This window comes from Candidatus Limimorpha avicola (genome assembly GCF_056978975.1).
This window is the reverse complement of record NZ_DBMCYK010000001.1, coordinates 173014-274244: the sequence shown is the minus strand read 5'-3', so window position 1 is coordinate 274244 and position 101231 is coordinate 173014. Positions and strand designations below refer to the sequence as shown.

Annotated in this window: 95 protein-coding genes (1 of these 95 running past the window's edge); 34 read left to right on the top strand and 61 right to left on the bottom strand. The window is 39.1% G+C overall.

Going from position 1 to position 101231, the window contains the following annotated elements; genetic code table 11:
* Nucleotides 1-156 precede the first annotated feature (156 nt).
* From ACZOVS_RS01170 to dprA, 10 genes are all read right to left on the bottom strand, one after another.
* Entirely contained in the window at nucleotides 157-669 is a 513-nt protein-coding gene (locus ACZOVS_RS01170; protein WP_483995403.1) for an OmpH/Skp family outer membrane protein, read from the bottom strand.
* Between the two features lie 82 nt (nucleotides 670-751).
* Nucleotides 752-1357, bottom strand: a complete 606-nt coding sequence (locus ACZOVS_RS01165; protein WP_483995402.1) for an OmpH/Skp family outer membrane protein — start codon at nucleotides 1355-1357, stop codon at nucleotides 752-754.
* Between the two features lie 20 nt (nucleotides 1358-1377).
* Entirely contained in the window at nucleotides 1378-4062 is a 2685-nt protein-coding gene (locus tag ACZOVS_RS01160; protein ID WP_483995401.1) for a BamA/OMP85 family outer membrane protein, read from the bottom strand.
* The gene (locus ACZOVS_RS01155; RefSeq protein ID WP_483995400.1) at nucleotides 4043-4789 is read right to left on the bottom strand and encodes an isoprenyl transferase; all 747 of its coding nucleotides are present in this window, start codon (nucleotides 4787-4789) and stop codon (nucleotides 4043-4045) included. The genes ACZOVS_RS01160 and ACZOVS_RS01155 overlap by 20 nt, the downstream gene beginning before the upstream one ends.
* A 3-nt stretch (nucleotides 4790-4792) precedes the next feature.
* The gene (porG, locus tag ACZOVS_RS01150) at nucleotides 4793-5605 is read right to left on the bottom strand and encodes a type IX secretion system protein PorG (protein ID WP_483995399.1); all 813 of its coding nucleotides are present in this window, start codon (nucleotides 5603-5605) and stop codon (nucleotides 4793-4795) included.
* Between the two features lie 98 nt (nucleotides 5606-5703).
* Nucleotides 5704-6576, bottom strand: coding sequence for an NAD kinase (locus tag ACZOVS_RS01145; protein WP_483995398.1), 873 nt, complete (start codon nucleotides 6574-6576; stop codon nucleotides 5704-5706).
* 27 nt (nucleotides 6577-6603) lie between these two features.
* Nucleotides 6604-7992, bottom strand: a complete 1389-nt coding sequence (locus ACZOVS_RS01140) for a POTRA domain-containing protein (protein WP_483995397.1) — start codon at nucleotides 7990-7992, stop codon at nucleotides 6604-6606.
* The gene (locus ACZOVS_RS01135; protein ID WP_483995396.1) at nucleotides 7989-8645 is read right to left on the bottom strand and encodes a CBS domain-containing protein; all 657 of its coding nucleotides are present in this window, start codon (nucleotides 8643-8645) and stop codon (nucleotides 7989-7991) included. The genes ACZOVS_RS01140 and ACZOVS_RS01135 overlap by 4 nt, the downstream gene beginning before the upstream one ends.
* Nucleotides 8646-8647: 2 nt before the next feature.
* A complete protein-coding gene (gene rsgA, locus ACZOVS_RS01130; protein WP_483995395.1) occupies nucleotides 8648-9556 on the bottom strand; it encodes a ribosome small subunit-dependent GTPase A in 909 nt (302 codons plus the stop codon).
* A 108-nt stretch (nucleotides 9557-9664) separates the two neighbouring features.
* Nucleotides 9665-10762: a DNA-processing protein DprA gene (gene dprA / locus ACZOVS_RS01125; protein WP_483995394.1), complete on the bottom strand. Its 1098-nt coding sequence runs from the start codon at nucleotides 10760-10762 to the stop codon at nucleotides 9665-9667.
* Between the two features lie 274 nt (nucleotides 10763-11036).
* Between dprA and ACZOVS_RS01120 the strand changes: the two genes are divergently transcribed.
* Nucleotides 11037-12116, top strand: coding sequence for a glycosyltransferase (locus ACZOVS_RS01120; RefSeq protein ID WP_483995393.1), 1080 nt, complete (start codon nucleotides 11037-11039; stop codon nucleotides 12114-12116).
* Between the two features lie 214 nt (nucleotides 12117-12330).
* Nucleotides 12331-13176 carry a prolipoprotein diacylglyceryl transferase gene (lgt, locus tag ACZOVS_RS01115; protein WP_483995392.1) on the top strand — a complete coding sequence of 282 codons (846 nt, stop codon included), beginning with the start codon at nucleotides 12331-12333 and terminating at the stop codon, nucleotides 13174-13176.
* A gap of 104 nt (nucleotides 13177-13280) precedes the next feature.
* On the opposite strand, the gene ACZOVS_RS01110 is transcribed toward lgt, so the two are convergent.
* The 3 genes from ACZOVS_RS01110 to alaS form a co-directional block, all read right to left on the bottom strand.
* Entirely contained in the window at nucleotides 13281-14132 is an 852-nt protein-coding gene (locus ACZOVS_RS01110) for a porin family protein (protein WP_483995391.1), read from the bottom strand.
* A 25-nt stretch (nucleotides 14133-14157) separates the two neighbouring features.
* Nucleotides 14158-14904 carry a hypothetical protein gene (locus ACZOVS_RS01105; protein ID WP_483995390.1) on the bottom strand — a complete coding sequence of 249 codons (747 nt, stop codon included), beginning with the start codon at nucleotides 14902-14904 and terminating at the stop codon, nucleotides 14158-14160.
* 667 nt (nucleotides 14905-15571) lie between these two features.
* Complete coding sequence (gene alaS, locus ACZOVS_RS01100; protein ID WP_483995408.1) at nucleotides 15572-18184, bottom strand: alanine--tRNA ligase; 2613 nt, start codon at nucleotides 18182-18184, stop codon at nucleotides 15572-15574.
* A 108-nt stretch (nucleotides 18185-18292) separates the two neighbouring features.
* Here alaS and ACZOVS_RS01095 point away from each other — a divergent pair, with 108 nt between their 5' ends.
* Nucleotides 18293-19261 carry a M23 family metallopeptidase gene (locus ACZOVS_RS01095; RefSeq protein WP_483995389.1) on the top strand — a complete coding sequence of 323 codons (969 nt, stop codon included), beginning with the start codon at nucleotides 18293-18295 and terminating at the stop codon, nucleotides 19259-19261.
* A gap of 1 nt (nucleotide 19262) precedes the next feature.
* The gene (locus ACZOVS_RS01090; RefSeq protein ID WP_483995388.1) at nucleotides 19263-19616 is read left to right on the top strand and encodes a MerR family transcriptional regulator; all 354 of its coding nucleotides are present in this window, start codon (nucleotides 19263-19265) and stop codon (nucleotides 19614-19616) included.
* A 23-nt stretch (nucleotides 19617-19639) separates the two neighbouring features.
* Here the strand turns inward: ACZOVS_RS01090 and rfaD are convergent, their stop codons facing one another.
* From rfaD to ACZOVS_RS01070, 4 genes are read right to left on the bottom strand one after another with little or no spacing between them, the layout of a single operon-like run.
* The gene (gene rfaD / locus ACZOVS_RS01085; protein WP_483995387.1) at nucleotides 19640-20605 is read right to left on the bottom strand and encodes an ADP-glyceromanno-heptose 6-epimerase; all 966 of its coding nucleotides are present in this window, start codon (nucleotides 20603-20605) and stop codon (nucleotides 19640-19642) included.
* 6 nt (nucleotides 20606-20611) lie between these two features.
* Nucleotides 20612-21667, bottom strand: coding sequence for an RluA family pseudouridine synthase (locus tag ACZOVS_RS01080; RefSeq protein WP_483995386.1), 1056 nt, complete (start codon nucleotides 21665-21667; stop codon nucleotides 20612-20614).
* A 7-nt stretch (nucleotides 21668-21674) separates the two neighbouring features.
* The gene (locus ACZOVS_RS01075) at nucleotides 21675-23810 is read right to left on the bottom strand and encodes a T9SS type A sorting domain-containing protein (RefSeq protein WP_483995385.1); all 2136 of its coding nucleotides are present in this window, start codon (nucleotides 23808-23810) and stop codon (nucleotides 21675-21677) included.
* Nucleotides 23761-24777, bottom strand: a complete 1017-nt coding sequence (locus ACZOVS_RS01070; protein WP_483995384.1) for a PASTA domain-containing protein — start codon at nucleotides 24775-24777, stop codon at nucleotides 23761-23763. The genes ACZOVS_RS01075 and ACZOVS_RS01070 overlap by 50 nt, the downstream gene beginning before the upstream one ends.
* 93 nt (nucleotides 24778-24870) lie before the next feature.
* Here ACZOVS_RS01070 and ACZOVS_RS01065 point away from each other — a divergent pair, with 93 nt between their 5' ends.
* The 4 genes from ACZOVS_RS01065 (at nucleotide 24871) to ACZOVS_RS01050 (ending at nucleotide 27999) form a co-directional block, all read left to right on the top strand.
* On the top strand, nucleotides 24871-25842 hold the full coding sequence (locus ACZOVS_RS01065) for a D-alanine--D-alanine ligase (RefSeq protein ID WP_483995383.1): 972 nt from the start codon (nucleotides 24871-24873) through the stop codon (nucleotides 25840-25842).
* 12 nt (nucleotides 25843-25854) lie between these two features.
* Complete coding sequence (locus tag ACZOVS_RS01060) at nucleotides 25855-27009, top strand: AI-2E family transporter (RefSeq protein ID WP_483995382.1); 1155 nt, start codon at nucleotides 25855-25857, stop codon at nucleotides 27007-27009.
* Nucleotides 27010-27085: 76 nt separating this feature from the next.
* Nucleotides 27086-27325, top strand: a complete 240-nt coding sequence (locus ACZOVS_RS01055) for a YtxH domain-containing protein (RefSeq protein ID WP_483995381.1) — start codon at nucleotides 27086-27088, stop codon at nucleotides 27323-27325.
* 11 nt (nucleotides 27326-27336) lie between these two features.
* Nucleotides 27337-27999, top strand: coding sequence for a hypothetical protein (locus ACZOVS_RS01050; protein WP_483995380.1), 663 nt, complete (start codon nucleotides 27337-27339; stop codon nucleotides 27997-27999).
* Nucleotides 28000-28630: 631 nt separating this feature from the next.
* On the opposite strand, the gene ACZOVS_RS01045 is transcribed toward ACZOVS_RS01050, so the two are convergent.
* Nucleotides 28631-29266 (bottom strand): Lcl C-terminal domain-containing protein, encoded by a 636-nt coding sequence (locus tag ACZOVS_RS01045; protein WP_483995379.1) that lies wholly within the window; start codon nucleotides 29264-29266, stop codon nucleotides 28631-28633.
* 757 nt (nucleotides 29267-30023) lie between these two features.
* On the opposite strand from ACZOVS_RS01045, the gene tamL reads away from it, so the two are divergent.
* Nucleotides 30024-32324, top strand: coding sequence for a translocation and assembly module lipoprotein TamL (tamL, locus tag ACZOVS_RS01040; RefSeq protein ID WP_483995378.1), 2301 nt, complete (start codon nucleotides 30024-30026; stop codon nucleotides 32322-32324).
* Between the two features lie 12 nt (nucleotides 32325-32336).
* Nucleotides 32337-33770, top strand: coding sequence for an ATP-dependent DNA helicase (locus ACZOVS_RS01035; protein ID WP_483995377.1), 1434 nt, complete (start codon nucleotides 32337-32339; stop codon nucleotides 33768-33770).
* 162 nt (nucleotides 33771-33932) lie between these two features.
* Here ACZOVS_RS01035 and eno read toward each other — a convergent pair whose 3' ends face one another.
* The 34 genes from eno to rpsL form a co-directional block, all read right to left on the bottom strand.
* On the bottom strand, nucleotides 33933-35222 hold the full coding sequence (gene eno, locus ACZOVS_RS01030; protein ID WP_483995376.1) for a phosphopyruvate hydratase: 1290 nt from the start codon (nucleotides 35220-35222) through the stop codon (nucleotides 33933-33935).
* A gap of 108 nt (nucleotides 35223-35330) precedes the next feature.
* Nucleotides 35331-35798: a 50S ribosomal protein L17 gene (gene rplQ / locus ACZOVS_RS01025; protein ID WP_483995375.1), complete on the bottom strand. Its 468-nt coding sequence runs from the start codon at nucleotides 35796-35798 to the stop codon at nucleotides 35331-35333.
* Nucleotides 35799-35802: 4 nt separating this feature from the next.
* A complete protein-coding gene (locus ACZOVS_RS01020) occupies nucleotides 35803-36795 on the bottom strand; it encodes a DNA-directed RNA polymerase subunit alpha (RefSeq protein ID WP_483995374.1) in 993 nt (330 codons plus the stop codon).
* Between the two features lie 18 nt (nucleotides 36796-36813).
* The gene (gene rpsD, locus ACZOVS_RS01015; protein ID WP_483995373.1) at nucleotides 36814-37419 is read right to left on the bottom strand and encodes a 30S ribosomal protein S4; all 606 of its coding nucleotides are present in this window, start codon (nucleotides 37417-37419) and stop codon (nucleotides 36814-36816) included.
* Nucleotides 37420-37450: 31 nt separating this feature from the next.
* Nucleotides 37451-37840 (bottom strand): 30S ribosomal protein S11, encoded by a 390-nt coding sequence (gene rpsK, locus ACZOVS_RS01010; RefSeq protein ID WP_483995372.1) that lies wholly within the window; start codon nucleotides 37838-37840, stop codon nucleotides 37451-37453.
* 45 nt (nucleotides 37841-37885) lie between these two features.
* The gene (gene rpsM, locus ACZOVS_RS01005; RefSeq protein ID WP_483995407.1) at nucleotides 37886-38266 is read right to left on the bottom strand and encodes a 30S ribosomal protein S13; all 381 of its coding nucleotides are present in this window, start codon (nucleotides 38264-38266) and stop codon (nucleotides 37886-37888) included.
* Nucleotides 38267-38286: 20 nt separating this feature from the next.
* A complete protein-coding gene (gene rpmJ, locus ACZOVS_RS01000) occupies nucleotides 38287-38403 on the bottom strand; it encodes a 50S ribosomal protein L36 (protein ID WP_178462370.1) in 117 nt (38 codons plus the stop codon).
* 70 nt (nucleotides 38404-38473) lie between these two features.
* Nucleotides 38474-38692, bottom strand: a complete 219-nt coding sequence (gene infA, locus ACZOVS_RS00995) for a translation initiation factor IF-1 (RefSeq protein ID WP_483995371.1) — start codon at nucleotides 38690-38692, stop codon at nucleotides 38474-38476.
* Nucleotides 38693-38705: 13 nt separating this feature from the next.
* Entirely contained in the window at nucleotides 38706-39482 is a 777-nt protein-coding gene (gene map, locus ACZOVS_RS00990) for a type I methionyl aminopeptidase (RefSeq protein WP_483995370.1), read from the bottom strand.
* A gap of 16 nt (nucleotides 39483-39498) precedes the next feature.
* Nucleotides 39499-40851, bottom strand: a complete 1353-nt coding sequence (gene secY / locus ACZOVS_RS00985; protein ID WP_483995406.1) for a preprotein translocase subunit SecY — start codon at nucleotides 40849-40851, stop codon at nucleotides 39499-39501.
* Between the two features lie 78 nt (nucleotides 40852-40929).
* Nucleotides 40930-41373: a 50S ribosomal protein L15 gene (gene rplO / locus ACZOVS_RS00980; protein ID WP_483995369.1), complete on the bottom strand. Its 444-nt coding sequence runs from the start codon at nucleotides 41371-41373 to the stop codon at nucleotides 40930-40932.
* 27 nt (nucleotides 41374-41400) lie between these two features.
* Nucleotides 41401-41583, bottom strand: a complete 183-nt coding sequence (gene rpmD / locus ACZOVS_RS00975) for a 50S ribosomal protein L30 (protein WP_483995368.1) — start codon at nucleotides 41581-41583, stop codon at nucleotides 41401-41403.
* Between the two features lie 12 nt (nucleotides 41584-41595).
* A complete protein-coding gene (rpsE, locus tag ACZOVS_RS00970; protein ID WP_483995367.1) occupies nucleotides 41596-42114 on the bottom strand; it encodes a 30S ribosomal protein S5 in 519 nt (172 codons plus the stop codon).
* Between the two features lie 6 nt (nucleotides 42115-42120).
* Nucleotides 42121-42480 carry a 50S ribosomal protein L18 gene (gene rplR / locus ACZOVS_RS00965; protein ID WP_483995366.1) on the bottom strand — a complete coding sequence of 120 codons (360 nt, stop codon included), beginning with the start codon at nucleotides 42478-42480 and terminating at the stop codon, nucleotides 42121-42123.
* A 33-nt stretch (nucleotides 42481-42513) separates the two neighbouring features.
* Nucleotides 42514-43068: a 50S ribosomal protein L6 gene (gene rplF, locus ACZOVS_RS00960; RefSeq protein ID WP_483995365.1), complete on the bottom strand. Its 555-nt coding sequence runs from the start codon at nucleotides 43066-43068 to the stop codon at nucleotides 42514-42516.
* 18 nt (nucleotides 43069-43086) lie between these two features.
* Nucleotides 43087-43482, bottom strand: a complete 396-nt coding sequence (gene rpsH, locus ACZOVS_RS00955) for a 30S ribosomal protein S8 (RefSeq protein ID WP_483995405.1) — start codon at nucleotides 43480-43482, stop codon at nucleotides 43087-43089.
* Between the two features lie 22 nt (nucleotides 43483-43504).
* Entirely contained in the window at nucleotides 43505-43774 is a 270-nt protein-coding gene (rpsN, locus tag ACZOVS_RS00950; RefSeq protein ID WP_483995364.1) for a 30S ribosomal protein S14, read from the bottom strand.
* A gap of 3 nt (nucleotides 43775-43777) precedes the next feature.
* Nucleotides 43778-44338 carry a 50S ribosomal protein L5 gene (rplE, locus tag ACZOVS_RS00945; protein ID WP_483995363.1) on the bottom strand — a complete coding sequence of 187 codons (561 nt, stop codon included), beginning with the start codon at nucleotides 44336-44338 and terminating at the stop codon, nucleotides 43778-43780.
* Nucleotides 44338-44655 carry a 50S ribosomal protein L24 gene (rplX, locus tag ACZOVS_RS00940; RefSeq protein ID WP_483995362.1) on the bottom strand — a complete coding sequence of 106 codons (318 nt, stop codon included), beginning with the start codon at nucleotides 44653-44655 and terminating at the stop codon, nucleotides 44338-44340. The genes rplE and rplX overlap by 1 nt, the downstream gene beginning before the upstream one ends.
* 17 nt (nucleotides 44656-44672) lie before the next feature.
* The gene (rplN, locus tag ACZOVS_RS00935; protein WP_483995361.1) at nucleotides 44673-45041 is read right to left on the bottom strand and encodes a 50S ribosomal protein L14; all 369 of its coding nucleotides are present in this window, start codon (nucleotides 45039-45041) and stop codon (nucleotides 44673-44675) included.
* Nucleotides 45041-45295 carry a 30S ribosomal protein S17 gene (gene rpsQ / locus ACZOVS_RS00930; RefSeq protein ID WP_483995360.1) on the bottom strand — a complete coding sequence of 85 codons (255 nt, stop codon included), beginning with the start codon at nucleotides 45293-45295 and terminating at the stop codon, nucleotides 45041-45043. Before rpsQ ends, rplN begins: the two co-directional genes overlap by 1 nt.
* A 22-nt stretch (nucleotides 45296-45317) precedes the next feature.
* Complete coding sequence (rpmC, locus tag ACZOVS_RS00925) at nucleotides 45318-45521, bottom strand: 50S ribosomal protein L29 (protein ID WP_483995359.1); 204 nt, start codon at nucleotides 45519-45521, stop codon at nucleotides 45318-45320.
* 14 nt (nucleotides 45522-45535) lie between these two features.
* Nucleotides 45536-45955, bottom strand: coding sequence for a 50S ribosomal protein L16 (gene rplP / locus ACZOVS_RS00920; RefSeq protein WP_483995358.1), 420 nt, complete (start codon nucleotides 45953-45955; stop codon nucleotides 45536-45538).
* 22 nt (nucleotides 45956-45977) lie between these two features.
* Entirely contained in the window at nucleotides 45978-46700 is a 723-nt protein-coding gene (gene rpsC / locus ACZOVS_RS00915) for a 30S ribosomal protein S3 (protein ID WP_483995357.1), read from the bottom strand.
* A gap of 12 nt (nucleotides 46701-46712) precedes the next feature.
* Complete coding sequence (gene rplV, locus ACZOVS_RS00910; RefSeq protein WP_483995356.1) at nucleotides 46713-47150, bottom strand: 50S ribosomal protein L22; 438 nt, start codon at nucleotides 47148-47150, stop codon at nucleotides 46713-46715.
* 8 nt (nucleotides 47151-47158) lie between these two features.
* Complete coding sequence (gene rpsS, locus ACZOVS_RS00905; RefSeq protein ID WP_483995355.1) at nucleotides 47159-47431, bottom strand: 30S ribosomal protein S19; 273 nt, start codon at nucleotides 47429-47431, stop codon at nucleotides 47159-47161.
* A gap of 24 nt (nucleotides 47432-47455) precedes the next feature.
* Nucleotides 47456-48280, bottom strand: a complete 825-nt coding sequence (gene rplB, locus ACZOVS_RS00900; protein WP_483995354.1) for a 50S ribosomal protein L2 — start codon at nucleotides 48278-48280, stop codon at nucleotides 47456-47458.
* Between the two features lie 3 nt (nucleotides 48281-48283).
* A complete protein-coding gene (gene rplW, locus ACZOVS_RS00895; protein ID WP_483995353.1) occupies nucleotides 48284-48574 on the bottom strand; it encodes a 50S ribosomal protein L23 in 291 nt (96 codons plus the stop codon).
* A 19-nt stretch (nucleotides 48575-48593) separates the two neighbouring features.
* On the bottom strand, nucleotides 48594-49220 hold the full coding sequence (gene rplD / locus ACZOVS_RS00890) for a 50S ribosomal protein L4 (RefSeq protein WP_483995352.1): 627 nt from the start codon (nucleotides 49218-49220) through the stop codon (nucleotides 48594-48596).
* Nucleotides 49211-49840: a 50S ribosomal protein L3 gene (gene rplC, locus ACZOVS_RS00885; protein WP_483995351.1), complete on the bottom strand. Its 630-nt coding sequence runs from the start codon at nucleotides 49838-49840 to the stop codon at nucleotides 49211-49213. Before rplC ends, rplD begins: the two co-directional genes overlap by 10 nt.
* A gap of 35 nt (nucleotides 49841-49875) precedes the next feature.
* A complete protein-coding gene (gene rpsJ / locus ACZOVS_RS00880) occupies nucleotides 49876-50181 on the bottom strand; it encodes a 30S ribosomal protein S10 (protein ID WP_483995350.1) in 306 nt (101 codons plus the stop codon).
* Nucleotides 50182-50232: 51 nt separating this feature from the next.
* Complete coding sequence (fusA, locus tag ACZOVS_RS00875; RefSeq protein WP_483995349.1) at nucleotides 50233-52365, bottom strand: elongation factor G; 2133 nt, start codon at nucleotides 52363-52365, stop codon at nucleotides 50233-50235.
* Between the two features lie 25 nt (nucleotides 52366-52390).
* Nucleotides 52391-52858 carry a 30S ribosomal protein S7 gene (gene rpsG / locus ACZOVS_RS00870; protein WP_483995348.1) on the bottom strand — a complete coding sequence of 156 codons (468 nt, stop codon included), beginning with the start codon at nucleotides 52856-52858 and terminating at the stop codon, nucleotides 52391-52393.
* A 24-nt stretch (nucleotides 52859-52882) separates the two neighbouring features.
* On the bottom strand, nucleotides 52883-53269 hold the full coding sequence (rpsL, locus tag ACZOVS_RS00865) for a 30S ribosomal protein S12 (RefSeq protein ID WP_483995347.1): 387 nt from the start codon (nucleotides 53267-53269) through the stop codon (nucleotides 52883-52885).
* A gap of 513 nt (nucleotides 53270-53782) precedes the next feature.
* On the opposite strand from rpsL, the gene ACZOVS_RS00860 reads away from it, so the two are divergent.
* The 12 genes from ACZOVS_RS00860 to pyrF all read left to right on the top strand — a co-directional run bounded on the left by ACZOVS_RS00860 (nucleotide 53783) and on the right by pyrF (nucleotide 71306).
* Nucleotides 53783-56074, top strand: a complete 2292-nt coding sequence (locus ACZOVS_RS00860; protein WP_483995346.1) for an ATP-dependent helicase — start codon at nucleotides 53783-53785, stop codon at nucleotides 56072-56074.
* Nucleotides 56075-56131: 57 nt separating this feature from the next.
* A complete protein-coding gene (locus ACZOVS_RS00855) occupies nucleotides 56132-56800 on the top strand; it encodes a DUF4290 domain-containing protein (protein WP_483995345.1) in 669 nt (222 codons plus the stop codon).
* 2 nt (nucleotides 56801-56802) lie between these two features.
* Complete coding sequence (gene murA / locus ACZOVS_RS00850; RefSeq protein ID WP_483995344.1) at nucleotides 56803-58107, top strand: UDP-N-acetylglucosamine 1-carboxyvinyltransferase; 1305 nt, start codon at nucleotides 56803-56805, stop codon at nucleotides 58105-58107.
* 119 nt (nucleotides 58108-58226) lie between these two features.
* Nucleotides 58227-58838 carry a nucleotide exchange factor GrpE gene (locus ACZOVS_RS00845; protein WP_483995343.1) on the top strand — a complete coding sequence of 204 codons (612 nt, stop codon included), beginning with the start codon at nucleotides 58227-58229 and terminating at the stop codon, nucleotides 58836-58838.
* A 21-nt stretch (nucleotides 58839-58859) separates the two neighbouring features.
* Nucleotides 58860-59987 (top strand): molecular chaperone DnaJ, encoded by a 1128-nt coding sequence (gene dnaJ, locus ACZOVS_RS00840; RefSeq protein ID WP_483995342.1) that lies wholly within the window; start codon nucleotides 58860-58862, stop codon nucleotides 59985-59987.
* A 141-nt stretch (nucleotides 59988-60128) separates the two neighbouring features.
* Complete coding sequence (locus ACZOVS_RS00835) at nucleotides 60129-61058, top strand: ABC transporter ATP-binding protein (protein WP_483995341.1); 930 nt, start codon at nucleotides 60129-60131, stop codon at nucleotides 61056-61058.
* Nucleotides 61055-62350, top strand: a complete 1296-nt coding sequence (locus ACZOVS_RS00830) for an ABC transporter permease (protein WP_483995340.1) — start codon at nucleotides 61055-61057, stop codon at nucleotides 62348-62350. The genes ACZOVS_RS00835 and ACZOVS_RS00830 overlap by 4 nt, the downstream gene beginning before the upstream one ends.
* A gap of 115 nt (nucleotides 62351-62465) precedes the next feature.
* Nucleotides 62466-65573 (top strand): protein translocase subunit SecDF, encoded by a 3108-nt coding sequence (gene secDF / locus ACZOVS_RS00825; protein ID WP_483995339.1) that lies wholly within the window; start codon nucleotides 62466-62468, stop codon nucleotides 65571-65573.
* 180 nt (nucleotides 65574-65753) lie between these two features.
* The gene (locus tag ACZOVS_RS00820; protein WP_483995338.1) at nucleotides 65754-68222 is read left to right on the top strand and encodes an OmpA family protein; all 2469 of its coding nucleotides are present in this window, start codon (nucleotides 65754-65756) and stop codon (nucleotides 68220-68222) included.
* 17 nt (nucleotides 68223-68239) lie between these two features.
* Nucleotides 68240-69406, top strand: a complete 1167-nt coding sequence (locus ACZOVS_RS00815; protein WP_483995337.1) for an AIR synthase related protein — start codon at nucleotides 68240-68242, stop codon at nucleotides 69404-69406.
* A gap of 14 nt (nucleotides 69407-69420) precedes the next feature.
* A complete protein-coding gene (gene prfA / locus ACZOVS_RS00810) occupies nucleotides 69421-70497 on the top strand; it encodes a peptide chain release factor 1 (protein ID WP_483995336.1) in 1077 nt (358 codons plus the stop codon).
* Nucleotides 70497-71306, top strand: coding sequence for an orotidine-5'-phosphate decarboxylase (gene pyrF, locus ACZOVS_RS00805; RefSeq protein WP_483995335.1), 810 nt, complete (start codon nucleotides 70497-70499; stop codon nucleotides 71304-71306). Before prfA ends, pyrF begins: the two co-directional genes overlap by 1 nt.
* 224 nt (nucleotides 71307-71530) lie before the next feature.
* On the opposite strand, the gene ACZOVS_RS00800 is transcribed toward pyrF, so the two are convergent.
* The 3 genes from ACZOVS_RS00800 to ACZOVS_RS00790 all read right to left on the bottom strand — a co-directional run bounded on the left by ACZOVS_RS00800 (nucleotide 71531) and on the right by ACZOVS_RS00790 (nucleotide 75905).
* Complete coding sequence (locus ACZOVS_RS00800) at nucleotides 71531-73561, bottom strand: T9SS type A sorting domain-containing protein (RefSeq protein WP_483995334.1); 2031 nt, start codon at nucleotides 73559-73561, stop codon at nucleotides 71531-71533.
* 26 nt (nucleotides 73562-73587) lie between these two features.
* Nucleotides 73588-74616: a branched-chain amino acid aminotransferase gene (locus tag ACZOVS_RS00795; protein ID WP_483995333.1), complete on the bottom strand. Its 1029-nt coding sequence runs from the start codon at nucleotides 74614-74616 to the stop codon at nucleotides 73588-73590.
* 122 nt (nucleotides 74617-74738) lie between these two features.
* Nucleotides 74739-75905, bottom strand: a complete 1167-nt coding sequence (locus ACZOVS_RS00790) for a class I SAM-dependent methyltransferase (RefSeq protein ID WP_483995332.1) — start codon at nucleotides 75903-75905, stop codon at nucleotides 74739-74741.
* Nucleotides 75906-76022: 117 nt separating this feature from the next.
* Here ACZOVS_RS00790 and htpG point away from each other — a divergent pair, with 117 nt between their 5' ends.
* The 4 genes from htpG to ACZOVS_RS00770 are packed head-to-tail and all read left to right on the top strand — an operon-like array spanning nucleotide 76023 to nucleotide 79804.
* Nucleotides 76023-77924 (top strand): molecular chaperone HtpG, encoded by a 1902-nt coding sequence (gene htpG / locus ACZOVS_RS00785; RefSeq protein ID WP_483995331.1) that lies wholly within the window; start codon nucleotides 76023-76025, stop codon nucleotides 77922-77924.
* Nucleotides 77925-77936: 12 nt separating this feature from the next.
* Nucleotides 77937-78530 (top strand): LemA family protein, encoded by a 594-nt coding sequence (locus ACZOVS_RS00780; protein ID WP_483995330.1) that lies wholly within the window; start codon nucleotides 77937-77939, stop codon nucleotides 78528-78530.
* 47 nt (nucleotides 78531-78577) lie between these two features.
* On the top strand, nucleotides 78578-79012 hold the full coding sequence (locus ACZOVS_RS00775; protein WP_483995329.1) for a TPM domain-containing protein: 435 nt from the start codon (nucleotides 78578-78580) through the stop codon (nucleotides 79010-79012).
* A gap of 6 nt (nucleotides 79013-79018) precedes the next feature.
* On the top strand, nucleotides 79019-79804 hold the full coding sequence (locus ACZOVS_RS00770; RefSeq protein WP_483995328.1) for a TPM domain-containing protein: 786 nt from the start codon (nucleotides 79019-79021) through the stop codon (nucleotides 79802-79804).
* A 382-nt stretch (nucleotides 79805-80186) separates the two neighbouring features.
* Here the strand turns inward: ACZOVS_RS00770 and gap are convergent, their stop codons facing one another.
* On the bottom strand, nucleotides 80187-81203 hold the full coding sequence (gene gap / locus ACZOVS_RS00765) for a type I glyceraldehyde-3-phosphate dehydrogenase (RefSeq protein WP_483995327.1): 1017 nt from the start codon (nucleotides 81201-81203) through the stop codon (nucleotides 80187-80189).
* 290 nt (nucleotides 81204-81493) lie between these two features.
* Here gap and lepA point away from each other — a divergent pair, with 290 nt between their 5' ends.
* Complete coding sequence (gene lepA / locus ACZOVS_RS00760; protein ID WP_483995326.1) at nucleotides 81494-83281, top strand: translation elongation factor 4; 1788 nt, start codon at nucleotides 81494-81496, stop codon at nucleotides 83279-83281.
* Between the two features lie 181 nt (nucleotides 83282-83462).
* Here lepA and ACZOVS_RS00755 read toward each other — a convergent pair whose 3' ends face one another.
* On the bottom strand, nucleotides 83463-85982 hold the full coding sequence (locus ACZOVS_RS00755; RefSeq protein ID WP_483995325.1) for a beta-mannosidase: 2520 nt from the start codon (nucleotides 85980-85982) through the stop codon (nucleotides 83463-83465).
* Nucleotides 85983-85986: 4 nt separating this feature from the next.
* A complete protein-coding gene (locus ACZOVS_RS00750) occupies nucleotides 85987-86721 on the bottom strand; it encodes a copper homeostasis protein CutC (RefSeq protein ID WP_483995324.1) in 735 nt (244 codons plus the stop codon).
* Nucleotides 86722-86956: 235 nt separating this feature from the next.
* On the opposite strand from ACZOVS_RS00750, the gene ACZOVS_RS00745 reads away from it, so the two are divergent.
* Entirely contained in the window at nucleotides 86957-89368 is a 2412-nt protein-coding gene (locus ACZOVS_RS00745; RefSeq protein WP_483995323.1) for an endonuclease MutS2, read from the top strand.
* Between the two features lie 70 nt (nucleotides 89369-89438).
* On the top strand, nucleotides 89439-90467 hold the full coding sequence (corA, locus tag ACZOVS_RS00740; RefSeq protein ID WP_483995322.1) for a magnesium/cobalt transporter CorA: 1029 nt from the start codon (nucleotides 89439-89441) through the stop codon (nucleotides 90465-90467).
* Between the two features lie 204 nt (nucleotides 90468-90671).
* On the opposite strand, the gene metK is transcribed toward corA, so the two are convergent.
* Both metK and gldA read right to left on the bottom strand, forming a co-directional pair.
* A complete protein-coding gene (gene metK / locus ACZOVS_RS00735) occupies nucleotides 90672-91958 on the bottom strand; it encodes a methionine adenosyltransferase (RefSeq protein WP_483995321.1) in 1287 nt (428 codons plus the stop codon).
* A 353-nt stretch (nucleotides 91959-92311) separates the two neighbouring features.
* The gene (gene gldA, locus ACZOVS_RS00730; protein WP_483995320.1) at nucleotides 92312-93223 is read right to left on the bottom strand and encodes a gliding motility-associated ABC transporter ATP-binding subunit GldA; all 912 of its coding nucleotides are present in this window, start codon (nucleotides 93221-93223) and stop codon (nucleotides 92312-92314) included.
* Nucleotides 93224-94110: 887 nt separating this feature from the next.
* Between gldA and ACZOVS_RS00725 the strand changes: the two genes are divergently transcribed.
* The 5 genes from ACZOVS_RS00725 (at nucleotide 94111) to tsf (ending at nucleotide 98374) form a co-directional block, all read left to right on the top strand.
* Nucleotides 94111-94494 (top strand): hypothetical protein, encoded by a 384-nt coding sequence (locus ACZOVS_RS00725; RefSeq protein ID WP_483995319.1) that lies wholly within the window; start codon nucleotides 94111-94113, stop codon nucleotides 94492-94494.
* Between the two features lie 1250 nt (nucleotides 94495-95744).
* Nucleotides 95745-96197 carry a 50S ribosomal protein L13 gene (gene rplM / locus ACZOVS_RS00720; protein WP_483995318.1) on the top strand — a complete coding sequence of 151 codons (453 nt, stop codon included), beginning with the start codon at nucleotides 95745-95747 and terminating at the stop codon, nucleotides 96195-96197.
* 5 nt (nucleotides 96198-96202) lie between these two features.
* Nucleotides 96203-96589 (top strand): 30S ribosomal protein S9, encoded by a 387-nt coding sequence (gene rpsI / locus ACZOVS_RS00715; protein WP_483995317.1) that lies wholly within the window; start codon nucleotides 96203-96205, stop codon nucleotides 96587-96589.
* 105 nt (nucleotides 96590-96694) lie between these two features.
* The gene (rpsB, locus tag ACZOVS_RS00710) at nucleotides 96695-97522 is read left to right on the top strand and encodes a 30S ribosomal protein S2 (RefSeq protein WP_483995316.1); all 828 of its coding nucleotides are present in this window, start codon (nucleotides 96695-96697) and stop codon (nucleotides 97520-97522) included.
* A 24-nt stretch (nucleotides 97523-97546) separates the two neighbouring features.
* Nucleotides 97547-98374, top strand: coding sequence for a translation elongation factor Ts (gene tsf / locus ACZOVS_RS00705; RefSeq protein WP_483995315.1), 828 nt, complete (start codon nucleotides 97547-97549; stop codon nucleotides 98372-98374).
* Between the two features lie 161 nt (nucleotides 98375-98535).
* Here tsf and infB read toward each other — a convergent pair whose 3' ends face one another.
* On the bottom strand, nucleotides 98536-101231 hold the 3' portion of the coding sequence (gene infB / locus ACZOVS_RS00700) for a translation initiation factor IF-2 (RefSeq protein WP_483995314.1). The gene runs 517 nt beyond the window's last position; only the last 2696 of its 3213 coding nucleotides appear in the window; its start codon lies beyond the right edge, outside the window — the gene reads right to left on this strand; it ends in the stop codon at nucleotides 98536-98538.

Genomic DNA, 101231 nt, shown 5'->3' with positions numbered 1-101231 from the left:
ACTCGCGATGGACACCCTTGCTATTGGCTGTATGATTCCCGCTATTAGGGCTCATTGGGGACTTGCACCCGTTAGCTAATACTCATGCCGAGCATACAAAACAAAAAACGCCGGAAATAAATTCCGACGTTTTTTATTATCACCATATAAGGTTAATCAGAGTCCTAATTTACTTTTCACATCCGGTGTAATATCGATAGCATCGTCACCTATGTAAACCACCGCGCCCACTGATTTGTCAAGAACGTAAGTAAAACCTTTCTCCTTACCAACAGCATTGACGGCATTTTGAATTTTCTCGATAACAGGAGTCAGAAGTTCAATTCTTTTTTCTTCAAAAGACACCTCGGCATTATTTTGGAACTCTTGGATTCTGCCTTGAAGGTCCAATATTTCTTTTTCTTTTGATTGACGAACAAGATTGGACATTGTGTTAACATTAGCCTCATAATCTTTCATCTTATTTTGATATTCAGTTGCCATAGCCTGCAACTCCGTCTGTAATTCACCATAATAAATCTGTAAATCTTGTTCAACTTTTGTTCTTTCAGGCATAACAGACATAACATCAGCTGAATCCACATAACCAATTTTCATATTCTGAGCACTAAGGCAAAGATTAAAACCCAATGCTAAAACAAAGAAGAATAATACTTTAATTTTTTTCATTTTTAATTATTTTACAATTGTTACTAACAACTAATACAGTGCAAAGGTACATAAATTTCGTTAACGACGAAACTTTTATCAATTATTTTTTATCGCCTGTATTATTGCCAGCACCAAAACCGGAAGATTTCTTACGATCTTCTCGACGTACGGTCTGCATCACATTACCTATTTCATCGAGTACATCATCGCTAATATCGTTTTTCTCATTACAATACAACATTGTCGTACCGGATGCCTTATCAAACACAAAGGCATAATTTTTAACTAATGCTATCTGATTTATAGCATTATACACTTTTTCCTGAATAGGTTGAATAAGTTCCATTCGTTTAGTAAACAGCATACCGTCAGGACCAAAATACTGCATTTGCAAAGCCTTTGCCTCTTGTTCCTTAGCCACTATAGCCTCTTCTTTTCTTCTTTTCTGGTCTTCAGAAAGCAGCACCGATTCAGTCTGATATTCCTTATACATTTCTTCCACTTCGGCGCGTATAGCCTGAATTTCGCGTTCCCATTCAAGCGACATATTATTAATTTCCTCCTGAGCATCGGAATATTCAGGAATATTCTGAAGTATGTAATCAGAATCCACATACGCCAATCTCTGATTTTGCTGAGCATTCAGAGAAAAAGTGCCGGCCATTACAACGAAAGCCAACATCAATAATAATTTTCTTGTTTTCATATTTTTTATTTATATTTGTTTTAATCCAACGAACCTCCAATAGAGAAGTGGAACTGACTGCCGGCGGCATCTTTAATACCATAAACATCGTCGAAGCCGTAACCCCAGTCAAGACCGAGCATGCCAAACATAGGCAAATATATTCTGATACCAAGACCTGCTGAACGATAAACATCAAAAGGATTAAAATTCTCGAAGCCCAGCCAACAATTGCCTGCTTCCACGAAGCCAAGTGCATAAATCGTAGCTGTCGGGTTAAGTGACAACGGATAACGTAACTCCAACGTATATTTGGTAAATATATTGCCACCAATATTCTCGTTAGAATAGTAATACGGGGTAAGAGTCTCATTACCATATCCACGCATACCGATAATCTCCCGACCGTCGAGGTTTGAATAACTTGTAAGACCGTCACCGCCAAGGTAGAAACGCTGGAATGGTGTCACACCTATTTTAGGATTATAGTATCCCAAATATCCGAAACGCAGACGAGTCATCAACACAAGTTTATCATACAACTCAGTATAAACAGCGGCTTTGAATTTCCATTTATGGAACTCAACCCAGCGGTACATGTGGTCTTCTCTCTCGCTTTTGTCCGGAAACTCCTTCTCATAATCTCTGCCGCTTATCAGAGAATAAGGAGGTGTCAATTCAAGAGACAACACGAACTCTGATCCATAACGAGGATATATGGGTTGACTCACAGAATTACGTCCAATAGTGATGTTATATCCTATGACATTAAAATGACCGGACCCTGTACCGAAGTCGAATATTGTGGTATAATTATTCAAATCATAGCGCATTAAATTGATACCATTATACATTGTAAAATAGTCGTCCGGCCACTCCAACCTTTTGCCAAGACCGAAAGAAACGCCTGTCGTTTTGAAGCTTGCAAAATACTCATTAGATTTCGAATAGCCATTAGTATATGTAGAATGATAAACTGAAGCAGTAAATGAGTTTGGTTTCTTACCGCCGAGCCACGGTTCAGTAAAAGAAGCACCATAATAGATATATGAAGTACCATAAGTCTGGATACGGAAAGACAATTTTTGGCCGTCTCCGCTCGGGAGAGGAGTCCACGCATCTTTATTAAACATCTTTTTCAATGAAAAATTATTGAGTGTCAATCCTAAGGACAAAATAAGTCTGCTATATCCCCAACCGGCAGACAATTCTATTTGGTCGGTAGATGCCTCCTCAACTATATATTCTATATCCACTGTACCGTCAGAAGGGTCCGGTTGAATGTCAGGATTCAATGTCTCAGCATTAAAATACTGCAAAGTAGCAAGCTCACGTGTTGTTCTTATTACATCGCTTCTACTGAACAATTGACCTGGTTTTGTATATAATTCACGTATCACCACATGGTCGTTGGTTTTTGTATTACCTTTCACCGATACTCTTTTTATACGAGCCTGATCTCCTTCATGAACTCTTATCTCCAAGTCAATGGAATCATTCTCTGCTCCCACCTCTACAGCTTCAACCTGGAAAAACAAATAACCGTCATCCATGTACAATGAAGTAATATCATAACCGCCTTCATTATAATTAAGATTGGTCTCGAGTAATTCCCTGTTATATATGTCACCTTTACGTATTCCAAGCACTCTGTTCAAGGTAGTAGTATCATATTTAGTATTGCCGACCCATGTAACATCGCCGAAATAATAAACATCACCTTCTTCAATATTCAAAGCTATACCTATATTCTTATCATCGATAACATAAACCGAGTCGGAAACTATTTTTGCATCTCTATAGCCCTTATAATTATATTTATCAATAATTTTTTGTTTATCAGCCTCATAATTAGATTCATTAAACTTAGAAGATTTAAAGATACGAGGACGATAATTATCTGCGAAATAGTCTGTTATCTCAGCCATTGCAGCTTTAGGTCTGAATGTAATGAAATACCACGCAGAGTTGACCACGGCAGGACCGAGAGGTCTAAGCGGGTCGAATTTACCCTTCAGTTTGGTATCTTTCATAGCGGAACGAATTTGTGAATCTGTCATAAACTCATTGCCATCAATAACTATTTCCCCAATACGGACTTTAGATTTCTTATCCACATCAATGACAAGATTCACATAATTATCACGTGTAGTATCCGGTTCAGCCAAAATATTGACCTCAGCATTAAAATAACCTTTCTCATAAAAATAGTCTTCTATTATTCTGCGTGTTTTGACATAAGTATGTTCTGTCGCCACATCGCCGCGAGTGAGGTTGATTTTATTTCTAAGTTCTTCAGCTTCAGACCTTTTAACGCCATCGAAAGAAAATTTGGATATACGTGGACGTTCTTTAAGGTCAATATTAATAAATATTTTGTTACCAATTATATCAGTGCAAGTTATAACCACATCCTCGAACAGACCTTGTTCCCAAAGTTTACGTATAGCACTCGAGATATCATCGCCTGGGGCCGTAATAGTAGAACCAATTTGCAGGCCGGATATCATGATCAAGACGTTAGGGTCGATATATTTGACACCGGAAACGGTAACACCCGCCAATTCGTAATCACGCGGCACACTAAAATCCATATCAGACAAACCGCCACCGACAGATATCTGAGCATTAGAAATATATGCCGAAGTCAGCAAAGACAAAGAAAATAAAAGCGATATCAGCAGTTTTTTATAAAGAGTCATTGTCTCACTTATTAATTTGTTCACTTGTTTTCCCAAAACGGCGTTCGCGACTTTGATAATTCACTATTGCTTCGTAAAGATCCTCTTTACCAAAGTCAGGCCAATATTTATTTGTAAAATACAACTCCGAATATGCGAGTTCCCACAGCAGAAAGTTACTGATGCGCAATTCACCGCTTGTACGAATCAAAAGTTCAGGGTCAGGCATATCTGCTGTTGACAAAGTCTTAGCAATACGAGACTCATCGATTTGTTCCGGTGCAACAATACCTGAGCGAACATCAGCGGCTATTTTTCTCATGGCATTCAATATATCCCAACGTCCTGAATAGCTGAGGCACAAGGTTAAAGTCATTCTGTCATTACCGGAGGTAGAATGCATCACATCCATCAACGCATCATAATTATATTTTGGCAAACGATGGAGGTCTCCTATGGCATTAAGTCTTATATTATTATCAGTCAATGTTTTAAGTTCAGATCTTATTGTAGATGACAATAGTTGCATCAAAGCATCGACTTCCCAAGAAGAGCGGTTCCAATTCTCAGTAGAGAAAGTATAGAGTGTAAGATATTCAATGCCTATTTCGGCAGCAGCCTCAGTCACTTTTCTAACTGCATCTACACCTTTTTGATGACCGAAAACACGCATTTTACCCTGTTCCTTAGCCCATCGTCCATTACCATCCATAATAATAGCGATATGCTTCGGCAAACGGGCAAAATCCATCTTATCTTTTTGACTTGTCATTTATCAATAATATCTAAAATACTTACTATCGACACCTACGTTACAATTTCTGTTTTTAGGAAGATTGAATTTATAAACCACCGAAGCATTCAGATAGGAAAACCAATCATTATCAAAAGAGTTTCCTCTCTGCATACCTGACAAATAATTATCTGTAGGGTCGGAATAATTATAACCATCAACCACAACATCCGCTTCGGGATACAACCCGTGGACATCATCAATATAATCAGTAAATGTCTTATTTATTCTCCATTCCAATGCCAGACCTATTCTTTTGCCTATGCTGTATTTTACGCCTATTCCGAAAGGAATGGCAAAACTCACGTTCGAATATTCCACTCCTTCAGTCCACAGTCCCATTGAATGCAAGTCTGTACCATTGGCAGGAGTATTATTGAAGAAAAATGTCGAGAACCCGCCAAATATATAAGGAGAGACATAACTGCGACGGCTTCCTGTCCAATAATCGAAGAAATTGAACTCAGCCACTAAAGAAATATCATGAATTTTAGCTTTAAAATCAAGACCTCTTTCAGGACGATATTGAATCACGGCATCAGAAGAGGCAAGACTTATATTGGAATACGACAAGCGAAAAGCCCAGCGTAAACTGCTGTAATAACGAGTCAAAACACCCCATGCAAACTGACTATCGGAAAAATGTTTGTTAGGATTTATATCTCCGATATAATAGGACAAACCGCCAGAGACGCCAACTTCTATTATCTGACCTTTTGCTTCAAAAGGATTTAACGACAGTCCCATTATCATGAGAAACACCATCAAAACACCAAACTTTCTCATTCTCTTCATAACGAATAATTTAATTCCTTTTGATAGACAATAATTTACAAAATTCATTCATTAACCGACAAATTTACATATTTTTTTGATAATCTTGAAAAAAAAGTCTAATTTCTCACATCATTTCCCCAAAGCAACTTGTTTCGCATAGCGGTAAAAAAGTCTTTTCCCTGCATTTTCACCATATTGAAACAAAAATCCGTTTTTCTGACTTCAAGTTCCAATGATTTATCAACCAATATCTTACGTGAGTCAAGTCCTAAAGAGAAGGCATTACAACGACCGTCAACTTTAATTCTTATAACACTTTTATCGGGTATAACGACAGGACGTACACTTAAATTGTGTGGTGAGACCGGAGTTATAACAAAACTTTTTGTGTCAGGTGCCATGATAGGACCTCCAGCACTCATTGAGTAAGCAGTAGATCCGGTAGGTGTAGCCAGAATCAGGCCGTCTGCCCAATAAGTATTCACGAGAAGGTCATCGACATAAACTGTAACAACGATAAGACCTCCTATCTCACTACGCAAGACACTTATCTCATTAAGAGCATAATTGACATCGCTGGAAGGGAAAGAATCTCCAACCACCTGCAGCATAAAACGGCTGTCTATCATATAATTCCCTTTAAGTATATTTCTCACCGCCTCTTCTGCCTCATTGGCAGAAACACTCGACAAGAAACCAAGACGTCCCATATTGATACCGAAAACAGGTATTTCCGAATCACGTACCAAAGGCAAAGAATCGAGTACAGTGCCATCACCACCGAAAGAAAACAACATATCAGCCTTGCCAACAAGTTGAGAATATGAGTCAAACATCTCATAATCGACATCGGATACTGATGCAACCAATGATGAAAAATGTTCATAAACCAATAATTTCACATTTGATTCTTTCAACACCTCAAGCAAGCGAGACATTAAACAGTCATATTCACTGTCAAATGATTTTCCGTATAATGCTATTCTCATAATCAAATTTTAATGGTTATTCAATTATTATATAGGTGCAACAAGATGCAAAAACAAGCCTGATTCGCCAAGTCCATTGATGCCATATTCCACACGCAAGACCTTGTCGTAATATGTAACAAAATCTATGCCAACGCCGGTACCGAACAACAAACTGTTCTGCAATACCGATGTAGGGTCATTCTGCATATTCCATGTATAAGCCATATCAAAGAAAACATTAAAATACAATGCAAAATGTATCTTTCCAAATTTCTCATTTTTTATCAGTGGAAGATAAGCGACAGTAGGATTGAGTATTGCTATCTTCAAATTATTTTTCATCAGTGCGAAGTTCATCGCATTAACAACATAACGTTCATAAGAACGGACAAAATCATTTTTATAACCCAGACCATCGGTAAGAAAGTAAGGAACATCATTAGTATTTCCAATTCTTGTCGTGACATTGGATGCCCAATAAAGTCTGCCATAAATTTTTGTATAAAAGTCAAAAGTGACTTTCCCGTAAAATATATTGAGTTCTTCATTATCGAAAGAAGGTCCGAATTTGGTAAAATCCAGTTCCAAATAATGCCCGTCAAGAGGGTAATTGTTATCGTCTCTATAATCATGTTTCATGACGAGCGACATTGACAGATATTGAATATCAGACACTTCAAATGAATAATCCGGATTCAGCGACATGATACTGTCACTAAACCTATCACTATTGTATTGCAATTTCAGGAACAATCTGTCACGGTAGCCGAAACGATAATAAGGTTGCAAATAAGCATAATACGATTGACGTGTAAATCCATTCTCTTCTTTAAAATAGACCACTTTATCGTATTCAGTTTTCAAAGCCACCTCTTTATCTCTTTTGAAACCGCCGCTCATCATCAAGCCGAAGCATTGTCTTTCAGTAATATATGGGATATCATAAGTAATGCTGAACTGTTGGTTGTAACCGCCGATAAGAGTAAAATCGAGTTCGTGCATAAGTCCCCACATATTATAATAAACAAGGTCGAAACCATAACTCAGACGTGCGAAATTCTTAGTTTCATACCATGAATTAAGATTACGGTCGGCGTATGCAATATAAGGAATAGGCCAAAAATACCAACGTTCCACAACATTTATAATCAATATCTTACAATTATTACAATTTGTATCATCTTCCAATTTAAAATCAACGAAGTTAAACAAGTCGGTATTAAGAATATTTTCACGGCAATAGCGCAATGTTTCATTTAATGTTGCAATGCTTACAGTATCGCCCGGAGAAAAAGTAAGTTCTCTGAAAACAATGGAAGGCTTTGTAACCTTATTGCCTATTATGTCGATATCAGAGATGATGACATAATCATCCTCTTGAGCGTATGAAAACAAAGACAAAGACAAACCCAATATCAACAACAATTTTTTCATATATCGAGGAACTTCATAAAAGACTCAAAACGTTCTCTTAAATCATCATTACCCACATTATCAAAAGAGCCTGATACGTTATAATCAAATCTTCTGAGTGTCTGAATGACAGCAGAAGCATCTATAAGATTTATCTTTATGCAAATAGTTATTCGAGAAGATTCTGTTTTATTGCAAAGCATGAGACTCAATATTTTGGCATTATTTTCTTCCATAAGTCGGGCTATCTCTCCAAGAGAATAGTCATTGACTCCCATTTCAATCATTATCAAAGCGCCTGGCTCTGAAACAGAAAGCACATCCGCCATATAATCTATCAGACCACTAAATGTAATGACACCCAAATAATTATCGAAGCGGTCGATGACAGGCAACAATGGCAAATGATACATCTTAAACATTTTAAGTACGTCAAAGACATGTTGATTATCATAAACAAAAGGAGCAACATTAAGTTTCATATCTCCTATTTTGCCATCTAAATCATCATAACGATAAATATCATTGTCCGACAAGAGAGTTATCAGTTTACGGTCATCAACGACAGGTATGCAGGATATGCGCAAATCATTCATACTGTCGAGAGCATTGCGGCATGAATCATTTACTGAAAGAGGCATTATATCATTCGACAACAGGTCAGCAGCAGTCATAATCAATCATCCATCATATTACAATAGTCATTATAACGCCATTTTGCTATAACATGTTGTTCGACGGCATCTTTTATAGCACAATGAGGCTCATGCAGGTGGGTACAATTACTGAATCTACAGTTATGCATCAAGGCACGCATTTCGGGAAAACGCTGGGCGAGAGTATTTTTCTCCAAATCGAACAAACCGAATTCTTTAATACCGGGAGTATCAATGATAAAGCCACCGAAACACAGAGGAAACATTTGTGCGTATGTAGTAGTATGTTTTCCTTTCTCATGCACATCGGATATCTCTCCAACTTTAAGATTCAATGCAGGATCGAGTCTGTTCGACAATGCCGACTTGCCCACCCCGGAATGTCCTGAAAAAAGACTTACTTTATCTTTCATAACATCCTTTAATCTATCGCATTGAAAACCGGTGAGGGCAGACACCATAAACGACTCATAACCAATAGATTTATATACACTTATCAACTCTTCCGCCATCGCTGTCTGTTCTTCATCATACAAGTCGCATTTGTTAAACACTATGACAGAAGGTATATGATAAGCCTCTGCTGTAACAAGGAAACGGTCGATAAAACCTGTAGAAGTCTTTGGCTGAGCCACAGTAGCTATTAAGACAGCCTGGTCTATATTGGCAGCTATTATATGTGATTCTTTTGACAGATTCACCGACTTGCGTACAATGACATTGTTACGTTTCAGCACTTTGTCGATAACACAAGTATCTTTATCACGTTCTTTTTCAAAATTGACCTTATCACCCACTGCAACAGGATTAGTAGTACGCAGTCCGTCGAGACGCATCTTGCCTCTCAGACGACAGCTCCACACAGTGCCATTGTCATCCTGTACCTCATACCAACTGCCTGTTGATTTAATAACTCTTCCTATGGGCATAATTATTTTTGTGCAAAGGTAATATTTTTTATCAAATATGACATAAAACACAGAAAAACAAATAATCTCATGAAAGATATCGTTAAAAACCAATATGACAACATACAATCAATTTTTACGATAACGTTTTCCAGGCAAGGCGGACAGGACGCCGTCGAACTCGAGTGACAGCAGCACCGACGCCAATTTCGGCAAAGACATATTTGTCTCAGTAATTATTTTATCGATATGTACCACCTCATCCGGACCAAAGGCATTCAACACAAGTTGTTCATCAGAATTAAACTCTCGAAACAAGCGCATTTGTTTGTTGGGCATCTCAACATCTGTATCCCATCGCATCACATAACGTATATCTGCCACATCAAGTATAAGGTTAGCTTTATTATTCTTTATCAAATGGTTACACCCCTCGCTAAATAAGTCGTCGGCTCTGCCGGGAAAGGCGAATACATCTCTATCATAAGAATCAGCTATGTCTGCAGTTATCAAGGCGCCGCCTTTAAGGGCACTTTCCACGACAACAAGGCAATCTATCATGCCGGCTACTATCCTATTTCTCTGAGGGAAATTCTCTTTCTCAGGAAGTGTTCCATACAGATATTCTGTCAAAAGACCGCCATTCTGCAACATGGATTGCGCAAGTTTACGGTTTCCATTAGGATAAATCATTTGCAAGCCATGGCCGAGGACACCTACCGTAGGAATATTAAATTTAATTGCCGAACGATGAGCAATAGCATCAATACCATAGGCAAGCCCACTGACAATCAAAACATTATCAGAAGTCAGTTGTTCCACAATCTTTTCCGTCATAGCTCTGCCATAGTCCGAGGCATTTCTCGTCCCCACTATACCTACCACACGACATGCATTAAGATTTGTCGCACCTTTATAATAAAGCATCACGGGACTGTCATTGCAATGTTGTAATCTTTTTGGGTAATCAGTGTCGAGATAAAACAGAGGTTTTATATTCATTTTATCCAAATATTTAATCTCTTTCTCTGCACGAGACAACACCTTTTGTGATATAATGGCAGCAATACTTTTGGCATTGAGCCCGGCTACAGCTTCAAGATTGCGTTTTTTCTCCTTAAAGACAGCTTCAGCTCCACCACAATACGCTATCAGCTTTTTCCCACCTATATTGCCTATTCCTGGTACAAGAGTAATGCCTATCTCATATAACAATTCGTTCGTCATGAAGCAAAAATACACATAATATCACATTATATATCAATTATTTATGTTAATTTTTATTTACATTTAAAGATAAAATTTCGTAATTAAAATGTTAAAATGACATAAAAAATGATATTTTTTTCTTTAAAAATCAAAATGTAAAAAGATATTAAGGAAGCACGCAAAATTGCAAACATAAAAAGCCATTAAAAAACATGTTGAAAAGATTTTTCAACAACAGGAGCATAAACATGAACATCACAAAAAATATATATATATTTGCAAAAACAAAATTTTGGGAAAGAGAATATTAGTCAGTCCGTTAAACTGGGGATTAGGACATGCGACACGATGTCTTCCTATCATAAGATCCCTTGTAAATCAGGGCAACAAAGTAATTATTGCTGCTGACGGAGGAGCATTGTCATTTTTACAGAAGGCAATGCCGGAACTGGAGTTCATCAAACTTCCGGGATTCAATGCCACATACAGCAAAAGGAACTCACAGGCATTAAAGATAGCGATTTCAACACCAAGAGCATTAAGGGATTTCAGCAACGAGCATCAACAACTCGACACCATAGTAAAAGATTACAACATAGAAGCCATAATATCGGACAACAGATTCGGCTGTTGGAACAAAAATGTAAAATCTGTTTTTATAACGCACCAGTTGCACATCAGCATACCAAAATTATGGAGATGGACTGCTCCTATTGTAAACAGCATCAATTACAGTTACATAAAACATTATGATGAGTTATGGATTCCTGATGCCGAGGGAAACATCAACCTTGCAGGGGCATTGTCGCATCCTGCCAATCTGCCGATAAAAACATCATACATAGGATACCTAAGCAGATTTTATGCCGACAGCTTGCCAAACAACGAAAAAGACATAGACTATCTCGTGATACTATCAGGACCTGAGCCGCAACGCACCATACTCGAAAAGATTATCATAAAACACGCTTACACAATAAAAGAAAAAATAGTAATCCTCCGTGCCATGCCCGACTGTCTCAACATGATAAAGGATTTGCCGGACAATGTAACCACATTCAATCATGTCGATGACGAAATGTTCGTCAATCTTGTCAGTTCAGCACGCAACATCATCTGCCGTGGAGGTTATTCTTCGCTCATGGATCTCATACGTCTAAACCGAAGTGCATTTCTAATTCCTACGCCGGGACAAACCGAACAGGAATATCTGTCACAATACCTGTTCAAAAAAGGATTGTTCGGTTATTGCAGACAAAAAGACTTCAATTTCAAAAATGTTGCAATTCCTCAAATAAACTTGCGCAGCATTTACAATGACGAAAGCGACAACATAAACACATTTTTAGAGCGATGGTGCAAGACGATATAACTGTGTATGTCTATTACCGTCATGATATTTTGAAATATTGATTATTTCCTGTTTCTGTCATTATATTTTAATCTGTCCCATTGTTTATCATGGCATTTCAAAACAAACTTTAAAAATCACATCCGCATGATTTACGACAAAACGCAAGTATCATTTATAAGTATGAAATAATAATATCACAATATTTTATATATTTGCAAAAAAATACAACGATATGACGACTAATTTTATCATCTGGAATGTTGACCCGATAAGTTTTGTTATTCCTGAATGGTTTCCTTTGATTGGCGGAAGACCTATTGCCTGGTACGGCATTATATGGGCAGCGGTATTTGTCATAGGTTTTTTCATAATGAAGATAATTTACCGCAAGGAAAAAATACAAGCCGATTATTTGGACAAGTTATTTGTATATATGATCATTTCATCTATCATAGGAGCACGTTTAGGACATTGTTTATTTTATGACCCTGCATATTATTTTTCCAATCCAATAAAGTTTTTGGCTGTATGGGAAGGAGGATTAGCAAGTCATGGAGGAGCCATAGGCATTCTCATCGGATTATATTTATACTCCAAGAAAACGAAATTGCCATATATATGGATTTTAGACCGTATAGTCATACCTGTAGCATTAGCAGGAGCCTTGATACGTTTTGGAAATCTGTTAAATTCCGAAATTTACGGCACACCTACCGATATGCCATGGGGCTTTAAATTCGTAAGAGACTATCCTATCGGAACGCCCATAGAAAACATTCCTGCATGTCATCCCACACAAATATATGAGTCTTTATTCTGCATCTTCACCTTTGCATATCTTTTGTTCGCCTATTTCAAACAAGACATGGGCAAAAGGTATCCGGGACTGATGTTCAGCATTTTCCTCATCGTTATTTTCGGTTCCCGCATCATCATAGAGTTCATCAAAAATCCTCAGGTAGAGGCAGAATTACAGATGACATTCGACATTGGACAATGGTTGAGTTTTCCTTTTATATTAATAGGTGTAATAATGATGGTGATGAGTTTAAAAGGAAAATTCAGGCCCAAATCATAAAATTTATTTACAAAACGAACAAGAGAACACATGAGTGCCGTCATACAATGACAGCGACCCAAAAATCTATTTCTGACGAGATGAGTCGCTATCATTATGCATTATCAATATCTTCTGTCAAACTTATTACCGAAGTCCGAACATCCGTTATTTTTAGAGAATTTAAGAGGCAGACCTATACTTATCAAGGCTTCAATGCCTCTATTATATCTATGACCCGTGACATTATAAGCATTTACATTACCTGAGATTGCGCTATCATCTTTTTCCATTGATGAGTAAGTATCGATAAAACCACAGTTATATGCGGCTTCAATTTTCCACACCAAGGAAAATCTTTGGAAATCCATATTAAACCGTAATCCTACACCTGCGACTACCCCCATGGTAAAAGTTTTCATATTAGCTTTACCAATCTCGACAGACATAGACTCCTCCTCAAGTACAGTTCCATTTTGCATTTTATTCAACGAGATATTGCCTCCGAGCAGGAAACCGGCATCAGGAGCAGCGAAGATATATGGATTGAACCAATCTGATATAACAAAACGATATATAACAGGTATTCTAAAATCTATATAGAAAGACTCTATGGAATAGTTGGTTATCACATCAGTAATATTCTGTTCCTGTTCTTCTCTTGCCACATAAGATTTATCAGTACCTCTACCAACAATCATTAATTCCGGAGCTAAAGAAAGTCCTCCCATGACAGGTATTTCGACAAAAACACCTCCAATAGGTCGAAAAACAATATTTTCATCAAGATCACTAAGAGCCTTATCAGTAAAAACCATATTTGCCATATTCAACCCTCCTTTTAGACCTATCATGACAGCTTTCGACCTATCCTTGTCACCTTTTTTTTGGAATTTGTTAAACACCAAACCATCTTGAGCCACAAGATTACCCACAAGACAAACAAAACAAACAGCAAGTAAAAATATCTTTTTCATTTTCTAATCAATTTAGTGTAAAACATTATTCTCCATTGACATTAATCTTCAGTGCGATGCCATCGCCACTGGATTTAAAAACTTTCATGCTATTTCTATAGTTGTCAAAATAAGCTTGATACGCATCCGGAGAGTAGCTGATAATATCATCCACATATTCAAAAACATGAATATTTTCTATTCCAATCTCAGTAATCCTGCCAACAATCACAATCAATGATGAAAACCGGGCTGTCAAAGATTGTACATATTCTCCGAAATACATGGTATTACTGAAATAGACATCACAAAGTCCATACATAGTAATATTCTCACCATCACCTCTTATATAAACTGTATCGGAAGAATATGAACTTATCACATGACGGTCAAACTCCTGCCCCCATTCATCTACAATATGGAACAAACTGTCGAATTCCATTTCGAACGACACAACTCCATTATGTTGGTCTTTCAAATTTATATTGTAAAATGCACTTGAAACACCAGCCAAATCAATTGTAGAATAGACATACTCACACGGATCAATTCTAAAGTCACCTTCAACCTTGGCAGGATACCAACCTCCCATTGTTATCACCTGTGCATTGTTAACATAACCTCTGAGGTCATTATTTATAAAAGAAATTACATTTGGAGGAGCGATTTCTTCAATATCCCTGAAATAGGACTCATCTCCCATCGGAATCAATGTTGTACTATCATTCTTGGTACAACTCGACAAACCGATAAAAAACAAAACTGCATAGAGCAAATAAAATCTGAAATTCATAAAAACACGATTTTTGATCCAAATTTCAATTATCTATGAATCAATAATTTAACAAAACAAACATCACCCTTTTCATTAAAACACGGCTTGGTTATAATCAAAAGTCGTAAGATAAAATAAAGGACTTGCTAAAATAAGACTTTTTTAGATATATACAACATTTTCTTATTATTTTTTAACATTTGCATTTTTTGTAAAAAGTGCAAATATTAGTTATCCACAAAAAACATATCACATCATACCATTAAAAAAGTAAATTATAGGAAACAATAAACTGAAGCAAAACAAAAAAGCCCGCAACTGTTATAGATGCGGGCGAAGTACTAAAAACAATCCTCTACAACCAAATAGATAGAAAGGATATATATGATTAGCAAATGATTATGTACGAATATAAAAATATGTATATAATTGATTATCAATTATATCACTAACGGGGGGGGTAATATTTACTACCCTAAAATTAAAAATATCAAGAATAACTATATTCCCTGCACTTTTTAATATCATATTCAGTAACTTGGCAGTGCAAAGATACAAAAATAATATAACAACAATCATTTTTTTAAAAAAATTTTAAAAAAATGTTAGAATATAAAAAAGCATCGGGAAAAGAAGAAAAAATCCTTTACCGATGCTTGATATTTTCAAGAATAAAAGGCTACGATCAGACAAAATGCCGTTTCAACATTTCCATGGCTTTATCGAGACCAGAAACATTTTTACCGCCAGCAGTAGCAAGATTTTTCTGACCTCCACCACCGCCCTGTATCTCTTTTGCCACCTCGCGTATCATTGCGGTAGCATCGAAAGAAGCATCCACAAGACTTTGAGGCAACAGCAGACAAATAGCAGGTTTATTATCAGTCACGCCACCGAGTATTGCGACAGCATCATTATCGATATCTTTCAAAGCAGCTGCCATATTTTTCAACTGGTTCACATCAGCGTCCACTTTTGTTACAACAATCTTACGCCCATTACACAACTCTGCATTGCGATAAGCTGTTTTCATCTCGGAAACAGCCATATTCATCATCAAAGCGTCAACACGTTTTTGAAGCATCTGATTATTTGACGACAATGTTTCGACAGCCTTGACGACATCACCTGAAGACTTAACCACTGCCTTTATCTTGTCAACAGTATCAATACATTTATCCAAATAATTCATCACCTCTTCACCGGTAACAGCTTCTATACGCCTCACACCAGCAGCTATTGCGCTCTCTGTCAGTATCTTAAAAGCACCTATACAACCTGTTGCAGGCACATGGGTACCGCCGCACAACTCACAAGAATAAGAAGGGTCGAATGACACCACGCGAACCTTGTCGCCATATTTTTCACCGAACAATGCCATAGCACCCATATTTTTAGCTTCTTCCAATGGCACGTCAACAGTGGTAACATTTTTTATATTCTCTCTTATCTTCATATTCACCAAAGACTCCACCTTCTTTATCTCTTCGTCAGTCATCTTGGCGAAATGGCTGAAGTCGAAACGCAATCTTTCATCATCGACGAGCGAGCCTTTCTGTTCGACATGAGGGCCCAGCACCACACGAAGAGCTGCATGCATAAGATGCGTTGCAGAATGATTAGCCTCTATCTTGCGACGACGTTCAACATCTACCAATGCTGTAAAAGGCAATTCAGGATTCTGAGGCAATTTGTCTGTTATATGAATGATAAGGTCATTTTCCTTAACAGTATTCACAACATTAATAATCTCCTCTTCAGACGACAGTATTCCTTTATCACCCACCTGGCCGCCCATCTCGGCATAAAATGGTGTCTTATCGAGCACTATCTCATAATGTTTCTTATTTTTTGCCGTCACCTCCCGGAATCGCAATATTTTCGACACTGCCTGTGTAGTATCGTAGCCCACGAATGACGGTTCCATGTCAAACAGCACCACCCAGTCGCCGGAAGTTTTCTCTGCTGCCTTACGGGAACGATTTTTCTGTTCTTCGAGTTTAAGGGAGAATGACTCCATATCAACAGACAAGCCTTTTTCCTCAGCCATAAGATTAGTCAAATCGACCGGGAAACCGTATGTGTCGAACAACTCAAAAGCAAAAGCCCCGTCAATAGTTTTCAAGGAAACATTCTGTTCCACATAAGACTCAAAACGGCGAATACCTTGCGACAATGTTCTAAGGAAAGAAGACTCTTCTTCATGCATCACCTTTGACACCAAAGTCTGCTGAGTTAGCAACTCAGGATACTGTTCGCCCATCTCATCGACGATGACAGGCAAGAGTTTGTACATGAAAGGTTCAGTAAAACCGAGGAAAGTATAACCATAACGAACGGCACGGCGCAAGATGCGACGAATGACATACCCGGCGCCATTGTTAGATGGCAGCTGACCGTCAGACAAGGCGAAAGACACAGCCCTAAGATGGTCTGCCACGACGCGCATGGCGATATCTTTCTGTTCGTCATCGCCGTACCTGACGCCTGCCATCTCAGCAATAGTCTGAATGACAGGCTGGAAGATATCAGTATCGTAATTCGACTTTTTATTTTGCATCACGCGAACCAATCGCTCAAAGCCCATACCTGTATCCACATGTTTTGCAGGTAGATTTACCAATGAGCCATTGGCGAGACGGTTAAACTGAATGAAAACAAGATTCCATATCTCAATAACCTCTGGATTATCCTTGTTGACGAGGTCTTTACCATTGACAGCGTTGCGGTCTTCATCGCTTCTAATATCAATATGTATCTCAGAACAAGGGCCACAAGGTCCGGTATCACCCATCTCCCAAAAGTTATCTTTTTTTGAACCATAGATAATCCTCGACTCGTCAATATGTTTTTTCCAGAATGTGAAAGCTTCATTATCAGGGTCCAATCCATCTTTAGGGTCACCACCGAACACCGTTACATACAGACGTTCCTTGTCTATTTTCAACACCTCGGTAAGGAACTCCCACGCCCATGCTATGGCTTCTTCCTTAAAATAATCGCCAAACGACCAATTGCCCATCATTTCGAACATGGTATGATGATAAGTATCGCGGCCAACCTCTTCCAAATCATTATGTTTACCGGAGACGCGCAAGCATTTCTGTATATCGGCAACTCTCGGTGCTTTAGGACTCTTATTTCCAAGGAATACATCCTTAAACTGATTCATTCCTGCATTAGTAAACATCAAGGTCGGGTCGTTTTTCACTACTATAGGTGCTGATGGAACCACAACATGATTTTTAGATTTAAAGAAGTCTAAAAAACATTTACGAATCTCATTTGCTTTCATTATAAATCAATTTTTGATTATTTCTGTAAAAATAATTTGCAAATTTAGACAAAAATTATTATTTTTGTCGCTTAAAATTAAAAATAGAGATTTTTCATTAAAAAAGATACAATGAAGAAGAAATATACATACAATCCCATAACGGAAAAGTATGAAGAATATAAAACAACCTGGAAAACGCGTTTACTGATAATTTTCATCTTATCACTTGTTGCCGGAGCTTTAGGATATACTGCTTCTACCATGGTATATTACACCTTTGGCACACCTGAAGAGCGTGTATTGAACAGAGAATTGGAATATATGCGTCTGCAATATAAAATCATGTCCGACAAGTTGGACAACATGGAACTGCTTGTCAAGGAGATGCAGACCCATGATGACAACATATACCGTTCCATTTTCGGTGTCGAGCCAATACCGACATCTGTAAGAGAAGCCGGTCGTGGCGGCACCAACCGTTATGAGGCTCTTGAGGGTTATTCTCATTCCGAAGAAATTATCGAAATAGCTGAAAAGATAGACAAATTCTCAAGTCAGTTATATGTTCAGTCCAAGTCTTTCGACGAGATTTACGAAATTGCAAAGACAAAAGAAGACATGATGAAACACGTGCCTGCCATAATGCCAGTAAAAAGAACCACCATCTACGGCATATCTTCGCATTTCGGATACAGGACAGACCCTTTTTATAAAGTAAACAAGATGCACAGCGGCATAGATTTCAGCGGTCCTAAGGGAAGTCCCATTTATGCCACCGGCGACGGCGTGGTAGAAAAAACCGTAAAATCCAAAACAGGTTATGGCAACAATATCATCATAAACCATGGATACGGCTACAAGACACGATATGCTCACCTCAACAGCATCAATGTAAAAAAAGGAGATAAAATAAAAAGAGGTCAAAAGATAGGCACCTTGGGTAATACCGGGAAATCATCCGGTCCTCACCTGCATTATGAGGTAATAAAAAACAATGTTCCGGTGAACCCTATCAACTTCTTTTACAATGACCTTACTCCGGAGATGTACGACAAGATAATAGAGTTGTCGAAGACACCGCATCAAAGCATGGATTGACATGGAGATAAAAAAACTTTATTACAGAATAGGCGAAGTCGCCGAGATGTTCGGAGTCAACACCTCCCTGATACGTTATTGGGAGAGTGAGTTTCCCGTGCTGAGACCGAGAAAAAGCACCAAAGGGAATCGTCTGTTTACAGAACGCGACATACGTTATCTTCAAGTCATTTATGATCTCGTGAAAGTAAAAGGCATGACGATACAGGGTGCAAAAAACACCATGAAAAACAAGTTCGACAAACTCGAAGAACGTGCCGCCATATTGTTGACATTAAAGAAAAACCGTGAATTTTTAATGTCTCTCGACAAAGAATTGGAAGATAAAATCAAAAGTCTTTCCGAGAAACATTAAATCAGATGCCATATCGTCCGTTATCAAAAATAACGATGCCCCGACAAATAATTGCAAACATAATCGTTTATGCCGTCTTCCAATGAAGTAAAATCTTTGTCATAACCGGCACTTCTCAGTTTCTGCATGTTGGCCTCAGTAAAATACTGATATTTGTCTCTGATATCCAAAGGAGTATCAATAAATTTGATCTTGACTTCTTTTCCCATTGCCTTAAAGGTATTTGTTGCAAGGTCTAAGAAAGAACGAGCCTTGCCGGTACCGAGATTGTAAAGTCCGCTTGCCGGTCTGTTTTCAATAAGAAAAAGTATCACTGAGGCGATATCCTTAACATAAACAAAGTCACGCAACTGCTGTCCGTCTGCGTAGTCAGGTCGGTGCGAACGGAACAGTCTCACCTCGCCGCAATCTGTTATCTGGTTGAAAGAGTGCATTATGACAGAAGCCATTCTGCCTTTGTGATATTCGTTAGGTCCATAAACATTAAAGAATTTAAGACCGGCCCAAAACGGAGGCATTTTATCCTGCCGAAGGATCCATTTGTCTGTCTCATTCTTCGAGCGTCCGTAAGGATTAAGAGGCTGCAATCTATCGACCACATCATGATTATCGTCATAGCCGAGTTCTCCGCCTCCGTAAGTAGCAGCCGACGAAGCGTAAATCAACGGTATCCCATACTGAGAACACATGGTCCACATCTTCTGAGTATAGTTGACATTAAGAGTAAGGAAAACATTCCAGTCGAACTCCGTGGTATCTGTCCTTGCTCCGAGATGTATTATGAAATCGACATTTTTACCGTTATCTTCCAACCATTCAAAAAAGACCTCTCTTCCAACAAGTTGACGGTAACGTTTATTCTTATAATTTTCTATTTTATTCATTTTAGAGAAGTCATCGACCAACACTATATCATCTCTTCCATACATGTTGAGACTTCCTGCCACCACACTGCCGATAAAGCCGGCTGCTCCTGTTATTACTATCATAATATATTATTTTTCATCATTACGCGATGCCACATAGCGGCGCCATCTGTCAAGGACCGTCTTCATATCGTAGGGCAATTCCGAGTCGAACATCATCTGTTTACCCGAAGAAGGATGTACAAAGCCTATCATCTTGGCATGGAGACAATGCCGTGGTATCTCGGTAAAACAATTATCAACAAACTGACGATATTTGGAAAACGTAGTACCTTTCAATATAATATTACCGCCATACATGGCATCATTAAACAAAGGATGTCCCATATACTGGAAATGCACACGTATCTGGTGAGTACGACCTGTCTCGAGACGGCATTCCACGAGTGACACATAACGAAAGCGTTCCAACACCTTGTAATGTGTAATTGCGGTCTTGCCCTGAGAGCCGTCAGGAAATACCGTCATTGCCACACGGTCTTTAATATTACGGCCGATATTGCCTTCAATAGTACCTTCATCCTCGTCGAAGTCGCCCCACACCACTGCCTGATAGCGTCTTTGTGTAGAATGGTCAAAAAACTGTTTAGCCAACACCGTCTGTGCCATTTCATTTTTTGCGACCACCATCAAACCGGTGGTATCTTTGTCTATTCTGTGCACCAGATAGCCGAATCCGTTTTCCACTTGGGAGCCGTTTTCCTTAAAATGAAAGGCAAGAGCATTAAGCAAAGTCCCGTTGAAATTGCCATGACCCGGGTGCACCACAAGCCCTGCCTGTTTATTGACAACTATGACATCATCATCTTCATATACCACATCGAGCGGTATGTCCTCCGGATATATCACGACCTCACGAGGAGGATACGACAACACTACCGACACCACGTCATCAGGTTTCACCCTGTAATTCTGTTTCACCGGTTTGTCATTGACGAGTATGCTGCCGGCCTTTGCCGCCTGCTGGACCCTGTTGCGCGAGATATTTTCCAATCTTCCCTGCAAGAACTTGTCCACACGCATCAAAGTCTGTCCTTTATCGACAACTATACGATAATGTTCAAACAACTCTGTATTCTCCTCTTCAGAGCTGTCACTATATACACCTGTAAAATCTTCTGTCATAAATCTGTCAACGCGATATCACAAACTTGGAAGTCCTGAAACTCCCATCTTTCATCATAATTCTAATAAAATAAATGCCATTATTCAACATATCGACATTCAACATATCAGAATATCGAGACATCATCAACTCTCTACCCATGACATCGAAAACCTTGACTGCCATTGCCTCAGAAGCATCCACACCACCAATATGCAAGGTGCCGTCCGTCGGATTGGGATATACTGTCAAAACATCAAGTTTACTTTCATTTTCCGGAACACCTATATAATACGACTTGCCCAAAACGGGACGTATCATAACGGAACCTTGGAAAGAACTGTTCTTCCAGCCTTCTCCGGTATCATAAAAGTTATATTGACTGTTATCTACAGAAGTATCGAAGCCTATGTTGATACTCCTGTCGTTCTGTTGCATGATTCCAACATAAAACAGATTATTTACCATTACAGTTTTATCAAAAGGGAAATATCCGAATCTATAGATAATACTGTCAGACCATTGAGGACGTTGATTTTCCAGGCGGTACATCTCCGTACCAGGTTTACCGTTATTATCACCCCACACCACAATATCGAAAAACTCATAATTGGAATTATTGAAAGTCCTGTTAAAAAGCATCTGTACGCCACAGAGAGTATCCGGAGTAGATACCTTATATTGTACAGCAAAACAGGCTTCCTCCGGCACGACACCGTAGCCTTTCTCCGGGATACCGTCATCATAAGCATAATAGTTATAAAACCCCTGATGACGTACCAATGAATCCGACTCTACCATATTGCCGTATTCATCGACGACTTCTATATAATGACGTATCACAAAAGAAGTTGTATCGGCTGTATTCTCGAAATCATACACAAAGTTGGAAAGATAAGCATCCACAGTATCTATTCCCATGCTGTTATACGGTTGCAACACAAAAGGACTCATCTCATAATCATAACTCCAGTCATCGGTGACCGACTGCACATTACATCTATACTGCACCTGATGAGCGAGACTGTCGGTATTGGAGAGATACAGTCGTGTCTCATTATTGACGGCAGCGATGAAATTATTCTTGTATTGTCTGTACGGCATAGCCTGATAACGTTTCAACAAAGAAGGAGAATATTGTGAAAATCCGACTTTGGGATAATACCTGTTTTTTTGTCCTCTGTTTTTATCGAGATATACATAATCGACGTTCCACTGGTCCATATTGCTTCTGTCGTTAGGATACATGGTAGAAGGCAGAGTACCATAGTTGAAAAACAGCACATAAAAACTGCCTGAGAAAAACGCCTCGTCGGTGACCGGTATCATCACCTGTTTAAAAGAGTTTCCATTATTTTGAAGCATGAAAGTGTCGAGCGACATTCCCGGAGTGCTCCACACCTGTTTCCATTTTATTCTCTCATAAAACACCGTATCGCAAGGCATCAATATCATGTCGTTTTGGACGAGCACAGAATTGGCAATTGCATAAAGTTCCGGATTACAGGGTGAATTATAATGATAAACCGTATCGCCCGGGTATATGGTATCCTGTCCCATAGCCTCGAGCATGCCTCCGGATATCTGAATATACATAGAGTCCACATAGAAGTCCTGAACGCCATAGCCAAACTGGAGCACGAGAGAGTCATCAGTTTCCGGTGCATCGCCATAGCCCTGCGGCTGATAATAAAAACTGAAATACACAGAATCGGCAGGAGTCAAAGCTCTCCATATCCCGTTATCCATCACGGAATCAAGACGAATGCGAACCGACATGAGCGAATCGGCAATAAAAGGATTGGAACTGCCGTTGGAATAAACCTTGCCAAACTCATCGAGCAAGTCAAAAGTTGCAGCCTGATAGTTTACCGGATATTTCGGGAAACCATGATTTACAAGGACTTTCTTGTTTTGCCATTTATTCCGGTCGGGATATGTCTTCGTATTTGAGAAATCATCGAAAAATGGCAGTGTGAGAGCTTCATCGGAACGTTTCACATCGTCAAGTTCGCCGGCAGGAATATTTCCATAAGAGAAATCCGTAACATATTCCTGTGCAACACACATCGTTCCAAAAAACAATGTCAACGATACTATAAAAAAGAATCTGTTAAAACTCATATTCGGAATCATATTCATATTCATTATTATCTTCTTCATAATTGATATTATTCATCGGACGTACAAACTCAAGCTCCATATCCTGTGCACGTTCTATGGAATCGAATGAGAAGCGTCTATTTGTCAAAATAAAATTAAAGCTGTCGATAACCATCTGTATTTCAAACACAGGCGCCTTGTTTCTCTCCATTGCATTGACCATGGAGTCTTTCTTGGCACGTTCACCAAGATAGGAAGCAAAGTCGAACACATTCTCAGAACGATAATACACATTGACAGGAGAGCCGAGTTCAACATAAACGTCCTTGTTATAAGAAGGTTCCATGGCTGAAACACGCATCAGGCTGTCCGGAGCATTATCCACATTTATTTCATTGCCTAAGTTGAGAGAAGCATTATGAAGTGCAGATAAGACCTGAGATTTCGACATTCCTACAAGGTCCGGTATATTGGTAAGTCGCTCACCTGTTCCGTATCCGACTTCGAGAGTAACGGCAGTGCCTTTCTGTACCATAACATCCGGTTCTATGACCTCATCATCAATATATTGATTCACCACGGCATTTCTCGCAAAATAATCCACAAAGACGAGTTTGTCAACCACAAGTCCGTTGGAGTTAAGTGTCACCATAGCCTGACGAAGAGACAAATTGCGCAGATTAGGCATTTTCACCATTTCAGGGGATATACATGTCCTCACATAATATATGTTACGACCTTTTTTCACTTTCGAATCCGGTTTAGGGTCTTGCTGATATACAGCGCCTTCAGGAAAGTCCTTGACATATACGGTATCCATGAGAATAAAGGTGTAATCTTCACCATAACGTTGTTCCATCTCGCGATAATCCATTCCAATGAAGTTAGGAACTCCGTATTCTTCACCATGCCGGGTAAACTTATCCAACACCCCAAAAGCTAACTCAAAAATGCCTACAACAGCTAATATAATGATTATCAAATGAATATAAAACGCCTTGTCTCTCAAAAACCCGAAAAACTTCATTATTAAATTTTTATTATCTATTATAACGTTGATTTTATTATTTTTGGTGCGACAAAGATAATTATTTTTCGTTGAATTCTTATAATAGACATCATGAAAAAAATAGCAATAGTTTGTGGAGGGTATTCCGGTGAGTATGAAATTTCCATCAACAGTGCAAAAGTGGTAAAAGAACATCTCGACCCGAACAAATACGAATCTTATATCATTGTAATACAGAGAGACAGCTGGTATTATTTTGATGGAAACGACAAGGTGTGCGAAGTTGACAGGAATGATTTCTCCATCATGAAAGGAGACATGAAAATCACTTTCGATGCTGTTTTCAATGCCATTCACGGCATACCCGGAGAAGACGGCGAACTATTGGGATATTTCGACATGCTGAAGATTCCATATACGTCGTCAGGATTCACCACCTCGGCAGTAACATTCCACAAAGAGTTTTGCAAGACGCTTGCCGGTGCTTACGGTGCCAACATCTCCCCCTCTGTTACGCTAAGAAAAGACGACAGATACGACGTCAACGAGATAGCTGACACATTAGGGCTTCCCGTTTTCGTCAAACCGGTATGCAATGGTTCAAGTGTAGGCGTCAGCAAAGTCAACACCATGGAACAGTTCGATGATGCGATAAGACATGCTTTCTCTGCCGGTGATGAAATCATGGTAGAGAAATACGTCAAAGGAAGAGAACTCGCCTGCTCGGTGATGGAAGTAAAAGGCAAAATGATAGTGTTTCCCTTGACAGAAATAATAAGCAAGAACGAATTCTTCGATTACGAAGCCAAATATACTGCCGGCAAAGCCGATGAGATAACACCTGCCGACATTGACGAAGAAGTTGAAATAGAGGTAAAAGCGACCTCCGCCATGCTGTACAAAAAGTTAGAATGCAAAGGATTCGCCCGTTTCGATTACATCCTAAGCGATGAAGAACTGACTTTCATCGAAGTCAACATAGTACCGGGCATGTCAACGGCAAGCATCTTGCCGAAACAGGCGGCATTCATGGGTATCTCGCTCGACAAATTGTTCGACATGACTTTAGAAAACATACTGTAAAATAACCCGATTATGGAAAAATTAATAAACCTTATAAAACCTTTGAGCGGTATCTTGGTATTGGTCCTGCTTGCCTACTTCTTCCCGGACCTTGCCGTTTATTTTGCGATATCGTCTGTTTTGTTCATCATAGGAAGACCTGTATGTGAATTCATTAAAAAATTACATATCAAAAAGTTGTATATCAACAGCAGTATAGCAGCCATACTGACACTGATTATCATGTTTGGTTTTATCTCATTATTCGTATTGATAATAATACCATTGATAAACAAGGAGGCCAACTTATTATCCAATATAGATTACGATGCTGTCTGGGCTTATTTCAAAAAACCCGTGACAATGGTTTTTGACTTTCTAAGCAACTACAACATAATAAGGTCACAGGAAGAAACTCTCTTGTTTATTGAAAAATATCTCAACAGTCTTCTCAACTGGACCAATTTCAGCACTGTATTCACATCGGTAGTATCTGCCACGAGTTCATTCTTCGTAGGATTGTTCTCCATCATTTTTCTGACATTCTTTTTGTTGAGAGAGCCGACTATAATCAACAACATTTTCAAGGCTGTCACACCTGACAGATCCATTCCAAAGATGGAAAAGATATTAAGTCTCACCCGAAAGATGTTGACAAGATACATTTTCGGACTGATAACGGAAGTCATCACCATGATGATATTGATTTCGACAAGTTTATACATTTTCGGCATCGACAACGCCCTGATGATAGGATTCATAGGAGGCTTGATGAACATTATCCCATATCTCGGACCTCTGATGGGATGTATATTAGGCACACTGTTAGGCATCATCTCGGTACTCAGCAGCGGGTTATATTCAGAGTTGTTACATCATTCGTTAGTCATTATATGTTCTTTCGTCGGAGCCAATCTCATCGACAATTTTGTATTGCAGCCTTTGATTTATTCCAAAAGTGTCAGTGCTCACCCGATGGAGATTTTCTTCGTAATATTAATTGGAGGTAAAATAGGTGGAATATTGGGCATGATTATTGCCATTCCAACCTATACTATCATACGCATTATCGCAAGTCAGTTCCTGATAGGATTCAAGTTTGTCGAAATGTTAACGCAAAATCTGAACGCCATACAGACCAAGAAAAAGAAGATTGACAAAAAAGAAGACATTGTCGATAAAAGTTGAAGTTTTTATCTTTTATTAAGATTCACCGGAAAACATTTCACTATTATCGATGTTTAAAGAAAAAACAAAAAGCATTATGAGCAACAGAACAAAGAAAACATTATTGGTTTTAGGAGTCGGCCTCATCACAGGCATGGCTGCAGGCGTCATTCTTGGTGTGTTATATGCCCCCGACAAAGGCGTAGAGACAAGACGCAGATTGAAATCACAGGCAAGGGATTTGGAAGACAAAATCCTCGACAAATTTGAAAATGTGCGTAACAACGAACGCAAAGAAAAATCAGAGACTCGGCACAATGTAGCTGAAGTCGTTTAAATTATTAAAATATGTTTGAAAACAAGTTAGGCAATACCGTTTCACAAATCAAGGATGATGTTATCAACCTTATCAATTTAAAGTTAGCTTATTATGAGTTAATCCTCACAAAAAGAATAATAAAATGTGTTTCAGCACTGATAGGCAATATTATAATTGCCATCTTCTTCATTTTAGTGCTTGTCTCACTGTCGTTTGCTTTTGTCTCGTGGTACGGAAGCAAATATGGCAACATATATGACGGATTTCTAATATTAAGCGGCATTTACGTCATTATTGGTTTTGCGACGTATTGCCTGACTAAAAAATTTATCGTCAGACAGATAACACGACTGCTCAATGACAGAGAAGACAACAAGGACAATTGTTTGTCAACATTGAAAGTCCCTCAGAACTTAACTGAACTCGACCAACAGATAGATTACCTCAATCTGAAAATCAAAAAGACCAATGTTGACATTCAATATGACTTCAACGAGATGAGCGAGATGATGTCGTTGAGACGCATAATCTTGGATATCATGTCCAATACATTGGTATTCAGAAAAATAGCCGATTTCATTAAAAGATTCACCAACAACGGAGATGATGAAGAAACCAACGACGGAGACGAAAAAACGGATGAAACCATAGACAATGAAGGAAACGGTAATGACCCTGTAGATGAAAAATGACACATTGCAACAAATAAAAAACCACTAAATCAAGCTGCTGATATTCACGCAGCTTTTTTTTGTAAAAATTCATAATGTACAATGCCACTTTATAATGCCATTCCAACGTATTTATTTTTAACTTAACAGCAGTAACAACACTACCGTAAGATCCGGAAGTTTTATTTTGGTATTAGGTAAAGCAGACATCTGTTCCATAACAAACTTATTATTGCAACGAATTGCAATTTATTTCATTACACCAATTATATGAAATTTTATTGGTATTTTTTAATTTTTAGAAACGACCAATTATTATCATGGCAGGTAGAAGTCATCCACTGCATTTTCTCGAACAGGAAAATATGATTGAAAATTCCATAAAAATCTTTACATAAGAATAATATACAGGTATTTTAAACACTTGACAATTCGTGCATCAGTTTGTATTATAAATAACTACAGTAACAAAACTTGCCGAATAATTATAAAGTTTGTAAAAACTCATCCGAATTTATAAAACCGATTATTATCGTCAGAAATTTCATTTTCAAATTTAATCACCTAAATATATAAAAAAATATTCTTTTTTTAAAAAAGTGGTGTGACTTTCAAATATCACACCACAAGCAAATCATAAACACAACAGTCTTTAATCTGATACAGGGCGTATGGATAGACCTTCGCAACGATCATCCCAATCCATACTAAGTTCCCTACTATCAAAGTCGAGGAAGTATGCATCATAAGTTATAAAAGACTCTTTAGGTGTAGAACTCCAATAAGCACCATCCGAACCTGCATCATCAAGAGAAAACCCCTCACGGTAACCCGCAGCAGGAAGAAAGATGCTATTTCCATTCGGCCCCGTTACTATATACCCATAATTATTATTTCTAATAGTCCATGTCCATGTACAATTATTAATTAATTCTTCAAATTCGGATCTGATTGGCAACCTCCAAGTTCCTCCCCAATTAACTCTTGCTGCGTCATATTGAGGATTGCCACTTATATCTCCAATAGATTGTCCCCATGTCATACTATTTTCTTCGGTATAAATCGATTTTGTCATCGTTTCTCCCCACGCATAATAATTACCGTAATCGTAAGGAGAATCAGCTCCTATATTGCATGTTGCCCATAATAATCCGCTCGGCAGTCCTAAGTCAACATAATCGTGGCCGTTGAATTGCCCATTGACAATCGTTATTTCCTCCAACTTTTGCTTTCTGCACATAGTTAATGTCAAAAGAATCATTAACATCAATAAAACTTTCTTTTTCATATTCAAATTTATTTATTAATAATTATGCATGCTTTTTAAATTTGCAAAAATAAGTCCTTTAAAACTAAAAAGCAATATTTTTTTAAAAATCAAGATATTCTTTCATTTTACCATTAAATATCCTCAACATTTAATATTGCTGCTCGCCAAATAATAGTTTAATAGATATATCCATCTAAAATAACAACCTGAAAAACAACACTATTTATCAAAATTATTGTAAAAACAGCATAACTATAATGTCTCAACATAAAAATATTGTATTTGCATAATGAAGGACAAAGCATCATAAATAAATTCAAATTCTCAATGAACATTAATTATGAAAATTAAAAATCCGTAAAAATTTCACTCAACACATAAGTCAACATCTAACTCAGAAACGCACAAAGAGTTTTACATTTAATTCAAGGAATAATTTCATATAGCTTATATCAACAAAACAACTGATAAACCAACATTGTCAAATCTTATTAAAGATTAAGATTTAAGATTAGTAAAAATCAGATTGATTTTTTAAGAATTGCAAAATATTTTGACCATCTTCAAATAAAAAGATAAATAAAACCACTTTGATATAAAAACAATAAAATATCGAACTGTTTTTAATATTTTTCTTGTTATTATATTAACAACAATACATCAACCTATTTTATGAACAACAATTTTATATTTTAAATCATAAATTCAACATCAAAGCAACTTTATTGTATCTTTGCAAAAATGTTATTTTGTGCAGCGAGCATTAAAAATATCGATGTTATTAATCGCGACTCTGTTATTGTCGAGTTGTGCCATCAAGGGTTATATTCCTGATGACAAGAGTATCGTAACATCAAATCATGTTGTAATAGATTCTTCAAAGACTGAGTTTTCAAGATTTGACATCATTCCTTTTATTTCTCTGAAACCTACACATTCCTTTTTCGGGTTCATGCCGAGAGTCTGGCTATATTACAAGACAGAAGACAAAACAAATAAAAAATTCTGGCGTTGGGTAAACGAGAACCTGGGAAACAAGCCAACCTATCTGAGTACTATTTCTTTGGATGAATCCGAAAAACAGATAATCACCTATTTAAACAACATAGGTTATTTTAAATCCGTTGTATATTCAAGTTATATTACAAAAAGAAAACGAACCAATGTAACATACAAAATAACGCCATCCAAACCATATAAAGTTCAAAACAAAGGTTACGATATTGCCGATAGCACAATACGTAAACTCATCGCTGAGATTTTCGATGATTTGCCATTAAAAACAGGTAAGACTTACAACGCATATACTCTTGACGATGAAAGAGACAAAATTACCGAATATCTAAGAAACAATGGATATTATTATTTTTCCAAGGACTATATATATTATGACATAGACACCAATTTCATGCAGCAAAGGGCTGATATCACCTTACGTATAGAGAATGTTTATGATTCAGAAACCAACACTTATATTCCTCATAAACAATACAATATCCGCAATGTATTCATCAATCCGAACTACAACTCCCAGGAGGAACAGACAGTTCCGGATACTACAGAATATGTATTTTCTTTAACGAAAAAACTGCCCGACTTCACTTTCCATTTCGTCAACACTACCAATCCCAAGATACGATACAAAACTTTCAATCAAGTGATACAGATACACCCGAACGAGAAATATAGTCTTTACAGGGTAAGTCAAACATACAGAGGTCTTAACAACCTGAAAATATACAACAAGAACTATATAGAGTTTACTCCATTGGAAATAGAAGGTGACAGTATCAACTATTTGGATTGCAACATCAACTTACATAAAGGTAAACTCAATTATTACAATATTCAAGTAGAAGGCACCAATTCAGGGGGTGATTTAGGTATCCTGGGGAAAGTCACTTTCCGGAACAAAAACATTTTCCGTGGTTCTGAAGTTTTCAATATCAACTTCAAGGCGGGTATTCAGGCTCAAAGTGTCACTTCCGGAAGTGGAGATGTCAACAACACAAGTATATTCAACACCAAAGAGTTAGGTATTGACGTCAGCATACTGTTTCCACGTTTCCTGAGTTTCTTCGGGTTAACCAACTTTGTCCTTGAATATCAACCGAGAACAAGTCTGACTGCAGGTTACAACATGCAGATACGTTCTATATATTCAAGATACATACTAACTGCCGGGTTTGGCTATAACTGGATGCAGAACCAATCCATTCAACATATTTTAACACCCATCAATCTCAACAGTGTTAAAGTCAATCCTTCCGAAGAGTTTAAAAAACTTCTCGACCAGGAGACGAATCAGCGTATCAAAGACCAATATACCAACCACTTAATATTCGGTCTCGATTACAGTTTCATTTTCAGTAACCAAAACATACGCACACTCAACGACTTCTTTTATATTAAAATAGACTTCGAGTCTTCCGGAAATCTGCTATCGTTGTTTAACAACACTAAATTATTGAAAGAAGTAGATGATCATCATGAGATTTTCGGTATAAGTTATTCACAATATTTAAAGTTCTCGGTAGATTTTCGTTTTTACCATTATTTCGGAGAAAACCATCAGATTGTATTGCGTCAGATGGTCGGACTCGGCATACCATACGGCAACTCATACGACATGCCTTTTGAAAAGAGTTTCTTCGCAGGAGGCTCGAATGGCATGAGAGGTTGGCATTTCCGTGACCTCGGACCCGGTGGATTCAGCAATCCTCAGAATCTTGACATAGAACGTATAGGCGATATTCAACTCGAGTTCAACGTAGAATATCGTTTCCCTATCTACAGTTTTTTAAAAGGTGCCATTTTTACTGACATGGGAAACATTTGGACCTCTAAAGAGAGCAGTACTTTTGTCGATGGCAAATTCGATTTCAACACATTTTATAAACAACTTGCCATTGATGCCGGAATAGGCTTTCGTTTCGATTTCTCTTTCTTCCTTGTCAGAGTTGACGTCGCAGCTCCTATCAGAGACCCTGAATATCCTGAAAATGAACGATGGAGACTTAAAAACTTGAAACTCACCAATTTCATTTGGAACTTCGGTATTGGTTATCCATTCTAAATAATATTGTGCATGGACAATCACACTCTATATCAATATCTTGTAAGTCATTTTGAATTTCAACCCACTGAAGGACAGGCAAAAGTGCTTCAGCATCTGTCTTATTTTCTTCTTAGTGAAAAGAGTAAACCTGCATATCTGCTTCAAGGGTATGCCGGCACCGGCAAGACATCATTAGTAAGTGCAATAATAAAGTCACTTCCTCTTATTAAAATGAGTTTCAGTCTGTTGGCTCCCACAGGACGTGCTGCCAAAGTGTTAAGCAATTACACGGGAAAAACTGCATCTACCATTCACCGTAAGATTTATCGTTTTGCCGAATTCGGTGAAGGCAATATAAAAATCATACGTACCGAAAACAAGGCTCGAAACACTCTGTTCATTGTCGATGAATGCTCCATGATAGGTGATGAATACAGATATGGAGGACGTTCCCTTCTCGATGACCTTATAGAATATGTCTTCAGCGGGAAAAACTGCAAGTTGCTATTTATAGGCGACAAAGCCCAACTTCCGCCTGTTGGAACAGACCTAAGCCCTGCAAACGACATTAATATCTTGAAAAACAGCTTCAATCTTACAGTAGCCTCTTTTGAGCTTAAAGAAGTGATGCGTCAGTCTTTGGAATCAGGAGTATTGTTTAATGCCACTATGATAAGAAACAAACTGCTAAATAAAGACTGTAGCCTCCCTTTTTTCCACACCAGGAATTTCAACGACTTTCAACGCATAGACCCCATGAGCTTTGAAGAGTTGCTACAACAAAACTTCAACAGTGCCGAAGCATCAGAAAACATAATAATAGTAAGGTCCAACAAAAGAGCCGTATTATACAATCAAGCAATCAGACAAGGTATTTTACAAGAAGAGGGAGAAATATCGACAGGAGACAGACTGATGGTAGTAAAAAACAACTATTTCTGGACTGACAAGAGCAAGGAAATTGAGTTTATTGCCAACGGCGACATGATAGAAATCAATAAGATAAATCATTTTGAGGAAATGTATGGCTTCCATTTCGCCGATGTCGAGATAAGATTGACGGATTATCCGGATTCTTCTGATCTGTCTGTCAAGATATTGTTGGACACTTTGACGAGCAACAGTCCCGTCCTCACTTCCGATGAATCATGGCGTCTTTATTCTGCAATAGAAGAAGATTATATGGACATTCCTAACAAAAGAGACAGATATAAAGCCATGATGAACAATCCATGGTACAATGCATTATTAGTCAAATTCGGATATGCATTAACGTGTCATAAGACACAGGGAGGTCAATGGAAAAATGTATTCATAGATGCACCATTCCTTCCGGATGGAGAGACGCACAACATAACAGACCTTCGATGGCTCTACACAGCAGTAACAAGAGCGAAGAACAAGGTTTATCTGGTTAATTTCAAAGACGATTATTTTGAAGATTCTGAAAAACAACAGTATTGATTTAATGTAGAAAACACTGCAATACCGACAACAACAGCGATAAGTCTTTATCACTTAATCATATTCAAGTCCATATAAATAAAAAAGATGTGCCTTACTAAATATAAGCTATCCTATACGGAACAGTTTTAAGGCACATCTTTCACGATATATAATAAAAAATCATTTGCCGAACTTGAAGTTCTTGCCGGGATAGTAAGCCACATCACCAAGTTGTTCTTCAATACGCAGCAACTGGTTATATTTGGCTATACGGTCAGTACGGCTTGCAGAACCTGTTTTAATCTCACCTGTATTAAGAGCGACGGCGAGGTCTGCAATAGTAGTATCTTCAGTCTCACCCGAGCGATGGCTCATCACGGCAGTGTATGAGTTGCGATAGGCATAATTTACAGCAGCGATAGTTTCAGTAAGAGAACCTATCTGATTAACTTTCACAAGAATAGAGTTAGCAACACCGCGTTCGACACCCATTTTAAGACGTTCGACATTAGTAACGAAAAGGTCATCGCCTACGAGTTGTATTTTATTGCCAAGAGTATTGGTCATAAGTTTCCAGCCGTCCCAGTCGTCTTCAGCCATACCGTCTTCTATGGAGATGATAGGATATTTCTCTGTCCAATTTTTCCAATAATCCACCATTTGAGAAGGTGTCAATTTATCACCTGTTGATTTATGGAGATGATAGACATTTTCTTCAGGGATAAAATACTCTGACGATGCAGGGTCGAGGGCAAGGAAAACATCTTCGCCCGGACGATAGCCGGCTCTTTCAATAGCCTGTAATATCACCTCAACAGCTTCCTCATTAGATTTAAGATTAGGGGCAAAACCTCCTTCATCGCCAACATTAGTGGAATAACCGGCATTTTTAAGAACCGATTTAAGGTTATGGAACACCTCAGCGCCCATCTGCAATGCTTGACAGAAAGAAGCAGCGCCAACGGGCATTATCATAAACTCTTGAAAATCTATGCTATTATCGGCATGAGATCCTCCATTGAGGATATTCATCATCGGGATAGGCAAGGTATTGGCGCTGACGCCGCCTACATAACGGTAAAGAGGTTGGTTAGTAGTATAGGCAGCAGCCTTAGCGCAAGCAAGAGACACTCCTAGAATGGCATTAGCTCCGAGTTTACCTTTGTTGGGGGTACCGTCGAGTTCAATCAAACGCTTATCTATTTCATTTTGGTCTGTAACCTCATAGCCTGTCAGAGCGTCGGCAATAACAGTATTAACGTTATTCACTGCATTAAGGACTCCCTTGCCGAGGAACTTAGATTTATCGCCGTCGCGAAGTTCGACAGCCTCATGAACGCCTGTTGAAGCACCTGATGGTACAGCAGCACGACCGAGGACACCGTCGTCTGTTACGACATCGACTTCTACTGTAGGATTTCCACGCGAATCCAATATCTGGCGTGCGTGAACATAACTAATAGTACTCATATAACAGTTATTTTTTATGCGTTGCAAAAATACTATATTTCAGAGAAACAAACAACAAAAAAGGGACGAAAGTTTAACTCCCGTCCCAATAAAATATACTCTAAGGAATCATTCCTGAGTGTTTTCAACCGGCGTCTCGGTTGTTTCGGATACTTTTTTCTTACCGCCTCTACGAGTCGTCTTAGCAGCTTTGACTTTCTTGGTATTTGAATAAATTTCGTTATAGTCAACGAGTTCCATCATACAAATATCGGCGCAATCGCCGGGACGATTACCGAGTTTAATGATACGGGTATAGCCACCTGGGCGGTCTGCGACTTTCTGGCTTATTTCACGGAAAAGTTCAGTAACAGCATTTTTATTTTGCAGCATGCTGAACACCAAACGGCGTGAACTTGTAGAATCGTCTTTGGAACGAGTAATCATCGGTTCCACGTACATTCTAAGAGCCTTAGCTTTAGCAACGGTTGTAATGATACGTTTATTGAGAATGAGCGAGGACGCCATATTCGACAACATAGCATTACGATGTGCGCTTTTTCTACCTAAATGATTTATTTTCTTATTGTGTCTCATCTTTTTATTCCTTATCTAATTTATATTTACTGATATTCATTCCAAATTCGAGTCCTTTACTTCTAACAAGTTCATCAAGTTCCGTTAAAGACTTTTTACCGAAATTACGGAATTTGAGGAGGTCAGCCTTATTAAGGGCAACGAGATCTCCTATTGTGTCCACTTCTGCAGCTTTAAGACAATTCAAGACACGAACCGAGAGGTCCATATCCACGAGTTTAGTCTTAAGCAATTGACGTATGCGCAAAGAATTTTCGTCCAAATCATCGGTAACGATTTTCTGTTCGTCCAACATTGTTATTCTCTCGTCTGAGAAGAGCATAAAATGATAGATCAAAATTCTTGCAGCCTCGGTCATGGCGTCTTTAGGATTGATAGAGCCGTCAGTTTCAATGTCGAGAACGAGTTTCTCGTAGTCTGTTTTCTGTTCCACACGATAGTTTTCGACTTTAAAGCTGACATTACGAATAGGAGTATGGATAGAATCGATGGCAATGGTATTTATTGGAGCGGAGTCCACTCTATTTTCGTCAGCATTGACATAACCTCTTCCCTTGTTTATTGTCAAGTCCACAGTAATAGTCACAGAAGGGTCCATGTGGCATATCACCAATTCCGGGTTAAGTACCTGGAACACGGAAAGGGATTTATTAATATCGCCAGCGACAAATTCCTCCTTACCGGAGACCACCACAGTAACTTTTTCTGAAGTCTCGCCCGGTATTTGCTGTTTAAATCTCACTTGTTTAAACTTCAACACCATATCGGTCACATCTTCTATCACGCCGGGTATAGGAGCCATTTCATGTTCCACGCCTTCAATGCGTATGGAAGTAATGGCATAACCTTCGAGTGAAGAAAGCAACACTCTTCTGAGAGCATTACCTATAGTCATACCGAAACCGGGTTCGAGGGGACGAAATTCGAAGACACCTTTTTTGTCTGTCGATTCTACCATGACGACCGTGTCAGGTCTTTGAAACGCTAATATTGCCATATATCAGTTTATATTCGATTATTTAGAATACAACTCAACGATCAGTTGTTCATTGATGGTTTCAGGAATATCTTCACGGTTTGGATAGCTCATAAACTTACCGCTAAGAGATGCCGAATCCCATTCTAACCATGGAAAGCGATTGGTATGGCCTTCCACTGAATTGGTAATGACTTCCAAACTCTTTGATCTCTCACGCACTGCAATGATGTCACCCACTTTTGCCATATATGACGGTATATCAACGACCTTACCGTTAACGGTGATATGACGGTGATTCACAAGTTGACGTGCAGCGGCACGTGTTGGAGCGATGCCAAAACGGTACACGAGATTATCAAGACGTGATTCGATGAGTTGGAGTAATATTTCACCTGTGATACCTTTTTTCTTACTGGCTTTCAAGAAGATATTTCTAAACTGTCTTTCCAAAATGCCATAGGTGTATTTTGCTTTTTGTTTCTCCTGCAACTGCAAGCCATATTCAGAGACTTTCTTTCTTCTCTTTGCTGCGCCATGTTGTCCCGGAGGATAATTTCTTTTTTCGTAATTTTTATCCGGACCATAGATTGGTTCACCGAACTTACGTGCGATTTTTGTTTTAGGACCTGTATATCTTGCCATAACTAATAAATTTTAAACTGTTAAACACAAATTACACTCTCCTGCGTTTAGGCGGGCGGCATCCGTTATGCGGCAATGGAGTAACGTCAATAATTTCTGTAACCTCAACTCCCATTGAGTGGATTGAACGGATAGCTGATTCACGTCCCGAACCAGGTCCTTTTACATAAGCTTTAACTTTTCTTAATCCCAAGTCATACGCAGTCTTGGCACAATCTTCTGCAGCCATCTGAGCGGCATAAGGGGTATTCTTCTTTGAACCTTTGAATCCCATTTTTCCTGCCGATGCCCAAGATATGACTTGTCCTTCATTGTTTGTTAATGAAATGATGATGTTATTGAATGAAGCTTTGATAAATGCCTTACCGGTAGCTTCAACTTTCACAACACGTTTCTTAACGACTTTTGTGGTTTTTGCCATTTTTAACTTTTTTTAATGGTTTTTTAATATGATCCAACTACGTTATTACTTCGTAGCTTTCTTCTTGTTAGCAACAGTTTTCTTACGCCCCTTACGAGTACGTGCATTATTTTTTGTACTTTGTCCACGAAGAGGTAATCCGAGACGATGACGTATTCCTCTGTAACATCCAATATCCATCAAACGTTTGATATTGATTTGCACCTCGCTGCGAAGTTCTCCTTCTACCTTATATTCATCAGCGATGATGTTACGAATAGAATTTTGTTCGTCGTCGGTCCAGTCCTGAACCTTCTTTTCTGCATCAACGCCTGCCTTTTCAAGTATCGTTTTTGCAGATGAACGACCAATACCGTAAATATAAGTCAATGCTATCTGACCTTGTTTGTTATTCGGTATATCCACTCCAGCAATTCTAGCCATAATTTATCTGTTTTTTGTTAATATTAACCCTGACGTTGTTTTTCCTTAGGGTTCTTTTTGTTAATTACATACAATTTACCTTTACGACGCACTATTTTGCAATCGTCTGATCTCTTCTTTATTGATGCTCTGACTTTCATGATATGTTTTGATTTTTTCGCTTAAAGTCAATGTTTTATTATCATCACCTCTCTTTTCGAGAAGCATGTATTATTTATATCTGAATGTTATACGTCCTTTTGTCAAATCATAAGGCGACATCTCAAGTTTCACTCTATCACCGGGTAAAATCTTTATATAGTGCATTCTCATTTTACCAGAGATATGTGCTATTATCACCAATCCATTTTCCAATTCCACCCGAAACATTGCATTACCGAGTGATTCTATTACTGTTCCGTCCTGTTCTATCGACAATTGTTTTGCCATATAATATCCTATTTTATTTATTGATTTCCGATTCTTCAGCCCATTCAAAACTCGACAAAATCTCTGCTCTTCCCTGACGCACTACCACATCATGTTCAAAGTGAGCTGCCGGTTTACGATCCTTTGTGGTTATTGTCCAGCCGTCGCGTTCCATCACAATATCCTTCTTACCGAGCGTTATCATAGGTTCTATTGCCAAGACCATACCTTCAGACAGTCTTACTCCGGAACCTTTATTACCGTAATTTGGCACTTGTGGGTCTTCATGCATTTTGCGGCCGACTCCATGTCCCACCAATTCACGAACCACTCCATAGCCATATTGTTCAACAAAACTTTGCACGGCATGACCAATGTCGCCGACTCTGTTACCTGCCACTGCCTGTTCTATACCTTTATATAATGATTCTTTTGTTCTTTCGAGCAAAAGTCTCACCTCTTCGCTTACCTCTCCGACTGTAAAAGTATAAGCAGAATCGCCGACATAACCATTGAGCAATGTACCACAATCTATCGAAACCACATCTCCATCACGAAGCTCGTAATTTCCGGGGATACCATGGACCACCTGTTCATTGACGGAGATGCATAAACTTCCGGGAAATCCTTCATAACCTTTAAACACAGGAACTGCACCATTGTCTCTGATAAACTCTTCAGCTATCCTGTCGAGTTCTATGGTACGGACTCCCGGACGTATATGCTTTCCTACTTCGCCGAGGGTCTTACCCACCAGCAAAGCGCTTTCTCTAAGCAACTCTATTTCCGATTCTGTTCTGTAATGAATCATGATTTAGAAATCCATCTTACATTCTTCCGCTACGTCCTTTTATACGACCGCTCTTTGTCAAGCCATCATAATGACGCATAAGAAGATGACTTTCGATTTGTTGCAAAGTATCCAACACCACACCGACGAGGATAAGCAACGATGTTCCGCCATAAAACTGCGAGAACTGTTGATTAACGCCGAGTGTTGAGACTATTGCAGGCATGATGGCAACTATTCCGAGGAATATTGAACCCGGAAGGGTTATTCTCGACATGATGGTATCGAAATATTCCTGTGTTTTCTTTCCCGGTTTCACGCCGGGTATGAAGCCACCGTTCTTTTTAATATCTTCTGCCATCTGTGCCGGGTTGATGGTCACAGCAGTATAGAAGTAAGTAAAAGCGACGATGAGGATGAAAAACACAAAATTATACCAGAAACCATTCACGTTGGTAGCTGCAGCCATAAATCTTCCCATCGACTCGCTTTGTGTAAATCCCACCACAGTGATAGGGATGAACATAATAGCTTGAGCGAAGATAATAGGCATAACACCTGCTGCATTGACTTTCAAAGGAATGTATTGGCGGACGCCACCATATTGTTTATTACCCACAACACGTTTTGCATACTGTACCGGAATCTTACGGGTACCCTGCACGAGCATTATAGTGAGAACTATAACGATGACAAGGAATACCATTTCCAAGAGGAAGAATATAGGACCGCCTGTACCTTCGGTAAAACGTGACACCACTTCTGCGAACAAGGCAAAAGGCAAACGAGCTATGATACCTATCATGATGATGAGGGAAATACCATTGCCAATACCTTTGTCGGTGATACGTTCACCAAGCCACATCACGAACAAAGTACCTGCTATCAGTATCAGAATTGATGATATCCAGAAGAACAATGTCGGTGATCCGCCCGGGACAAAAGGATATATTGCCTCAGCAGGAAGTTGAATGCGGAGGTTGGTAATATAAGCCGGAGCCTGAGCAGCTACAATAGCCACTGTAAGATAACGTGTTATCTGATTAATTTTACGACGACCGCTTTCGCCTTCTTTTTGCAAACGCTGGAAATAAGGTATTGCCATTCCAAACAATTGGACGATAATGCTAGCTGTAATGTAAGGCATGATACCCAAAGCAAACACGGAAGCATTCGCAAAAGCACCACCTGAGAACATATTCAACAAACCGAGGAGGCCTGAGCTGCTTTGACTTTTCAATTGAGTCAACATGTTGGGGTCAACACCGGGAAGAACGACGTAGGAACCAAAACGATAGATAAGGACTATCAAGATGGTATATAAAATACGTTTACGGAGTTCTTCTATCTTAAAGATGTTGCGAACATTTTCTCTCAGTCGCTTATTCATCCAAAGGATAGCGGCTATAGCCAAGCATACCAGAAAAACTATTAATAACTCCTTCATATCTCTTCAGTTTTGTTGTTGTTAAATTATCTCTACAGTGCCACCGGCATTAGTGATTGCTGTTTCAGCGCTCTTGGAAAAGCCATGAGCCTTTACAGACATTTTTGCATTTAATTCACCGTTTCCGAGAATCTTGATACGTTCATTCTTTTTAGCGAAACCGTTTTCCACTAACAATTCCGGAGTGATTTCAAATATACCGCTATCTGCAAAATCCTGCAACACCTCGATATTGACCGGACGATATTCTTTACGGTTAATATTTTTGAAACCAAATTTAGGAACCAGACGAGCCAAAGGCATCTGACCACCTTCGAAACCAATCTTATGTGTAGTTCCGGAGCGTGAATATGCTCCCTTATGACCACGTGTAGAAGTGCCGCCATAACCGGAACCCTGGCCACGACCGATTCTCTTACGTCCTTTAACAGAACCTTTTGCCGGTTTTAGATTACTAAGATCCATACTTATTCAAATTTCTTAGTTCAACAATTAAATTTCTTCAATTTTGAGAAGGTGTTTCACTTTCTCCACCATACCGGCGAGGCAAGGATTTTCGATATCCACTTCCACCGACTGATGCATTCTTCTAAGACACAATGCTTTGAGTGTATCTTTCTGATCTTGTGGTCTGCCGATGCCACTTCTAATCTGAGTTATTCTAACTTTCTTCATTGTCGTTAAAGATTATCCGTTAAACACCACATCCAAATCAACACCTCTCATCTGAGCCACAGTGTGAGCGTCACGCATTTTTGACAAAGCCGCAAAGGTTGCTTTCACCACAGAGTGAGGATTTGAAGAACCTTTTGATTTTGCCAACACGTTTTTCACACCAACACTTTCCAAGACAGCACGCATTGCACCACCGGCAATAACGCCGGTACCGGGTGTTGCCGGTTGCACATACACGTATGCGCCGCAATACTTGCCATATTGCTCATGAGGAAGAGTTCCGTTGATTACAGGAACTTTAATCAAATTTTTCTTAGCATCATCGATACCTTTTGCGATGGCAGCCTGTACTTCCTTGGCTTTACCAAGACCGTAACCCACCACACCGTTCTCATTGCCGACGACTACTATAGCGGAGAAGCTGAAAGTACGTCCTCCTTTGGTAACCTTGGTAACACGTTGTACGCTAACCAAACGGTCTTTTAACTCAATCTCTGAAGTTTTTACTATTTTTACGTTGACTTCTGACATAGTGCTTTAGAATTTTAATCCACCGTTACGAGCTCCGTCGGCCAACGACTTCACTCTACCATGATACAAATAACCATTACGATCGAACACCACAGTCTCGATGCCTGCCGCTTTTGCTTTTTCTGCCACGAGAGCACCCACTTTTGCTGCCTGTTCGACTTTAGTAATTTTTTCATCTTCGATTCCGTTCTCACGAGAGCTGGCTGCTACCAATGTTCTACCCGCTATATCGTCAATAAGTTGAACGTAAATCTGCTTATTGCTTCTAAAGACCGACATTCTCGGACGTGTTGCTGTGCCGCTGACGACTTTACGCACACGTTTCTTGATATTCAATCTTCTTTCTATCTTTTTAATTTTTGCCATCTTAATTGCGTTTTTCAAATATCGACTTAAACATTATTTACCTGCTGCTTTACCTTGTTTACGTCTCAACACCTCACCGACGAACTTGACACCCTTACCCTTGTACGGTTCAGGTTTACGATACGAGCGGATTTTTGCTGCTACTTGACCAAGCAGTTGTTTATCGTAAGAACGCAACTTGATAATGGGGTTCTTACCTCTTTCGTTAACGGTCTCTACTTTAATCTCTTCTGGAAACACCATGATGATATTATGAGAGAACCCGAGTGCCAATTCCAATTGTTGACCTTTGGCTTCGGCTTTATAACCAACGCCTACGAGTTCCTGAACCAATTCGAATCCTTCTGAAACGCCTTTCACCATATTGAAGAACAAAGCTCTATAAAGTCCATGTTTTGCACTGGCGTCCGGAATGTTGGCAGGTTCCAAAACAACGTGACCGTCTTCTATTTTAACGATAACGTCACCGTGGAAGTCTTGTGACAACTTACCGAGTTTACCTTTAGCTGTAAACACGTTACCTTCTACCGAGACCTCTGTTCCTGCAGGTATTGCTATAGGCAATTTACCAATTCTTGATAATGACATAACTTAACCTCCTACTTATTATGAAACATAACACAACACTTCACCGCCGATATGAAGCTTACGAGCCTCTTTATCAGTCATTATACCTTTTGATGTTGAGATGATGGCAATACCGAGACCATTCAACACTCTGGGAAGGTTTTCAGAACCGGCATATTGGCGCAATCCCGGGCGTGACACACGGTCTATAGTCATGATGGCCGGCTGTTTAGTAACAGGATGATATTTAAGAGCTATCTTAATAACACCTTGGGGACCAACTTCTTCGAATTTATAATTAAGGATATAACCTTTCTCGAAGAGTATCTTTGTTATAGCCTTCTTCACGTTGGAAGCAGGTATTTCTACGATTCTATGTTTTGCATTGACGGCATTACGAATGCGAGTCAAAAAATCTGCTACAGGGTCTGTAATCATTGTTTTAATGTTTAATTAATTACCAACTTGCTTTCTTTACACCCGGAATTAAACCTTTCAATGCCATTTCACGGAAGTTGATACGTGAGATGCCAAACTGACGCATATAACCTTTTGGACGTCCTGTAAGCTGACAACGATTATGCAAACGAATAGGAGAAGCGTTTCTCGGAAGTTTCTGCAGGGCGACATAATCGCCGGCTTCCTTTAATGCAGCACGTTTGGCAGCATATTTCTCAACCATTTGTTTTCTTTTAAGCTCACGCGCTTTCATTGACTCTTTTGCCATATCTTACTGTTTTTTCTGGTTTTTAAATGGAAGACCAAACTGCTTCAACAAGGCCATTGCTTCCTTGTCGGTTCTAGCAGAAGTTACAAAGGTAATATCCATACCGTTAATACGGTTTACTTTATCCATATCGATTTCGGGGAATATTATCTGTTCGGTAATACCGAAGCTATAATTTCCGCGTCCGTCGAAACCTTTGTCATTAATACCTCTGAAGTCACGTACACGAGGCAAGGCGACAGCTACGAGGCGTTCAAGAAATTCGTACATTCTGTCACCGCGCAAAGTCACGCGCACGCCTATCGGGTTACCACGACGCAACTTAAAGTTTGATACGTCGTGTTTTGATATTGTAGGAACTGCTTTCTGTCCGGTGATAGCTGTCATTTCTTCTACACCATAATCAATCAGTTTTTTGTCTGTCAATGCAGCGCCAATACCCTGATTGAGTGAAATTTTCAAAAGCCGTGGAACCTGCATAACGGATCTATAGTTGAACTCCTTCATCAACGCAGGCACGATTTCACTCTTATACTGTTCTCTGAGTTTGGGTTGATAGTTCATTATTTAATCACCTCCCCTGTTTTTTTTGAATAACGTACATTCTTACCATTGTCGTCTTTTTTACGACCTATACGACCGGCTTTGCCATTCTTGTCGAGTACCATAAGATTCGACACATGGATACCGGCTTCTTTTTTCACTATACCGCCTTTAGGATTCTCAGTACTTGGACGTGAATGTTTAGAAACCAAGTTCACGCCTTCCACTATTGCTCTAGATTTCTCTACGTCAACACTGAGGATTGTACCTGTCTTTCCCTTTTGCGTACCGGAGATAACCACCACGTTATCACCTTTTTTAACATGCAATTTACTCATAACTTATCCTTTCTTGATTAGAGTACCTCAGGTGCCAGAGATACGATTTTCATATATTGTTTTTCGCGCAATTCTCTCGCAACCGGTCCAAAGATACGAGTTCCCAACATTTCGCCGGCATTATTAAGCAATACGCAAGCGTTGTCGTCGAAACGGATATAAGAACCGTCGATACGGCGAGTCTCTTTCTTAGTACGTACTACTACAGCTTTCACCACTGCTCCTTTTTTCACGTTACCGTTAGGGAGAGCGTCTTTCACTGTTACCACTATAATATCGCCAATACGGGCGTAGCGTTTTTTTGTGCCACCTAAAACTCTGATGCACAACACTTCTCTTGCGCCACTGTTGTCAGCTACTGAAAGTCTTGATTCCTGTTGTATCATTACTTGGCCCTTTCTATTATTTCAACTAATCTCCAACGTTTATTTTTACTCAACGGACGAGTTTCCATGATACGTACGGTATCACCTATATTGCATTCATTTTTCTCGTCATGAGCCATAAAGCGTGTAGATTTCTTAACAAATTTACCGTATATTGGGTGTTTTGTACGACGTTCAATCACAACGACGATGGTTTTCTCCATCTTATTGCTTGCCACAACACCGATTCTCTCTTTTCTAAGATTTCTTTCCATTGTATATTCCTTTCGTCGTTAATTATTTATTTGATTCGATTTCACGTCTTCTCAACTCGGTCATTATACGAGCAATAGATTTGCGGCATTCACTAAGCTTATGAGGATTTTCCAATGGAGACACGGCATGTTGAAGTTTCATCTTAACATATTGGGTGCGTGTTTCTTCCAAACGTTCCATCAAATCAGCTGTACTCAAATCGTTGATTACTTCATTCTGTTTCATAGTCCGTGATGTTTTTATTCGACATAATCTCTTCTAACCACAAATTTAGTCGTAACCGGGAGTTTTTGAGCGGCTAAACGCAATGCCTCTTTGGCTACTGCCAACGGCACGCCATCAGCTTCGAAAAGCATGTGTCCCGGAGTTACGCGAGCGACGAAATATTCCACGCTACCTTTACCTTTACCCATACGTACCTCAGCAGGTTTTTTGGTGATAGGTTTGTCGGGGAATATTCTAATCCAAATCTGTCCCTCACGTTTCATGTGACGCGTGACAGCCTGACGGGCAGCTTCTATCTGACGAGCTGTTATCAAGGCCTCCTCCATTGTTTTAATTCCGAATGAACCGAAGGCAAGTTGGTGACCGCGGTGTGCGTTACCTTTCATTTTGCCTTTTTGAGGTCTTCTGAATTTCGTTCTTTTAGGTTGTAACATCGTTTATGGATTTTTTATTCTCTTACTTATTACGTTTATTACGGCGTGGTCCGTTATTCTGTTTCGGAGCTGCCTGTTTCTTAGATGCACTATTTGTTGATGTAGGCACCAGTTCCGGGCGACCATATATCTCACCTTTGCAGATCCACACTTTGATACCGATACGGCCATAGGTAGTATGAGCCTCCACCAATGAATAATCTATATCGGCACGCAATGTATGCAACGGGATACGTCCCTCTTTATAAGTTTCCTGACGGGCCATCTCAGCGCCACCGACACGACCGGAAGCAATGACTTTTATACCTTCTGCTCCGATTCTCATTGTTCCTGACACTGCTGTTTTTATAGCGCGACGGAATGACACACGACCTTCTATTTGTTTTGCGATAGTGCTTGCTACGATATATGCATCAAGCTCAGGTCTTTTTATCTCGCTGATGTTGATTTGAACTTCCTTACCGGTGACTTTCTTAAGTTCTTCTTTAAGTTTATCGACTTCGGTACCACCCTTACCTATGATCATACCCGGACGGGCGGTGAATATTGTAACGGTAACAAGTTTGAGAGAACGTTCGATAGCTATCTTCGAGATGCCGGCTTTACCGAGACGTGCGTTCAAATATTTACGGATCTTATCGTCTTCCACAAGTTTCTTGGAGAAGTCTTTTCCACCGTACCAGTTGGAATCCCAACCTTTAATAATGCCTAATCTAAGACCTATTGGATTCGTTTTTTGTCCCATTGTACAATCTTATTAATTCTTTTCTTCAACTTTAGCTTCTACATCTTTATCGTTAGCTATTCGGCTATCGACAACTATCGTTACGTGGTTGGAACGTTTGCGGATGCGGTGTGCACGACCTTGCGGAGCCGGTTGGATACGTTTCAGCGTACGTCCTTCATCGACAAATATTTCTTTCACATACAAGTTAGCGTCTTCAATACGTATTCCTTCATTTTTGGCTTCCCAGTTAGCTATTGCCGAACGTAACAGTTTATACACCGGCTTTGCTGCTGACTTAGGTGAATACTGTAAGGCATGCAGTGCAAGTTCCACTTTCATTCCTCTAATCATATCAGCTACCAAACGCATCTTACGAGGCGATGTTGGCACGTTATTCAACTTTGCTATGGCATTGTGTTTACGTGCTTCTTTTATAGCTTCTGCTCTTTTATGTTTTCTTGCTCCCATACTACTTATTATTTATCTTTTCTATTTCCGGCATGACCTCTAAATGTTCTTGTAGGGGCGAATTCGCCAAGTTTATGACCCACCATGTTCTCGGTTACATATACCGGGATGAATTTATTACCGTTGTGTACAGCTATAGTCTGACCAACAAAATCAGGAGATATCATAGAAGCTCTTGACCAGGTCTTAATGACGGTCTTCTTTCCTGATGCTACATTATCCAAAACTCTTTTTTCGAGTTTATAATGGATATATGGTCCTTTTTTAAGCGAACGACTCATAATTTCTTTTTTTTACCTGGTTAATTACTTCTTTCTTCTTTCAATGATATACTTTGTTGATGCATTCTTAGGAGAACGTGTCTTATAGCCTTTTGCCGGCAAGCCTTTACGGCTACGCGGATGACCTCCGGAAGCACGACCTTCGCCACCGCCCATAGGGTGATCCACAGGGTTCATGACAACACCACGTACTCTCGGGCGGCGTCCCAACCAACGGCTACGTCCTGCCTTACCCGATTTCTCAAGGTTATGATCTGCATTCGACACTGTTCCTATTGTTGCCTTGCATGCCTGTAAGATAAGACGAGTCTCGCCTGAAGGCATCTTCAAAATGGCATATTTTCCATCACGTGACATCAACTGTGCGTATGCACCGGCACTTCTTGCCATCTTGGCACCCTGTCCCGGACGCAACTCGATATTATGAATGACTGTTCCAAAAGGCACATCGCTAAGGAACATGGCATTTCCAATACTTGGTGTTGCATCTTTTCCCGACATCACCTGCTGCCCGACTTTCAAGCCTTGCGGTGCAATGATATAACGCTTCTCACCATCAGCATAAACCACCAAAGCGATACGTGCTGTACGGTTCGGATCGTATTCTATAGTTTTCACTATTCCCGGAATACCATCTTTATCGCGTTTGAAGTCAATAATTCTATATTTTTGTTTATGTCCACCACCTATGTTGCGGACAGTCATTTTACCAGTATTGTTACGACCTCCGGTACTCTTTTTAGGAGCAAGCAATGACTTCTCCGGCTTGCTGGTCGTAATCTCGTCAAATGCGCTTATAACTTTAAAGCGCTGACCCGGAGTCGTAGGTTTATATTTCTTTAAAGCCATCTTTTAAATGTTGCTAAAAAAGTCAATTGTTTCACCTTCGGCCAATGTCACTATAGCCTTCTTAAAAGCGTTTCTTCTTCCGTTGACAACGCCCGACTTTGTATAACGTGACTTCAGCTTTCCATCATATCTCATTGTGTTGACTGCCTTCACATGAACACCGTAGAGGTCTTCCACAGCCTTCTTGATCTGCAGTTTGTTAGCATTAACGTCAACAATGAATGCATACCGATTAAGCTTCTCGCTTATAGCGGTCATTTTTTCCGTAATAACAGGTTTCTTAATGATAATCATCGTTTTCAGTTTTTAATTGTTATCCAAGAATCTCTTCAATATGTTTCAGTGAACTTTCCAAGATGAAAATCTTCTTGGCTTTCAGAATATCATAAGTATTCAAGTTTCTGGCAAGTTCTATCTTTGTCTTTTGAATATTTCTCGCTGACAGCACCACATTCATGTCTGTCTCCGGGAATAAGAACAAAGTTCTCATGCCGTTCACTTTCAAGTTATTCAAGACCTCGATCATTTTCTTTGTCTTGATACTGTCAAACGTAAAATCTTCCAACACCACCAATTCTGCATCTTTCATTTTGTATGAAAGAGCCGATCTGCGGGCAAGACGTCTGACTTTCTTATTCAGTTTGAAACCATAATCACGCGGAACAGGACCAAACACTCTACCACCACCTCTCAACACCGGGGAGTTGATGTCACCGCGACGTGCGCCACCGGTACCTTTCTGGCGGATAAGTTTTTTCGTACTTCCGGATATCTCACTACGAGTCTTGGCTTTATGTGTGCCTTGACGTTGATTTGCCAATATCAACTTGACATCCAAATAGATGCAATGATCATTAGGCTCGATCCCGTAGATATTATCGTTCAACTCGACTTTACGACCGGTTGACTCACCTGTAATCTTTAATACTTCTAACTCCATCTCTCAATTTTTAAATATCCGTTCTTTGCTCCTGGCACCGAACCTTTAACAACTAACAAATTCTTTTCCGGTACTATTTTCACAATCTGCAGGTTGATGACTTTCACTTTTGCATCACCCATGTGACCTGCCATACGCAATCCTTTAAACACTCTTGAAGGATAGGCACAGGCACCGATTGAACCCGGCTTTCTCAAACGGTTATGTTGACCGTGAGTTGACTGTCCAACGCCATTAAAATGATGACGTTTCACTACTCCCTGGAAGCCTTTACCTTTGCTGATACCACTTACGTCAACAAACTCGCCTTCCACAAACACATTTACGGTTACTATTTCACCAAGGCTTTTTCTTGATCCCTGTTCGAAACGCGTAAATTCTCTTACTATCTTCTTTGGCGTTGTTCCGGCTTTCTCAAAATGCTTGATCATAGCTCTTGAAGTGTTTTTCGCTTTCTTCTCATCAAACGCCATTTGGATAGCATCGTAACCGTCTTTTTCTTTTGTTCTGACTTGGGTTACTACGCATGGACCCGCTTCAATGACCGTTACAGGAATATTTTTTCCTCCGTCATCATATATGCTGGTCATCCCAATCTTTTTTCCTAGTATTCCTGACATGCTACTACGCTTTTAATTACTAGATAGTTTTACAATTACAATTTAATTTCCACTTCTACACCGCTTGGCAGCTCCAATTTCATCAAAGCATCGATAGTTTGTGATGTAGAGTTGTAAATGTCAAGCAATCTCTTGTATGACGACAACTCAAATTGTTCTCTCGATTTTTTGTGTACGAAAGTAGAGCGCAAAACCGTGTAAATTTTCTTGTCGGTAGGCAACGGTATGGGACCGCTAACTACTGCGCCAGTCAATTTGATGGTTTTCACAATCTTCTCGGCTGATTTATCAACCAAGTTGTGATCGTGCGACTTTAACTTAATTCTAATTCTTTGGCTCATAAGAATTTGTTGTTAATTTATTTTCTTTATCTTTTATTTTTTTAATCTCTTTTAAAAAAAGAAATACGTTCCTTTAGCTTTTTTCACCACCACTTCGGCAAGATCAGACGGCACTTCGGAATAATGACTGAACTCCATGTTAAATGTGCCTCTTCCCTGTGTCAAGGTTCTAAGTGAAGTAATATATCCGAACATTTCCGACAACGGGACATCGGCTCTTATGACCTGATATCCGTGCTCCATATCCATTTCTTTCAATATTGACCTTCTTCTGTTCAAGTCGCTTGTCACTTCTCCGGTATAATCAGAAGGGACATAAACCTCAACTTTCATAACAGGCTCCAATACCACCGAACCTGCTTTTTCACCTGCTTCTCTAAATCCAATCTGTGCCGCAAGTTCAAATGAAAGTTGGTCGCTATCCACGGGATGGAACGAACCATCTATAATGCGAACTTTCACAGAGTCAACAGGAAATCCCGCCAACACTCCGTTTGACATAGCACTTCTGAAACCTTTCTCTATTGAAGGGATAAATTCCTTTGGAATATCACCACCTTTAACATCATTTACAAACTGCAATCCGCTCATACCATCGTCAGCAGGACCGAGTTCAAATTCTATATCAGCAAATTTGCCTCTACCGCCTGACTGTTTCTTATAGACGATACGATGATGTATTGTCTTAGTAAAGGACTCTTTATAGGAGACTTGAGGATTGCCGACATTTATCTCTACACCGAATTCTCTTCTAAGACGGTCAATGATAATATCGAGATGCAACTCTCCCATACCTTCTATAAGAGTTTGACCGGAGTTTTCGTCTGTTGACACCAAAAATGTAGGGTCTTCTTCCGCAAGTTTCATAAGAGCGTTGGTAAGTTTATCCATATCACCCTGCGTCTTAGGTTCCACTGCTATTTGAACCACCGGTTGCGGGAATGTAATACTTTCAAGCAAGAGAGGATTCTTCTCATCTGTGAGGGTATCACCGGTTCTGATGGATTTAAATCCCACTGCAGCAGCAATATCGCCGGCCTCTATTTTGTCAAGAGGGGTTTGTTTATTGGCATTCATCTGCATTATTCTTGCTATACGTTCTTTTTTGCCGGTAGTGACGTCGAGCACATAGGAGCCTGCGTTAAGAGTACCGGAATACACACGGAAGAAAGCAAGACGACCCACATAAGGGTCTGTCAGAATTTTGAATGCGAGAGCACAGAAAGGCTCTTTTGCATCAGCTTTACGTATCTCTTCTTTTTCTGTCTTGGGGTTAATACCTGTGACATGGTCGATATCGAGAGGGCTTGGCAAATAACGCACCACTGCATCGAGCAGAGGTTGTACTCCTTTATTCTTGAATGAAGCGCCGCACAATACGGGGCATATACGCATTTGCAAAGTAGCTTTTCTCAATTCGGCTATTATCTCATCCTCAGTAATGGAATCAGGGTCATTGATAAACTTCTCGAACAATATCTCATTATCTTCGGCAGAACCTTCGACGAGCATACGACGGTATTTAGCCGCCACAACTGCCATCCCTTCAGGTATATCCGTCACCTCATAGTGAGCTCCGAGTTCATCGTCATCTCCATTCCATATAATAGCTTTATTTTTGACAAGGTCTATCACACCGATAAAGCCATCTTCTTCACCTATAGGCAACTGTATCGGAACAGGAGTCGCATGAAGTTTATTTTTTATCTGTTCCAAGACATTAAAGAAATCAGCGCCACATCTATCCATTTTATTAACAAAACAGATACGAGGCACTTTATATTTATTGGCTTGATGCCATACCGTTTCGGACTGAGGTTCGACACCTCCCACTGCACAGAAGACAGCGACCGCTCCGTCGAGTACTCTCAAGGAACGTTCAACCTCGACAGTGAAGTCAACATGACCAGGAGTATCAATAATATTTATTTTAAACGACTTATCATCAACATTCCAAAACACCGTAGTAGCGGCAGAAGTTATAGTAATGCCGCGTTCCTGTTCCTGCACCATCCAGTCCATGGTAGCGGTACCTTCATGCACCTCACCTATACGATGATTGCGACCTGTATAATACAGAATACGCTCTGTCGTAGTAGTTTTACCGGCATCAATATGGGCCATGATACCGATATTACGTGTCAGAGACAAAGTATTAGTAATATTTTGGTCGTTATTCATCATTTTAATTTACACCTATTAATATATATTAGAATCTGAAGTGTGAGAATGCCTTGTTAGCATCGGCCATTCTGTGGATTTCCTCTTTTTTCTTAAAAGCAGAACCCTCTTCCTTATAAGCCTGCATTATCTCGCCAGCCAATTTATCGCCCATTGTTTTCTCATGACGTTTACGGGCATAACCTATAAGGTTTTTCATGCCAATACTCTGTTTACGTGCCGGGCGGATTTCTGAAGGAATCTGGAACGTAGCACCACCGATACGACGGCTTCTGACCTCCACTTGAGGTGTTACATTCGCCAAGGCTTTCTTCCAAACTTCTATCGGGTCTTCCTGAAGTTTTGCTTCAATAATATCCATTGCCTTGTAGAAAATCTCATAAGCGAGATTCTTCTTACCTTTAAGCATGATATTGTTCACAAATTTAGTGACCAATATATCACCGTACTTAGGATCCGGAAGGATGATTCTTTTTTTTGGTTTAGCTTTTCTCATGTTCTAAACTTTTACAATTTTAATTTACTTCTTTGCTACTTTTTTCGGACGCTTGGCACCATATTTTGATCTGCGTTGCTTACGACCATCAACACCGGCGGTATCCAATGCACCGCGGATAATATGATAACGCACACCGGGAAGATCCTTAACACGACCTCCTCTAATCATCACGATAGAGTGTTCCTGCAAATTATGTCCTTCTCCGGGTATATAGGCATTAACCTCTTTCTGGTTGGTCAAACGCACCCTCGCAACCTTACGCATTGCCGAATTAGGCTTCTTAGGAGTTGTTGTGTAAACACGTACACAAACACCACGACGTTGCGGACATGAATCCAAGGCAGGAGATTTACTCTTGTCTTCCAATTTCTGCCGTCCTTTGCGGACTAATTGTTGAATCGTTGGCATTCTTCTTTTGTTTAAATTACTAATTTTTACTCAAATTATAGGATTTTTTATCCTTTTTTATCTTCTCAAAGTAAAAAAGCACCTTATATATTAGGTTCAAGGGGAGGGATAAGTCTCTTCATTCGACTCTTCTGCTAAACACGACACAAGAACGTAAAGAACTGAATTTCATCATCTTGCATCGTAGAAACCTCTAACGTTTAACTTATCAGGTCCCTATCACTTTTATGTCAGGCTACTTTATCACCTTTTTCAGCCGGCAAAATTACAAACTTTTTCTTTAACACACAACCATTTATACATATTTTTTTTGATTTTTTTAATTATCTTGTTTTAAACCTTTTTTGATACCGTTTTTTTACCGCCAAAATATATTTTCACAATACGTTCTCAACATACATATATTATTGTTATTCAATACTTTTTAGCAACAGCTGTTCTCTCTTCATCATTTTTTTGACTTAACTTAAATTTATAGATGAATTATTATTACCTTTGCACAAATTTTTTGCCGTGTCCGATATATTAGCACATCTTAATGAACCTCAAAAAGAAGCTGTCACTACTGTTGAAGGACCTGTCATGGTCATTGCCGGTGCCGGTTCCGGCAAAACTCGTGCCCTGACACACCGCATAGCCTATATGATTCAGGAAGGAATAAGTCCTTTTTCCATCATGGCACTGACTTTTACCAACAAGGCTGCCAAAGAGATGAAAGAACGCATCATGCAACTTGTTGACCCTTCTCATGCCAAAAGTGTGTGGATGGGTACTTTCCATTCCATATTCGCACGCATACTTCGCATAGAAGCAGAGCATCTTGGCTTTACACAAAACTTTACCATTTATGATACCGATGACTCCAAACAACTCATCAACAACATCATAAAGGAAAAAGAATTGGATAACAAAGTCTATCCTGCCAAGATGGTACTAAACCGTATATCCATGGCAAAGTCTTCACTTTATAATGCCGAAGACTATTGTAAAGACGAAGAGATACAAAAACAGGATTTTCGTGCCAACAAGCCTCTCATAGGCGAGATTTTCAAAGCCTACAACGAAAGGCTGAAACGTGCCAACGCCATGGACTTCGACGACATATTATATTATACAAACGTATTATTGAAAGACTTTCCGGAGATATTATTGAAATATCAGCGGCATTTCAAATATATCCTTGTCGATGAATATCAGGACACCAATCATGCTCAGTATATTATTATCAGAAGAATTGCCGCCATGCATGAAAACATCTGTGTAGTAGGCGACGATGCTCAGAGCATATATGGATTCCGTGGCGCCAACATCCGTAATATTCTGAATTTCCATTCCGATTATCCGGATATGAAACTGATACGTCTCGAACAGAATTACCGTTCTACCAAGACAATAGTAACAGCCGCCAATAACGTCATTGCAAGAAATGAAGAACAAATAAAGAAAAAAGTTTGGTCCGATAACGAAGAAGGCGAACTCATAACTCTGTTGCGTGCCACTACCGACAATGAAGAAGGCACTTTGATAGCAAATTCCATATTCGGATTTAAGATGTCGAGACAGCTTAACTACAAAGACTTCGCCATATTATATAGAACCAACTCACAGTCAAGACCGTTAGAAGAGGCATTGCGTAAACAGGATATACCTTACCGAATCTATGGCGGATTGTCATTTTACGACCGCAAAGAAGTTAAAGACCTTCTCGCCTATTTCCGTCTCGTCGTAAACACCAATGACGACCAGGCATTGTTACGTATCATAAATTATCCTACAAGAGGTATAGGCTCTACTACACAACAACATCTCGAAATTCTTGCTGACAACAGAAAATGCAGTATCTGGGATGTCATTTCTTCCGATGAAGGATTGCCAAAAGAACTCTCGCGCAGTCTCAGCAAGATAAAAGATTTCGTCTTGATGATACAAAGTTTCAGAACAAGACTCGAAAAAGATAACGCTTTCGAACTTGCAAAACATATCACCGACACAACAGGTATCATAAAAGTATTGAAAGAAGATGCGACACCAGAAGGTGTGGCTCGTGTAGATAATGTTGAAGAACTTCTCAATGCCATTATGGAATTTTCCGACAAACAAGTCGATGAGACAACAGGAGAACGTATCAACGTGGGATTGGCAAAATTCATGGAAGATGTTGCACTGCTTACTGATCAAGATAAGGAGACTGAAAACGACGATAACCGCGTCACATTGATGACCATTCACAGTGCCAAAGGATTGGAGTTTCCTTATGTTTATGTTGCCGGTCTTGAGGAAAACCTCTTTCCGGGAGTACAATCGTTAGGCACCAAAGAAGATTTGGAAGAAGAACGACGCCTTTTCTATGTCGCTATCACAAGAGCAGAAAAAAAACTCATTTTAAGTCATGCAGAGAACAGATACAAATGGGGGACCATGACATTATGCGAGCCATCACGTTTCATAGATGAGATAGACAACAGTCTGATAGAAAAGACAAAAAAAGCCTCATTCAAAGGTACCACTTCTATTGGAGACAGGTCTAAATACAATATTTTTAAGGATTTTGACGATTTTAATGTTACTAAACAAAAACCTGTAACAAATACTGCCATGCCTGAATCGGATGACAAAGACTTTGTGCCGGCTGCACCTGAGGAGATAACAGAAGGACTGCGGGTGCTTCATGCCAAGTTCGGACAAGGCACAGTGTCAAAGGTTGAAGGCAGCGGTCCTAACAAAAAAGCCACGGTAATATTTGACAACTGCGGACAAAAACAATTAATGCTCAAATTTGCAAAACTAAGCATACTAAAATCATAAACATACAACATATTCATTATTTTAACGTTAAATATTTAATAAAAACAGCATAACGATATGGATATAGAAGGCATGAAATATAATACCGAACGTGACAAACTCGTGATATCCGAATACGGACGCAACATTCAAATCATGATACAGCATCTTTTGGATATAGACGACCGTCAACGTCGTACAGAAGCAGCTCATTTTGTCATCAACGTAATGGCTCAGATGAATCCCCAAGTCAAAGAATCCAATGATTATCTTCACAAATTATGGGATCATCTGCATATCATATCAGGCTACAAGTTGGATGTCGATTCTCCTTACGATCCTCCGAAACCTGAGGCACAAATAATGAAACCGGAACCTATTGAATATCATAAAAACAACATAAAATTTGGTCATTACGGACAGCATATCTACAACATGATACAAGAAGTCAAGAAGATGGAAGACAGTCCTAAAAGACAAGCATTACTCTACAACATAGCCAACCAAATGAAAAGAGCCTATCTCAGTTGGAATCGTGACACTGTAAATGACTTGTTGATTCTCGATGATTTATACAAATTGTCAAATGGAGAATTTACACTTCCGATTGATACAAAACTAATTCCAACATCCGAGATACTTTCAAAACCTCAATCTCAACAACCACAACAACAGCAAAAGAAAAAGAAAGCCAAAAAGCAGCATGCCATGAAAGTCAATAATCCCAACAGACCAAACAAAAAATAACCATGGGTTCATTCAAAATAGTTGGAGGGAACAAATTATCGGGAGCGATAACGCCTCAAGGTGCCAAAAATGAAGCGATGCAGATATTATGTGCATGTCTGTTGACATCTGAAGTCGTAACTATAACCAATCTTCCTGACATACTCGACATCAACAACCTTATCGAATTGTTCAAAGGCATGGGTGTCAAGATAGAAAGACCTACCCCTGACACTATCAAGGTTCAAGCTGAAGATATCAATTTCGAATATTTCAATACTGATGATTTCATAAAAAAAGCCACGAGTTTAAGAGGCAGCGTAATGATATTGGGTCCTCTGTTAAGCCGTTACGGGAGGAGTTCTCTGCCACATCCGGGAGGCGACAAAATAGGACGCCGTCGTCTTGACACTCATATCATCGGATTAAAAAAACTTGGTGCCATTATTGACCCGACTACTAAGTTTTACAGTCTCAAGGCTCCTGCTGACGGATTAAAGGGCACTTATATGTTGCTTGATGAAGCATCGGTGACAGGTACAGCCAACATCATCATGGCTGCCGTCCTCGCCAATGGCACCACAACTATTTTCAACGCTGCATGCGAACCTTACATAGTACAATTATGCCGCATGTTGACATCTATGGGAGCCACCATAAATGGCATAGGGTCCAATTTATTGACGATACATGGTGTCAAAGAACTTCACGGCACAGAACATCGACTCCTTGCCGACATGATAGAGGTAGGCAGTTTCATCGGTATGGCCGCCATGACAGGCTCCGAGTTGACAATAAAAAATGCCGGTGTCAATGACCTCGGCATAATACCTGATACTTTCCGTAAACTCGGAATAGAATTAAAAATACTGGATGACGATATCATTGTGCCGCAGCAAGACCATTATACTGTGGAAACATTCATGGACGGAGGAATTCTTACGATAGCCGACGCACCATGGCCGGGTTTCACTCCTGACCTTATCAGCATTATACTCGTCGTCGCCACACAGGCTAAAGGCACCGTTCTCATACACCAGAAAATGTTTGAAAGCCGTCTGTTCTTTGTTGACAAGCTCATAGACATGGGAGCTCAGATAATATTATGCGACCCTCACAGAGCCAACATCATTGGTTTAGACCACACTCATGCTTTGAAGGCCATTCGCATGTCATCGCCCGACATACGCGCCGGCGTAGCTCTGCTCATTGCCGCCTTGTCAGCAGACGGCACATCCATAATAGACAATATCGACCAAATTGATAGAGGTTATCAATACATAGACAAACGCCTTAAAGCCATTCACGCTGACATAGAGAGAATCTAATTCCATGTCTCATTCCGACAATATTTTTCCAAAATGAAAACTGACATTTTGTCAATCTGCATTATTGGCAAGTTTTTTGATATGGTAACAAAATAAATTGAAATCAATGAATTAAACTTATGGAAAATAATAACAAAAACAATAATGAAAAAACGCTGTCTGACGAAAATATCAATCTCGACAACGATAAAGAAAAAGATGATAAAGGCAAAAAAAACAAAAACAAATCAAAAAAATGTGACAAACAACAGAACGAGTCACAAACAAAATTTGATGAATTGGAGTTGAAAAACAGCGAATTGGAAGCTAAATATGCCGATATCAATGATAAATACATCAGATTGTTTTCAGAATTCGACAACTACCGCAAAAGAGCGGCAAAAGAAAGAGCCGAGTTGTTTAAGACAGCCTCAGAAGACATTATCAAGAAGATGCTGCCCATATTGGATGATTTCGAGAGAGCTTTGCAAATCATGAAAAAAAGCGACAATAAAGCCGATTTTGAGGGAATTACATTGATTTACAACAAATTAAAGACCATGCTCAATCAAAACGGATTGGAAGAAATACATGCCATGGATGCAGAATTCGATACCGACGAACATGAAGCACTGACAAGTACTCCAGCTCCTGACGAGAGCAAAAAAGGAAAAGTGTTGGACGTGATTCAAAAAGGTTATAAACTCAACGGCAAGGTCATCAGATATGCCAGAGTTGTCGTTGGCAGCTGACAAAATAGATTTTAATTAGTAATGGAGAAAAGAGATTATTATGAAATATTGGAAGTATCGAAAGATGCTTCTGTAGATGATATAAAAAAGGCATACCGCAAAAAGGCTTTGAAATATCATCCTGACAGGAATCCGAACGACAAGGAAGCAGAAGAAAAATTCAAAGAAGCTGCCGAGGCATACGAAGTATTGAGCGATGCCAACAAAAGGGCAAGATATGACCGCTTTGGACATTCCGGATTTACTGAAAGCGATTTCAGCAATTATTCTATAAACGATATATTATTCAATTTCCTTGGTGACTTAGGTGGTTTTGGATTTGGAGGCGGCGGATTCAATTTTGGAGGTGGTTCCGGGAAATATGTAAACAAAGGATCGAACCTGCGTATGCGTGTCAAATTGTCATTGCAGGAGATCAACGACGGCATAACAAAAAAAGTCAAAGTCAACAGATATGTCACATGTAAACATTGCAACGGCAGTGGCTCCAGCGACGGTTCATTGCAGACATGTCCCGTATGCAAAGGACGTGGCTCCATAACACAAGGCGGCGGATTCTTTACCCAGATAATATCCTGTCCTCAATGTCATGGCGAAGGTGAAATAATAAAAAACAAATGTCCCGACTGTCAGGGAACAGGCGTCGTAAAAGGAGAAGAGGTGTTCGACCTCACTATACCGGCCGGAGTAGCGGACGGAATGCAACTTTCATTTCAAGGTAAAGGCAATGCCGGCATACATAACGGCATACCAGGAGACCTTTTGGTTATTATTGAAGAAGAAGAACACTCCGACTTCATTCGTGAAGACGAGAACCTGATATACAATCTGTTTATCAGTGTTCCCGAAGCCATTCTCGGCTGTACGGTAGAAATTCCTCTAATCAATGGCACTACTTCGTTGAAAATACCTGCCGGAACACAATCCGGAGAAGTTATAAGACTCAAAGGTAAAGGCTTGCCAATACTCAACAGCTACGGAAGAAAAGGAGAACTCCTTGTTAATGTTAACGTATGGATTCCTAAGAAATTAAATAAAAATGAAGAAGAAATGATGAAAACCTTACTCGATAGCGACAATATGAAACCAAAATTGTCTGAAAAAGAAAAAAACTATTTCCAAAAACTGCGCGATTTTTTCTCCAAGTAATGTTATTATTTCCAATGTCTATAATGATGACTTATTATTATCATGATTACGACATTGACTTTTTTATCAACATACAAAACAATATCATTTTGTAATAACAAACTGTCATTTTGTCAACATTACGAATAGTATTTGAAAATTATGCAACCATTCATCGAAATAATCAATGTCAGCAAATCATATTCTGACTATAAAGCATTAAACAATGTCAGTTTCAATGTCCCGAAACAAAGTATCTTTGGATTGCTGGGTCCTAACGGTGCCGGAAAGACCACATTGATACGTATCCTGAATCAAATAACAGCTCCTGATGAAGGTCGCATTATGTTTGACGGAACGCCGCTGTCTCAAAGACATGTGTCTATGATTGGTTATCTGCCGGAAGAAAGAGGATTGTATAAAAAGATGAAAGTCGGAGAACAAGCGGTTTACCTCGCCCAATTGAAAGGATTAGATGCCAAAACAGCAGAAAAAAGACTTAAATACTGGTTCGGCAAATTCGAGATCGGCAGTTGGTGGAACAAAAAAGTTGAAGAACTAAGCAAGGGAATGCAGCAAAAAATACAGTTTATCGTGACAGTGATACATGAACCCAAACTGCTTATATTCGATGAACCTTTCTCCGGATTTGACCCTATCAACGTCAATTTGCTGAAAAATGAAATATTGGATATGCGAGACAAAGGTGCCACCATTCTGTTTTCTACACACAACATGGCATCGGTCGAAGAACTTTGCGACAATATAATGCTTATCAACAAAGGCAAAATGCTTCTTGAAGGTGGTGTGACAGAAATAAAACAACAGTTCAAGAACAATATTTTTGAACTGACCATGCAAAACGTAAGCGAAGAAGTGCATCTACCTGAATGTTATAATATAATGTCTTGCGAAAAAAAACAAAACGGCATGACCCATCTTAAAATACAAGCCGACAAGAATATCGATTCCAATGAACTCGTAACCTCAATTTTAAAGAAAGGACGTCTTGTTTCATTCCAGGAATTGCTACCATCAATAAACGACATTTTTATTAAACAAATCAACGACAAAAACAATTCACAAATATGAAAATAGGAATCATCATAAAAAGAGAATATTTGACTCGAGTGCGTAAACGCAGCTTCGTCATCATGACAATATTGACTCCTATACTGTTTGCCGCACTGATGTTTCTTCCGACAATATTGATGAATAACTCGGAAAAATTCGACAAGAAAAGAACCATTGTCGTAAATGATGAAACAGGCTTTTTCAAAGGCAAGTTTAAAAATACCGATGCACATACATTCATTTTTGAAGACAAAGACATTGAATCATTGAAAGAACTTGTAGAACAAGAAGTTTATGATGGCATACTATACATCCCGAGCACCTCTCTGAATCTGCCTGTAAACGCCAAGTTGTACAGTAAGAAAGCATTGCCTATAACATTGAGTTCCTATTTGGAGAACATCATGAAACAGGAACTGCAAAAACAAAAATTACTTGCCTCGGGAATTGACCCGGCTCTCGTCAAGGCTGCCAATGTCGATATCCACATAACAAGTGTACGTTTTGACGAAAACAATGAAGAGAAAAACATGTACAACATATTGGAGATGTTTTTGGGACTCGGATTCGGACTGCTGATATACATGGTGATATTCATGTTCGGTAATCAGGTGATGAGCGGTGTTATTGAAGAAAAGACAAACCGCATTGTGGAGGTCATCGTGAGTTCCGTGAAACCTTTTGAACTGATGATGGGTAAAATCATTGGAACGGCATTAGTTGGTTTGACACAGTTTATGATATGGATAGTGTTGACTCTGTTGATATATTCAGCCGGAATGCTCGCCATCACTCCTCATGAGATGATTTCGACAGGAATGATGAATGAACAAGCTGTTACAACAGACAGCCAGCAGATGATTGTCAAAGCCATGGAAATGACAAACAGTATCAACTTCAAAGGAATACTATTTTGTTTTCTGCTGTATTTTATTGGAGGATACATGTTGTATGCAGCGTTGTTCGCTGCAATAGGATCGTTTGTGGACAATGAAACAGATAAACAGCAATTCGTTTTGCCTGTATCATTGCCATTGTTGTTCGTAATGGTCTGTTGCACCATGATAATCAATAATCCGGACAGCAGTTTCGCTACATGGTTGTCCATAATACCATTCACATCTCCGGTAGCAATGATGATGAGAATACCATACGGAGTGCCGTATTGGCAGATATCCTTGTCTATTGCCTTGCTTGTAGTAACATTTGTTTTTATTACATGGGTGGCAGCGAAAATTTACCGTACCGGTATATTGATGTACGGTAAAAAAACGACATACAAAGAGATATGGAAGTGGTTGAAATATTAAAAAACAACTCTATTTATACCAAAATTTCAAAAAATTTTGTTTAGTAATAAAAATATAGTATTTTTGCACCTCAAAAAATAGGAAAAGTTTAATTTTTATAAAAATCAGATTTACAATGCAGAACAAAGGAGTTATCAAGCTTTTGGCAATATTGCTCGGAGTGTTTACTTTGTATCAGTTATCGTTCACATTTGTCACGAAACGTATTGAGAACAAAGCAGATACATTTGCCAAGAGCGAAGAGTCGGAAAGATTGGCTAATGACTTGGCCCAAGGCAATCAAGATGCTTTTAATTACTATTTGGATTCCATTCAAGATGCAAGAGAAAATTATTACTTGGATTCCATGAGTACTGTAAAGGTATATCCGGTAATCAATTATACATATCGTGATTGCAAAGAAAACGAACTTAACTTAGGTCTAGACCTTAAAGGTGGTATGAACGTGTTGATGGAAGTTTCCATACCAGACATCATCATGGCATTGTCAAACCACAGTACCGACCCTAATTTCGTTGAGGCAATGCGTATAGCCAACGAACAGCATCTCAACAGCCAGAGACATTTTGTGGACTTGTTCGGTGATGCTTACACACAGTTGGATCCCAACGCAAGATTAGCCTCCATATTCCTTTATGAGTTCAAAGACAAAGGTATAACAGTCAACTCAACAAACGAAGAGGTTCTCAAAGTCATAAAAGATGAAACCGACAGTGCAATAGACCGTTCATATCAGATCTTGAGAACACGTATAGACCGTTTCGGTGTGGCTCAGCCCAACATTCAGAAATTGGAAGGCTCAGGACGTATCCTCGTAGAACTTCCAGGCATCAAAGACCCGAAACGTGTCCGTAAACTGTTGCAGGGAACTGCACAGCTGGAGTTTTGGGAGACTTATAATTTCAGCGAACTTTATCAGTATTTTGATGAAGCTAACAAACGTTTGTCTGAAATAAACAAAACGACTACCTCTACAGAGAATGAAGAAGTCGAAGAAGCAGGTGCTGATATCATGATAGAAGACGACAATACTTTGCTGAGTCAAATAGAAAGTAAAGACTCATTGACATTAGCACGAGAGAAGGCCATGGAAGAATATTCAGCCAATAATCCTCTTTATGCAGTGTTGCAACCTTCATACTATCAAAATGAGTCAGGACAGTTCTTGCCTGCCCAAACAGCCCGCGTAGGTATGGCCATGGTAAAAGATACTGCCAACATAAACAGAATGATAAACGAGGTGAAATCAGTCTTCCCACGTAACTTGAAATTTGCATGGTGTGTAAAGCCAAATATTACTGAAGACGGCACAGAATATGTTGACCTTGTCGCTTTAAAGATGTCTCGCGACAACAAAGCTGCTCTCGGCGGAGAAGTAGTCACTGAAGCACGCCAAGACTACAATCAAACAGGCGGTGTTGAAGTGACACTACGAATGAATAGCGAAGGTGCCAAGGCATGGAAACGTCTCACAGGTGAGAACATAGGAAAACAGATAGCTATAGTGCTTGACAACTATGTATATTCATATCCTGTCGTCAACGATGAGATACCTACCGGAGTTTCATCCATCTCGGGCGGCAATATGACAGTAGAAGAGGCACAAGACCTTGCCAACATTTTGAAAGCCGGTAAGTTACCTGCACCTGCCAGAATACTCGAAGAAAACGTCGTAGGTCCTTCACTCGGTCAAGAAGCCATCAATTCCGGTCTATGGTCATTTGTGATAGCTTTCGTTCTCGTCCTTATTTACATGCTGTTCTTCTACAGCAAAGCCGGTTTTGCAGCTGACACGGCACTCGTCGTCAACATCATATTCTTACTCGGTGCATTGACATCATTCGGTACGGTATTGACACTACCGGGTATCGCAGGTATAGTGCTTACTTTGGGTATGGCTGTTGACTCCAACGTCATTATCTACGAACGTATTAAAGAAGAACTTCGTGCCGGCAAAGGTCTCCGTTCAGCCATTCAGGACGGTTACAAAGCAGCCTACTCAGCTATACTCGACGGTAACATCACAACATTCCTCACCGGTTTCATTCTATTTAAATTCGGTACCGGTCCCGTACAAGGTTTCGCCACAACATTGATGATAGGTATCTGTACTTCTTTGTTTACATCTATCTTCATCAGCCGTTTGGTGTTGGAAGGCTGGCTCAAAAGAAACAAAGAAATTACTTTCTCCAACAAACTGACAAGAAACTTCTTGAAAGATGTTCATTTCGACTTTATCAAATTCAGCAATAAAGCATTTATCATAGCCGGTATATTCATCCTTATCAGTGTAGGTTCTCTTGCATTGAGAGGTCTTAACCTCGGTATTGACTTCAAGGGTGGTCGTAACTATGTCGTTCGTTTCGACAAAGAGGTTTCTGTTGACCAAGTGCGTAACGCATTGGGTGATGTAGCTGAGTTTAATGACGATGTACCGGAAGTGAAAACATACGGACCAAGCCGTCAGGTAAAGATTACTACTAAATATAAAATCAACAGCAATGATCCAGAAGTTGACAGTGAGATTCAAAATCTCCTTTATAACGGTCTTAAAGGATTTTACAGCAAAGACCTGACATACGAACAATTTACTTCTGACAGCGATAAGAGCGATATGATGCTTGGTATCCTCAGCTCACAAAAAGTTGGTGCTACAGTAGCTGACGACGTGACACGCAACGCTTTCATAGCCGTTATTCTTTCGCTTATTATTATCTTTGCATACATAGCCATACGTTTCAGAAGATGGGAATATGGTGTATCCAGCGTTATCGCTCTTACACACGACACCATAATTGTGATAGGGATGTATTCATTGTTCTACAATGTTCTTCCTTTCAGCATGGAGGTTGACCAGTCGTTTATAGCTGCTGTATTAACAATCATCGGATATTCCATCAACAATACAGTGGTTATTTTCGACCGTATCCGTGAGAATGTGAAATTATTCCCGAAAAGGACATGGCTCGAACGTATCAACAATGGTGTCAGCAGTACATTATTACGTACAATCAACACCTCCGGTTCTACATTAGTGGTATTGCTCGCCATCTTTATCTTCGGCGGTGAGACTATACGCGGATTCGTATTTGCCCTGTTGGTAGGTATCTTGGCCGGTACATATTCATCATTATTTGTAGCTTCTCCTATAGCATACTATCTGTTCAAAGGCAAGAAGCATGATGAAGAACTCCTTCTTGGAAATAGCAAGAAAAACAAATAATATCGCAGAGTATTAAAATCTCTGCACATTAAGTTCCAACCGGATATAAATTCGGTTGGAACTTTTTTTTGAAAAAACGACATTGAAGCAGCAAATGCCACCGCAGTAATTTTTCTTGCTCTTTTACGAATAATTTTATACTTTTGCAAAATATAAGACGTTATGTCAAAAATATTATCTATGAGAAAATCAATTCTTATCGCAATATTATTTGCTTTATGCTTTGTTTCGGCACAAGATGTTATTGCTCAACGTCGTAACCCGGCAAAAAATGCCGATATAGCATTCGAACGCAAACAATATTATTCTGCAATAGAAAAATACAAAAAAGCTTATAAGAAAACAGGCAAAAAGAAATATAAAGACGAAAGGATTCGAATAACGTATCAATTGGGTGAATGTTACAGACTGACAGAATCTTATCGTCTGGCAGCGGCTCAATACAAAAGAGTAGTCAAGTCGGAATTTCCAAAAGAACATCCGGAGGTTTATTTGTATTATGGCGATGTCTTGAAATCCGAAGAGAAATATGAAGACGCTTTATATTATTATAATCTTTACAGTGAAGCTGTTCCAGATGACCCTCGAGGACAAAGAGCTGCAGAAGATATACAATATATTCAAGAATGGATGGAATATCCTTCCAAATACGAAGTGACAAGGATGAAAAACCTTAATTCCAGAAGCAGCGACTTCGGAGTAGCATGGACAAGCAACAATTTCAATGAAATAATATTCTCATCATCAAGAGAAGGAGGAGTCACCAAAGAAAAAGACGTAATAACAGGACAACATTTTGCTGACTTTTATACTGTAAGACAGGACAAAAACGGCGAATGGGGCGAAGTGAATCTCGCCGATGATGCCGATATTATAAACAGTGAAGGCAGTGAAGGTACTCCTTTCATCAACAAAGCCTTCAATACCATGTATTTCACACGCTGTCCCAACCATAAAAACAGAGAGTCGGGTTGTCAAATCATGAAGTCATCACGCAGTGGCAGTTCCTGGGGCGACCCCGTCACTGTAACTATTGCCAATATTGACAGTCTCGACGTAATAGGACATCCTACATTGACAGACGATGAGTTGATAATGTATTTCGCCGCCGACCGTAAAGGCGGCTTCGGAGGTAAAGACATCTGGGTCACAACAAGAGAAGACAAAGGGTCTGATTTCTCCCGACCGTTTAACCTCGGTCCTGTCGTCAATACTGCAGGAGATGAGATGTTTCCTTTTTTAAGAAACGACAGCACTCTTTATTTCTCATCAAACGGTCATGGAGGAATGGGCGGATTGGATATCTTCGTCACTACAATAGACAGCACAGGTAACTGGGGCATGCCAAAAAACCTGAGATCTCCTATCAATTCCATAGGCAACGATTTTGCCATCGTATTTCATCCTACGGAAGAAAGAGGCTTTTTCGCAAGTAACAGAGACTCTCGCAATGGTCTTGATGACGATATTTACTATTTCATTGAACCTCCCATTATGTTTACTGTCACCGGCAATATTAAAGACCTTAACACCCTTCAGTATGTAGAGGGAGCTAACGTACGTCTGTCAACGGCTGAAGACGGAGTGGTGGCTTCTACATTGAGCAGTGAAAGCGGCAATTTCCTGTTCACCAACAATCAAGTATTTCTCAACAAATTATATATCTTGACGATAGACAAAGACAACTATTTCACCTTGACTGACACAATCAACACAATAGGATTGGAGTTTAGCCGTGATTTCACCAAAGATTATGACCTCTCTCCAATACCGGATCAACCGGTGGTGTTGCCTGATATCTTGTATGACCTTGCCAAATGGGATCTTAAACCTCAATTTGAAGACTCATTGCAAAGTCTTATTGAAACATTACAAATCAACCCTACCATTACCATAGAATTGGGCTCTCATACTGATAACCGCGACAGCGAGGAACGCAATGATATCTTGTCTCAAAAAAGAGCACAGTCGGTAGTGGATTATCTTATATTAAGAGGAATAGACCCGTTGAGGTTGACAGCAAAAGGTTACGGGGAACGTGTGCCAAGAACCTTGCAGAAAGATTATGTCATCGACGGATATACATTTAAAGCCGGAACAGTGCTGACAGAAGAATTTATCAACAGTTTAGAATCCAACAATCTTAAAGAAGCTGCCCACCAACTGAACCGTAGAACAGAATTCAGAGTACTCAGCAAAGACTATGTGCCACGAACCAATATCAGCGATAATCAAACTGCACATATAAGACTGCGTCCCGAAGATAATAAAATTGATTTCGTACAAGATACAAGAGGTAACTTCTCGTTCAATGCCATTGTAAACGCATATACAGAACGTATTACTTACGACCAGTCATTCGACTTCGGCGTGTCACAAATCAAAGCCATGGCAATGCTCAAAGACGGTATCATTACTAAAAATGACTTCAAAGGCGATGATATAGATAAAATCATCACTGCAGGAGCCATCAAAAATCTTTCTGTCTTTGTCATAAAAGAGATGCGCATAGCGGACAAGACTCTTTACAATGTTGAAGTTACTGTATATAATAACTTATTGTACGATTGGGTGATTGGACAAAAAGTGTTAAAGAAATTCGGCAATTTCGAATTCGACATCAACACTATGAAATTAATCTTCAAATAACATAATATCAAGATATTATGCCAATAGAACAAAGATATCAACTTCGAGGTGTCTCTGCTGAGAAAGAAGACATCCACAAAGCAATAAAAAAACTTGACAAAGGATTGTATCCTAATGCTTTTTGCAAAATCATACCCGACATCTTGGGAGGAGACGATGAGTTCTGCAATATAATGCATGCCGATGGCGCCGGCACCAAGTCGTCACTCGCATATCTGTATTGGAAAGAAACCGGCGATATTTCGGTATGGGCAGGAATAGCACAGGATGCCATAGTAATGAATACCGATGACCTCATGTGTGTCGGTGCTACCGACAATATGTTACTGTCGTCAACGATAGGACGCAACAAAAATCTTATACCAGGAGAAGTGATATCTGCCATCATAAATGGAACAGAAGATTTCCTTGCGACATTGCGCTCTCATGGTATTGGAATATATCTTACCGGAGGTGAGACTGCTGATGTAGGGGACCTGGTACGCACTGTTATCGTTGACAGTACCGTAACAACACGCATGAGACGTGATGAAGTAATAAACAACCATATACAGGTTGGTGACGTCATTGTAGGCTTTGCTTCATACGGTAAAGCTTCATACGAAAATTCATATAACGGCGGTATGGGAAGCAATGGCCTCACATCTGCCAGACATGATATGCTTTCTCATTGTTATTCCAATGATTATAAAGAAAGCTATGACAACAGCTTACCTGAAGACTTGGTCTATTCCGGACCGTCCAGACTAACTGACCCTACTGAAGTGAAAGGCGTTGATGTTGGAAAACTCATCTTGTCTCCCACCCGCACTTACCTACCTGTTATGGTTCCAATATTCAAAGAGTTACGCCATAAAATCCATGGCATGATACATTGTAGCGGCGGTGCGCAAACAAAAGTACTGCATTTTATAGACAAACTGCACATAGTGAAAGACAACATGTTCGAATTACCTCCTTTGTTCAGAATGATACAATCTGCATCCGGAACAGATTGGAAAGAAATGTACAAAGTGTTCAACATGGGACACCGACTTGAAATTTACACGGACATAGCATCAGCAGAAACAATGATGGAAATAGCCAGAAGTTTCAATATTGAATCACAAATCATCGGTCATGTTGAACCTTCGGACAGTAAACATCTGACAATAAAAAGTCAATATGGCATATTTCAATATTAATTGACACAAGCTCTATGGATATAATCGATAAACTTGAAGCAATAAAAACAAAATGGGAGTCTTTGAAAGAACAACTTAATGACCCCGAGTTGATGAACGACATGAAACGTTATGTCAAAATCAACAAAGATTATAAAGACTTAGAACCTGTCGTCAATGCTTTCACACAATATAAAACTTTACTCGCAAATATAGAAGAAGCGAAAGAAATCCTAAAAATCGAGAAAGATGAAGACCTCAAAGAGATAGCTCAAGAGGAACTTGACATCGCCATAGAGAAGTGTGCGAAGTTAGAGGAAGAGATACGTATCATGCTTATACCCAAGGACCCTCAAGACAGCAAAAATGCCATTGTTGAAATACGTGCCGGAACAGGAGGTGACGAAGCATGTATCTTTGCAGGCGATTTGTACAGGATGTATATGAAATATTGTGAAACTAAAGGCTGGAAAACAGAACTTGTTGACATGAATGAAGGTACCGTCGGTGGATTCAAAGAAGTGGTTTTCAATGTAATAGGAGAAGGTGCTTACGGACTTCTAAAATTCGAATCAGGAGTACACAGAGTACAGAGAGTACCCAAAACAGAGACGCAGGGCAGGATACATACTTCAGCAGCATCCGTGGTGGTATTGCCGGAAGCTGAAGAATTCGACATAGAACTTAATGAAAAAGATATACGTAAAGATACTTTCTGCTCCTCAGGACCCGGTGGACAATCTGTCAATACCACATATTCTGCTATTCGCCTCACCCACATACCAAGTGGCATAGTGGTGACATGTCAAGACGAAAAATCACAGATCAAGAACCTCGCCAAGGCTATGAAAGTACTTCGTACACGTCTTTTTGAACGTGAATACAACAAATATCTCGAAGAGATAGCCTCAAAGCGTAAAACGATGGTATCTACAGGAGACCGTTCTGCCAAGATACGCACATACAATTGGCCTCAAGGCAGAGTGACTGACCACCGTATCGGTCTCACAGTATATAATCTACCTGCAATTATCGACGGTGACCTGTCTGAATTTATCGAAAAATTACAAATGGCGGAAAATGCCGAAAGATTAAAAGAAGGATTAGAATAATGAATAAACAAGAACTTATAAATCAAATTTATGCAAAGAAATCTTTTCTTTGCGTCGGATTAGACACCGATATTGCCAAGATTCCGGAATATCTTCTCGAATATGAAGACCCGGTCTTCGAATTCAACAAGAGTATCATTGATGCCACGGCAGAATATACCATAGCTTACAAGCCAAATTCGGCATTTTATGAGGTTTATGGTGCAAAAGGCTGGCTGTCATTGGAAAAAACAATAGCTTATATCAAAGAGCATTACCCGGAAATTATGGTAATTGCCGATGCCAAAAGAGGAGATATCGGCAATACCTCTGCAAATTATGCAAAGGCTTTCTTCAAGACACTCAATGCCGATGCCATTACAGTGGCACCATACATGGGTCTGGATTCTGTAGAACCTTTCCTGAATTTCGAAGATAAATGGGTAATCCTTCTTGCTTTGACATCAAACAAAGGCTCCAAAGATTTCCAATATATTGGCACAGACAAAGGCACTTTATATAAAACCGTCTTATACAAAGCTATTGAATGGGCGGACAGCAACAAACTAATGTTTGTCGTAGGTGCCACACACCCTGAAGAACTTAAAGAGATAAGAGAAATATTGCCGGATTATTTTCTTCTTGTCCCTGGTGTAGGAGCGCAAGGCGGGTCAATAGAAGATGTCGCCAACAATGGACTTAACAAAGAATGTGGACTGATAGTCAATTCATCACGAGGCATTATATATGCATCAAAGGATACTTTTTTTGCTGAGGCTGCAGCTGAAGAGGCAAAAAAATTGCAACAAAAGATGCAATTATTCTTATAATACTGTATGCTCCAAAAACATAAATAAAATGTGACACGTACATTTACCTGCCACAGTGTTTTGTAGATTTAACCTTGACAAATATATGTTTTGTTTGCCGTAATAATTTAACTTGTAAGATTTTTTGATTCACATAATCTTATTTCTTCTCACTTTTAAATAAAAAGGTGTAAAGGGAAAAATCCTTCACACCTTATTTTATATTTGACAATTATGTCAAAAAGTTATCTTACTACAGAAACCTTCTTGGTAGTTGCATTACCTTCGTTATTCATAACGCGAACAAAATAAACACCTACAGAAAGGTTTTCAATATTTACTGACGACTCGTTACCAGATTCCACGACCTCGACAAGTTGACCTAAAGAATTGAATACCATAACCTTAGCTATATCAACACCTTTCACATATACAACACCCTTTGAAGGATTCGGATAAATATTACAGTTGACACCATTATTTTCGTCTATAGCATCATATTCTGTTGTGAAAGACTTCTCTTCGCCATATACTATTTGATCGTTGCCTGTTCTGGCAAATGCCTTGTACAAATATTCAGTACTATGAGTAAGACCGGTAAGCTGTATCTCGAAGTCAGTCGATACTGAAGCAGCTGTAGCCTCATGATATGTCGTCTCATCTGCAGTACGATACATAACGCCTACTTCCACAGGTGTACCGCCGGCAAAAGAACCTCCGACTATTGCTTCAGTAGGACCGAGCACTGTCGCATCGGCAGTAGTGACAGACATTGTCGCATCACTATTTATAGAGATCAAGTGAGATGCTTCGGAGCCAAATTCTCCGTCACCATCAATAATGACATTGCCGTCTGCATCTTTCAACTGATAATAACCTTGACCATAAGCACAGCAAATTCCATTACCAACATTGTCATAGATGCTCAATAACATACATTCGTTTGCAGGAACAGTAAATTCCTCTCTGTGAAGTTCTGTTGCTGTCGAACCTTGCAACATGGTGTAAGGACCACCGGAAGCATAAACAGTACCATTATAACCTGTAACTTCCCATGTAGTCTGGTTACCAAACTTATCCTGCATGATATCGAGAGTGAAAGTAACTTCCTCTCCGGTAACGTTCAAATCCATCCATTCATCGCAAGTAACGGTAAAAGACTGCTCCAAATCATAAGGAACACCATTAGCCTCAACAATTCTGACTACTCCGCTATGAGTACCGAACGGGACATCAATTTGGAGAGTAATTTGTTCTGAGAAAAACTGCTGCAAGGAACCATTCCATTCACTTTCAGTCACCTCACCATCTAATTCAATCTCAAATTTAACATTTGTCAATTCTTCAACGCCACCATTTTTCATTGTCATGACAACTTCTTTAGTATGGCTACAAGAAACACCGGCAATTTGTTCCACACCTGTGATATATGGGAAAATAGGTTCATCGGAGCCTATATTCGTTTCTATTTCACAAGCAGAAAGAATAGGACGTGTTGCTGCACCCTGTTGAGTTTCAGAAACCCAAGCGAGGAAAAATACGTTGTCAAGGTCAACCTCCACACCATTGGGATCACCGATGATTTCGGGAATCTCGTAAGTATAACTTCTTGTTATCAAAGTACCTTGTGTTGTAGGAGTAATCTCCTCGCCCCATGCAGAAGAAGTTATGACATCACGCAATATATGCATGTGGCAATATTGTCCATTAATCATTTGTTCCGGATTGGAAGTACCGCCAGACTGTGACCCGAGAATACTGTCCTGCAACATTGCCACTGTGAGATAGTTTGTTGTTTGAGCACTATTATCAGTATAATATACCTCTACATCAATAGTAGCCACACGAGTAGCCGGATTGATAACAGCCATACCTGCAACATTGAGCACTGCTGGTTGATTCAATTGTTGAGTTGCTGCACTTGTCCATTCACCACGACCAATAGCACTCGCCGTAGAACGGTTAACAACACCGGAAGGATAACCGGATATTGAGAATCCGTTATGTATGGTCTGACCATCCTGACAAATGAGATTAGGATAAGATGTAGGAGCAAAACCACCGGCATGAACATTGATAGCCCATACTCTGCCGGGATTATCACGCATGATCTGATTAGCTATTCTGTGGCCATCAGGACAATAGCCACAGTTTCTTCCCGTAAACTCTTCAAGAATAACATTTTTGTTTGAAGGTTCTGTCGAGACGTATTGCTGAGCATTCATTTGAAGAATATAAGCAAATACCACGCACAATAAAAGTGTAAGTTTTCTCATAAACTAATATTTATTAAAATTATCAATTAAATTCCTTCTACTATGGTAGTCCAGCCGAACTCGTCCGGTTCTGTACCATATTGGATACCACGCAATTTATTATAAAGTTTCTCACTCCAAGGACCCGGTTTGCCGTCTTTTGAGAATACGTATGATTTACCTGTCTCAGGGTCGTCGATACGTTGTATAGGACTGATAACGGCAGCAGTACCGCAAGCACCGGCTTCTTCAAAAGTAGCGAGTTCTTCCTCGGCAATAGGTCTGCGTTCGACTTTCATGCCTAGAGATTCTGCCAACTGTATCAAACTCTTGTTAGTGATGGATGGCAATATGGAAGTCGATTTAGGTGTGATGTATGTATTATCTTTAATAGCGAAAAAGTTGGCAGCGCCGGCCTCGTCAATATATTTCTTTTCTTTTGCATCGAGATAAAATTCGCAGGCATATTCACCACCATGACAAGCCTCAATATGAGCACGCATACTTGCAGCATAATTACCACCCACCTTGTAAATACCTGTTCCAAGAGGAGCAGAACGATCATATTTACGTGTAATAACGTATGGGTTAGCCATAAAACCACCTTTGAAATAAGGACCAACAGGCGTTGCAAATACAAGGAACAGATATTCATCAGCCGGACTGACACCAACTTTAGCACCCGTACCAATGATAAGAGGACGTAAATATAATGATGCTCCACTTTCATAAGGAGGAATAAATTCTGCATTGAGTTTTACACATTTAATCATTGCTTCCTCAAATCTGTCAAGAGGGAAACGTTGCATCATGATACCGTCACATGACGATTGAAGTCTCTTGGCATTTTCGTCAAGACGGAAAATACGCACTTTACCATCAGCACCACGGAAAGCCTTCAAGCCTTCAAAAGCTTCTTGTCCATAATGAAGACATGTAGCAGCCATGTGAATATTAATAGTTGTTTCCGATGAGATTTCAAACTCACCCCACTTTCCATTTCTGTAATAGCAACGTACATTATAGTTCGTTGGATAATAACCAAAAGGTAATTTTTCCCATTCAATCTTTTGCATAATTCTAATATTTTAGTTAATTGTTAATTCAGTCATAAATTTTAAAGATGCACAAAATTAAGTAATTTTTAATTAATATGCACATCATTTTACAAATATTTTTATTTTCGATATTTATAGTTTCAATAGCTTAAATTCATTAACTCAAAAATTCTTTCTAAATAATGACGTTGTATGCCATAACGTTTTTTTAATTCCTGTATCTGTCTAATTATAAGCTCTTTATCAGGTTCAACAACAGTTTTTCTTCCAACAAGAAGCACATTTTTAGGAGTATGCTCCATCTCAATAAACTCCATAATCTGAGTTTTATAACCGAAATATTCCATTATCAATGCTCGGATAGTATCCGTTATCATGACTGCCTGACGTTCTAAAAATATACCATAACGTGTCATACAGTCCGAGACCCCGGATTTTTCCATTTCGGCACGTATCTGTTTATGACAACATGGTGCACATATTAATAATTTTGCATTATTTTCAATCCCTTTTATAATAGCATCATCAGTGGCAGTATTGCATGCATGCAGTGCTATAAGAACATCTATTCTCTGAGGTTTATAATCTTCAATAGTACTATGAATGAAATCAAAATCAGGCATCTGACAATCGCGTATTATCTCATTGACTTTCAATACAATATCCTCACGTACCTCAACGCCTTCCAATATAAATCTTTTATTATAATGTTTTGACAGATGTTCATACAAAGCGAAAGTAAGATATCCTTTTCCGGCACCCATGTCGGCAATTCTCAACTCATCGTCGAAAGAAGTGTTGCGGATAAGAGAATCGACTATTTCCACATACTTGCATATCTGCTTGAACTTATGTTGCATATCGGCGAGCACCTTACCTTCTCGTGTAGTAAGTCCCAGTCGAAACCACCATATATTACGAGGATCTATCAGACGATTTTTAACATGGTCATGTTCCAAATCCGCCTCCCTGTACTCTTTGACCGGCTTGCAAATCAACGTAGGTTTCCCTTTGCGGCTTATCAACAAGGTGATATCTTCAGTAACGGTAAACAAAGATGCACTGAGAAACCTGTCATTCAACAAAGATTCAATCAATGACACGAACTGTTCCATATCATAATTCAGTGTCTCATCTCTCCTATCGTATCTATATGTAAATGAATACATCAATCTGTCTTTTATTCTGACGGGTTTGATATATACATTACGCAATTCATCACTTTTAGCTACAGGTTTCGACAATGTCAATTTCACAAAAGAACCCTGTTGCAAAGCGGCTGTCAGTTTTTCAAAAAAACGTTCCATGGCATAATTAATATCAATGCAAAAATAACACTTTTTTATAATAAAGAAGTCATTTTGTCAGTCTTGCAATTTGGCACATACTTTGATAAAAAACAAAAAAATTAAAAACAAAACATTATGACAAAAGGATCTATTGGTGTAAAAACAGAAAACATTTTTCCTGTAATAAAGAAGTTTCTATATTCTGAAAATGAAATATTTTTAAGAGAACTCATCAGCAATGCCGTTGATGCGACACAGAAACTGAAAGCATTGGCAAGTGCCGGAGAATTTACGGGCGATTTGGGCGATTTAACCATAAAAGTCGATGTAAACAAGAAAAAGAAAACCATAACCATACATGACAGAGGCATTGGCATGACAGCAGAAGAGGTTGACAAATACATTAACCAGATAGCCTTTTCGGGAGCCACGGAATTCGTTGAAAAATTCAAGACACAGAGTGAGGCGGAAGCTGCATCCATAATAGGTCATTTCGGCTTGGGGTTTTATTCTGCTTTCATGGTATCAGACAAAGTGTCGCTTATCTCTAAATCATATACACAAGCCCCTGAAGACAAAGGTGTTATATGGGAATGCGACGGCAGCCCGGAATTTACTATGGAACCTATCAAAAAAGGAGACAGAGGTACTGACGTAATATTGTACATCACTGATGACTGTTCCGAATTTCTCGAAGAAGGCAGAATAAGAGAATTGCTCAACAAATATTGCAAGTTCTTACCTGTTCCTATCCAATTTGGAATGAAGAAAGAGGAAGAACCCATAGAAGGCGAAACCGACAAAAACGGCAACCCTAAGACAAAAACTGTTGAAAAACCATGGATTATCAATAGTGTAGAACCATTATGGAAGAAATCTCCATCCAAGATAGAGGACAAGGAATACGATGATTTTTATCATGTTTTATATCCCATGAATTTCGACACTCCTTTGTTCCATATACATCTTAACGTGGATTATCCTTTCAACCTCACCGGTATTCTATATTTTCCTAAAATCAAAAACAAATACGAATTTCAACGCAACAAGATACAGTTGTACTGCAATGAAGTATTTGTCACCGACTCTGTCGAAGGTATTTTGCCAGACTTTCTGAGTCTGTTGCACGGTGTTATCGATTCACCGGATATCCCGCTTAACGTCAGCCGTTCATTCCTGCAAAACGACCAGAACGTAAAAAAAATATCAGGTTATATTACCAAAAAAGTCGCAGAGAAACTTGAAGAGATGTTCAAGAAGGACAGAGCGGATTATGAGAAGAAATGGGATGACATAAAAGTATTCATTGTTTATGGCATGGTGACAGACCCGCAATTTTTCGAAAGAGCCGAGAAATTTGCTCTGCTTAAAGATACAGACGGCAATTATTACACTTTGGAAGAGTATAAAAAGAAGATTGAAGATACGCAGACCAACAAAGATAAACGTCTCGTCTATCTTTATGCCACTAACGAAGATGAGCAATACGCCAACATTGAAAATGCCAAGTCTCGCGGATATAATGTTCTCTTGATGGACGGAATCCTCGACTCTCATTTCATCAGCAGTATGGAACAAAAATTCGAAAACACGCAATTCTCACGTGTGGATTCCAACACCATCGACAAACTTATTGAGAAAAAAGATGATGACACAGTCTCCAAGTTAAGCGACAGCGATAAGGAAAGCATCAAGGCCTCTTTTGAAGCTATCATAGACAAGACTGTTTTCTCGATAGAATTTGTCAACATGAATGAAAATGAAGTTCCTGTAGAACTTACCCAAAATGAATGGATGCGCCGTATGAAAGATATGAATATGGTTGGCGGCATGTCGATGTGGGGTGACATGCCAGATCATTACACATTAATAATAAATACAAACAATAATGTAATAACTTCGCTCGTTAATAAAGATGAAGACAGTCGAAAAGAGGTTATTTCCCAGCTATACGACCTTGTCAGACTCTCGAAGAATCTTTTAAAGGGAAAAGAACTCAATGAGTTCATAAAACGCAATTTCGACAGTATGCAATAACAAATTCATGAAATGAAAAAGAAAAGCACAATTATCATTATCGTTGTCATTGTTGTCATAATACTCCTATTTTCCTGGGTAAAAGGCACTTACAACGGCTTAGTATCAAAAGAAGAAGCTGTTAATTCGCAATGGGCTCAAGTTGAGAATGTATATCAACGTCGTAGTGATCTTATACCCAATTTGGTGGCCACAGTAAAAGGTTATGCCGAACATGAACAGGAAGTCTTGACCGATGTTGTTGAAGCAAGAGCCAAAGCCACTTCCATCAACCTTAATGCCGACAATATGACACCAGAGAACATGCAGGTATTCCAAAATGCGCAGGAACAGTTGTCCGGAGCATTGTCGAGATTGTTGTTAACTGTAGAGAAATATCCTGATTTAAAGGCGAATCAGAACTTTTTAGAACTGCAGGCACAACTTGAAGGCACTGAGAACCGTATCACTGTAGAACGTCAGAAATTCAACAACACGGCTAAAGAATACAATCAGTCAATAAGACATTTCCCTGCCAACATATTTGCCAATATGTTCGGTTTTGAAAAGATAACATATTTTGAGGCTCAACAGGGTGCTGAAGTTGCTCCCAAAGTTGAGTTTTGACAACGAAGAGGCTGTCATATAAGACAGCCTCTTCTTAACTTAATTATATGACAGCCAGGAATTTTTTCAGTAAATTAGAAATTAAAAGAATTGTAGCCGCAATACAAGAAGCGGAAAAAGACACTTCCGGGGAGATTCGTGTACACATAGACAATTTCTGTAAAGGAGACGCCATAGAAAGGGCCACTGAGGTGTTTTTTAAACTTAAAATGAATGAAACCGCACTACGTAACGGCGTACTTATATATTTAGCAGTAAAAGACCACAAATTTGCCATCATTGGCGATGAAGGTATCAACAATGTCGTTGAAAATGATTTCTGGGAAGACATAAAGAACGACATGACACAATCTTTTAGAAACAATTTATTTACCGACGGCATAATATATGGAGTACTTCGCTGTGGTAAAAAACTAAAGGCGTATTTTCCTCATCAGGAAAATGACATTGATGAGCTTAGCAACGAAATTTCTTTTGAATAAAACAACATGAAAAAGTCTATTTTTTATTACATCCTATTTTTCTCTTTTTTATTTTTTTGTAAAACGACATTCTCACAAGACATTCCCGGCAGACCGGATCCGCCACGTCTTGTAAACGATTTCACATCGACACTGTCAAAAAACCAGATCAACCAACTTGAACAGAAAGTGGTAAACTATAACGACAGTACTTCTACTCAAATATGTGTAGTGTTAGTCAACAGTTTACAAGGATACAGCGCTAACGAATATGCATATAGCATCGGAGAAAACTGGGGCGTTGGCGGAAAAGAAAACAACGGCGTTGTATTGCTCATCAAACCCAAAGGAAAAGAGAAAGGCGAAGTTGCAATATCAGTAGGATACGGAATAGAACCATATCTTACCGATGCCATCTGCAAAAGAATCATAGAAACTCAGATGAAAAGCTATCTCATTGACAATGATTACTATTCTGCCATTAACACAGCCATAGACTCCATTATCAACGAACTTGTTGCTGCCAAGTTCAAGCCAACCGGAAACAATGGAGAAAATGACGGATTGATTTTGATTCCCATAATAATATTAATCGTAATGATTTTAATCATAAAAATAATGGGAAGAAGTAAAAGTGTCACCTACACTTCTAAAAACGATGGCAAAGACTTATTCAATTTATGGCTTTTATCGATGTTCTTTAACAACAGAAACAATCATTTTGGAGGAGGATCCTCATTTGGAGGAGGATCATCGTTTGGAGGTTTTGGCGGCGGTCATTTCGGAGGAGGCGGAGCCTCAGGAAGCTGGTAAACGATGATATTGTTTGTTTTCCGATAATCCAAATTATCTTTTACCTGAAACGTCAATCTTTTATCAACAGGTAATAACATCCTATTTCTTGAAATAAACATTTTTTCAGAAATGTTGTATAGCAATTATTAATTGACGAAAGACACAATTATTACATGTCTCACACTATATTATAAAAAACACCCACGAGGCAACAATAAACTCGAATCAGTAATAAACTTATCGTATTTCATCTTCCCCGTGGGTATTAACAACCGTTATCCAAGAAATCCTGATAAATAAATGGATAAACAGTTATTCAGTTGAAAACAATCAAAACATTAAGGTTTCAACGAAAACATAACAATGTAGGTAACAATATACATTGTTAATAAATCATTGATCACCCATTAACTTTTGCCATGTGAGCGATAAGGTCGAGTACCTTATTTGAATAACCAATCTCGTTATCATACCATGACACCACTTTCACGAAAGTATCTGTCAAAGCTATGCCTGCTTTAGCATCGAAGATAGAGGTACGTGTATCGCCGAGGAAATCCGAAGACACGACAGCGTCTTCAGTATAACCGAGGATGCCTTTAAGTTCGCCCTCTGAAGCTTTCTTCATGGCGGCGCAGATTTCATCGTATTTAGCCGGTTTTGCAAGGTTCACCGTAAGGTCCACCACAGAGACGTCGAGAGTAGGAACACGCATCGACATACCGGTAAGTTTACCGTTAAGGGAAGGAATGACTTTACCGACTGCTTTGGCAGCACCGGTTGAAGAAGGTATAATGTTACCGGAAGCAGCACGTCCGCCACGCCAGTCTTTCAATGAAGGACCGTCAACGGTTTTCTGTGTAGCCGTAGTTGAGTGGACAGTCGTCATCAAACCATCGGTAATACCCCAATTGTCATGCAATACCTTTGCAATAGGAGCAAGACAGTTGGTCGTACATGAGGCATTGGATACAAATTGTGTTCCTTTGACGTATGCATCCTGGTTGACACCACAAACAAACATCGGAGTATCATCTTTTGAAGGAGCTGACATCACCACATATTTAGCGCCGGCATCAATATGACCCTGTGCTTTTTCTTTTGTAAGGAACAAACCTGTAGATTCAACGACATACTCAGCACCGACCTCATTCCATTTCAAATCGGAAGGATTCTTCTCCGCAGTGATACGAATGCTGTGACCATTGACTATGAGAAGACTTTTTTCCATATCGTATGCAATCTCGCCTTCGAATTTGCCATGCATAGTGTCATATTGAAGCATATATGCCAGATAATCCACCGGACAAAGGTCATTAATACCTACAATTTCAATATCTTCGCGTGTTTGTGCTGCGCGAAATACAAAACGACCGATACGGCCGAACCCATTAATACCTACTTTAATTTTTGCCATAATTTATACTTTTAAATTAATCTGAATGTTCAAACAATTTCAAAAATGCAATGTTTTTTTAAAATGATATTTTTTGCAAAGTTAAAACTTTTTCATTAAAAAACTATAATCAATTTTTTATTTAAAAATTTTTGTTAAAAGAGTATAATAATAATTCTCTTTCAAAAAAACATTTCTATCATTATAAACAAATTCAGTAATAAAAGTGATAAAATAAACCAACGAAAAATGTTCAAGCAAAGCGCAAAAATAATTTTTAAAAGAATACTCAAAAATATTATCTTTGCACCATGAAAAATATCAGAAATTTTTGCATCATAGCACATATAGACCATGGCAAAAGCACATTGGCTGACAGATTGCTTGAGTTTACCGACACCTTAACGAAGAAAGAGTTGGTAAACCAGGTTCTTGACGATATGGATTTGGAGAGAGAGAGAGGCATTACCATAAAGAGTCATGCCATACAGATGAAATATGAACATAATGGAGAAGTTTACACTCTCAACCTCATTGACACTCCCGGACATGTTGATTTTTCGTATGAAGTATCAAGGTCAATAGCAGCATGCGAAGGTGCATTGCTTGTCGTAGATGCTTCACAAGGCATTCAGGCACAGACAATATCCAATCTCTATATGGCGCTGGAGCACAATCTGGAAATCATTCCTGTCATCAACAAAATAGACATGGAAAGTGCCAATCCCGATATGGTAGAAGACCAGATAGTGGATTTGATAGGATGCGAACGCAGTGAGATACTTAGATGCAGTGCACGTACAGGTTTAGGTGTCAATGAGATATTAGAAGCCATTGTAAACAGGATTCCTGCACCTAAAGGTGACCCTGATGCTCCTTTACAAGCACTTATCTTCGATTCTGTTTTCAACTCATTCAGAGGTATAATAGCCTATTTCAGAATCATCAACGGCACCATACGCACAGGTGACCTTGTAAAATTCTATGCCACTGAGAAAGAATACAATGCCGATGAAATCGGAGTACTTCAACTGAAACAGGTGCCACAAAACGAATTGTCAGCAGGTAATGTCGGTTATATCATCTCCGGAATAAAAAGTTCAAGGGAAGTAAAGGTTGGTGACACCATCACTCATGTTGACAAGCCATGTTCCAATGCCATTGCCGGTTTTGAAAATGTGAAACCCATGGTATTCGCCGGAGTATATCCTGTCGATGCCGATGATTATGAAGAGTTGAGAAGTTCTCTTGAAAAATTGCAGCTCAACGATGCGTCTTTAGTTTGGGAACCGGAGTCTTCGGCTGCATTGGGATTCGGATTCCGTTGCGGTTTTCTCGGCTTGTTACACATGGAAATCATACAGGAACGCCTCGACCGTGAGTTCAACATGGATGTCATTACCACCGTGCCCAATGTATCGTTCAAGGCATATCTTACCGATGGCACCGTTCTTGATGTACACAACCCCAGCGGTTTACCGGAACAGACAAAACTCGACCATATAGACGAACCTTATATCATTGCTCAGATAATATCCAAAAACGAATATGTAGGTCCCATAATGACACTGTGCATAGAAAAAAGAGGTTTGTTGAAAAATCAGGTATATCTCACTACCGACAGAGTCGAAATGACTTTCCAAATGCCTCTCAGTGAGATAGTGTTCGACTTTTATGACAAACTGAAATCCATTTCAAGAGGATACGCATCATTCGATTATCATATTGCAGGATATCAGCCTGCCAACCTTGTCAAACTCGACATTTTGCTAAACGGCGATTCTGTAGATGCACTTTCAACATTGATACACAGAGATCATGCATACGCTTTCGGACGCAGAATGTGCGAGAAACTCAAGGAATTGATTCCAAGACAACAATTTGATATTGCGATTCAGGCTTCCATAGGATCTAAAATAATTGCAAGAGAAACTGTACGTCAAGTAAGAAAAGACGTTACAGCCAAATGTTATGGAGGCGATATCAGCCGAAAACGCAAATTGTTAGAGAAACAGAAAGCCGGCAAGAAGAGAATGCGTCAAATAGGCAATGTTGAAGTTCCTCAATCGGCATTCCTTGCTGTTTTGAAATTAGACTGATGTCTTTCTTGGTTTAGCATGAAAGTATTGTTGTCGCAATTGCACTTTAATGATTTAAAAACCCGACAATAAGAGTTTTATTGAATTTCATATCTTATAAACAAGGCGTGTCAAATTTCATATAATCAGACACGCCTTTTTCTCGAAATAAATCTTCAATTTTGGAATAAAATTTTATTTATCAAGGATTCAATGTTGTGAATATAAACTTCATATCATTGACATCCGTATCATTTTCAGGGACAAAAGTAATAACTTTTTCATTTTGAGGTTCAAGGTCGAAAAAGTTGTCAGAGAACCTGCCTTCAGCATTCCGGCATTCCACATAGACGCTTTTAGCCAATGCTGATGAACGGACTTTCAAAGTAACAGTTCCATCATCTTGCAAAACATCATAAGTAATATCAGTCTTTTTCAGTTTCAAGTCTTTAGGTTTTGTCAAGAAACAAAGACGTTCGAACACCTTGCCGTCATTGTCATCAACAGTCATTTTGACATAAATACGTTCAGGATGTCTCACAGCCCTACAGAAATCATCTCCCAATTCAATATCATGACAGCCATTCCCATCAATATTAATCGGTAACTTCTGTGAAAACACTGTCTTTCCTTTCATATCTTTAACATCCAGCAACAAAAGACCTTCAAAAGCAGTTTGATTATCATTGTTAACCCAAAGCACATATTTATCCTCTACAGTTTTTATTCCGACATAAAGAGGAGCGAACAACTCTTTCAATCTATACTGCAGAGCCTTTTTGTTACCATAATAATCTATTGAAGACCATGATATTACAGGCCATGCGTCATTAAGTTGCCAATAGAGGGAGCCCATGCTGCGGGGTTTTGCAGCTCTCTGTGCCTCAACAGCAATGGAAAGACCATATTCCTGCGACAACTGACTCATATAAACATAATCTTCAAAATCCTTTGGTTTTCCTATATATTCTCTCACATGTTTCATCATTAGCAGTTCACCTCTTGCATGTTTCTGATGAGCCTGAATAACATCATTATCAAGGGCAGGGTCTATTTTTCTCAATGTTGAAACGGAAGGATAAGCCTGGTATCCGAACTCACTGTTGAAACGACCCACTTTGTCGCGATATATCTCGTATGGCATCTCGCCCCACCAAACGCCCCAATAATGCACGTCACCTTCAGTAAGACTCTCAGGGCGTCCCCACCCTTTTGAAGGAGAACTTGGCCAATAAGAGCGAGTGCCGTCATATTTTTCCACAACATCTTCAAGTATCTCTTCAAACAGTCTGTCATATCCGTCTTTCATCTCTTTATCTTCAGCCTCACTCCAACCGAGGCTCTTTTGCCAGCCCCAGTTATAATAACCTTCGCTTATTTCGTTGTTGCCGCACCACAATGCCAAAGAAGGATGACTTCTGTATCTTTTGACCTGCTGCACCGCTTCTTCCCTTACATTGTCGAGAAACTCATCTGAATAAGGGTATGTCGAGCCGGCAAACATAAAGTCCTGCCATACCATAATACCAAGACTGTCGCATATATCATAAAAATAATCAGGAGGATAAATGCCACCGCCCCATATTCTCAACATATTGAAATTAGCCTCGACACATTCCCGAATGAGATACAGAGTGTTATCACGCGACATACGTGCTGTGAGCATTTCCTCCGGCACATAGTTGCTGCCTTTGATATAAAGAGGTGAACCGTTGACAGTAAAATACATGGCTGCGCCAATACTGTCAGGTTCGTTGACAAGTCTAATGTCACGAATGCCGGTTACCACGTTTACAACATCTTTCTCCATGCCATTACGCAATATTTTAATGTCAAAATCATAAAGATTCTGTTCTCCCATACCGTTAGGATACCACAAACGCGGATTTTCCATCACAAAAGGTAATGAAATCTCATTCTTTCCTTTTGAAAGTTCTACCATCTCATTCAAAATAACATCTTCACCTTGTAAAACACATATTTCAACCGGATTTTCCACATCGCTGTCGATAGTAGCATGCAAAGACATCATCGCCTCATTGTCAGACAATTTTACCGTAGCCACAGAGGCGTCTGAAAGAGATATACCGGACCAAGCCCTCAAAGACACAGGTTTCCACAATCCAATATTGAGATAACGCGGGGCCCAGTCCCAACCATTCTGATATCCGGCCTTACGCATGACAGCATATTTTTCCGGGAAACGCAAAGGATATGTCTTAATAAGACTGTCACGCACCTTATCGAAAGGAAGGAATCGCACGACAAGCTCATTATCAGAAGGTTTCACAACATCTTTAACATCAGCGGTCCATGTTCTGAACATATTATCGGCATATAAAAGATGTTTACCGTTAAGCCACACATCAGCATAAGTATCTATACCGTCAAAAATGAGTTCAATATTATCTTTAGACATCAACAAATCATCCATATCGAACACAAGACGATACGTCCATTCACGCTGAGGTATCCATAAAAGGTCCTGTTCAACTTTGCCATGATAAGGATGAGGAATGACTCCTGCTTCATACAAATCGTTCTGTATGACGGAAGGCAACGATACGTCGAGACTGAGGTCCAACGTATCTGTAGTAACAGTCCAGCCTTGCGACAAACTGCGATATTCGGTAACTCCGTCATTATCGGAACAGGAAGTAAGACCAACAATGACAAGACAAGACAGAAAGATAAGTTTTTTAACAAATGTATTATTTTTCATAACATTATAATTTTCTACACAACTGCACGAACATTTTTATTTTATTAAGGTCGGATTCTTTCCAGACCATGGAAGCGCCTGTAGCATCGACTCCATCAGGATACAGTGATTTATGAAAACATGTCACATTTTCCGTCAATGAAGCATGACAATCAGACACGCCGGTGGCCCGGAGCAGAGACTCCACATTACTGATGTTAATGCCACCTCCCGGCATAATTTTCACTTTGTCTCCATAGCGTTTTTGTAGTTCAGCAATAACGGAAGCTCCACGCGGTGCATCATGACAGCCTCCTGATGTAAGGACCTTGTCGAAGCCCAACTCTGCAAGTTGACGGAAAGACTCAAAAATATCACGTGAAGCATCGACAGCACGATGAAAAGTAAACTTCATTCCTTTGCCTGCACGCATCATTGATTTCACTGCCTTGACATCAATGTCACCTTCATCATTCAAAGCCCCGATAACGACACCTTCATAGCCAAGCATCGCCACTTTCTCAATGTCTCGGCACATCATCTCAACCTCTCTGTCATCATAAATATAATTACCGGAACGAGGACGTATCAAGACCCTTACCGGGATGCGCATGACATGAGCAACCTCAGCCAACACACCATACGAAGGTGTTATTCCTCCCACTTCCAATGCCGAACACAGTTCTGCACAGTCAGCACCGCCATCCTGCGCATTACATACTGATTTATAATTACTTGTACAAATCTCTATTCTAATCATTACTTATTTTCCCGCAAAGATACAAATTTTACAGTCATATAAAAACCCATCTCATATTTCTTTTAACAACAGATTCTGAAAAAGTCAAAATATCAATATTCTTCTTGAAAAACAAACATCATTCTCAACCACATCTGTGATATCATTTTCATTGTCAAACAACAGAACAGAATCTGAAAATAAGTCAAAGAATCATTTTTTTTGTATCTTTGCGAACTAAACTTAAAAACAAATAATGGTATATCCTGACAATTTTGAACAAAAGATCGGATTCAACATCATAAGAGAACGACTTAAAGAGTTATGTATCAGTGTTATGGGCATTGAGAATGTTGACAATACCAAGTTCAGCAGCGACATTGTCCACATTGAAGAACAGTTGTTGCAGGTTGAAGACTTCCGCAGATTATTGTCAAACGGTATGCCATTCCCAGTAATAGATTTTTTTGACTTGCGGAATGTTTTCAAACACCTTTCCATTGCTGAGACAGTCATCGACATAGAGAGTCTGTTTGCCTTAAAGCAGGCATTAAGGTCATTGTCGCGTATCATGGAGTTTTTCAAGTCTGAAGTCTCATTGACAGTACCTTATCTGAAAGTACTGTCAGAAGGAATAGAAATAAACAAACAGATTTTCATCGACACTGAACGTCTTATCGACGACAAAGGAGAGATTCCGGATAACGCCTCGCCCGTTCTTGCAGAGATACGAGGTGAAATAAGACGTAAGACAAGTTCCATAGACCGACGCATGCAACAACTTCTCGTCAATGCCAAGAACAAAGGATGGACCAATGCCAATGATGAATTGACAATACGCAACGGACGTCTCGTAATACCTGTCAAGGCATCGGACAAAAAATCGTTGCGAGGTTTCATACATGACGAGTCGGCTACAGGGCAAACCGTTTATATTGAGCCGGCGGAAATATTCGACACCAATAACGAGATAAAAGAGTTGGAATACGCAGAACGGCGTGAGATACACAAGATACTTTTATCATATTCAAGGACATTGCGTCCCGAGCTACCATCTCTTGTCATGGCATGGCATCTTCTCGGCATGATAGATTACATACGAGCCAAAGCCATCTTTGCCGACAATATTGATGCAGTGATGCCTCAAGTCAACGACAGCCCCATGTTCGACTGGAAACAGGCAAAACATCCGTTACTCGAACACAAACTCAAATCACAAGGCAAAGAGATTGTTCCATTAGACCTTCATCTCGATGCCGACAACCGCATCTTAATCATTTCCGGACCCAACGCAGGAGGCAAATCGGTATGCCTCAAAACTGCAGGACTGCTCCAATATATGTTGCAATGCGGCATAGCTGTACCCATGCACAAAGATTCATGTTGCGGCATCTTTCACAACATGTTTATTGATATTGGCGACGAACAGTCTCTTGAAAACGACCTCAGCACATACAGTTCTCATCTGCTCAACATGAAGCATCTTCTTGAAGCCGCTGATGACAGGACTTTGTTCCTTATCGATGAGTTCGGCTCCGGCACAGAACCCCAACTCGGCGGCGCCATTGCTGAAGCCATCCTGCTGAAACTAAATGACAAGAAAGCCTTTGGCATGGTAACGACACACTATGCCAATCTAAAGCTCCTCGCCGATGACAACGAAGGTATTATCAATGGTGCCATGTTGTTCGATACTCGTTTCATGCAACCTCTTTATATAATGATGACAGGCAGACCGGGTAGTTCTTTCGCCTTCGAAATTGCAAGAAAAACAGGCTTGCCAAAAGACATTCTGACAATCGCTTCGAATTTAAGCGGCAAAGGGCACCTCAGCTTCGAACAACAACTGCAACAACTTGAAATAGAGAAAAAAGAATTGCGAAAAAAAGAAAATGAACTTAAAGTTGCTGACAGTCTTCTCGATGAAGTGGTGACAAAATACAAGAAATTACTTGCCGACTTGGAGAAAAACAAGACTCAACTGATGAAAAAGGCCAATAAAGAGGCTCAACAGTTGATAGATAATGCCAATGCCAAAATAGAAAACACCATACGTGAGATCAAAGAGGCACAGGCAGAGAAAGAACGTACCAAAGAGTTGCGCAACGACCTTAAGAAAATGAAAGACAAACTCATTAAAGATGAGAAGACATTGGAGGAAGATAAAAAAATAAATTCTCAGGAAAAAGAACTCAATGAAAAACTTAAAGTTGGAGACACAGTATGTATAAATGAAATGGAAGTTATAGGCGAACTTATAGATATCAAGGACACCGATATAACAATACGTCTTGGAACTGTAAATCTCAGGACCACTGCCGACAAAGTAAGAAAAATCAGTAAGGCGACAGCAAGAAAAGCTGCCAACAACCCTTCATTCCTCAGAAAAAACATCATGAACGACCTCAACGAGAAGGCTGCCAACTTCAACCTTACATTGGATTTAAGAGGGAAACGAGGCGAGGAAGCTCTCAACGAGACTGAGAAATATATCGACGAAGCTGTTTTATTAAGCATCAAAGAAGTCAACATATTGCATGGAAAAGGCAACGGTATATTAAGACGTATCATACGTGATTTCCTCAGTAAAAACTCGAATATCAAAGAATTTCATGATGCAACTTTGGAAACAGGAGGCACAGGCATAACTAAAGTAACATTAAAATAACCATTATCAGCAACTTTTTTAGCTGATTTAATGTTTCATCTGTTAATAAATAACAATAAAGACAAAAAACATGTACAATAATATAGGAAAACCGCCGGGAACTTTGACATACTCCGGCAACATCTATAATGACACTACCATTCATGTAATAGATTACAATGAGAACGACATACAAGACAAAATAATAGATGTCAATGAATTGAAAGAAATGCCGGTACCTTCGGGAAAACGATGTATTTACATCACCGGATTATCCAATATAGAAACAATACGTAAAATAGGTGAATATTATAACATCGACAATCTATTTCTTGAAGATATTTTGAATACCATGTTATATCCTAAAATAGATTTTCGTGACGATTATATTTTCATCACTGTACGAAGTCTTTCTTTAGACGACAACAATGACATAGTATCATATCAGTTGAGTTTTATCATGTTCGACAACCTTCTGATTTATTTTCAAGAGAAAGAACTGTCTCTGTTCAATGTCTTAAAGACACGCTTTAAAGACAAACAATTCAGGAGCAACGACATCGACTATCTTTTATATGTCATGATAGATATTGTAATAGACCATTATTTTTACATCTCAGATAAAATCAATGAACAACTCGATGAACTCGATGACATAATATTCGACAACACTGACAACAGCATCATGCAAAAAATACAAGCAAAACACAAAGAACTGCTGACATGCAAAAAAGCTGTTGTCAATTTAAGTTCCATCATCAGCACCATATTAAAAACCAACAATGGACTAATTCACGAACCTCAAAAAAAGTATTTCAAAGATATTGAAGACCATATCAGCCATATAAAAGAATCTTTTGAAAATCACAGAGATCACAATTCACAGTTGAAAGACCTTTATCAGTCCAATGTCAGCAACAAGATGAATACCATCATGAAGACACTCACCATAATATCCACAATTTTCATTCCTATCACCTTTCTTGCCGGAATGTACGGAACCAATTTCATAAATCTCCCGGAAGCGAAATGGAAATACGGATATTATATGTTATGGCTGATATGCTTAATATTAGCAATACTCATGTTATTTATTTTCAAAAAGAAAAAATGGTTTTAGAAGGTTGCTCCTCTGTATTGTGAATATGAAATTCATTTTCATTATCTTTAATTCCGCCATATATTTGAAGTAAAATATAAAAACATCATTGACAAAATACAGCATCAAAAGTATTAAAAAAAAGACTGCCTAAACTTGCGTTAGACAGCCAAAAAAAATAAAATTATAAAAAAAAATTTTTTACAATTTACTAAAATTCATTAGTCAGAACAGTTTTTTAATATCATCCACCATATCAAGTTTCTCCCATGAGAAGAAATCAACATCCTTATATATCCTGCCGTTCTCCTTATAAGTAGTGTCATCCTCATAAAACACCTCAACTTTTTTAGTATAAGGTTCATGACCAAAATGGCCGTATGAAGCAGTAGCCTCAAAGACAGGATTTTTCAAGCCGAAGCGATGCACAATAGCGTATGGTCTGAAATCGAATAATTCTTTCAAACGTTCCGCCAGCAAAGCATCAGAAACGACATTACCCTCACTGTCTTTTACATGACAAGTATTATAAGTATTGACATAAAAACCTACAGGTTGGGCTATACCAATGGCATAAGCTATCTGAACCAACACCTCGTCGCAGACACCGGCAGCGACAAGATTCTTTGCGACATAACGTGCTGCGTATGCTGCCGAGCGGTCCACTTTTGAAGAATCCTTGCCAGAAAAAGCGCCACCGCCATGGGCACCACGACCACCGTATGTATCTACGATAATCTTTCTTCCTGTCACACCAGTATCACCATGAGGACCACCGATAACGAATTTGCCTGTAGGATTGACAAACAGTTTTACATCTTCTTTAAACAAATCGCATATCTCTTTCTTTAACTTAGCTTTAACTCTCGGGATTAAGATATTACAGATATCTTCTCTAATAATCTGTATCATCATCTCGTCATCTTCACTAAACTCGTCATGTTGTGTAGATATTACAATAGTATCAATACGTACAGGTTTCCAGTTCTCATCGTATTCCACAGTAACCTGTGATTTGGCATCAGGGCGAAGATATTTCATTACCTTACCTTCGCGACGTATGGCAGCGAGTTCCTGCAAAAGTATATGAGCCAGTTTGATAGTCAACGGCATATAGTCACACGTTTCGTTTGAAGCATAACCGAACATGATACCCTGATCGCCTGCACCCTGTTCCTCTTCACAGTCGCGCACCACACCTCTGTTGATATCCTGTGACTGTCCATGTATGGCAGACAACACTCCGCAGGATTTGCTGTCGAACTGATACTCTGCCTTAGTATATCCTATACGCTCTATCACACGACGCACAGTTTCCTGAATATCAACACTACCATTATACCTCACCTCACCGGCGACGACAGCAAGACCGGTGGTAACCATAGTCTCACATGCAACTTTTGCTTCCGGATCCCTACGTAACATTTCATCTAAAATAGCATCGGATATCTGGTCACAAACTTTATCCGGATGACCTTCTGAAACAGATTCCGATGTAAAATAATAACCCATAATAAATTTGTTTTAATTTAACATTATATTAGGGAAAACTTGAGATTGTTCATAGAGGAAAAAATATTGTTTTAGCATTTTTTCTTGTGGTTGCAATCAATCAAATCTTTCCACTTTCGCGTTGCAAATATACAAACTTTTTATAAAAGCAAGCATATTTTAAAAATTTATCTCATTAAACTATATCAATATGATCGTCAATATATTATACCATTATATCAATATCATTGACTGTATTTACAATGTTATAAATCGAAAAACTCCTACAATTTTTGTCTCAATGAATCAAAAATTTCAATAATATTCAAAACTTAAAAATTATAAAATCTGAATGACAGCAGAAATTCAACAAACTATTTAGTGAGTTTTTGGAAACACTCTTCCATACTTACATCTTCCTGTTGCATACTTTTTATGATGATATTATTATCCACAGCCAAACGCATCAGTTCCTGACGCATGTCCAAATCACCTTTAGGTTCCAATATCCATTGAGTATCATTGACTGATCTCGCTTGTTTCAAACTTGATATTTTAGACAGGAATTCTTTTCTGACAATGGTCTCGAACTCGACTACAAGGACATTACGATTTTCCTCGTTGTGCATGATATTTTCGATTCTGTCATTAGCCACCACTACACCTTTATTAATAATAACGACTCTGTCGCACAACGCCTCAACCTCCTGCATGATATGTGTTGACAACAAGACGGTTTTTTCCTTACCCAATTCTCTAATAAGATTTCGTATATCAATAAGCTGGTTAGGGTCGAGGCCGGAAGTCGGCTCATCGAGAATAAGTACCGAAGGATTATGCATCATTGCCTGAGCAAGTCCGACACGTTGACGAAAGCCTTTTGACAAAGCGCCTATTTTCTTTCGCATCTCCACTGTAAGACCGGTTTTCACTATCATCTCTTCAATACGGTTGTCGGCTTCTTTGCCGCGTATGCCGTGAATGCCTGCCACAAACGACAGATATTCCTTAACATACATATCCAAATAAAGAGGGTTATGCTCCGGCAGATAACCCACACAACGACGAACCTCCATGGGATTGTCTGTAATATCGAAGCCTTCTACCGACGCAGTACCACTTGTGGGAGGAATAAAGCATGTAATGATCTTCATCAATGTTGATTTGCCGGCTCCGTTAGGACCCAAAAGACCGACAATCTGACCTTTACCAATATTCAAATTGACATCATTCAATGCCAACTGTTTATCATACTGTTTAGTTACATGTTCAACTATTATCGACATAAGAGAAAAAAATTTACGGCAAAGATAATATTTTTCTTGCATCTTAAAAAGATATTTTATATATTTACACCCAACTTTTAAAAGTTGATTTTTTAACTGTAATTAATAACAAGAACATGGTTTTCATTTATCAAAACCGGCATCATTTGTATATCTCCGATTATATATGGAAGATGGGATTTGATTTTACATGTCACCCATTCCAGCGAATCATTTTTACACAAATATATACAATATGGCAACTTTGTAAAGTAAAACTTCCCAAAACTGTGTCTTTGCCATAATGATGTACCGTTGGCAAAGACTTGTTTTTGATATTGTTTGTATCTTAGGTATAGCTTTCGCGGCTATCTGTTGTCGATGATAATAAAACGACAGGCATCAAACATATTTTAATTATCCATCCGAGTTGATTGGCTCGTAAAAAGAAGTTGAAGTTTTAATGTAGCACGTATTAAAATGGAAAATTATTAACAAAGTGCAAAGAAAAATGCCTTTTCTCACAAAAAAACAGTCTAAGGAACTGCGAGAAAAAAGGAAAAATATTATGAAAAAAAATATAATTATCAGCATAATAAGCATAGTTTTTTTTTACAATTTTATGTTTTATTGGTTGTAAAAAGGCAAGTAGTGCGTTTGATACAACAAATACTATCAATTCAGATAACAATGATAAAACAATCATCAAATACACGTATGATAATTACAATAATACATTAACGACAACATTTAATAAAAATGGTATAACATTTTTTGAATGGAAAAAGGCAGGTATTTCTTCTAAAGGAGATTCAATTGAAGAGTTAATAGGAAACATTACATTTGATTTATCTTCCATTCCACCAATAGACATACTTGACAAAGGTAATGATTTTTTGCTTATAAAAATGGGAAATGATACTTGCCTTTTTGACAACATTGAGAAAAAAGGTAACGAAATTTCTTTTTATGTAACCACACAGACTGATAAGAAAATTTATTTTGTAAGCCACGAAGACAATATGCCATCTTATGATTTTCATGATTTTGCAAACATAGGTGACGTTATCTCTATTGTTGAGATTAATGGAGAGAATAATTGGTATAATCATAATACCCAAGAATTTCTTCCAGTATGGCCAATTATTTGGGGTGGTGCATGCCTTATTTTATCGATTATTGACTATTATTGTGACAAACAAATTGAAGAAGGTGCACAAAATTGCACAAATAATGGACAAGGCACAATTGTTCATTCTTGTGGTGTTGAATGTGTTGAGATATGTGAATAAAATAATACAAATGCCTATGAGTACTTTTTGTAAGATCAACAGCAAAATAATATTAATTAATTGTTTGATATTATTTTTTTCCTTTCTTTCGGGCTTACGGGGAGGAGAATCTTTTTTTTCTAAACTACCGTGAGTTATTCGTGATATTGTTCCTGTATTACATATTTATGACATATTCGACGTCTTTGCTTTTTCCAAAGAATTACAAGAAAACCACAATTGAATGGACTGATGTTGTCAAGTTTTATTTGCGAATTTATTTGATAAATCCAATAATCAGTGTTTGTGCCATTATAATTGGAACATTTATCGGCTATAAAATTTCAACCGACAATAGTATTGATTTCTTTCAGTTTATACATTGCGAACATTCTTTTATGTATTTGTTATCTTTTGTTTTACTTGTTTTAATAATACAAACGGTCTTTATTTGCATTAAACAAGTAGCGAAGATATCAAATCTCATAACTTTGCTATTTACAGGAATAATACCTTTGATACAAGTCGCTCTTTATTTTTATTTCGTTATTATTGAAAACAACTATCATATATTTCAATCGAATGCTTTTATTATAACGGAATTGATATTAATTTTCCTATTTTTACTTTTATCTGTTTTTCTTTTTGTAAAAAAACGATATGATTATGTTCAGTTAAAAGAATGACTATGAGATAAAACAATTTTAATTTCAGGCATTTGCTTCTTCGTTTTATTTGATCAATGGATTTGATGGTATTTAAAAGACTTTTCTCATGAACTCATTTTCTTGTACTTTTGGTCTTTAGTGTCATTTGCCTCATTGTTGCGGAGCGAAGGAGCAAATGCCGGATATATAAATAGTCGGTATTGCAGATAGCAAAAATGTTGTAGTGTAGAGGTGGCAAATCTTATTACTACTTATTATTACTACTCTTGAAACATGATAAAACAGAAATATTATCATGTAAAACATCAAATCTTAATACTTGTGACGCATATCGTTTTATCTATAATTTATCAAGAATCATATAAGCCTGACATCTTTTTTACCGGCTTATTTTTTTATCTTTTGCAAAGATTTTTAAAAATAAAAAAAATAATTTCAAACTTATTTGTTTGATACAAAAAAAATTGTAATTTTGCAACCCGATTTAAACAAGAAAAAAAGGGGATTTCTATAGGCTGGTAAATCTCGGCATTAAGCCGAGAAAAACAGTCTGAAGAGATTCCAAAAAATGTTGAACAAACAGCATAAATTATTATTAATCAAATGGATACATTAAGTTACAAAACAGTAAGCGTCAATAAGGAGCATGCCAACAAGAAGTGGTATGTTGTTGATGCTGAAGGACAAGTTCTGGGCAGATTAGCTTCGGAAGTTGCACAGATTTTGAGAGGAAAGAGGAAGACATGCTATACTCCCCACAGTGATTGTGGCGATAATGTCATCATTATCAATGCCGAAAAAATACTCCTCACCGGCAACAAGATGAATCAGAAGACATACGTTCACTACACAGGATATCCCGGTGGACAGAGAGTAAAAACCGTTAAGGAACAGTTGGCAAAGAAGCCTATTTTCGTGTTGGAACATGCCATAAAAGGAATGCTCCCCAAGACACGTCTCGGCAGTGCCATATTCCGCAATCTGTATGTATATGAAGGACCTGACCACAAACATCAGGCACAACAACCAATAGAACTTAAAATAAACACCAAATAATCATCATGGAAGTAATCAACGCTTTAGGTAGAAGAAAGACAGCTGTTGCACGTATATACATGAAGAGCGGCAACGGCACAATTACGGTAAACAAGCGAGACTACAAGGAGTATTTCCCAACAAGTATCCTTCACTACGTTGTTGAACAACCTTTGATGTTGACCGACAACATCGGAAAATTCGACATCAAGGTAAACCTCGACGGTGGCGGAATCAACGGACAGGCAGAAGCTTTAAGATTAGCAATAAGCAGAGCATTATGCGAAATCAATCCGGAGTATCGCCCTACTTTGAAAGCTAAAGGTTTGATGCGTCGTGACCCGAGAATGGTAGAACGCAAGAAACCCGGACAGCCGAAAGCCCGTAAGAAATTCCAGTTCAGCAAACGTTAGTCTATCAAAAGGCAAGCATTTGTGTTTAGTATCCAAATTGTTGAGATCTATAAAAGAGCTACTCAGCAATTGCATTCGTGAATGTAAACATTAAAAAGAAATCTCATGACACAAACAACATTTGAAGAATTATTAGATGCCGGTTGTCACTTTGGACACTTGAGAAGAAAATGGAATCCCAACATGGCACCGTACATCTTTATGGAACGTAATGGTATCCATATAATAGACTTGTACAAGACACAAGCCAAAATAGATGAAGCAGCAAACGCTCTTCGTCAATTAGCAAGATCAGGAAAGAAAATCCTGTTCGTAGCTACAAAGAAACAGGCAAAAGACATAGTGGCAGAACTCGTGAAAAGAGTCAACATGCCATACGTGACAGAACGTTGGCCCGGCGGAATGCTCACCAACTTCTCCACCATACGCAAAGCCGTGCGTAAAATGGTCAGCATAGACAAAATGATGGCCAGCAGCTCATACAGCAACCTTTCAAAACGTGAACGTCTTCAGATAGAACGTGAACGTGAGAAACTCGAGAAGAACCTCGGCAGTATCGCTGACCTCAGCAGACTCCCAAGTGCAGTGTTCGTGGTGGATGTCATAAAAGAACATATCGCTGTAGCAGAAGCAAGAAAACTCAACATTCCTACTTTTGCCATAGTCGATACCAATTCCAACCCCAACCTCATCGACTTCCCTATACCTGCCAATGACGACGCTTCAAAATCCATAGCACTTATCGTCAGCAGAATGGTAGAAGCCATAGAAGAGGGGCTTACCGAACGTAAAAACTCTAAAGACAAAGAAGATTTTGTCGAAGAAGAGGTAGAAGAAGAAATCAAAGAAAAAGTACAAGACGACGATACTGAGGAAAAAGACGAACGCAAACGTCAAAGAAGACCTCGCAAATCTGTCAACAAAAAAAGCTAATTGTTAACGTAAAATATTAAACTCATGAATATTACAGCTGCTCAAGTTAATGAACTAAGACAAATGACCGGCGCAGGTATGATGGACTGCAAAAAAGCCCTTGTCGAATGTAACGGCGACTATGAAGCTGCTATTGACTATCTCCGCAAAAAAGGGCAGAAAATAGCCGCTAAAAGAGCCGACCGCGAAGCTGCAGAAGGATGTGTCCTCTCCAAAACAACAGAAGACAACACTTTCGCCGCTGTCGTGATGCTTAACTGCGAAACCGACTTCGTCGGTGCCAACTCCGACTTCGTAAACTGCACAAAAGAAATTCTCGACTTCGCAGTAGCCAATAAGATTAAAGATATCGATACTCTTAAATCAGCATCACTCAACGGTCGTCCTATAGAAGACCATATCACCGACTTGTCAGGTAAGACCGGTGAGAAAGTACAGTTGGGAAAATACTTCGCTTTAGAAGCTCCTTTTGTAACCAACTACAATCACCAGGGCAACCGTCTTGCCACCATAGTAGCTTTCAACAAGACCTTTAACGGTATCAAGGAGATAGCTCACGAAGTAGCCCTCCAAATCGCAGCAATGGACCCCATCTCAATAGATGAAAACGATGTCCCTGCAGACGTTAAACAACGCGAAATGGAAATCGGCATGGAACAAGCTCGTAATGAAGGCAAACCGGAAGCCATGCTCGAGAAAATCGCCATGGGTAAATTGAATAAATTCTACAAAACAAACACCTTGTTGCATCAAGACTCTTTGATAGCCGAAGGTAAAAGCGTAAAAGAATATATTCAAGCCGGCGACAAAGACGCTACAGTTACAGCTTTCTACCGCGTGAAATTAGGTTAAATCATATTGATTTGAATCGATAAATTTGAGGATGACGCATGTCGTCCTCTTTTTTTTATCGATCCTTATAAAAAAACAACTGTAATTAGTCGGACTATTAACAAAATAAAAAAGAGAGATAGTATCCCTCTTTTTTTCATATTTATTGAGATATAAAAATATTACAGTTTTCTTGCCACCTCTTTTTCCGTATATCCTTCAATGATATCACCAACCTTGATGTCGTTATAGTCTAAAATATTGAGTCCACACTCATAACCGGCGGACACCTCCTTAACATCATCCTTAAAACGCTTCAGAGAACCCAATGTGCCTGTATGTACCACAATACCATCTCTGATAATACGTATCTTAGTCTGACGATTGACTTTTCCATCGAGCACCAAGCAACCGGCAATACGTCCAACCTTACTAATATTGAATACTTCTCTAATCTCAATATTACAAGTGACGACCTCTTCCATCTTAGGAGCGAGCATACCTTCAATAGCTGCCTTAATCTCTTCAATAGCCTGATAAATAATCGAATAAAGACGAATATCTATCTGTTCTCTTTCTGCTATCCTGCGTGCCTGCAATGTAGGACGGACGTTGAAGCCAACTATGATAGCATTAGATGCAGAAGCCAACATGATATCAGACTCACTGATAGCACCCACTGACTTGTGTATGACATTGACTTGTACTTCGTTGGTAGAAAGCTTCAACAATGAGTCGGACAATGCCTCCACCGAACCATCGACGTCGGCTTTTACAATGATATTCAACTCTTTAAAATCACCTATAGCAATACGACGCCCAATCTCATCGAGTGTAATATGTTTCTGGGTTCGGAGTCCCTGTTCTCTTTGCAACTGTTGGCGACGACTTGCGATAGACTTCACCTCTTTCTCATCCGACATTACATTGAAGTTATCACCAGCCTGAGGAGCGCCATTAAGACCGAGAAGCAACAATGGCGTAGAAGGACCTGCCTCCTTGAGAAGCTGATTGCGTTCATTAAACATAGCCTTCACCCTGCCATAAGTAGTACCAGCAAGTACAATATCACCTATCCTCAAAGTACCATCCTGAACAAGCACCTTGGCGACATAACCTCTACCCTTATCCAAAGCCGATTCTATAATAGTACCTTTGGCAAGACGGTTAGGATTACCTTTAAGGTCGAGCAGCTCAGCTTCAAGAAGCACTTTCTCGAGAAGTTTGTCAACATTGAGACCCATCTTGGCAGATATCTCCTGCGATTGATATTTGCCGCCCCACTCCTCCACGAGAATATTCATCTGTGCAAGTTGTTCATATATCTTCTGAGGGTTGGCAGTAGGTTTATCTATCTTATTTATTGCGAAGACTATAGGCACATCAGCAGCCTGAGCATGGTTGATAGCCTCAACAGTCTGAGGCATGACGCTATCGTCAGCTGCAATAACGATAATGGCGACGTCAGTCAATTTGGCACCACGGGCACGCATGGCAGTAAAGGCCTCATGACCCGGAGTATCGAGGAAGATGATTTTCTTACCCGACTCGGTACGCACCTCATAAGCACCAATATGTTGAGTAATACCGCCTGCCTCACCGGCCACTACGTTGGAGTGCCGTATGAAGTCGAGCAACTTGGTCTTACCGTGGTCAACGTGTCCCATGACAGTGACAATGGGAGCCCTTGACACCATATCTTCCGGTCTGTCAGGTTCATCATTCTCTGCAATAGCCTCCTGCACATCAATACTTGTAAACTCCACCTTGAATCCGAATTCCTCAGCAACGACAGAAAGAATTTCTGCATCAAGCCGCTGATTTATGGATACGAACACGCCGAGTGTCATACATGTGGAAATGACCTTGGTAACAGGAATATTCATCATGGTTGCGAGTTCATTAGCAGTAACGAACTCCGTAACCTTGAGAATTTTCTTTTCTTCCTGTTCATGCATTCTTTCCTCCTCCATTTCATTGGCAATACTCTGACGTTTCTCGCGTCTATGTTTTGAAGTTTTCGATTTACCGGGAGCTGACAGACGAGCCAATGTCTCTTTTATCTGTTTCTGGATATCTTCTTCCGACACCTCCACTTTCTCTTCAACAACATTTTTACCTTTATTGCCAAAACGGTTAGATTTGTTTTTGTCACCTTTATTAGGCTTTCCTCCGGATTTGCCGGAATTTCCACCTTGTTGTTTACCTCCTTTATTATCCTGTTTTGATTTCTCAGAGATAATATCATTAGTATCGACAAGTTTCTTGTCTATGCGTTTACGTTTTTTCTTTTTATCTTTACCAATTTTCTCATCTGAAGAAGAAACCACAGGTTGAGGTTTGGACTTTTTAAACTTTTTATTGTCATCAGGAAGATCTATTTTATCAACTATCTTAGGACCTTCAAGTTTATCAACCACAGTGCCTATAAAACGAGGACCCACAGGTTCCTGTTTCTGTTCCTGTTTAGTAGCTGCAACATCAGCAGCAGGAATATGTTCTTTCTTATCCTTGTTATTATCGATAGGATTATGTTTGTCAATAGGTTTGACTAAGGAAGACTTATTAACGGCATTATCCTTACCATGTTCTTTCTTAGCATCATTAGCACCTTTATTATTATGTTGATTATGAGGTTTCTTACCATCATCATTAGATTTGTCCGACTTATGTTCATTACCTTTTTTGTCCTTTTTAGTATTAGGAAGGTCTATTTTCCCAACAATAGTAACCTGAATACCTGCTTTGTCCTGAACAGGGAGATTATCATCGGGTGACGACACATTATTATTGACAGGGTCCTTATATTCGTCAGCAGACACAGTTGGCATCTGAGTCACCTTGTCAACGGAATCCGGTTTCATGTCATCAGTTTTTT

Coding starts and splice junctions, on each gene's coding strand:
- ACZOVS_RS01170 (WP_483995403.1), bottom strand. CDS start 669: ATGAAAAAAATTAAAGTATTATTCTTCTTTGTTTTAGCATTGGGTTTT.
- ACZOVS_RS01165 (WP_483995402.1), bottom strand. CDS start 1,357: ATGAAAACAAGAAAATTATTATTGATGTTGGCTTTCGTTGTAATGGCC.
- ACZOVS_RS01155 (WP_483995400.1), bottom strand. CDS start 4,789: ATGACAAGTCAAAAAGATAAGATGGATTTTGCCCGTTTGCCGAAGCAT.
- porG (WP_483995399.1), bottom strand. CDS start 5,605: ATGAAGAGAATGAGAAAGTTTGGTGTTTTGATGGTGTTTCTCATGATA.
- ACZOVS_RS01145 (WP_483995398.1), bottom strand. CDS start 6,576: ATGAGAATAGCATTATACGGAAAATCATTTGACAGTGAATATGACTGT.
- ACZOVS_RS01140 (WP_483995397.1), bottom strand. CDS start 7,992: ATGAAAAAATTGTTGTTGATATTGGGTTTGTCTTTGTCTTTGTTTTCA.
- ACZOVS_RS01135 (WP_483995396.1), bottom strand. CDS start 8,645: ATGACTGCTGCTGACCTGTTGTCGAATGATATAATGCCTCTTTCAGTA.
- rsgA (WP_483995395.1), bottom strand. CDS start 9,556: ATGCCCATAGGAAGAGTTATTAAATCAACAGGCAGTTGGTATGAGGTA.
- dprA (WP_483995394.1), bottom strand. CDS start 10,762: ATGACGAACGAATTGTTATATGAGATAGGCATTACTCTTGTACCAGGA.
- lgt (WP_483995392.1), top strand. CDS start 12,331: ATGACGACTAATTTTATCATCTGGAATGTTGACCCGATAAGTTTTGTT.
- ACZOVS_RS01110 (WP_483995391.1), bottom strand. CDS start 14,132: ATGAAAAAGATATTTTTACTTGCTGTTTGTTTTGTTTGTCTTGTGGGT.
- ACZOVS_RS01105 (WP_483995390.1), bottom strand. CDS start 14,904: ATGAATTTCAGATTTTATTTGCTCTATGCAGTTTTGTTTTTTATCGGT.
- ACZOVS_RS01095 (WP_483995389.1), top strand. CDS start 18,293: ATGAAGAAGAAATATACATACAATCCCATAACGGAAAAGTATGAAGAA.
- ACZOVS_RS01090 (WP_483995388.1), top strand. CDS start 19,263: ATGGAGATAAAAAAACTTTATTACAGAATAGGCGAAGTCGCCGAGATG.
- rfaD (WP_483995387.1), bottom strand. CDS start 20,605: ATGATAGTAATAACAGGAGCAGCCGGCTTTATCGGCAGTGTGGTGGCA.
- ACZOVS_RS01080 (WP_483995386.1), bottom strand. CDS start 21,667: ATGACAGAAGATTTTACAGGTGTATATAGTGACAGCTCTGAAGAGGAG.
- ACZOVS_RS01075 (WP_483995385.1), bottom strand. CDS start 23,810: ATGAAGAAGATAATAATGAATATGAATATGATTCCGAATATGAGTTTT.
- ACZOVS_RS01070 (WP_483995384.1), bottom strand. CDS start 24,777: ATGAAGTTTTTCGGGTTTTTGAGAGACAAGGCGTTTTATATTCATTTG.
- ACZOVS_RS01065 (WP_483995383.1), top strand. CDS start 24,871: ATGAAAAAAATAGCAATAGTTTGTGGAGGGTATTCCGGTGAGTATGAA.
- ACZOVS_RS01060 (WP_483995382.1), top strand. CDS start 25,855: ATGGAAAAATTAATAAACCTTATAAAACCTTTGAGCGGTATCTTGGTA.
- ACZOVS_RS01055 (WP_483995381.1), top strand. CDS start 27,086: ATGAGCAACAGAACAAAGAAAACATTATTGGTTTTAGGAGTCGGCCTC.
- ACZOVS_RS01050 (WP_483995380.1), top strand. CDS start 27,337: ATGTTTGAAAACAAGTTAGGCAATACCGTTTCACAAATCAAGGATGAT.
- ACZOVS_RS01045 (WP_483995379.1), bottom strand. CDS start 29,266: ATGAAAAAGAAAGTTTTATTGATGTTAATGATTCTTTTGACATTAACT.
- tamL (WP_483995378.1), top strand. CDS start 30,024: ATGTTATTAATCGCGACTCTGTTATTGTCGAGTTGTGCCATCAAGGGT.
- ACZOVS_RS01035 (WP_483995377.1), top strand. CDS start 32,337: ATGGACAATCACACTCTATATCAATATCTTGTAAGTCATTTTGAATTT.
- eno (WP_483995376.1), bottom strand. CDS start 35,222: ATGAGTACTATTAGTTATGTTCACGCACGCCAGATATTGGATTCGCGT.
- rplQ (WP_483995375.1), bottom strand. CDS start 35,798: ATGAGACACAATAAGAAAATAAATCATTTAGGTAGAAAAAGCGCACAT.
- ACZOVS_RS01020 (WP_483995374.1), bottom strand. CDS start 36,795: ATGGCAATATTAGCGTTTCAAAGACCTGACACGGTCGTCATGGTAGAA.
- rpsD (WP_483995373.1), bottom strand. CDS start 37,419: ATGGCAAGATATACAGGTCCTAAAACAAAAATCGCACGTAAGTTCGGT.
- rpsK (WP_483995372.1), bottom strand. CDS start 37,840: ATGGCAAAAACCACAAAAGTCGTTAAGAAACGTGTTGTGAAAGTTGAA.
- rpmJ (WP_178462370.1), bottom strand. CDS start 38,403: ATGAAAGTCAGAGCATCAATAAAGAAGAGATCAGACGATTGCAAAATA.
- infA (WP_483995371.1), bottom strand. CDS start 38,692: ATGGCAAAACAATTGTCGATAGAACAGGACGGAACAGTAATAGAATCA.
- map (WP_483995370.1), bottom strand. CDS start 39,482: ATGATTCATTACAGAACAGAATCGGAAATAGAGTTGCTTAGAGAAAGC.
- secY (WP_483995406.1), bottom strand. CDS start 40,851: ATGAATAAGCGACTGAGAGAAAATGTTCGCAACATCTTTAAGATAGAA.
- rplO (WP_483995369.1), bottom strand. CDS start 41,373: ATGGATCTTAGTAATCTAAAACCGGCAAAAGGTTCTGTTAAAGGACGT.
- rpmD (WP_483995368.1), bottom strand. CDS start 41,583: ATGAAGAAAGTTAGAATAACTCAGATTAGAAGTGGCATCGGCAGACCA.
- rpsE (WP_483995367.1), bottom strand. CDS start 42,114: ATGTCAGAAGTCAACGTAAAAATAGTAAAAACTTCAGAGATTGAGTTA.
- rplR (WP_483995366.1), bottom strand. CDS start 42,480: ATGGCAAAAATTAAAAAGATAGAAAGAAGATTGAATATCAAGAAACGT.
- rplF (WP_483995365.1), bottom strand. CDS start 43,068: ATGTCATTATCAAGAATTGGTAAATTGCCTATAGCAATACCTGCAGGA.
- rpsN (WP_483995364.1), bottom strand. CDS start 43,774: ATGGCAAAAGAGTCAATGAAAGCGCGTGAGCTTAAAAGAAAACAAATG.
- rplE (WP_483995363.1), bottom strand. CDS start 44,338: ATGAACTATCAACCCAAACTCAGAGAACAGTATAAGAGTGAAATCGTG.
- rplX (WP_483995362.1), bottom strand. CDS start 44,655: ATGAGTAAATTGCATGTTAAAAAAGGTGATAACGTGGTGGTTATCTCC.
- rplN (WP_483995361.1), bottom strand. CDS start 45,041: ATGATACAACAGGAATCAAGACTTTCAGTAGCTGACAACAGTGGCGCA.
- rpsQ (WP_483995360.1), bottom strand. CDS start 45,295: ATGGAAAGAAATCTTAGAAAAGAGAGAATCGGTGTTGTGGCAAGCAAT.
- rpmC (WP_483995359.1), bottom strand. CDS start 45,521: ATGAAACAGAATGAAGTAATCAACGATTTGAGTACAGCTGATTTGATG.
- rplP (WP_483995358.1), bottom strand. CDS start 45,955: ATGTTACAACCTAAAAGAACGAAATTCAGAAGACCTCAAAAAGGCAAA.
- rpsC (WP_483995357.1), bottom strand. CDS start 46,700: ATGGGACAAAAAACGAATCCAATAGGTCTTAGATTAGGCATTATTAAA.
- rplV (WP_483995356.1), bottom strand. CDS start 47,150: ATGGGAGCAAGAAAACATAAAAGAGCAGAAGCTATAAAAGAAGCACGT.
- rpsS (WP_483995355.1), bottom strand. CDS start 47,431: ATGAGTCGTTCGCTTAAAAAAGGACCATATATCCATTATAAACTCGAA.
- rplB (WP_483995354.1), bottom strand. CDS start 48,280: ATGGCTTTAAAGAAATATAAACCTACGACTCCGGGTCAGCGCTTTAAA.
- rplW (WP_483995353.1), bottom strand. CDS start 48,574: ATGATTATCATTAAGAAACCTGTTATTACGGAAAAAATGACCGCTATA.
- rplD (WP_483995352.1), bottom strand. CDS start 49,220: ATGGAGTTAGAAGTATTAAAGATTACAGGTGAGTCAACCGGTCGTAAA.
- rplC (WP_483995351.1), bottom strand. CDS start 49,840: ATGTCAGGAATACTAGGAAAAAAGATTGGGATGACCAGCATATATGAT.
- rpsJ (WP_483995350.1), bottom strand. CDS start 50,181: ATGAGCCAAAGAATTAGAATTAAGTTAAAGTCGCACGATCACAACTTG.
- fusA (WP_483995349.1), bottom strand. CDS start 52,365: ATGATGAATAACGACCAAAATATTACTAATACTTTGTCTCTGACACGT.
- rpsG (WP_483995348.1), bottom strand. CDS start 52,858: ATGAGAAAAGCTAAACCAAAAAAAAGAATCATCCTTCCGGATCCTAAG.
- rpsL (WP_483995347.1), bottom strand. CDS start 53,269: ATGCCAACGATTCAACAATTAGTCCGCAAAGGACGGCAGAAATTGGAA.
- ACZOVS_RS00855 (WP_483995345.1), top strand. CDS start 56,132: ATGGATATAGAAGGCATGAAATATAATACCGAACGTGACAAACTCGTG.
- murA (WP_483995344.1), top strand. CDS start 56,803: ATGGGTTCATTCAAAATAGTTGGAGGGAACAAATTATCGGGAGCGATA.
- ACZOVS_RS00845 (WP_483995343.1), top strand. CDS start 58,227: ATGGAAAATAATAACAAAAACAATAATGAAAAAACGCTGTCTGACGAA.
- dnaJ (WP_483995342.1), top strand. CDS start 58,860: ATGGAGAAAAGAGATTATTATGAAATATTGGAAGTATCGAAAGATGCT.
- ACZOVS_RS00835 (WP_483995341.1), top strand. CDS start 60,129: ATGCAACCATTCATCGAAATAATCAATGTCAGCAAATCATATTCTGAC.
- ACZOVS_RS00830 (WP_483995340.1), top strand. CDS start 61,055: ATGAAAATAGGAATCATCATAAAAAGAGAATATTTGACTCGAGTGCGT.
- secDF (WP_483995339.1), top strand. CDS start 62,466: ATGCAGAACAAAGGAGTTATCAAGCTTTTGGCAATATTGCTCGGAGTG.
- ACZOVS_RS00820 (WP_483995338.1), top strand. CDS start 65,754: ATGAGAAAATCAATTCTTATCGCAATATTATTTGCTTTATGCTTTGTT.
- ACZOVS_RS00815 (WP_483995337.1), top strand. CDS start 68,240: ATGCCAATAGAACAAAGATATCAACTTCGAGGTGTCTCTGCTGAGAAA.
- prfA (WP_483995336.1), top strand. CDS start 69,421: ATGGATATAATCGATAAACTTGAAGCAATAAAAACAAAATGGGAGTCT.
- pyrF (WP_483995335.1), top strand. CDS start 70,497: ATGAATAAACAAGAACTTATAAATCAAATTTATGCAAAGAAATCTTTT.
- ACZOVS_RS00800 (WP_483995334.1), bottom strand. CDS start 73,561: ATGAGAAAACTTACACTTTTATTGTGCGTGGTATTTGCTTATATTCTT.
- ACZOVS_RS00795 (WP_483995333.1), bottom strand. CDS start 74,616: ATGCAAAAGATTGAATGGGAAAAATTACCTTTTGGTTATTATCCAACG.
- ACZOVS_RS00790 (WP_483995332.1), bottom strand. CDS start 75,905: ATGGAACGTTTTTTTGAAAAACTGACAGCCGCTTTGCAACAGGGTTCT.
- htpG (WP_483995331.1), top strand. CDS start 76,023: ATGACAAAAGGATCTATTGGTGTAAAAACAGAAAACATTTTTCCTGTA.
- ACZOVS_RS00780 (WP_483995330.1), top strand. CDS start 77,937: ATGAAAAAGAAAAGCACAATTATCATTATCGTTGTCATTGTTGTCATA.
- ACZOVS_RS00775 (WP_483995329.1), top strand. CDS start 78,578: ATGACAGCCAGGAATTTTTTCAGTAAATTAGAAATTAAAAGAATTGTA.
- ACZOVS_RS00770 (WP_483995328.1), top strand. CDS start 79,019: ATGAAAAAGTCTATTTTTTATTACATCCTATTTTTCTCTTTTTTATTT.
- gap (WP_483995327.1), bottom strand. CDS start 81,203: ATGGCAAAAATTAAAGTAGGTATTAATGGGTTCGGCCGTATCGGTCGT.
- lepA (WP_483995326.1), top strand. CDS start 81,494: ATGAAAAATATCAGAAATTTTTGCATCATAGCACATATAGACCATGGC.
- ACZOVS_RS00755 (WP_483995325.1), bottom strand. CDS start 85,982: ATGAAAAATAATACATTTGTTAAAAAACTTATCTTTCTGTCTTGTCTT.
- ACZOVS_RS00750 (WP_483995324.1), bottom strand. CDS start 86,721: ATGATTAGAATAGAGATTTGTACAAGTAATTATAAATCAGTATGTAAT.
- ACZOVS_RS00745 (WP_483995323.1), top strand. CDS start 86,957: ATGGTATATCCTGACAATTTTGAACAAAAGATCGGATTCAACATCATA.
- corA (WP_483995322.1), top strand. CDS start 89,439: ATGTACAATAATATAGGAAAACCGCCGGGAACTTTGACATACTCCGGC.
- metK (WP_483995321.1), bottom strand. CDS start 91,958: ATGGGTTATTATTTTACATCGGAATCTGTTTCAGAAGGTCATCCGGAT.
- gldA (WP_483995320.1), bottom strand. CDS start 93,223: ATGTCGATAATAGTTGAACATGTAACTAAACAGTATGATAAACAGTTG.
- ACZOVS_RS00725 (WP_483995319.1), top strand. CDS start 94,111: ATGGGAAATGATACTTGCCTTTTTGACAACATTGAGAAAAAAGGTAAC.
- rplM (WP_483995318.1), top strand. CDS start 95,745: ATGGATACATTAAGTTACAAAACAGTAAGCGTCAATAAGGAGCATGCC.
- rpsI (WP_483995317.1), top strand. CDS start 96,203: ATGGAAGTAATCAACGCTTTAGGTAGAAGAAAGACAGCTGTTGCACGT.
- rpsB (WP_483995316.1), top strand. CDS start 96,695: ATGACACAAACAACATTTGAAGAATTATTAGATGCCGGTTGTCACTTT.
- tsf (WP_483995315.1), top strand. CDS start 97,547: ATGAATATTACAGCTGCTCAAGTTAATGAACTAAGACAAATGACCGGC.